The sequence below is a fragment of the Pseudomonas sp. 05N431 genome (assembly GCF_056397005.1).
Map to the genome: position 1 here is coordinate 1 of NZ_JBFTMN010000014.1, position 115343 is coordinate 115343.

The 115343-nt window shown below is 59.6% G+C and carries 89 protein-coding genes and 1 tRNA gene (1 of these 90 running past the window's edge); 42 read left to right on the forward strand and 48 right to left on the reverse strand.

The window, feature by feature from the left end:
* Positions 1-686: 686 nt before the first annotated feature.
* A complete protein-coding gene (locus AC1DIG_RS21790; protein ID WP_477768963.1) occupies positions 687-1586 on the reverse strand; it encodes a LysR family transcriptional regulator in 900 nt (299 codons plus the stop codon).
* 134 nt (positions 1587-1720) lie between these two features.
* Here AC1DIG_RS21790 and AC1DIG_RS21795 point away from each other — a divergent pair, with 134 nt between their 5' ends.
* Together AC1DIG_RS21795 and AC1DIG_RS21800 are read left to right on the forward strand one after the other, a co-directional pair.
* Complete coding sequence (locus AC1DIG_RS21795) at positions 1721-3373, forward strand: GMC family oxidoreductase (RefSeq protein WP_477768964.1); 1653 nt, start codon at positions 1721-1723, stop codon at positions 3371-3373.
* Positions 3374-3605: 232 nt separating this feature from the next.
* Complete coding sequence (locus AC1DIG_RS21800) at positions 3606-5228, forward strand: MFS transporter (RefSeq protein ID WP_477768965.1); 1623 nt, start codon at positions 3606-3608, stop codon at positions 5226-5228.
* An 83-nt stretch (positions 5229-5311) separates the two neighbouring features.
* Here the strand turns inward: AC1DIG_RS21800 and AC1DIG_RS21805 are convergent, their stop codons facing one another.
* On the reverse strand, positions 5312-6745 hold the full coding sequence (locus tag AC1DIG_RS21805) for a serralysin family metalloprotease (protein ID WP_477768966.1): 1434 nt from the start codon (positions 6743-6745) through the stop codon (positions 5312-5314).
* 433 nt (positions 6746-7178) lie between these two features.
* Here AC1DIG_RS21805 and AC1DIG_RS21810 point away from each other — a divergent pair, with 433 nt between their 5' ends.
* The 7 genes from AC1DIG_RS21810 (at position 7179) to AC1DIG_RS21840 (ending at position 16302) form a co-directional block, all read left to right on the forward strand.
* Positions 7179-7532 carry a hypothetical protein gene (locus AC1DIG_RS21810; RefSeq protein WP_477768967.1) on the forward strand — a complete coding sequence of 118 codons (354 nt, stop codon included), beginning with the start codon at positions 7179-7181 and terminating at the stop codon, positions 7530-7532.
* Positions 7533-7927: 395 nt separating this feature from the next.
* The gene (locus AC1DIG_RS21815; protein WP_477768968.1) at positions 7928-8218 is read left to right on the forward strand and encodes a hypothetical protein; all 291 of its coding nucleotides are present in this window, start codon (positions 7928-7930) and stop codon (positions 8216-8218) included.
* A 287-nt stretch (positions 8219-8505) separates the two neighbouring features.
* Complete coding sequence (mgtA, locus tag AC1DIG_RS21820; RefSeq protein WP_477768969.1) at positions 8506-11220, forward strand: magnesium-translocating P-type ATPase; 2715 nt, start codon at positions 8506-8508, stop codon at positions 11218-11220.
* A gap of 194 nt (positions 11221-11414) precedes the next feature.
* Positions 11415-13109, forward strand: coding sequence for a Na/Pi cotransporter family protein (locus tag AC1DIG_RS21825; protein WP_477768970.1), 1695 nt, complete (start codon positions 11415-11417; stop codon positions 13107-13109).
* On the forward strand, positions 13097-13450 hold the full coding sequence (locus tag AC1DIG_RS21830; protein WP_477768971.1) for a DUF2493 domain-containing protein: 354 nt from the start codon (positions 13097-13099) through the stop codon (positions 13448-13450). Before AC1DIG_RS21825 ends, AC1DIG_RS21830 begins: the two co-directional genes overlap by 13 nt.
* A gap of 95 nt (positions 13451-13545) precedes the next feature.
* A complete protein-coding gene (locus AC1DIG_RS21835) occupies positions 13546-15489 on the forward strand; it encodes a DNA topoisomerase III (protein ID WP_477768972.1) in 1944 nt (647 codons plus the stop codon).
* A gap of 438 nt (positions 15490-15927) precedes the next feature.
* Positions 15928-16302, forward strand: coding sequence for a DUF6124 family protein (locus AC1DIG_RS21840; protein WP_477768973.1), 375 nt, complete (start codon positions 15928-15930; stop codon positions 16300-16302).
* A gap of 178 nt (positions 16303-16480) precedes the next feature.
* On the opposite strand, the gene glsB is transcribed toward AC1DIG_RS21840, so the two are convergent.
* Positions 16481-17389: a glutaminase B gene (glsB, locus tag AC1DIG_RS21845; RefSeq protein WP_477768974.1), complete on the reverse strand. Its 909-nt coding sequence runs from the start codon at positions 17387-17389 to the stop codon at positions 16481-16483.
* Positions 17390-17555: 166 nt separating this feature from the next.
* On the opposite strand from glsB, the gene AC1DIG_RS21850 reads away from it, so the two are divergent.
* The gene (locus AC1DIG_RS21850; protein WP_477768975.1) at positions 17556-18419 is read left to right on the forward strand and encodes an NAD-dependent protein deacetylase; all 864 of its coding nucleotides are present in this window, start codon (positions 17556-17558) and stop codon (positions 18417-18419) included.
* On the opposite strand, the gene hcnC is transcribed toward AC1DIG_RS21850, so the two are convergent.
* From hcnC to hcnA, 3 genes are read right to left on the reverse strand one after another with little or no spacing between them, the layout of a single operon-like run.
* Entirely contained in the window at positions 18397-19656 is a 1260-nt protein-coding gene (gene hcnC, locus AC1DIG_RS21855) for a cyanide-forming glycine dehydrogenase subunit HcnC (RefSeq protein WP_477768976.1), read from the reverse strand. The genes AC1DIG_RS21850 and hcnC overlap by 23 nt on opposite strands.
* On the reverse strand, positions 19649-21058 hold the full coding sequence (gene hcnB / locus AC1DIG_RS21860; protein ID WP_477768977.1) for a cyanide-forming glycine dehydrogenase subunit HcnB: 1410 nt from the start codon (positions 21056-21058) through the stop codon (positions 19649-19651). Before hcnB ends, hcnC begins: the two co-directional genes overlap by 8 nt.
* The gene (gene hcnA, locus AC1DIG_RS21865) at positions 21055-21369 is read right to left on the reverse strand and encodes a cyanide-forming glycine dehydrogenase subunit HcnA (RefSeq protein WP_477768978.1); all 315 of its coding nucleotides are present in this window, start codon (positions 21367-21369) and stop codon (positions 21055-21057) included. The genes hcnB and hcnA overlap by 4 nt, the downstream gene beginning before the upstream one ends.
* Before the next feature lie 315 nt (positions 21370-21684).
* Here hcnA and AC1DIG_RS21870 point away from each other — a divergent pair, with 315 nt between their 5' ends.
* Both AC1DIG_RS21870 and AC1DIG_RS21875 read left to right on the forward strand, forming a co-directional pair.
* Positions 21685-22368 (forward strand): response regulator transcription factor, encoded by a 684-nt coding sequence (locus AC1DIG_RS21870; RefSeq protein WP_477768979.1) that lies wholly within the window; start codon positions 21685-21687, stop codon positions 22366-22368.
* Positions 22346-23740 (forward strand): sensor histidine kinase, encoded by a 1395-nt coding sequence (locus AC1DIG_RS21875; protein ID WP_477768980.1) that lies wholly within the window; start codon positions 22346-22348, stop codon positions 23738-23740. Before AC1DIG_RS21870 ends, AC1DIG_RS21875 begins: the two co-directional genes overlap by 23 nt.
* A 99-nt stretch (positions 23741-23839) precedes the next feature.
* Here AC1DIG_RS21875 and AC1DIG_RS21880 read toward each other — a convergent pair whose 3' ends face one another.
* From AC1DIG_RS21880 to AC1DIG_RS21915, 8 genes are all read right to left on the reverse strand, one after another.
* Complete coding sequence (locus tag AC1DIG_RS21880; RefSeq protein WP_477768981.1) at positions 23840-24586, reverse strand: SDR family oxidoreductase; 747 nt, start codon at positions 24584-24586, stop codon at positions 23840-23842.
* A gap of 259 nt (positions 24587-24845) precedes the next feature.
* Entirely contained in the window at positions 24846-26927 is a 2082-nt protein-coding gene (locus tag AC1DIG_RS21885; RefSeq protein WP_477768982.1) for a putative bifunctional diguanylate cyclase/phosphodiesterase, read from the reverse strand.
* A 194-nt stretch (positions 26928-27121) separates the two neighbouring features.
* Positions 27122-28615 carry an efflux transporter outer membrane subunit gene (locus AC1DIG_RS21890; RefSeq protein ID WP_477768983.1) on the reverse strand — a complete coding sequence of 498 codons (1494 nt, stop codon included), beginning with the start codon at positions 28613-28615 and terminating at the stop codon, positions 27122-27124.
* A complete protein-coding gene (locus tag AC1DIG_RS21895; RefSeq protein ID WP_477768984.1) occupies positions 28612-31719 on the reverse strand; it encodes an efflux RND transporter permease subunit in 3108 nt (1035 codons plus the stop codon). Before AC1DIG_RS21895 ends, AC1DIG_RS21890 begins: the two co-directional genes overlap by 4 nt.
* Positions 31716-34820 (reverse strand): MdtB/MuxB family multidrug efflux RND transporter permease subunit, encoded by a 3105-nt coding sequence (locus AC1DIG_RS21900; protein ID WP_477768985.1) that lies wholly within the window; start codon positions 34818-34820, stop codon positions 31716-31718. Before AC1DIG_RS21900 ends, AC1DIG_RS21895 begins: the two co-directional genes overlap by 4 nt.
* Complete coding sequence (locus AC1DIG_RS21905; protein ID WP_477768986.1) at positions 34817-36163, reverse strand: MdtA/MuxA family multidrug efflux RND transporter periplasmic adaptor subunit; 1347 nt, start codon at positions 36161-36163, stop codon at positions 34817-34819. Before AC1DIG_RS21905 ends, AC1DIG_RS21900 begins: the two co-directional genes overlap by 4 nt.
* 169 nt (positions 36164-36332) lie before the next feature.
* Positions 36333-36833 (reverse strand): thiol peroxidase, encoded by a 501-nt coding sequence (gene tpx, locus AC1DIG_RS21910; RefSeq protein ID WP_019690760.1) that lies wholly within the window; start codon positions 36831-36833, stop codon positions 36333-36335.
* 269 nt (positions 36834-37102) lie between these two features.
* Entirely contained in the window at positions 37103-37546 is a 444-nt protein-coding gene (locus tag AC1DIG_RS21915; RefSeq protein WP_477768987.1) for an SRPBCC family protein, read from the reverse strand.
* Positions 37547-37817: 271 nt separating this feature from the next.
* Between AC1DIG_RS21915 and AC1DIG_RS21920 the strand changes: the two genes are divergently transcribed.
* On the forward strand, positions 37818-39224 hold the full coding sequence (locus AC1DIG_RS21920) for a DUF1254 domain-containing protein (protein ID WP_477768988.1): 1407 nt from the start codon (positions 37818-37820) through the stop codon (positions 39222-39224).
* A 77-nt stretch (positions 39225-39301) separates the two neighbouring features.
* Here AC1DIG_RS21920 and AC1DIG_RS21925 read toward each other — a convergent pair whose 3' ends face one another.
* Positions 39302-39796 carry a DUF934 domain-containing protein gene (locus AC1DIG_RS21925; protein ID WP_477768989.1) on the reverse strand — a complete coding sequence of 165 codons (495 nt, stop codon included), beginning with the start codon at positions 39794-39796 and terminating at the stop codon, positions 39302-39304.
* Positions 39793-41466, reverse strand: a complete 1674-nt coding sequence (locus AC1DIG_RS21930) for a nitrite/sulfite reductase (RefSeq protein WP_477768990.1) — start codon at positions 41464-41466, stop codon at positions 39793-39795. Before AC1DIG_RS21930 ends, AC1DIG_RS21925 begins: the two co-directional genes overlap by 4 nt.
* Positions 41467-41895: 429 nt before the next feature.
* Between AC1DIG_RS21930 and ccoN the strand changes: the two genes are divergently transcribed.
* A complete protein-coding gene (gene ccoN, locus AC1DIG_RS21935; RefSeq protein ID WP_477768991.1) occupies positions 41896-43323 on the forward strand; it encodes a cytochrome-c oxidase, cbb3-type subunit I in 1428 nt (475 codons plus the stop codon).
* Between the two features lie 58 nt (positions 43324-43381).
* Positions 43382-43603 carry a cbb3-type cytochrome c oxidase subunit 3 gene (locus AC1DIG_RS21940; RefSeq protein WP_145014578.1) on the forward strand — a complete coding sequence of 74 codons (222 nt, stop codon included), beginning with the start codon at positions 43382-43384 and terminating at the stop codon, positions 43601-43603.
* Positions 43604-43751: 148 nt separating this feature from the next.
* Here the strand turns inward: AC1DIG_RS21940 and AC1DIG_RS21945 are convergent, their stop codons facing one another.
* Positions 43752-44246 carry a hypothetical protein gene (locus AC1DIG_RS21945; RefSeq protein ID WP_477768992.1) on the reverse strand — a complete coding sequence of 165 codons (495 nt, stop codon included), beginning with the start codon at positions 44244-44246 and terminating at the stop codon, positions 43752-43754.
* Between the two features lie 70 nt (positions 44247-44316).
* Complete coding sequence (locus AC1DIG_RS21950; RefSeq protein WP_477768993.1) at positions 44317-45087, reverse strand: helix-turn-helix domain-containing protein; 771 nt, start codon at positions 45085-45087, stop codon at positions 44317-44319.
* 79 nt (positions 45088-45166) lie between these two features.
* Here AC1DIG_RS21950 and AC1DIG_RS21955 point away from each other — a divergent pair, with 79 nt between their 5' ends.
* The gene (locus AC1DIG_RS21955) at positions 45167-45859 is read left to right on the forward strand and encodes an aspartate/glutamate racemase family protein (protein WP_477768994.1); all 693 of its coding nucleotides are present in this window, start codon (positions 45167-45169) and stop codon (positions 45857-45859) included.
* A 1-nt stretch (position 45860) separates the two neighbouring features.
* Here the strand turns inward: AC1DIG_RS21955 and AC1DIG_RS21960 are convergent, their stop codons facing one another.
* A complete protein-coding gene (locus AC1DIG_RS21960) occupies positions 45861-46382 on the reverse strand; it encodes a GNAT family N-acetyltransferase (protein ID WP_477768995.1) in 522 nt (173 codons plus the stop codon).
* Positions 46383-46569: 187 nt separating this feature from the next.
* Here AC1DIG_RS21960 and pdxR point away from each other — a divergent pair, with 187 nt between their 5' ends.
* From pdxR to AC1DIG_RS21980, 4 genes are all read left to right on the forward strand, one after another.
* Positions 46570-48003, forward strand: a complete 1434-nt coding sequence (gene pdxR, locus AC1DIG_RS21965; protein WP_477768996.1) for a MocR-like pyridoxine biosynthesis transcription factor PdxR — start codon at positions 46570-46572, stop codon at positions 48001-48003.
* Positions 48004-48128: 125 nt separating this feature from the next.
* Positions 48129-48422, forward strand: coding sequence for a putative quinol monooxygenase (locus AC1DIG_RS21970; RefSeq protein WP_477768997.1), 294 nt, complete (start codon positions 48129-48131; stop codon positions 48420-48422).
* Between the two features lie 268 nt (positions 48423-48690).
* Complete coding sequence (locus tag AC1DIG_RS21975) at positions 48691-49398, forward strand: ATPase (RefSeq protein WP_477768998.1); 708 nt, start codon at positions 48691-48693, stop codon at positions 49396-49398.
* A 126-nt stretch (positions 49399-49524) separates the two neighbouring features.
* Entirely contained in the window at positions 49525-50286 is a 762-nt protein-coding gene (locus AC1DIG_RS21980) for a lytic polysaccharide monooxygenase auxiliary activity family 9 protein (protein WP_477768999.1), read from the forward strand.
* Positions 50287-50343: 57 nt separating this feature from the next.
* Here AC1DIG_RS21980 and AC1DIG_RS21985 read toward each other — a convergent pair whose 3' ends face one another.
* Positions 50344-55245: an NAD-glutamate dehydrogenase gene (locus AC1DIG_RS21985; RefSeq protein WP_477769000.1), complete on the reverse strand. Its 4902-nt coding sequence runs from the start codon at positions 55243-55245 to the stop codon at positions 50344-50346.
* A gap of 504 nt (positions 55246-55749) precedes the next feature.
* On the opposite strand from AC1DIG_RS21985, the gene AC1DIG_RS21990 reads away from it, so the two are divergent.
* Both AC1DIG_RS21990 and AC1DIG_RS21995 read left to right on the forward strand, forming a co-directional pair.
* Positions 55750-56106: a hypothetical protein gene (locus tag AC1DIG_RS21990; RefSeq protein ID WP_216742252.1), complete on the forward strand. Its 357-nt coding sequence runs from the start codon at positions 55750-55752 to the stop codon at positions 56104-56106.
* 83 nt (positions 56107-56189) lie between these two features.
* A complete protein-coding gene (locus tag AC1DIG_RS21995) occupies positions 56190-56408 on the forward strand; it encodes a DUF2970 domain-containing protein (protein ID WP_414907169.1) in 219 nt (72 codons plus the stop codon).
* A gap of 7 nt (positions 56409-56415) precedes the next feature.
* Here the strand turns inward: AC1DIG_RS21995 and AC1DIG_RS22000 are convergent, their stop codons facing one another.
* Positions 56416-57501 carry an ABC transporter substrate-binding protein gene (locus AC1DIG_RS22000; protein ID WP_477769001.1) on the reverse strand — a complete coding sequence of 362 codons (1086 nt, stop codon included), beginning with the start codon at positions 57499-57501 and terminating at the stop codon, positions 56416-56418.
* Between the two features lie 521 nt (positions 57502-58022).
* Here AC1DIG_RS22000 and AC1DIG_RS22005 point away from each other — a divergent pair.
* Both AC1DIG_RS22005 and AC1DIG_RS22010 read left to right on the forward strand, forming a co-directional pair.
* Positions 58023-59681: a nitrite/sulfite reductase gene (locus AC1DIG_RS22005; protein WP_477769002.1), complete on the forward strand. Its 1659-nt coding sequence runs from the start codon at positions 58023-58025 to the stop codon at positions 59679-59681.
* Positions 59665-60159: a DUF934 domain-containing protein gene (locus AC1DIG_RS22010; protein WP_477769003.1), complete on the forward strand. Its 495-nt coding sequence runs from the start codon at positions 59665-59667 to the stop codon at positions 60157-60159. The genes AC1DIG_RS22005 and AC1DIG_RS22010 overlap by 17 nt, the downstream gene beginning before the upstream one ends.
* 79 nt (positions 60160-60238) lie before the next feature.
* Here the strand turns inward: AC1DIG_RS22010 and AC1DIG_RS22015 are convergent, their stop codons facing one another.
* Together AC1DIG_RS22015 and sohB are read right to left on the reverse strand one after the other, a co-directional pair.
* Positions 60239-64072 carry a dermonecrotic toxin domain-containing protein gene (locus AC1DIG_RS22015; RefSeq protein WP_477769004.1) on the reverse strand — a complete coding sequence of 1278 codons (3834 nt, stop codon included), beginning with the start codon at positions 64070-64072 and terminating at the stop codon, positions 60239-60241.
* Positions 64073-64269: 197 nt separating this feature from the next.
* Complete coding sequence (sohB, locus tag AC1DIG_RS22020; RefSeq protein WP_477769005.1) at positions 64270-65292, reverse strand: protease SohB; 1023 nt, start codon at positions 65290-65292, stop codon at positions 64270-64272.
* A gap of 205 nt (positions 65293-65497) precedes the next feature.
* Here sohB and AC1DIG_RS22025 point away from each other — a divergent pair, with 205 nt between their 5' ends.
* The 3 genes from AC1DIG_RS22025 (at position 65498) to AC1DIG_RS22035 (ending at position 68726) form a co-directional block, all read left to right on the forward strand.
* Positions 65498-66208, forward strand: coding sequence for a histidine phosphatase family protein (locus AC1DIG_RS22025; protein ID WP_477769006.1), 711 nt, complete (start codon positions 65498-65500; stop codon positions 66206-66208).
* Positions 66209-66258: 50 nt separating this feature from the next.
* A complete protein-coding gene (locus tag AC1DIG_RS22030; RefSeq protein ID WP_008015934.1) occupies positions 66259-66573 on the forward strand; it encodes an SCP2 sterol-binding domain-containing protein in 315 nt (104 codons plus the stop codon).
* 305 nt (positions 66574-66878) lie between these two features.
* On the forward strand, positions 66879-68726 hold the full coding sequence (locus AC1DIG_RS22035) for an amidohydrolase (protein WP_477769062.1): 1848 nt from the start codon (positions 66879-66881) through the stop codon (positions 68724-68726).
* A 52-nt stretch (positions 68727-68778) separates the two neighbouring features.
* Here AC1DIG_RS22035 and AC1DIG_RS22040 read toward each other — a convergent pair whose 3' ends face one another.
* Together AC1DIG_RS22040 and AC1DIG_RS22045 are read right to left on the reverse strand one after the other, a co-directional pair.
* Positions 68779-69069: an addiction module antidote protein gene (locus AC1DIG_RS22040; RefSeq protein WP_123425943.1), complete on the reverse strand. Its 291-nt coding sequence runs from the start codon at positions 69067-69069 to the stop codon at positions 68779-68781.
* 2 nt (positions 69070-69071) lie between these two features.
* Entirely contained in the window at positions 69072-69365 is a 294-nt protein-coding gene (locus AC1DIG_RS22045; protein WP_477769007.1) for a type II toxin-antitoxin system RelE/ParE family toxin, read from the reverse strand.
* 672 nt (positions 69366-70037) lie between these two features.
* On the opposite strand from AC1DIG_RS22045, the gene AC1DIG_RS22050 reads away from it, so the two are divergent.
* Positions 70038-70403, forward strand: coding sequence for a DUF6124 family protein (locus AC1DIG_RS22050; protein ID WP_477769008.1), 366 nt, complete (start codon positions 70038-70040; stop codon positions 70401-70403).
* Between the two features lie 361 nt (positions 70404-70764).
* Complete coding sequence (locus AC1DIG_RS22055) at positions 70765-72483, forward strand: hydrogenase maturation protein (protein ID WP_477769009.1); 1719 nt, start codon at positions 70765-70767, stop codon at positions 72481-72483.
* Positions 72484-72528: 45 nt separating this feature from the next.
* Here AC1DIG_RS22055 and AC1DIG_RS22060 read toward each other — a convergent pair whose 3' ends face one another.
* Positions 72529-75153: an MGH1-like glycoside hydrolase domain-containing protein gene (locus AC1DIG_RS22060; protein WP_477769010.1), complete on the reverse strand. Its 2625-nt coding sequence runs from the start codon at positions 75151-75153 to the stop codon at positions 72529-72531.
* Positions 75154-75294: 141 nt separating this feature from the next.
* Between AC1DIG_RS22060 and AC1DIG_RS22065 the strand changes: the two genes are divergently transcribed.
* The 3 genes from AC1DIG_RS22065 (at position 75295) to AC1DIG_RS22075 (ending at position 78531) form a co-directional block, all read left to right on the forward strand.
* A complete protein-coding gene (locus AC1DIG_RS22065; protein WP_477769011.1) occupies positions 75295-76158 on the forward strand; it encodes a LysR family transcriptional regulator in 864 nt (287 codons plus the stop codon).
* Positions 76159-76270: 112 nt separating this feature from the next.
* Complete coding sequence (locus AC1DIG_RS22070) at positions 76271-77425, forward strand: sterol desaturase/SRPBCC family protein (protein ID WP_477769012.1); 1155 nt, start codon at positions 76271-76273, stop codon at positions 77423-77425.
* Positions 77425-78531 (forward strand): SMP-30/gluconolactonase/LRE family protein, encoded by a 1107-nt coding sequence (locus AC1DIG_RS22075; RefSeq protein ID WP_477769013.1) that lies wholly within the window; start codon positions 77425-77427, stop codon positions 78529-78531. The genes AC1DIG_RS22070 and AC1DIG_RS22075 overlap by 1 nt, the downstream gene beginning before the upstream one ends.
* A 39-nt stretch (positions 78532-78570) precedes the next feature.
* Here the strand turns inward: AC1DIG_RS22075 and AC1DIG_RS22080 are convergent, their stop codons facing one another.
* The 9 genes from AC1DIG_RS22080 to AC1DIG_RS22120 all read right to left on the reverse strand — a co-directional run bounded on the left by AC1DIG_RS22080 (position 78571) and on the right by AC1DIG_RS22120 (position 87662).
* Positions 78571-78810 carry an HP1242/YdcH family protein gene (locus tag AC1DIG_RS22080; RefSeq protein ID WP_216742265.1) on the reverse strand — a complete coding sequence of 80 codons (240 nt, stop codon included), beginning with the start codon at positions 78808-78810 and terminating at the stop codon, positions 78571-78573.
* Positions 78811-79028: 218 nt separating this feature from the next.
* Positions 79029-79688, reverse strand: coding sequence for a DUF799 domain-containing protein (locus AC1DIG_RS22085; RefSeq protein ID WP_477769014.1), 660 nt, complete (start codon positions 79686-79688; stop codon positions 79029-79031).
* Complete coding sequence (locus AC1DIG_RS22090; protein ID WP_477769015.1) at positions 79685-80056, reverse strand: DUF4810 domain-containing protein; 372 nt, start codon at positions 80054-80056, stop codon at positions 79685-79687. The genes AC1DIG_RS22085 and AC1DIG_RS22090 overlap by 4 nt, the downstream gene beginning before the upstream one ends.
* Before the next feature lie 30 nt (positions 80057-80086).
* A complete protein-coding gene (locus AC1DIG_RS22095; RefSeq protein WP_477769063.1) occupies positions 80087-80761 on the reverse strand; it encodes a CsgG/HfaB family protein in 675 nt (224 codons plus the stop codon).
* Positions 80762-80965: 204 nt separating this feature from the next.
* A complete protein-coding gene (locus AC1DIG_RS22100) occupies positions 80966-84064 on the reverse strand; it encodes an error-prone DNA polymerase (RefSeq protein ID WP_477769016.1) in 3099 nt (1032 codons plus the stop codon).
* On the reverse strand, positions 84040-85455 hold the full coding sequence (locus tag AC1DIG_RS22105) for a Y-family DNA polymerase (RefSeq protein ID WP_477769017.1): 1416 nt from the start codon (positions 85453-85455) through the stop codon (positions 84040-84042). The genes AC1DIG_RS22100 and AC1DIG_RS22105 overlap by 25 nt, the downstream gene beginning before the upstream one ends.
* Positions 85456-85462: 7 nt before the next feature.
* Complete coding sequence (gene imuA, locus AC1DIG_RS22110; protein WP_477769018.1) at positions 85463-86080, reverse strand: translesion DNA synthesis-associated protein ImuA; 618 nt, start codon at positions 86078-86080, stop codon at positions 85463-85465.
* Positions 86080-86697 (reverse strand): transcriptional repressor LexA, encoded by a 618-nt coding sequence (lexA, locus tag AC1DIG_RS22115; RefSeq protein WP_477769019.1) that lies wholly within the window; start codon positions 86695-86697, stop codon positions 86080-86082. The genes imuA and lexA overlap by 1 nt, the downstream gene beginning before the upstream one ends.
* Positions 86698-86744: 47 nt before the next feature.
* Positions 86745-87662, reverse strand: a complete 918-nt coding sequence (locus tag AC1DIG_RS22120) for a LysR family transcriptional regulator (protein ID WP_477769020.1) — start codon at positions 87660-87662, stop codon at positions 86745-86747.
* 105 nt (positions 87663-87767) lie between these two features.
* On the opposite strand from AC1DIG_RS22120, the gene AC1DIG_RS22125 reads away from it, so the two are divergent.
* Positions 87768-89513, forward strand: coding sequence for an amidohydrolase (locus tag AC1DIG_RS22125; protein WP_477769021.1), 1746 nt, complete (start codon positions 87768-87770; stop codon positions 89511-89513).
* A 26-nt stretch (positions 89514-89539) separates the two neighbouring features.
* Here AC1DIG_RS22125 and AC1DIG_RS22130 read toward each other — a convergent pair whose 3' ends face one another.
* Positions 89540-90427, reverse strand: a complete 888-nt coding sequence (locus AC1DIG_RS22130; RefSeq protein WP_477769022.1) for a Dyp-type peroxidase — start codon at positions 90425-90427, stop codon at positions 89540-89542.
* A 372-nt stretch (positions 90428-90799) separates the two neighbouring features.
* Positions 90800-96607, reverse strand: coding sequence for a S8 family serine peptidase (locus AC1DIG_RS22135; protein WP_477769023.1), 5808 nt, complete (start codon positions 96605-96607; stop codon positions 90800-90802).
* Between AC1DIG_RS22135 and AC1DIG_RS22140 the strand changes: the two genes are divergently transcribed.
* Entirely contained in the window at positions 96608-96979 is a 372-nt protein-coding gene (locus AC1DIG_RS22140) for a hypothetical protein (RefSeq protein WP_477769024.1), read from the forward strand. It abuts the gene before it with no gap.
* Between the two features lie 418 nt (positions 96980-97397).
* Here AC1DIG_RS22140 and AC1DIG_RS22145 read toward each other — a convergent pair whose 3' ends face one another.
* From AC1DIG_RS22145 to AC1DIG_RS22165, 5 genes are all read right to left on the reverse strand, one after another.
* A complete protein-coding gene (locus AC1DIG_RS22145; protein ID WP_477769025.1) occupies positions 97398-97904 on the reverse strand; it encodes a DUF5625 family protein in 507 nt (168 codons plus the stop codon).
* 225 nt (positions 97905-98129) lie between these two features.
* Positions 98130-98555, reverse strand: coding sequence for a hypothetical protein (locus AC1DIG_RS22150; RefSeq protein ID WP_477769026.1), 426 nt, complete (start codon positions 98553-98555; stop codon positions 98130-98132).
* A 375-nt stretch (positions 98556-98930) separates the two neighbouring features.
* Positions 98931-100346: an HlyD family type I secretion periplasmic adaptor subunit gene (locus tag AC1DIG_RS22155; RefSeq protein WP_477769027.1), complete on the reverse strand. Its 1416-nt coding sequence runs from the start codon at positions 100344-100346 to the stop codon at positions 98931-98933.
* 95 nt (positions 100347-100441) lie between these two features.
* A complete protein-coding gene (locus AC1DIG_RS22160) occupies positions 100442-102580 on the reverse strand; it encodes a type I secretion system permease/ATPase (RefSeq protein ID WP_477769028.1) in 2139 nt (712 codons plus the stop codon).
* A gap of 133 nt (positions 102581-102713) precedes the next feature.
* Positions 102714-104126, reverse strand: a complete 1413-nt coding sequence (locus AC1DIG_RS22165) for a TolC family outer membrane protein (protein WP_477769029.1) — start codon at positions 104124-104126, stop codon at positions 102714-102716.
* Positions 104127-104331: 205 nt separating this feature from the next.
* Here AC1DIG_RS22165 and AC1DIG_RS22170 point away from each other — a divergent pair, with 205 nt between their 5' ends.
* On the forward strand, positions 104332-105957 hold the full coding sequence (locus AC1DIG_RS22170) for an NADP-dependent glyceraldehyde-3-phosphate dehydrogenase (RefSeq protein ID WP_477769030.1): 1626 nt from the start codon (positions 104332-104334) through the stop codon (positions 105955-105957).
* A 30-nt stretch (positions 105958-105987) separates the two neighbouring features.
* A complete protein-coding gene (locus AC1DIG_RS22175; protein WP_477769031.1) occupies positions 105988-107067 on the forward strand; it encodes an FUSC family protein in 1080 nt (359 codons plus the stop codon).
* 7 nt (positions 107068-107074) lie between these two features.
* On the opposite strand, the gene AC1DIG_RS22180 is transcribed toward AC1DIG_RS22175, so the two are convergent.
* Positions 107075-107968, reverse strand: a complete 894-nt coding sequence (locus AC1DIG_RS22180) for a DMT family transporter (RefSeq protein ID WP_477769032.1) — start codon at positions 107966-107968, stop codon at positions 107075-107077.
* Positions 107969-108101: 133 nt separating this feature from the next.
* Here AC1DIG_RS22180 and AC1DIG_RS22185 point away from each other — a divergent pair, with 133 nt between their 5' ends.
* Together AC1DIG_RS22185 and AC1DIG_RS22190 are read left to right on the forward strand one after the other, a co-directional pair.
* The gene (locus tag AC1DIG_RS22185; protein WP_019690796.1) at positions 108102-108539 is read left to right on the forward strand and encodes an Lrp/AsnC family transcriptional regulator; all 438 of its coding nucleotides are present in this window, start codon (positions 108102-108104) and stop codon (positions 108537-108539) included.
* Positions 108540-108596: 57 nt separating this feature from the next.
* Positions 108597-108926: a YceK/YidQ family lipoprotein gene (locus AC1DIG_RS22190; RefSeq protein WP_103317930.1), complete on the forward strand. Its 330-nt coding sequence runs from the start codon at positions 108597-108599 to the stop codon at positions 108924-108926.
* 64 nt (positions 108927-108990) lie between these two features.
* Here the strand turns inward: AC1DIG_RS22190 and AC1DIG_RS22195 are convergent, their stop codons facing one another.
* A complete protein-coding gene (locus AC1DIG_RS22195) occupies positions 108991-109662 on the reverse strand; it encodes a Bax inhibitor-1/YccA family protein (RefSeq protein WP_054596977.1) in 672 nt (223 codons plus the stop codon).
* 124 nt (positions 109663-109786) lie between these two features.
* Between AC1DIG_RS22195 and AC1DIG_RS22200 the strand changes: the two genes are divergently transcribed.
* Positions 109787-109874: transfer RNA gene (locus AC1DIG_RS22200), tRNA-Ser, on the forward strand.
* Positions 109875-110179: 305 nt separating this feature from the next.
* On the opposite strand, the gene AC1DIG_RS22205 is transcribed toward AC1DIG_RS22200, so the two are convergent.
* The 4 genes from AC1DIG_RS22205 to AC1DIG_RS22220 form a co-directional block, all read right to left on the reverse strand.
* Positions 110180-110443 (reverse strand): VOC family protein, encoded by a 264-nt coding sequence (locus AC1DIG_RS22205; RefSeq protein ID WP_477769033.1) that lies wholly within the window; start codon positions 110441-110443, stop codon positions 110180-110182.
* A 104-nt stretch (positions 110444-110547) separates the two neighbouring features.
* Positions 110548-110949, reverse strand: coding sequence for a nuclear transport factor 2 family protein (locus AC1DIG_RS22210; RefSeq protein ID WP_477769064.1), 402 nt, complete (start codon positions 110947-110949; stop codon positions 110548-110550).
* Positions 110950-110992: 43 nt separating this feature from the next.
* Positions 110993-111436: a GlcG/HbpS family heme-binding protein gene (locus AC1DIG_RS22215; protein WP_477769034.1), complete on the reverse strand. Its 444-nt coding sequence runs from the start codon at positions 111434-111436 to the stop codon at positions 110993-110995.
* An 82-nt stretch (positions 111437-111518) separates the two neighbouring features.
* Complete coding sequence (locus tag AC1DIG_RS22220) at positions 111519-112529, reverse strand: zinc-binding alcohol dehydrogenase family protein (RefSeq protein ID WP_477769035.1); 1011 nt, start codon at positions 112527-112529, stop codon at positions 111519-111521.
* An 83-nt stretch (positions 112530-112612) separates the two neighbouring features.
* Between AC1DIG_RS22220 and AC1DIG_RS22225 the strand changes: the two genes are divergently transcribed.
* The 3 genes from AC1DIG_RS22225 to AC1DIG_RS22235 all read left to right on the forward strand — a co-directional run.
* The gene (locus tag AC1DIG_RS22225; RefSeq protein ID WP_477769036.1) at positions 112613-113545 is read left to right on the forward strand and encodes a LysR family transcriptional regulator; all 933 of its coding nucleotides are present in this window, start codon (positions 112613-112615) and stop codon (positions 113543-113545) included.
* Positions 113546-113994: 449 nt separating this feature from the next.
* Positions 113995-114363, forward strand: a complete 369-nt coding sequence (locus AC1DIG_RS22230) for a hypothetical protein (RefSeq protein WP_477769037.1) — start codon at positions 113995-113997, stop codon at positions 114361-114363.
* Between the two features lie 124 nt (positions 114364-114487).
* A protein-coding gene (locus tag AC1DIG_RS22235; protein WP_477769038.1) for an acyltransferase family protein crosses the window boundary here: on the forward strand, positions 114488-115343 show its 5' portion. The gene runs 164 nt beyond the window's last position; the window shows 856 of its 1020 coding nt (coding positions 1-856); the start codon lies at positions 114488-114490; the stop codon falls past the right edge of the window.

A 115343-nucleotide genomic window follows, 5' to 3' on the forward strand; every position in this document is an offset into this window, starting at 1 on the left:
TTGATCTTGATCCACCCGCCCCTATCGGGAGGCCGAGTGGAGGTGTTCATCAGGGGGTGGGCGCGCAGCGCCGTACGGCGCAGCCGGACACATCGAGAGGAGGTCGTCGCGCAGCAGACCGTAGGCGATGCCCCCTGATGGACACCGGAGTGAGGGGACGCCGAGCCTAGGCGAGGTGCCGGACGCTTGGGGCGAAGACCTTTGCTTCCTTTGGGGCGTTTGCCAAAGGGAGTCGCCGTCAGGGCGAAACCCTAAGCGGCCGTTACCGCAGGAATGGATATGTACACCTGTGGGAGATAGGTCGGCTGTCCGGCCGCCATCGCGGGCAAGCCCGGCTCCCACAATGGGTTGATGTACATTTGCGAGAGATTGGTCGGCTGTCAGGCCGCCATCGCAGGCAAGCCAGCTCCCACAATTGGACTGTGTACATCTGTGAGAGATTGGTCGGCTGTCAGGCCGCCTTCGCAGGCAAGCCAGCTCCCACACTTTTGATTAGTGTGCATCTGCAGGAGATAGGCCGGCTGTCGGGTCGCCTTCGCAGGCAAGCCAGCTCCCACAGTTTGGATTGGTGTACATCTGCAAGAAATTGGGCGGCTGTCAGGGCGCCATCGCGAGCAAGCTCGCTCCCACAGTTGAACTGTGTACGTACGCAAGAGGTTGGTCGGCTGGATCAAAAAGATCGCAGCCTACGCTTGAGAGGTGGGGCCGAGCAGCAGCGCCTGCTCGCGATCACACAACCCCACCACATAATCCCACAACACCCGCAACCGCACCGACTTGTGCAATTCACGGCGAGTACTGATCCAGTAACTGCGCTGAATGCTTTCGGCCGGTAACAGCGGCACCAGCTCCGGATCATGGCTGGCCATGTAACACGGCAACACCGCGATCCCCAATCCCGAGCGCGCCGCCTGCTGCTGGGCAATCACGCTGGTGCTGTGAAACACCACCTGAGGGCTGCGGCAAAAACTGTTGAGGAACATCAACTCCTGACTGAACAACAGATCGTCGACATAGCCGATCCACACATGCCGCGCCAGGTCCTCGCGGCTGCGCAATGGTGGCGAACGGTCGAGGTAGGCCTGACTGGCGTACAGCGCCAAACGGTAATCAGTGAGCTTGCGAGTGACCAGCATGTCAGCCGCCGGGCGCTCCAGATGAATACTGATCTCGGCTTCGCGATTGAGGATACTGACAAAACGCGGCACCGCCACCAGCTCCACTTCCAGTCCCGGATACCGGTCAAACAAACCCTGCATGCGACTGGCGAGGAACATGATCCCCAAGCCTTCGGTCACGCCGACCCGGATTTTGCCCAGTGGCGCGCTGGACTGGGTGATCTCCTCCTGCGCCAGCAAGGCGACGTTCTCCATGGCTTCCGCATGTTTGAGCAGCGCTTCGCCAGCCGGGGTCAGTTGGTAACCCTGGGCCTGCTGGACGAACAGCGCGGTGCCGAGGCTCGTTTCAATCGCCTCGATGTGCCGCGCCACCGTAGCGTGGGTGGTTTTCAGGCGCCGGGCGGCGGTCAGCAAGCGGCCGCTGCGTTGCAATTCGAGAAAAAACCGCAGGTCATTCCAGTCGAACATCAGCCTTCCTTGCATGCGTGGGAGTTGATCACTGTTTAAAAACGCACAGCAGCTGAGCAAAAACTAACATTCTTTTGCCGAAAACTAACAACTAGGATGGATCCCAATAAGAACAACACGCTGCGAGGTCATGGATGCAACCTGCCGTTGATGCATACGATTACATCGTGGTCGGCGCCGGACCGGCCGGCTGCCTGCTGGCCAATCGACTCTCCGCCAACCCGCAGCACCGGGTGTTGCTGCTTGAAGCTGGCGGGCGCGATAACTACCCGTGGATTCACATTCCCGTCGGTTACCTGTACTGCATCGGCAACCCGCGCACCGACTGGTGCTTCAAGACCGAAGCGCAAACCGGCCTGCAAGGCCGCAGCCTGAGCTACCCGCGTGGCAAGGTGCTGGGCGGCAGCTCGTCGATCAACGGCATGATCTACATGCGCGGCCAGGCTGGCGATTACGACCGCTGGGCCGCCGAGGGCAACCCCGGCTGGAACTGGAACGATGTACTGCCGCTGTTCAAGCAAAGCGAAAACCATTTTGCCGGTGACTCGGCGTTTCACGGCGCTGCCGGGGAATGGCGCGTCGAGCGCCAGCGGCTGTCGTGGCCGATTCTCGACGCCTTCCGCAGCGCCGCCGAACAAAGCGGCATCGCCAGCGTCGATGACTTCAACCAGGGCGACAACGAAGGTTGCGGCTACTTCCAGGTGAATCAGAAAGCCGGGGTGCGCTGGAATGCTGCCAAGGCCTTTCTCAAACCGGTTCGCCATCGACCGAACCTCACCGTCCTGACCGGTGTCGACGTCGACCGCGTACTGCTGGAAAACGGCCGGGCATCCAGGGTCAGCGCACGCTGGCAAGGCCAGGAAAAAACCTTTGCGGCCCGCCGGGAGATCATCCTCAGCGCCGGTTCAGTCGGTTCGCCAAGCATCCTGCAACGTTCCGGCATTGGCCCGGGCAGCTTGCTCAAACGCCTGGGCATCGGCGTCGCCCATGAACTCAATGGCGTGGGTGGCAACCTGCAGGATCACTTGCAACTGCGGCTGATCTACACACTGGAAAACGCCCGGACTCTGAACCAGATTGCCGGCAGCCTGTGGGGCAAAATCGGCATGGGCCTGCGCTATCTGTACGACCGCAGTGGCCCGCTGTCGATGGCCCCCAGTCAACTCGGCGCCTTCGCCCGCTCCGGACCGGAACAAACCTCGGCGAACCTCGAATACCACGTCCAGCCGCTGTCGCTTGAGCGCTTCGGCGAACCCTTGCATGCGTTCCCGGCGTTCACCGCCTCGGTCTGCGACCTGCGCCCGAAAAGCCGTGGCCGCGTCGAGATTCGCTCGGCCGACCCGCAGCAGCCGCCGCTGATTCAACCCAATTACCTGAGCCATCCCGAAGACCTGCACGTGGCCGCCGATGCCATTCGCCTGACCCGGCGCATCGTTGCCGCACCGGCCTTGCAACCGTTCAACCCGGTCGAATACCTGCCGGGCGCGGCCTTGCAAAGCGAAGAACAACTGCACGAAGCCGCCGCGCGCATCGGCACGACGATTTTCCACCCGGTCGGCACCTGCCGCATGGGCAACGATGCCGATGCCGTGGTCGATGCCCAGTTGCGGGTCCACGGCATCCCCGGCCTGCGCATTGCCGATGCGTCGATCATGCCGCACATCACCTCGGGCAATACCTGCTCACCGACACTGATGATCGCCGAAAAAGCCGCGCAGATGATTCTCGCCGCCTCGACCCAAAGGCATCTACACAACATTGAAACAGGTGAACAACTATCTTCGTAGCAGCTGCCGAGCCCGCGAGGCTGCGTTCGAGGACGAAGTCCTCGCAAATCCTGAGCCCGCAATTAGCCAGTAAGAATGCGTTACCTGATTCGACGACTGCTTCGCAGCCGAACGCAGCCTCGCGGGCTCGGCAGCTGCTACGGGAGTTTGGAAAAGGGAATAGCAGCGCCAGCCCATACGGCCGGCGCTGACAGTGGAACAACAATAAATAAACACTGTGAGGGATACCGACATGTCAGAACAGGCTCAAGCCATCGCCGCAACGCTCAGCGCCGGCACCAGTAAGGAAACCCAGAAAGTCATCTTCGCCTCGTCCCTCGGGACGGTGTTCGAATGGTATGACTTCTTCCTCTACGGCGCTCTCGCGGCGGTGATCAGCAAACAGTTTTTCGCCGGGGTCAACGACACCACCGCCTTCATCTTCGCGCTGATGGCCTTTGCTGCCGGTTTCATCGTGCGGCCATTCGGCGCTCTGGTGTTCGGTCGACTGGGGGACATGATCGGGCGCAAATACACCTTCCTCGCGACGATCATCCTGATGGGCCTGGCAACCTTCTGCGTCGGCCTGCTGCCGACCTACGCCAGCATCGGCATTGCCGCGCCGATCATTCTGGTGGTGCTGCGCATGCTCCAGGGCCTGGCGCTCGGTGGCGAGTACGGTGGCGCCGCAACCTATGTTGCAGAGCACGCACCGGTCGGCAAGCGCGGTTTCCACACCAGCTGGATTCAGTCCACCGCGACCCTCGGATTGCTGCTGTCACTGCTGGTGGTCCTCGGCAGCCGCTACTTCACCGGCGATCAATTCGAAGTCTGGGGCTGGCGCATTCCGTTCCTGCTGTCGATCGTGCTGCTGGGCATTTCGACCTGGATTCGCCTGAGCCTGCACGAGTCGCCGGCCTTCTTGAAAATGAAAGAAGAAGGCAAGTCCTGCAAAGCGCCGATCCGCGAATCCTTCGGTAACTGGGAAAACCTCAAGGTCGTGTTGATTGCATTGTTCAGCATCAACGCCGGGCAAGCGGTGACCTTCTACGCCGCACAGTTCTATGTGCTGTTCTTCCTCACCCAGTTCCTGAAAATGGACCCGGCCCTGGCCAACACCTTGCTGATTGTCAGCGTGGTGATCGGTGCGCCGTTCTTCATTTTCTTCGGCTGGCTGTCGGACCGGGTCGGACGCAAACCGATCCTGATGATTGGCCTGTTGCTGGCCACCGTGCTGTACTTTCCGATCTTCAAAACCCTGGCCCATTACGCCAACCCGGCCATCGACCGCGCCAGTCAACAGGCACCGATCAGCGTGCTGGCCGATCCGGCCACCTGCACCTTCCAGTTCGACCCGGTCGGCAAGGCGCGGTTTGACAGTCCCTGCGACAAGGTCAAAACCTTCCTGGTCAAACAAGGCCTGCCTTACAGCAGCAAAGCCGCCCCCGCGGGCAGCGCGGTGCAGGTCAGCGTTGGTGATGTAAAAATCGACGGTTACGACGAAGCCGCCCTGCGCGGTGCCGTGACCCTGGCCGGCTACCCGCAGCAGGCAGACACCCAGCAGATCAACAAACCGATGATCGTCGTGCTGATCGTGGCGCTGATCATCATTTCGGCGATGTGCTACGGGCCGCTGGCAGCGCTGATGGTCGAACTGTTCCCGACGCGCATCCGCTACACCTCGATGTCCCTGCCGTATCACATCGGCAACGGCTGGTTTGGTGGTTTCCTGCCGACCGTGTCGTTCGCGCTGGTGGTCTACACCGGGGATATTTTCTACGGGCTGTGGTACCCGATACTGATCACCGGGGTGAGCCTGGTGGTGGGCATGCTCTGCTTGCGTGAAACCAAGGACGTGGACCTGGAGAAAAACTGACGGCATAAAAAAAGTCCGCCCATGTTGGCCCTGGGCGGACTTTCACTGCACAGAACCGCGTCTGCGATTCCTGTTAGCAGAGTTTAGGCGACAATGTCCGTGGTTGCCGCCTGGCCGACCGTTCCCACGGCAAAATCCACCGCACCGTGGCCGGTGAGATCGATATACAAACTGGTCTGGTTGGTCTGTGCGAAGTACGTCAGGATCGCGTCGCCGGCATGGCCGGTGAAGCCACTGACGAAGTTCAGCGTGGCGGCGCCGGACGCGAACTGCGCGATGCCCGACAGGTCGATCTTGTCCTCACCGCTGGTGAAATCCATGATCCAGTCTGGCGCGGTCATGGTCGAATCGGATGCCGCACCGAACACGAAGGTGTCCGCCCCTGCCCCGCCCCACAAGGAATCGCCGCCACCGCCGCCGTAGAGGATGTCGTTGCCGGCACCGCCTTCGAGCAGGTTGGCCACCGCGTTGCCGATCAGCAGGTCATTGCCCGAACCACCGATAGCGTTTTCCAGGGTTACGCCGTGGGCGATGGACACGTTGCCGACCAGACCGCCAACGTCAGAGAACGAGCCTTGGTTGAGGTTGATCTTCTGGTTCTGGCTGAAGCCCGAGAAGTCCAGGGTGTCGTTGCCGCCACCGTCCCACACCGAGAACACCACTTTGGAGTCAGCCGACGTGGCGCTGTAGAAATCGCGACCGGCGTTGGAGTTGAAGCCATAGACCGTATCATCGGCTCGGGTCTCGAGGTTGGCACCGTAGAGTTTTTGTACCGCGACAATGTCGTCCATCAACGGGGCTGACGCATACGCACCGCTGCCATCCTTGCTGAAGTCCTGACCGGTGTTGCTCTCGCTCCAGTAACTCATCAGGCTGTAGCCGCGCGTGTCCTGAGCGTAGGTCACGTCGTTATAGGTCGGGTTGCCGCTACCCGCGTTATAGACACCCGGATGGGACAGGCCCAGGCTGTGACCGATTTCGTGGGTCAGGGTCTGACGTCCGTAGTTGTTGGTGCCCGGCGTCTCGTTGACCCGATACTGATCGTTGATCAGGTACCAGGACTGACCGTCGTAGCTACCGCCGGACGGCAAGTAGGCGAACGCAGCGCCACCGGTGCTGACATCGTAGTTACCGAAACTCAGGTGCCCGTCACCGCCTGTGGCTCCTTCCTTGAAGGTGACATTGGCCACGTCCGACCAGGATTGCAGAGAGAGTTTCGCCTGGGCTTTCTGCAGATCGCTGAACTCGCTGAAATTCCCCAGTTTGCTGTTGTAGTTCGCCGGTGCCGACGTCATGAAGCTGAAGCTCAGTTCGACTTTGCCATTGCCGTCCGTGTCGTGCCAGGACAGGTTTTTACGCAGAATCTGATCAGCCGCCTGATCCGCGGTGAATGACGGCTTGCCGTTAATCAACTCAGCGCCACCGCGATCATACAAATGGCTGAAGGCATCGACCTGACTGTAGGCCGAACTGACCTGCCCTGAAGAAAAAACGGCTTTTGCTTTGGCTTGTGACATCACTACGTCCTTGTTTCAAATAGTCGGTTCCGATAGACCACGGCGACCCCTTCGCGAGATCGTCCTATCACTCGCCCTGTTGAAGGCGTAACGAAACTGACACAGATTGAAGCAGCGGGGCTATTGAATTTTTAGATAGCGGCCGCTCAAGGGTGAAGCGTCATGCCTAATGCCAGTCAGATAAGGCACAAACCTGTGGAAGCGAGCTTGCTCGCGATAGCGGCATAACATTCAACATCAATGTTGACTGACCCACCGCTATCGCGAGCAAGCTCGCTCCCACATGGATTACGCTTAACTGACAGGCATTAAGCGTCATGCCTCTTTTTTGACCGGACTGGTGGTACGCCCCTTCATCGCCAGCTGATTGACGTCTGCCCCCTGCAAGCGCGACATGTTGTGTTCAGTAATGTTCGGACAAGGGGAGTTCAACATGGTCAATGTCACCGTTTTGGCGGGAGATTTTCAACAAGGCGATAGCGAATACCGTGAAGGGGCGTTGCAGTTGAAAACCCTTTTCAACCCTAACCAGGCAATCAAAGTGCGGCCCTCGGCATTCAAAACCCTGGAAGTGGCAACCGAGGACAGCGTGACCAACAAGGATGCGATTGGCTACAGCATCGCCGGCGCCATGCTGCTCGGCCCCATCGGGGCAATCGCCGGCTACCTGATGGCGGGCAAGGAGACCGAAATTACGTTCATCGCCACGCTCAAGGATGGTCGCAAGCTGTTGGCGGCAACGGACAGCGATACTTACCGGGATATTTCCCGGCACATGAGTCATTAATCTTTACACCGCAATCCCTTGTGCTCATGACATGACAACTGAATGTCATGAGCACTTCGCGCCTTAATATCGATCACTATCGACTGCAATTATTCTGATAGTCCCTTCTGCACTGTCCTTATCTGTCTAATTCCTTAACAACGTGGATTTAAGGTTGACGTCAGCGGCCTGCCTGAGTACATTGCCCGGGCCGGTAACTCAGGCCTTTTTTCAACTCACAAAAGAATCCAATGGACACAGTATCTAGACGCTGTCTGGCTGATGCGTTTTCGCAGAGCTGGGCACTTAACCCAGAAAATGACGGGACTCGACTCCTCGGTCGGGTGAGCTGCGCTAGGGCTTGACGCTCCATCGTAACTTGCCTCTCCGGCGTCAGTCCGGTTGCGAGGCATGTTATGAACTTCAAATCTACTGTAATGCCAGGTGTACGCGCCTTCGCCTCGACGATGCGCGTAAAGCCTTGCCGTGAGCGCCCTGTGGCGGCTCACTCGCCGTTTTCCTCCCCTTCTTCGCGCACTCAGGCTCACCTGCGTGCCACTTGGCGCGTCTGCCCGTCGACCGGCCAACTCCAGCAACGCTGGAGCCTCGACGAAAGCCAGGAACCACCGAGTCGGTGCTTTGCGCACCTCCTGCAGCAGGCCGGCGTATGGCTCGGCCTGCACGTCGGGGCACGCACTTTCAGTTGATCTGAAAGTACTTCCAAGGGTGTATAACCAGCGTTTTCCTTAATAAGGAATTCGGCAACTTTCTATTGCCTATTTAAAACACAGACTTCATGGGGTTCGTTATGGACGAGGCCAGTAGTAGGTTCGCTGCATACCGTTTTTTATTGGGTGTGCAGCGAACGTTAAACACTAAAAAACACAATAACTTGAATCGATCGCTTACTTGCGACTCGGCATACATTCGCTCGTCTTTAATTAGCTGAGTTTGCAGTGTGTCGTGCCGCAAGACTGCGGCAGGAGCACACGCAATGACCCTTGTAAAAGATCCGAAAAAGCACGTCCGGGGCGCCACGAACGACGACACCAAACTGTCGATGCGCGCCGCCCGTGAGGCGCAAAACGGCCTCGCGGTTACCCTCGCCAACGTCAAGACTTCCGCCGACGGCCTGACCGAACTCGATGCCGAAGGCCGCCTGCAACGCGAAGGCTTCAACGAAGTGGCCCATGACAAGCCACCTCATGCGCTGGTGCAGTTACTGCATGCGTTCAACAACCCCTTCATCTACATCCTGATGACGCTGACTGCCATCAGCTTCGTCACCGACTTCTGGCTGCCCCTTCGAGATGGCGAGGAAACCGACCTCACTGGCGTGCTCATCGTGCTGGTGATGGTGCTGACGAGCGGCCTGATGCGCTTCTGGCAAGAACACCGTTCAGCCAAGTCCGCCGAAGCCCTCAAGGCCATGGTCCGTACCACCGCCACTGTGCTGCGTCGCGAGCAAATGGGCATGAAGCCCAAACTGCGCGAAGTGCCGATGCGTGAACTGGTGGCCGGCGACGTCATTCAGTTGTCGGCCGGTGACATGATCCCGGCTGACATTCGCCTGATCGAATCCCGCGACCTGTTCATCAGCCAGGCGGTGCTGACCGGTGAAGCCTTGCCGGTGGAGAAATACGACACCCTGGGCAACGTCGCACAGAAGTCCGCCTCAGCAACAGCCGCCGACCAGTCAAACCTGCTGGACCTGCCGAACATCTGCTTCATGGGCACCAACGTGGTCAGCGGCACCGCCAGAGCCGTGGTGGTCGCGACCGGCTCACGCACCTACTTCGGCTCGCTGGCCAAAGCCATTGTCGGCTCACGCGTGCAAACTGCTTTCGACCGTGGGGTGAACAGCGTCAGTTGGCTGTTGATACGCTTCATGCTGGTCATGGTGCCGGTCGTACTACTGATCAACGGTTTCACCAAGGGCGACTGGAGCGAAGCCTTCATGTTTGCCCTCGCGGTGGCGGTAGGCCTGACCCCGGAAATGTTGCCGATGATCGTCAACGCCAACCTCGCCAAGGGCGCATCTGCCATGGCCAAACGTAAAGTCGTGGTCAAGCGTCTCAACGCGATCCAGAACTTCGGGGCCATGGACGTGCTGTGCACCGACAAGACCGGCACTTTGACCCAGGACAAAATCATCCTCGAGCACCACGTCGACATCAATGGCCGGCGCGACGACTCGATCCTTGAACTGGCGTGGCTCAACAGTCATCACCAGAGCGGTCTGCGCAACCTGATGGACCAGGCGGTGGTGCAATTCGCCGAGCGCAACCCGACGTTCAAGATCCCGTTCGCCTACAGCAAGATCGATGAGCTGCCGTTCGACTTCATTCGTCGGCGCCTGTCGATCATCGTCAAGGACAGCCGCGACGATCATCTGCTGGTCTGCAAGGGCGCGGTCGAGGAAATGCTGAACATTTCCAGCCACGTCCACGAGAACGGCGTGGTGGTCGCACTGGACGAGCACCGTCGCAAAGCGCTGCTGGCGATGGCCAACGAGTACAACGAAGACGGTTTCCGGGTGCTGGTGGTGGCGACTCGCGAGATCCCGAAAGCCCAAAGCAAAAACCAGTACAAGACCAGCGACGAACGCGAGCTGGTGATTCGTGGCTTCCTGACCTTCCTCGATCCGCCGAAGGAAACCGCCGGCCCGGCGATTGCCGCACTGCGGGACATGGGCGTAACCGTCAAGGTGCTGACCGGCGACAACGCCGTGGTCACCAGCAAGATCTGCCGCGAAGTCGGCCTGGAGCCTGGCACGCCGCTGCTCGGGCAAGACATCGAGAAAATGGACGAGTCGACCCTCAAGCTGCGGGTTGAAGAACGCACGGTGTTTGCCAAGCTCACGCCGCTACAGAAATCCCGGGTACTGAAGGCGCTGCAGTCGAACGGTCACACCGTCGGCTTCCTCGGCGACGGCATCAACGACGCCCCTGCCCTGCGCGACGCCGACGTGGGTATTTCGGTCGACAGCGGCACCGATATTGCCAAGGAATCGGCCGATATCATCCTGCTGGAAAAGAGCCTGATGGTGCTCGAAGAAGGTGTGATCAAAGGCCGCGAGACCTTCGGCAACATCATGAAGTACCTGAACATGACCGCCAGCTCGAACTTCGGCAACGTCTTCTCGGTGCTGGTGGCCAGTGCCTTCATCCCGTTCCTGCCAATGCTGGCGATCCATCTGCTGCTGCAAAACCTGATGTACGACATCTCCCAGCTGGCGCTGCCGTGGGACAAGATGGACAAGGAATACCTGCGCAAACCGCGCAAGTGGGACGCCAAGAACATCGGGCGCTTCATGCTGTGGATCGGGCCGACCTCGTCGATCTTCGACATCACCACCTTTGCCCTGATGTGGTACGTGTTCTCGGCCAACAGCGTGGAAATGCAGACGCTGTTCCAGTCCGGCTGGTTCATTGAAGGCTTGCTGTCGCAGACGCTGGTGGTGCACATGCTGCGCACCCAGAAGATCCCGTTCTTCCAGAGCACCGCGGCCTTGCCGGTGATCCTGATGACCGGGCTGGTGATGGTGTTGGGCATCTACATCCCGTTCTCGCCACTCGGCACCCTGGTTGGTCTGCAACCGTTGCCATGGCAGTACTTCCCATGGCTGGTGGGCACTCTGCTCAGCTACTGCGTGTTCGCCCAGTTGATGAAGACCTTCTACATCCGCCGCTTCAAGCAATGGTTCTGATCGTCTGAACACACCGTAACCCCTGTGGGAGCGAGCTTGCTCGCGATAGCGGACTGACAGGCAGCACAGATGTTGAATGTGCAACCGCTATCGCGAGCAAGCTCGCTCCCACAGGTTTTTGTGTTCGCCGCACCTTCACGCCGCGATCCGGCTTTCGGGCCATCAATAAATGAAACAGCAAAGGGAGAGTCCTCATGTCGGGAACTACTCTATTGATCAACCTCGCCGGCTCCATCGCACTGATGCTCTGGGGCACCCATATGATTTCTTCGGCGCTGTTGCGCGGCTTCGGCACGCCACTGCGTCAATGGCTGGGCAAAAACCTCAACAACCGCTGGATGGCCGTGCTGTCGGGCATCGGTATCACCGGTATTTTGCAAAGCAGCACCGCCGTCAGCCTGATGGCCACCTCCTTCACTGCCGCCGGAGCCCTCGGCCTTGCACCCGCGTTGGCGGTGATGCTCGGGGCCAATATCGGCTCGACGCTGGTGGTGCAGCTGCTCAGTTTCGATATTTCGATCGTCACCCCCATCGTCCTGCTGGCCGGGTTCATCGTCTTCCGCCTGCGCGATGACTCACGCTACGAGAGCGTCGGTTGCGCACTGATTGGCCTGGGCTTGATGCTGCTGGCGCTGCGCATGCTCGGGTCGACGCTGGGAGAGGTCGAAGGCACGCCGATCTTCCATGCGCTCATGCACAGCCTCGATGGCGACATGATCATTGCCTTGCTGGTGGCGATGCTGCTGACCTGGATCTGCCATTCCAGCGTCGCGGTGGTGTTGCTGATCGCCTCGCTCGCCGGCACCGGTCTGCTCTCGCCCGTGACCAGCATGGCGCTGGTACTCGGCGTAAACATCGGTGGAGCCCTGCCCTCGGTGCTCAATGCAAGTTCCGCCGTGGCCCGGCGCTTGCCGGTCGGCAATCTGCTGGTGCGGGTTATCGGTGCGCTGGTGTGCTTGCCGTTCGTGCCGATGCTGGCTCAGAGCAGCCCGATTGCAGAGCTGACACCCGCGCTGCTGGTGGTTAGCCTGCACACCAGCTTCAACCTGGTGCTGGCGCTGGTGTTCATCGGCCTGACAGAGCCGCTGGCGAAACTGCTGACGCACCTGCTGCCGTCACCTGCGCGGGACGTCGATCCCGGTATGCCGCTCTATCTGGATGAATCCGGCCTTGCGGTGGCGAACATCGGTCTGTCCAACGCGGCGCGTGAAGCCCTGCGGCTGGCTGACATGCTCTCGATCATGCTCAACCGCGTGCTGCAACTGTTCCAGACCTCGGACCAGCGCAACGCCGATGAGGTACGACAGATCGACCAGTCCCTCGATCTGCTGAGCGCAGCGATTCGTGCCTATCTGGCGGACATCGGCCAGGAAGGCATCAGTGACAGTGACGCCGATCGCTCGCAGGAAATCCTGATGTTCGTGATCAACCTGGAGCACGCCGCCGACATCCTTTCCACCAGCCTTGCGCAGTTGGCCGCGCGTCGACTGCGGCGCGGTGAAAACTTCTCGGCCTTCGAACTGGGCACGCTCTATCCGCTGCACAACGAACTGCTGGAAAGCCTGAGCCTGGCGATCACCGTGTTTCTTCGCGAAGACCTCGCAACCGCCCACTATCTGGTCAACCGCAAAGAATCGGTCAGAAGGCTCGAAGCTGCGGCCAGCCGGGCACACTTTCGTGCCCTACGCGAAGACAAAAGTGCCTGGGCCGAGTCCGGTGACATTTTTCAACGGTTGCTGCGCGACTACCGACGCGTGCATCACCACATCGCGGCGCTGGCCTACCCGGTACTCGAACGCGCCGGGGAACGCGATATCGAGAGCAGCTGCCTGGCAGATGTTCATCCGCAACGCTCTGACGACAAGGATGAACTGCCATGCGCGTCCTGATCTGTGCCGGGCGCTATTACGCCGACACCCGTACCTGCCGCCGAGTGCTGGAAGCCTTCCAGTGCCTGCACGAAGTGCGCGTGCTGATCCACGGCGGCAATCAGTTTCTGGGCGGTGACATCGAGAACTGGGCCCGGGAACTGGGCGCGAACATCGTGCGCTACCCCGCCAACTGGCAGCTGCATGGCAAGCTGGCGGAGCGCCTGCGCAACAGCTTCATGCTGCAAGACAGTCGACCCGACATCGTCATTGCGCTACCCGGTGGGGAGGACACTGAAGAGCTGATCGCGCAAGCCAGGGCAGCCGGCATTCAAACCTTCCAGATGAACGAAAGGACTTAACCCACTTAACTGTACATCCATACAGATAAAGGTTGATCCACGCCGCTGTACCCCGCATGCTGTGCACCTTCCAACCCTGATGACTGATGGTGGTTATGCGGCTGTTTCTCTGTGAAAAACCTTCCCAGGCCAAAGACATTGCGGCCGTGCTCGGTGCCAGCCGGCGCGGCGACGGCTGCTGGCTGGGAACGGACGTCACAGTGACCTGGTGCATCGGCCACCTGCTGGAAACCGCACCGCCGGATGCCTACGACGCCCGCTATAAACGCTGGGTCCTGGAAGACCTGCCGATCATTCCCGAAAAATGGAAAATGCTGGTCAAACCCAAGACCGCCAGCCAGTTCAAAGCCGTCAAACGGCTACTCGGCGAAGCGGATGAGCTGGTGATCGCCACCGACGCCGACCGTGAGGGCGAGATGATTGCCCGTGAGCTGGTGGAGCATTGCCGCTATCGCGGGCCGATCAAGCGCCTGTGGCTGTCGGCGCTGGACGATGCCTCGATTCGCAAGGCCCTGGCGGCGCTCAAACCCGGTGCCGAAACCTTCAGCCTCTATCACTCGGCACTCGGGCGCTCGCGTGCCGACTGGCTGATCGGCATGAACATGAGCCGCCTGTTCACCCTGCTCGGGCGTCAGTCCGGCTATCAAGGCGTGCTGCCAGTGGGCCGGGTGCAAACCCCGACCTTGCGGCTGGTGGTTGATCGCGACCGCAGCATCGCCGACTTCGTGCCCGTACCGTATTGGGCCATCGACGTACAACTGCTGCATGACAACATCCCGTTCACCGCCCAATGGCGCGCCGCACCGGACGTCTGCGACGAGCATGACCGCTGCCTGAATCAGGCGCTGGCCCAGGAAGCGGCCACGGCCATGCGCAACGCCGCCAGTGCGCGGCTGGTCAAACTGCGCACCGAGCGGGTCCGCGAAGCCGCCCCACTGCCATTCGACCTTGGCACTCTGCAAGAAATCTGCTCGAAAAAACTCGGCCTCGGCGCCCAGGAAACCCTGGACGTGGCCCAGGCGTTGTACGAAACCCATAAGGTCATCACCTACCCACGCAGTGACTGCGGCTACCTGCCGCTGAGTCAGCACAGCGAAGCACCGGGCATTCTCGCCGCCCTTGGGCGTGCCGACCCAAGCCTTGGCGAACTGCTCAAGCACCTTGAGCCACAACGCCGGTCGCGGGCCTGGAACGACGCCAAGGTCAGCGCCCACCACGGGATCATCCCCACGGCGGCGGCGAAAAACCTCGAACGCCTGACCGGCAAGCACCGTGCGGTCTACACCTTGATCCGGGCGCGGTATCTGGCGCAGTTTCTGCCCAATCACGAATACGACCGCACCCAGGCTGACTTCGACTGCGCCGGGCAAGCCTTGCGTGCGGTGGGCAAACTGATTGTCGAGCCAGGCTGGAAACGCGCACTGCCCGAAGCGTTGGCCCCGGCGAAGGGACGGGAAGCACCAGCGCCGCAGATGCTTCCGGCACTGGCTGAAGGACGGGATTACGCCGTCGCCAACGTGACACTGAAGGACCTCTGGACCCAGCCACCCAAGCCGTTTACCGAAGGCGACCTGATCAAGGCGATGAAGAACGTCGCCAAACTGGTGGAAGATCCACTGCTCAAGCAAAAGCTCAAGGACACCACCGGCATCGGCACCGAGGCAACCCGCGCCGGGATCATTCAGGGGTTGCTGGATCGAGGCTATCTGATCAAGAACGGCAAGGCCCTGGCCGCCACACCGCCGGCCTTCAGCCTGATCGACGCCGTGCCCCGGGCCATCGCCGATCCCGGCACCACAGCGATCTGGGAACAAGCCCTGGACATGGTGCAAAGCAGCGAAATGAGCCTTGAGGAATTCGTCGCCAAGCAAGCCGCCTGGATGAGCAAACAAGTCGGTCGCTGCACCGGCCTGCGCCTGACCATCAGCGGCCCGGCAAGCCCCGCCGGCAAAGGAGCGGAGCCCTGGAAGAACAAACGTAAAACCGCCAAGCGCAAAACCGCGCCTGCCACCAAACGCAAAGCAAAACCTACCTTGTAGGAGCAAGAGCTAGGCGCCCCGCGATGAGCCCCATCTCAACACTACGTATTTCCTTGCCCGAACAACGAAAATCGCTCAATACAAGCCCGTAGCTCGTAGCAGCTGTCGAGCCGCGCGAGGCTGCGTTCGGCCGCGCAGCGGTCGTAAAATCATGCAACACGTTCCGTCAGGTAAACCGCGTACGCAGGATTTGCGAGGACTGCGTCCTCGAACGCAGCCTCGCGGGCTCGGCAGCTGCTACGACGGGTGTTTAAGCTTGCCTACACAGTGCCCATCAGAGGCTACAACGCCTTGCTTCGCGGCCTACACCTTCACCAGAATCCGCCGACTTGTGCGCTTTGGTCCTCGCCTCTATCGTTTCCGTGTCGCTGACCATTCAGCGAACGGGCTTGGCGGCCCGAATTCAAGGTGATTCCCAATGACAAAGTGAGCTTCACCATGTTCAAAACCACCCAAAATCCCCCCGAAACCGATCCCGTTTCCCCCTACGCCTCCCTCGATTCAAAAGAACTCCACGCCGCTGCGCACCGTGCGCTCGACCATTACCTGGTACTGCCCGAGACCAAGGCATTGTTAGCCGACCGACGCCCCAGTTGCATTTTCGTGATCGCCCCCGACGTCGACTCTGAAACCCTATTGGCCCACGCCTGCGAAACCCTTGCCTCAGCCAATGTCATGGCCAGCGATCTGGCGTTTGAACTCGAAGGCCCCAAACGCAATACCGCACTGGCGATTCAACAGATGATTTCCCTGACCGAGCTGGCAGTGAATCGCGCCCTGGATCACCTCGACCCACCTGATTCACCGCAGTAGTACGCCAACACCGCGGGGCTCTTGTGGGAGCGAGCTTGCTCGCGATGACAGTTTTACATTCGACATCAATGTTTACTGTTACACCGCTATCGCGAGCAAGCTCGCTCCCACATTCGATTCTTGCTGTTTCGAACTTTGTGTTCACTTAACTGACCGGCATTGGGCCAAGCCCGAGGACTTAAAACACCGACCAGCCAATGCGCTCACTCAGCAACTCCAGCGCCGCCATGCCGGCCAGCGAGTTGCCCGCCGGGTTCAGTTCCGGTGACCAGACGCACACGGTAAAGCGTCCCGGCACCACGGCCACGATGCCACCGCCTACGCCGCTCTTGCCCGGCAAACCGACGCGATAGGCAAAGTTGCCGGCTTCGTCATACAGACCGCTGGTGGCCATGATCGAGTTGACCTGTTTGGTCTGGCGCGCAGTGAGGATCTGTTCGCCGCTGTGTTTGCAGAACCCGTCGTTGGCCAGGAAACAGAAGGCCCGAGCCAGGTCGACACAACTCATGCGCAGCGCACAATGGCTGAAGTAGCTGCGCAGTACAGCTTCCACATCGTTATGAAAGTTGCCGAACGATTGCATCAGGTAGGCCATGGCCGCGTTGCGCGCACGGTGCTGGTATTCCGACTCGGCGACTTTGCTGTCGACCATCACTTGCGGGTTGCCGGACAAGCGCCGCACAAAATCGCGCATCGACAGCGCTGGCGCGGCAAAGCGTGACTGATTGATGTCGCAGATCACCAGTGCCCCGGCATTGATGAACGGATTGCGCGGCCGACCGCGTTCGAACTCCAGCTGCACCAGCGAGTTGAACGGCTGGCCGGAAGGCTCGTGACCGAGTCGCTCCCAGATCGCTTCTCCGGAATGCTCGATGGCCTGCACCAGGCTGAACACCTTGGAGATGCTCTGCACCGAAAACAGCGTGTGCGCATCGCCAGCGCAATACAGCTCGCCGTCATTGCCATACACCGCAATGCCCAACTGATCGGCCGGCACACTGCCCAGCGCAGGAATGTAATTAGCCACCTTGCCCTGTCCGATCAGGGGGCGAACCGTATCAAGAATCTCGTTCAACAACGCTTGCATGCCGGGTTCCGAATTCACGCCCCGTACCACCGCGGGGACACAGACGCTAGACGCCACAGACGCACGTCAGAGCACAGTTTTTCGCTCAACTGCCAGCCCCTCGCGGTAGACCGAATAACAACTATCCTGCATCGTGTGGTGAAACCCCGCAACTGGAGCGCTGACCATGTTCGACAGCCCCATCCGCGAACAGCTCGACCACCTTCAGAAGCTGATGGCCGACCAGCCATTGCTGGTGCTTACGGGTGCCGGCATCAGCACGCCGTCGGGCACTCCCGATTACCGCGACACCGATGGGGTGCGGCGCGGTCGGCAGCCGATGATGTATCAGGAGTTCCTCAAAGCCCCCGAGTCGCGCCAGCGTTACTGGGCACGGGCGATGCTCGGTTGGCCACGGGTTCGGCAAGCGCGGCCGAACCTGGCCCACGAAGCCTTGGCCACGTTGCAGGCGCAGCGACAGATTGCCGGGTTGATTACCCAGAATGTCGACACCTTGCATGATCAGGCCGGCAGCCCGGAGGTGATCGAACTGCATGGCAGCCTGCACCGGGTGTTGTGTCTGGATTGCGGCCAGCGCAGCGATCGGGATTCGATCCAGCGCCTCATGGAAGCGCAAAACCCGTATCTGGCAGGCGTCGATGCGGTTCAGGCACCCGATGGTGACACCCTGCTCGACCCGGCCTTCGAGTCGCACTTTCAAGTCCCCCGTTGCCCAAACTGCGAGGGTGAGCGAATGAAACCGGACGTGGTGTTTTTCGGTGAAAACGTCGCGCATGCCACCGCCGCCAAGGCCATGACAGCTGCCGAGCAGGCTGCGGGTATGCTGGTGGTGGGCTCGTCGTTGATGGCGTTTTCGGCGTTTCGCCTGTGTCGGGTGATCGCCGACCGCGGCAAACCGTTGATCGCCATCAACCTGGGCAAGACCCGCGCCGATGAGTTGCTGGACATGAAAATAGAAGCGTCCTGCGAACAGCTGTTGCCAGTGCTCGCAGAACGCCTGAGCCAATTCAGGCCATTTCTGCCTGTTTGACCGCGACCGCTTGCTTGACCTCAAACCGGTCCGCCAGGAACGGTGTGATGTCCAGCGGCAACGCTTCGTTGTTCACCAGTTTGTCCAGCAACACTCCGGTGATCGCCGAGGTCAGGATGCCGGTGCGGAAATGCCCGCACGCATTCAGATAACCCTGAACCCCTTTCATCGGCCCGAGAATCGGCAGTTCATCCGGTGAGCCCGGCCGCAACCCCGCCCAGCAACGCTTGAGATTGATGTGTTCAAGCTCTGGAATGCAGCGGATCGCGCCTTGCACCAACCCATAGATTTCCGGGTAGGTGGTGGTCACGTCGAAGCCTTTGTCTTCGGTGGTGCTGCCGATCAGGATCTCGCCGTTGTCCTTCTGCGCCAGGTAGCAATCACTGGTGGTCAGGCAACCGCGCAAGATCTTCGGCATGCGCTCGGTCAGCAAGATCTGACCCTTGACCGGATTCACCGGAATACGAATACCAGTAGCCCACTCACTCAAGTCAGCCGCCCAGGCGCCGGCGGCGTTGATCAAAGTGTCGCAACGGAACTTGCCGGCTTCGGCAGTCTGCACCCCGACCACCCGCGAACCCTGGTGCAACACCTCAGTGACGTTGGTGTTGAAGTACAGGTCGACGCCATTCTGCCGGGCGCCTTCGGTGTAGGCGTCCGCCAGGCGGAACGGGCTGACCTGGTGGTCGCAGAGAAACTCCAGCGCCCCGCGCGCTTCATGGCTGACGCTCGGCTCGGCCTCGCGCAACGCGGCCTGGTCGAGCCAGCGCACCTGATCGGCCAGGTGTGGAATGCAGGCGACGATGTGCTCGGCGTACAAGCGGTCCTCATCGTCGTAGATCACGAACTTCAACCCGTTTTTTTCGAACTTGAAGTCCATGCCGTGCTTTTCCTGCAACTCGCGGTGCAGGTCCGGGTACATCGCATTCGATTGCAGGGCAAACTCAAAGAACGAATCCGGCAGGATGTGCGGCGTGCTGGAATCAACCGCCACCGCCGCGCCCTGGGCTTCGCGCTTGCGGTTGGCCGACATCATGCGAAAGAAGATCACCCCGCAGCCGAGCCCCACCGACTCACCGATCGCCCAAAGACCGCCGGCCGACGCTCGGGTCGCGTTGCCGGGGCGCTTGGCGTCGATCAGTGCGACTTTCAGGTTTTTGCGTTTCGACAGTTGATAGGCGCAGGAGGCCCCGATCACACCGCCACCGGCAATGACCACATCGTAGAACTTACTCATGATTCAACGCATCCGTGCCGAGGTTCTGGAAAGCCGAAAAAGGAATCGGCTCGATGGGAAAACGCGGGCGTAACCAGCCTACATCCGGGCGTCCGGTGGCTTCACGCAAGCGGTCACTGCAATAGCCGACACACATCCGCCCCTGACAATCGCCCATGCTCACCCGCGTGCGCATTTTCAGGCTGGCCATGTCTTGAACGCCTTGGGACAGCGCCCGATCGATGTCCGCCCGGGTGGCGTTTTCGCAACGGCAGATCAGCGTATCGGCAGCCGGCAACGCCGTTTGCCCGGCACCGCGTTCGGTGTAGCGATCCACTGCCGCGCGAAAACGCACGATGGACTTGAGCTTCGCCAGATAGCGTTCACGCAAGTGCAGCGCCTGCTCGGTGCTCAGCACATCGCGCTGCACAAGGATCGACAACGCAGCGATTCGGCCGCTGAGCATCGCTGCTTCGCCACCGCGAATCCCGCCCATGTCACCGGCCAGGTGAACGTGCGGCTCGCTGCTTTGCTGCCAGATATTGGCGGTGGCGCGCAGATAACCGTCATCGCTGAAGCCATGCTCCAGGCCCATTTGTTGACTGAGTTGAGTACGCGGAATAAAGCCATAGCCCACCGCCAGAGTCTGCGCCGGCACCTGCTCGGCGCGACTCAGGTCTGGCTGCCAATTGCTGGAATACGGTGCGACGGTCACGCTGCGCAACTCGCCCTCGCCTTGCGCCTCGACCACACCCCAACCGTAGCGCATCGCAATTCGGTGCAGTTTCAGATAGGCGAGCATGCTCAGCCCGTCGAGGAACAGCTGCGGCTTGTTCAGCAGGGCCAGGCTTTCCTTGGCGATCTTGCCGAATGCGCAGGCCTCGAACACACCGGCAACCTTCACCCCGCTGGCATGCAATTGACAGGCAACCAGCGGCAACAACGGACCGGTACCGGCGATCACCACCGGGCTTTGCGGCTTGACCACGCCGCTCTTGATTTGCAGTTGCAGACCGCCCAGCAGTATCACGCCCGGCAACGTCCAGCCGGGGAACGGTACGCTGCGCTCATGACATCCGGCGGCGAGCAACAATTGCGGGTAGGTGATTTCCTGCACGCGTTCGTCTGCGTCCAGCATGACCAACGCCCGAGTCCCTTCTGCACCGACAACCCGCGTGTTCAAACACACATCGATCAGCGCGCAACGGTCCTGAAAGTCGCCATGCAGTTTGGCCAGGGACTCGGCGTAACGCGGCCCCAGATAGTCCAGCTGTACGCCGTCGCGCAACGGTCCGCGATACACCACGCCGCCCAGCCGCGAAGCTTCTTCGAGCAAGGTGCAGTGCACGCCGTGTCTGGCCAGTTCAATGGCCGCCGCCATACCCGCCGGGCCACCGCCGACGATGACTGGATGCAGGCTCATAGTGCCTCCTGCTCGGCTATGCGGTTGACCGCCGTTTCGACCCGCATTCCAGGCCGTACCAGCGTCTGGCAGGCGCGGCGCTTGTGTCGACCGTTGATTTTCACCAGGCAGCATTGGCACACGCCCATACCGCAATAGGCCCCGCTGATCTGATCGTGATCGTTACGTGCGACCTGACGCACACCAAGGGATTGAATGACCGTCAGCACGGTTTCGCCTATCGCGGCGCTGACCGGCTGGCCATTGAGTTCGATGGTCATATCCGCCCGCATGAGCGGCTGGATATCAAAGGTACGGTCTAGGCGTTGCATGGCATGTTTCATCCGTGAAAAGTCATTGAGGGGTGTCAGCATCTTGTTGCAGTCGTGCGACGACGCAACATTGCTGCGCCAGGACGATGTAGACGACAGTGCTACAAGGTCCTGAAGCTAATACGCTACGTGATAGGCCAATGCGAAACATTGATCCAGGCCAGTGAACTGCACTGCGCCGACTTCTGTCACACCGTTGGAAAGTCGCATCTGTCTGAAGGCGATCTACCCTATATGAAAGTTTTTTCAGAACCCTCGCCGGTATTTCTTGGCACACTGTCGCCCGTGTATTTCACTTACTCCCAGGCAAGCCCCATGACCCGAATCCTGACCATTGAAGACGACGCCGTCACCGCACGGGAGATCGTTGCCGAACTGAGCAGCCATGGCCTGCAGGTGGACTGGGTCGCCAATGGTCGAGAAGGCCTGGCGCGGGCGGTCAGCGGTGACTACGACCTGATCACCCTTGACCGCATGCTGCCGGAGCTCGATGGCCTGGCGATTGTCACCACCTTGCGAACTATGGGCGTGTCGACGCCGATTCTGATGATCAGCGCCCTGTCCGACGTCGATGAGCGTGTTCGTGGCTTGCGCGCCGGTGGCGACGATTACCTGACCAAGCCCTTTGCCACCGACGAAATGGCCGCCCGGGTCGAAGTCCTGCTGCGTCGCCAGAACACCGTCAAGGACTACACAACGACGCTGCGCGTGGCTGACCTCGAGCTCAACCTGATCAGCCGCGAAGCCAGTCGCGGCGGACAGTTGCTGAGCCTGCTGCCGACCGAATACAAACTGCTGGAGTTTCTGTTGCGCAATACCGGGCAGATCCTCTCGCGGATGATGATTTTCGAAGAGGTCTGGGGCTATCACTTCGACCCCGGCACCAACCTGATCGATGTGCACATCGGACGTCTGCGCAAAAAGATCGACCTTCCGGGCCAACTGCCGCTGATACGGACTGTGCGAGGCTCGGGTTATGTCATTGCTGAACCCGTCTAAAGGCTGGCGCTCCTCCAGCAGCCGTTTGCTGGCGCTCTACAGTGCGCTGTTCGTGGTCTGGAGCTGTCTGCTCATGGGGGTGATGTATTACGAAGTTTCCAGCTACCTGGAGAGCCTTGCCAAACATTCGCTGATGCAGCGCCAGCACCTGTTTTCACGCTTCCACGGCGATCAGCTGGATGAGGCGCTGATTGCCAGCATCACCTTCGACCAGCGCGGTATCGATGCCTACGGGCTGTTCGACGAACAGCATCGGCCGCTGCACGGGCTGATTCGCAAGATCCCCGCCGGCCTGCCGCTGGATGGCAAGATCCATTCACTGGGCGACTGCGCCGACCCGGATGACGCCAGCCTGCCGTCCGACAGTTGCGACGCGGTGGCGACCCACACGCTGGATGGCCGCTGGCTGGTCCTGGTGCGTGACAACGGTTCGTTATTCGCGGTCACACGGATCATCCTGCATGCCCTGTTCTGGGGAGTCTCGCTGACCATCATCCCCGGCATCGCCGGTTGGCACTTGTTGCGCCGGCGGCCGTTGCAACGGATTCGCGCCTTGCAGGCGAGCGCCGAAGCCATCGTCGCCGGCAACCTCAACCATCGTTTGCCGCTGTCCAGCCGCCGCGATGAGCTGGACATGCTCGCAGCCATCGTCAACGCCATGCTCGAACGCATCGAGCGCCTGGTGAATGAGGTCAAGGGCGTTTGCGACAACATTGCCCACGACCTGCGCACCCCGCTCACCCGGCTACGGGCGCAGCTTTACCGTATTCAACAGCAGGCCGTCGAAGGTTCTGCCGAGGCGTTACAGCTGGATCAGGTGATCGCCGAGACCGACACCCTGATGGCGCGCTTTCGCGGGTTGCTGCGGATTTCCGAGCTGGAGGATCAACAACGGCGATCGGGCTTTGTGCTGTTCGATCCGTTGCCATTGCTGCAGGAACTGCACGATTTTTACCTGCCGCTGGCCGAAGAAGGTCAACTGACATTAAGCCTGCAAGCACCACACACCTTGCCGGCGCTGACCGGCGACCGGGCGTTGTTGTTTGAAGCCCTGTCGAACTTGCTGAGCAACTCGATCAAGTTCACCCCGGCGGGCGGTCAGGTCATCGTGCGGGCAATCGACAACGCCGGCAGCACACGCATTGAAGTACTCGACTCTGGCCCCGGCATCCCGACGGACAAACGCACGGCGGTGTTTCAACGTTTCTATCGCGTCGACGACAATGCCAAGAACGGTGGTTTCGGCCTCGGCTTGTCGATTGTCGCGGCCATCGTGAACCTGCACGGGTACAGCCTGGATGTCGGCAGCAGCGAACTCGGCGGCGCCCGCCTGACACTCGATTGCCGCCAGCGGTTACTGCCTGCGGACTAAAGCGGCCGTTGATCGTTCCCACGCTCTGCGTCACAGCGGACGCAGAGCGTCCGGGGCGGCATTCCCACGCGGGAGCGTGGGAACGATCAGTCTTAAGATCTACCGCCCACCCGCCAAATCAACAAAGGTCCCGGTCGCATAAGAAGCCTTGTCCGACAGCAGCCAGATAATCGCCTCGGCGACTTCATCCGGGCGGCCGCCGCGGGCCATGGGAATGCCCGACTCAAGCTTGCTGACCCGATCCGGATCACCGCTCAGGGCGTGGAAATCGGTGTAGATGTAGCCGGGACGTACGGCGTTGACACGGATGCCTTCGCCTGCGACTTCCTTCGACAGGCCGATGGTAAACGTATCCAGCGCGCCCTTGGACGCTGCATAGTCGACGTATTCGCCAGGCGAGCCGAGGCGCGAGGCGACCGAGGAGACGTTGACGATGCTGCCGCCCTGCCCGCCGTGTCTGGGTGACATGCGCAGCAGTGCATGCTTGGCACAGAGTATCGGCGCCAGAACGTTGGTTTTCATGATTTTCAGAATGCGGAATTCGGACATTTCATCGACCCGCGACTTTTGCCCCACGGTGCCGGCGTTGTTCACCAGCGCGGTGACACGACCCAGCTCGGTGTCGACGCGGTGGAACAGGCTGATCACTTCGTCTTCGATGCTGACATCGGCGCGCACTGCAATCGCCTGGGCGCCGAGCGCGCGGACTTGCTCGAGGACCTGTTGCGCGGCCAACTCGTCGGCCTGGTAGTTGATGCAGATTCGATAGCCCTGCTCAGCGGCCAGGAGCGCCGTAGCGGCGCCGATACCACGACCGCCACCGGTGATGACGATGACTTTGTCCATGCTGATTCCCCCGTTCAAACCCGAAACCTTGCGCCGCAAGAATAACCGCCAACGCCGGTTTTTGCATGGCCTCAATCCCTTGGACCTGCGCTCAACCTGTAGCAGCTGCCGAGCCTGCGAGGCTGCGTTCGGCTGCGTAGCAGTCGTGAAATCAGTCACCACGGTGCTTCAGGAAAATCCTGCACTCCGGGTTTACGACTGCTTCGCAGCCGAACGCAGCCTCGCAGGCTCGGCAGCTGCTACGGGCCGCCTGCTGCGTTCAGCTCGTCACCAATTGCTCCGCTCGGTGGATATCGACCATGAACCTGTCGGCGGGTAACGGGTGTCCCAGCAGGTAGCCTTGCAAGGAATCACAGCCGAGCTGAGTCAGGAAGTCCTGTTGCACATCGGTTTCCACGCCTTCGGCGACGATGCGCAAACCCAGCGCCTGCCCAAGAGCGACGATGGCCGAGACGATCGCTGCGTCATCGCTGTCGCGCTCAAGGTCACGGACAAAACCACGGTCGATCTTCAGCTCATTGGCCGGCAGGCGCTTGAGGTACATCAAGCTCGAGTAACCCGTACCGAAGTCGTCGATGGACAGGTCGACACCCATTTCCGAGAGCTTCGCAAGCACCGTCATGCTCGCGTCAGCATCGCTCATGGCGGTGGTTTCGGTAATTTCCAGGGTCAGGCTGTTGGCAGGCAAACGGTGAGTGGCCAGGGCTTTGGCGACGCTCTGAACCAACCCGGCATGACAGAACTGCAACGCCGAGAGATTCACCGCAATACGCCAGTGGGTATACCCCTGGCCGTGCCAGAGACTCATTTGCCGGCAGGCTTCGTTGAGCACCCAGTCGCCGATCGGGATGATCAACCCGGTTTTCTCCGCCAGTTCAATGAACTTGTCCGGCAGCAGCATGCCCTGGGTCGGGTGCTCCCAACGCAGCAAGGCTTCGGCACCGACTGGCAGACCATTGCTGGCGTCAAACTTGGGTTGGTAGTGCAGGCTGAATTGCTGGTGCTCGACCGCATTACGCAAATCCTGGAGCATTTGCAGTTGCTTGCGGGCGTTGGTGTTCATCGAGGCATCGAAGAAGCTGTAGCCGTTCTTGCCCGCGCCCTTGGCGTGATACATCGCCGCGTCGGCGTTCATCAGCAGTTCTTGCGGGGTCTGTCCGTTGCCGGGGTACAGGGCAATGCCAACGCTGGCAGAGATCTGCAAGTCGTGCTCAGCGACCCGGAACGCGCGCGCGATCAACCCCACCTGACGCGCCGCCAGACGCAAGGCATCGTCGGGTTCGGCGAGCTGCACCAGCAACACGAATTCGTCACCGCCAATCCGCGCCAGCGTGTCCTGACTGCGCAGGTCCTCACGCAAACGTACGCCGACTTCGCGCAGCAACTGGTCGCCTATATGGTGACCAAAGGCATCGTTGACCGGTTTGAAACCATCAAGATCGATGAACATCAACGCGAAACAACCACCCTGCTCCTGCACCACATGCATGGCTTGATCGATGCGATCGGCCAACAGCACACGGTTCGGCAACCCGGTCAGGGGGTCGTGCAAGGCCAGCTGGGTGAGTTCGCGGTTGGCCAGGGTCAGGGAGTTGGCCAACTCGGCGGTGCGTGCTTCCAGACGTGCATCGAGGATCGAAGTCAGCAGTGCGATGCTCAACACTGCCAGAGTGGTGACCAGCACCAGGTTGTCCAGGCCCTTGCCACTCAAACCATCGAGTGCGGCGCCACAAAAGCTGCCCTCGGCAAATTGCGCTGCCGCCATCCCGGTGTAGTGCATGCCGACAATTGCGATGCCCATGATCACCGCGGCGCCGCCACGAACGAGGCGCACATACGGGGTGTTCTGGCGCAAACGAAAGGCAATCCATAATGCCGCGGCCGAAGCGCCGACCGCGATCGCCAGCGAGGCACCGAACAATGCCGGATCGTAATCGATACCCGGCTGCATGCGCATGGCGGCCATGCCGGTGTAATGCATGCCACTGATGCCCGCGCCCATGATCAATGCGCCAAACGCCAGCTGCCAGCCCGGCAAACGCGGCTGGCTGACCAGCCACAACGCGAACCCGCAAGACAGAATGGCGATCACCAGCGACAACGCGGTGATACCGATATCGTACCCGAGGATGAGCGGCAATCTGAACGCCAGCATGCCAATGAAGTGCATCGACCAGACGCCGATGCCCATGGCCAATGCGCCACCCGCCGTCCAACAGTGAGCTGCCCGGCCTTTGGCGGTTGCGATACGACCGGTCAGGTCCAGGGCGGTATAGGAGGCAAGAATCGCCACGCAAAGGGAGATCATAACCAGGGCGGGGGAATAACTACCAATGAGCATCAGAACTTCTCGTGGCCGCCCCACCGGACAGCATCCAGGCTCGTGGGGGCAAAGTGCGCGATTGTACTGATTCCATCAACGAACGCACTCACAAACTAACCAATAGACCATTCGCTCGGCGCAAATCTGTAACGCGTGGAACAAGCACTGACAGATGAAATGATTCAGCTGATGTGCGACGGCTGTGCCCCTGCCTACTCGTTCTTGCTGACCTGGGTCTGGCCATCCCAGCCACCGCCCAATGCAGCAATCAAATTCACACTGGCGATCAGTCGACTTTGCTGCAAGCTCAGCACGCTACGCTCGTTGCTCAGCGCTGTAGCCTGGACTACCACCACATCAAGGTAGGCGATCAACCCGGCCTTGTACTGGTTCAGGGTCAGGCGCAACGACTCGCGGGCCGCGTCCAGCGCTTCCTGACGCACCGCCGCTTCGTCTTCCATGACCTTGAGCTGTACCAGATAGTTTTCGACTTCACGGAACCCGTCGAGCACGGTTTGCCGATACTTGGCCACGGTCTGGTCGTAGGCCGCCTCGCTACGGTCGACTTCTGCCGAGCGCTGGCCGCCATCGAACAAAGTCATGGCGAGTTTCGGCCCTACCGACCAGAAACGGTTCGGCAAGCTGATCAGGTTAGAGTAAGTGCTACTGCTGTAGCCGCCACTCATGCTCAAGGTCAGGTCCGGGTAGTAAGCAGCCTTGGCCACGCCGATGTTGGCGTTGGCGGCGATGACCGAACGCTCGGCGGAGGCGATGTCCGGGCGCCGCTCCAGCAGTTGCGAGGGCAGGCTCAGCGGTACCTGCGGCAATGCTGGAATGTTCTGGGTTTCTGCCAGGTTGAAGTCAGCCGGCGGCGAGCCGATCAGCACCGCAATCGCGTTCTCGAACTGCGCACGCTGCCAGATCAGGTCGACCATGTCAGCCTGCGTGCTTTTCAGCTGGGTTTGCGCCTGGGCCACTGCGTCCTTTCCAGACACTCCCGCGCGGTACTGGTTTTCGGTCATTTGCAGGGAGCGCTGATAATTGTCGACCGTGGCTTGCAGCAGGCGCTTTTGCTGGTCGATCACTCGCAACTGCAGGTAGTTCTGCACCAGCTCCGATTGTTGACTCAGGCGCATCGCCGCCAGGTCGGCAAAACTCGCTTCGGCACTGGCCTTGTTGGCTTCGAGGCCGCGACGCAATTTGCCCCAGACGTCCGCTTCCCAACTCACCCCAAGCTGAGTGTTATAGGTGTCGCGGATACCACTGTTGGTACTGCTCAGGCTTGAACTGCTGCTGCCAGTGCCCTGACTCGAACGGGTTTTCCCGGCGCTCAGATCAACCGTCGGAAAAAACGCACCCCGGGCACTGCGTACCAACGCCTGAGCCTGACGGTACTGGGCTTCGGACTGGGCAACGGTCTGGTTGGCACTGTTGAGCTTTTCGACCAGCCCGTTGAGCTGCTGATCACCGTACAGTTCCCACCAGGCGCCACGGGCCAATGAATCACTCGGCGTCGCCTGACGCCAGCCGTCGGCCTGCTTGTATTGTGCCGGTTCGGCCACTGTCGGACGCTGATAATCCGGGCCAATCGCACAGGCACTGAGCATCAAGACGCTGAGCGAAAGACTCAGCAAGCGCGAGCCGCGGGCCGAAACCAGGCGCCGGGCCATCGGTGCGTCGAGGTTGAGTGGGCAACGGTCAGTCATAGCGGAGTTTCCAGAGAAGCATCGGTACGAACCCCACGCCAGCGGTTGACCCGATGGCGCAAACGGTCGAGATAGAGGTAAACCACCGGGGTGGTAAAAAGCGTCAGCACCTGGCTGAAAATCAACCCGCCGATAATGGTCAGGCCCAGTGGCTGGCGCATTTCCGCGCCTTCGGCGGTGCTGAGCAACAAGGGCAAGGCGCCCAGAATCGCCGCCAGGGTGGTCATTAGAATCGGCCGCAGACGCAACAGACACGCACTGCGAATCGACTCCAGCGGTTCCATGCCCTGATGGCGTTCAAGCTGCAACGCGAGGTCAATCATCAGAATGGCGTTTTTCTTCACCACGCCGATCAACAGAAACAGCCCGAGCAGCGAAATCAGGCTGAACTCGCCACCCAGCACATAGATCGACAACAACGCACCGACCCCTGCCGAAGGCAACGTCGAGAGGATGGTCAGCGGGTGCACGTAACTTTCGTACAGCACGCCCAGCACCAGATACACCGCCACCAGCGCACCGAGAATCATCCACGGCTGACTCTTCTGGGTCGCCGCGAAAGCGTCGGCAGTGCCGGCCATCTTGGCGATCACTTCTTCCGGCAGCCCCAGCTTGGCAATCGCCCGTTCGATGGCGGCCGAGCCTTGCTCAACGGTGACGCCTTCAGCCATATCAAAGGAGATGCTCTCGGAAGCGAACTGCCCTTCATGGCTGACCCGGTCGTTTTCCAGGCTGTTTTCATAGTGAGCAATTGCCGACAGTGGAATGCGCGCGCCGGCAGCGGTGATCACTTGAACCTGATTGAGGGTGATCGGATCCTGGGCGTATTTCGGATTGACCTCCATCACCACCTGATACTGGTTGAGGCTGTCGTAAATGGTCGATATCTGGCGCTGGCTATAGGCGTTGTTCAGCACTGCGGTGACCATCGACATGTCGACACCCAGGCGTTTGGCCTGGTCACGATCGACCACCAGCGTCACCTGCGCCGCTCCTCGCCCTTCGCGGGCGTCGATGGCCGTCAGTTCAGGCAGCGCCTTCAGCGCAGCGACGACTTTCGGGTACCACTCGCGCAACGCCGATAAATCGCCGCTTTGCAGGATGTAGGTGTATTGCGAGGTGGTCTGCTCGCGGCCACCGCCAAACTGCAAGTCCTGGTCGGCCATCAGCATCAACTGGGCACCGGCGACCTTGGGCATTTCCTTGCGCAGGCGCTCGATGACCTTCTGCGCAGAAATATTGCGCTCCTTGATCGGCTTCAGGCGCACCAGCATAAAAGCGTTGTTGGTGCCGTTGGTGCCGCCGATAAAACCGGCGACACTTTCCACCGCAGCGTCTTTCAACACTGCACGGCGGAAGGTTTCCATTTTCGGCTGCATAACGTTGAACGACAGGCCATTGTCGCCGCGGACAAAACCGATCAGTTGACCGGTGTCCTGCTGCGGCAGGAAGGTCTTGGGCACCACCACATACAAGGCGATGTTGACGCCAATGGTGACAAACAGGCTGAGCAGCGTCAGCCGTTTATGCCGCAGCACCCAATCCAGGCCGCTGGCATAGTGCTTGACCATCCAGTCGTTGGCGCGCCGGCTGGCGCGCTGCAAACGGTTTTCTTCACCTGGCGTGTGGGGTTTCAGCCAGCGGGCACAGAGCATCGGCGTCAGGGTCAGCGAGACCGCCAGCGACACCACAATGGACGCTGCCAGGGTAATCGAAAACTCGCGGAACAGACTCTCGATGATCCCGCCCATGAACAGAATCGACAGGAACACCGCCACCAGCGAGACGTTCATCGACAGCAAGGTAAAGCCGACTTCCTTGGCTCCCAGGTACGCCGCCTTCATCGGCGCGATCCCTTCATCGATATGCCGAGAGATGTTTTCGAGCACCACGATGGCATCGTCCACCACCAGCCCCGTGGCCAGAATCAGCGCCATCAGCGACAGGTTGTTCAGCGAAAAGCCATAGAGGTACATCACCGCAAACGTACCGACCAGCGACACCGGCACCGCCAGCGTCGGGATCAACGACGCGCGGAAGTTACCGAGAAACAGGTACACCACCAGAATCACCAGCGCCACGGCAATCAGCAGGGTCATTTCCGCTTCGTGCAGGGTCGCCTTGATCACCGGTGAGCGGTCCATCGCCAGGTTCAGCTTGACGCTGGCCGGCAACACCGCCTGCAACGCCGGCAACTGCGCCTTGATATCGTTGACCGTTTTAATGATGTTGGCGCCAGCCTGGCGGTTGATCACCAACAGCACTGCCGCGTCGTCGTTGAAGAAACCGCTGTTGTAGCGGTCTTCGACGCTGTCGCGAACCTTGGCCACATCGCTCAGGCGCAACGCAGAGCCATTCTGGTAGCGAATGATCAGCGGTTCATAATCCTTGGCCTTCTCCAACTGGTCGTTGGCCTGGACCTGCCACATCCGCTGGTCGTCTTCGATCGAGCCCTTGGGCCGGCGCACGTTGGCGTTGGCGATGGTGTTGCGCACATCATCCAGCGCCACGCCGTACTGGTTCAGCAGTTGCGGTTCGAGTTCGATGCGCACCGCCGGCAACGAGCTACCGCCAATCTGTACCTCGCCGACACCGGGCACCTGGGACAGGCTTTGCGAAAGGATGGTCGATGCCAGGTCATAGAGCTGACCTTTTTCCAGCACATCCGAGGTCAGCGACAGCACCATGATCGGTGCCTGGGACGGATTGACCTTCTTGTAGGTCGGCATGCTGCGCATACCGCTGGGCAGCAGGTTGCGCGAGGCGTTGATCGCCGCTTGCACTTCTCGCGCCGCGCCATTGATGTCGCGGTCCATGTCAAATTGCAGGATCACCCGGGTCGAACCCTGGCTGGATCGGCTGCTCATGGTGTTGACCCCGGCGATGGCGCCGAAGGATCGTTCCAGCGGCGTCGCCACGGTGGAGGCCATGACCTCGGGGCTAGCACCCGGCAGGCTCGCCGACACCACGATCACCGGGAAATCCATTTGCGGCAGCGGCGACACCGGCAGCAAGCCGAAACTCACACCGCCCAGCAACATGATCGCCAGGCTCAGCAGCATCGTCGCTACCGGCCGGCGAATGAAAGGTCCGGACAGGTTCATGGCTGCTCTACCGGCTCCAGGCGCTCAGGCGCACGCCGCCAGCGCCGACCGAGGCGGTCGAAGTACAGATAGATAACCGGCGTGGTAAACAGCGTCAGCACCTGGCTCACCAGCAGGCCACCGACCATCACCAGACCCAATGGTTGACGCAGTTCGGCCCCCGAGCCGGTGGCGAGCATCAACGGCACTGCGCCAAACAACGCGGCCAGGGTGGTCATCAGAATCGGCCGGAAACGCAGCAGCGCCGCCTGATAGATCGCGGTCGCCGGGTCCATGCCCTGATTGCGCTCGGCGTCGAGGGCGAAGTCGATCATCATGATCGCGTTCTTCTTGACGATACCGATCAGCAAGATGATGCCGATGATCGCGATCATGCCCAGGTCATTGCCGCTGAGGATCAACGCCAGCAAGGCACCGACCGCCGCCGATGGCAGCGTCGAGAGAATGGTGATCGGGTGAATGTAGCTCTCGTACAACACGCCGAGCACGATGTACATGGTCACCACCGCCGCCAGAATCAGCAGCAAGGTGCTCGACAGCGAAGCCTCGAACGCCTGGGCCGCACCCTGGAACTGAGTCTGCACGCCAAGCGGCATGCCGATGTCCTGCTGCACCTTGTTGATCAGCTCGACGGCCTGCCCCAGCGCCACGCCGGGCGCGAGGTTGAAGGACATCATTACTGCCGGGAACTGGCCGATATGCGCAATCGCCAATTGCGCCTGGCGCTCTTCGACGTGGGCCAGGCTGGACAGCCGTACCTGACCGCCATTGGTGGTCTTGACGTGAATCTGCTCCAGCGCCTGCGGGCCGATCTTCTCGCCGTCCTGCGCCTGCATCACCACCCGGTACTGGCTGGCCTGGGTGTAAATGGTCGAAATCTGCCGCTGGCCAAAAGCGTCGTACAGCGCGTCGGTGATGTTCGACACCGAAACCCCGATTCGCGAAGCCGCATCACGGTCGATCACCAGATAGACCTGCAAGCCCTTGTCCTGCAAGTCACTGGCAACGTCGGTCAGCTCTGGCTGTTTGCGCAGCGCCTCGACCAGTCGCCCGCTCCACAGGCTGAGCATCTCGGCATCCGGCGACGACATGCTGAATTGGTATTGTGTGCGGCTGACCCGGTCTTCGATGGTCAGATCCTGCACCGGCTGCATGAACAGACGAATGCCCACCAGTTTGTCCAGCTGCGGCTGCAACCGGCTGATCACCTGGGCCGCGCTCAGATCACGTTCTTTGTGCGGCTTGAGGTTGATCAGCAAGCGCCCGCTGTTCAGGGTCGCGTTGTCGCCGTCGACGCCGATATAGGACGACAGGCTTTGCACCGCCGGATCGGCCAGGATGACCTTGGCCAGTTCCTGCTGACGCTGGCTCATGGCAGCGAAGGAAATCGACTGTGGCGCCTCGGAAATACCCTGGATCACCCCGGTGTCCTGCACCGGGAAAAAGCCCTTGGGCACCACGATGTACAGGAACACCGTCAGCCCCAGGGTAGCAATGGCCACCAGCAAGGTCAGCGGCTGATGCTTGAGCACCCACTGCAACTTGCGCCCGTAGGCGGCGATCAGCCAGTCGATCCACGCACCGCTGGCCCGGTAGAAACGGCCCTGCTCTTCTGGCTTGGGTTCACGCTTGAGCAGCCGCGCGCACATCATTGGCGTCAGGGTCAGGGAAACCACCAGGGAAATCAGGATCGCCACTGCCAGGGTAATCGCAAACTCGCGGAACAGCCGCCCCACTACATCGGCCATGAACAACAGCGGAATCAATACCGCGATCAGCGACAACGTCAGCGAGATCAGGGTGAAACCGATCTGCTTGGCACCCTTGAGCGCCGCTTGCAACGGACTGTCGCCCTCCTCGATGAAGCGCGAAATGTTTTCCAGCATGACGATCGCGTCGTCCACCACAAAACCGGTGGCAATGGTCAACGCCATCAAGGTCAGGTTATTGACCGAGAAACCGGCCAGGTACATCACGCCAAAGGTGCCGATCAACGACAACGGCACTGCAATCGACGGAATGATCGTGGCGCTGGCCCGGCGCAAGAACAGGAATGTCACCATCACCACCAGGGCGATGGCGATCAACAGCTCATGCTGCACGTCGGTGACGGAAGCGCGGATGGTCTGGGTACGGTCGGTCAACACGGTGACATCGAGGCCGGCCGGCAGGTTGTCGGTGATGCTCGGCAATAAAGCCTTGATCCGGTCGACCACCTCGATCACGTTGGCACCCGGCTGACGCTGGATGTTCAACAGCACGGCCTGGTTTTCATTGGCCCATGCGGCGAGGCGTTCGTTTTCGGCACCATCAACAATCTGCGCGACGTCCTTGAGTCGCAACGGCGCGCCGTTCTTGTAGGCCAGAATCAGTTCGGCGTAGTCCTTGGGCGAGGTCAACTGATCGTTGGCATCGAGCATCGAGACCCGGGTCGGGCCGTCGAAGTTGCCTTTGGGCTGGTTGACGTTGGACGCAGCGATCAAGGTGCGCACGTCCGACAGGTTCAAGCCGTTGGCCGCCAAGGCTTCCGGGTTGACCTTGATCCGCACGGCCTGACGCTGGCCACCGGCAATGCTGACCATGCCGACGCCACTGATCTGGGCGATTTTCTGCGCCATGCGCGTGTCGACCAAATCATTGAGTTTGGGTAGCAGCATGGTTTTGGAGGTGATCGCCAGGGTCAGCACCGGGGTGTCCGCCGGGTTGACCTTGTTGTATACCGGAGGCGCCGGCAAATCCTTGGGCAACAGATTGGTTGCGGCGTTGATCGCCGCCTGCACCTGCTGCTCGGCAACATCCATGTTGATGTCGAGGCTGAAGCGCAGGGTCAGTACCGAGGCGCCGCCGGAACTGGTCGAGGCCATTTGGGTCAGGCCGGGCATTTGCCCGAACTGGCGCTCAAGTGGCGCAGTAACCGCACTGGTCATTACATCCGGACTGGCGCCCGGGTACAGGGTCATGACCCGAATGGTCGGGTAGTCGACCTGAGGCAGTGCCGAGACCGGCAGTAATTTGTAGGCAATCATGCCCGCCAAAACAATGGCCAGCATGCTCAGGGTGGTGGCTACCGGGCGAAGGATAAACAGCCGCGAGATGTTCATGCGCGGCCCTTGTGCGCCTTGCCGGTGGCTTTCGGATCGGTGGTGGCGCTTGTCGATGGGTCCTGGCTTTCTGTCGGGGTCGGGGTCGGGGTCGGGGTCGGGGTCGGGGTCGCGGGTGCGGCATTACTGCTGTCATTGACCACTTCAACTTCACTGCCCTCCTTGAGGCGGTCAGTGCCCTCCAGAACCACCCGATCGCCGGCTTTCAAGCCTTCCTGGATCACCGTGTTGTCACCATCGCTGGCGCCGATCTTCAACGGGCGAATGGTGACTTTCTTGTCACCGTCCAGGGCGTAGACAAAGGTCCCGTTGGTGCCGAACTGAATGGCTGCCGAAGGCGCCAGCACCACGCCTTTGAGGGTGTCGGCCAGCAGTCGGACGTTGACGAACTGATTCGGGAACAGCGCCAGATCGCGATTGTCGTAGCGCGCCTTGAACTTCAATGTGCCGGTGGTGGTGTCGATCTGGTTGTCGAGGCTTTGCAAGACGCCGCTGGCCTGCATTTTGGTATCGCCACGATCCCAGGCTTCAGCTGGCAGCTTGGCACCGGAGTGGTAGCGGGTCAGCACGGTATCGAGCGTGTTTTCCGGCAAGGTAAAGACCACGCTGATCGGCTGGGTCTGGGTGATGACCGCCAGAAATGTGGTGTCATTGGCAGACACCAGGTTGCCGACGTCCAGCTGCCGCAGACCGACGCGCCCGGTAATCGGCGCACGGATCCTGGTGAATTCCAGATTGAGTTTGGCGTCGTTGACCGCCGCCTGATTGGTCTTGACCGTGCCCTGGTACTGCCCCACCAGCGCAGCGGCGGTGTCGAGGGTCTGCTTGGCGATACTGTCTTGCGCATACAAACCGCGATAGCGTTCCAGATCCACCTGTGCGTTTTTCAACTGTGCCTGGTTCTGCAACAACGTGCCTTCGGCCTGCAGCAAGGCGTTCTGGTAAGGGCGCGGGTCAATCTCGGCGAGCAGGTCGCCAGCCTTGACCATCTGCCCTTCTTCAAACGCAATCTTCACCAGTTCGCCGCCCACACGGCTGCGCACATTGATGGTGTTCAGTGCAGTGACTGTGCCCAGGGCTTTGTAGTACAGCGGGAAGTCACCCACGACAGCAGCTGCAACCCGAACCGGGACCGGTCCTGTGGCACCACCGAAACCCGGACGCATCCCGCCAGACTTGCCGACATGCCCCGCCGCCGCTCTAGCTACAGGGGCATCTTTGTGAGCCGTACCGCCTGGCCAGAACTTCCAGCACAGGCCGGCAATGACCAACAGGACCAGCAGGCCGAATAGCCAGCGACGTGAATGACGGGAAGCAGAGGATTGCATGGAATGATCAACCATTGGGCGCGTGTGGACATCTTTGTACGGAAGGCTGAAAGATAAGCACTGGGGGCGTTTAAGCAAAGCGCCTTTACCGGCAATTTACTTTCAGCCTGCTTTTGCTAAAGCACTGAAGCACAAATGAAAACGGCCTGGACTGAGCCAGGCCGTTAACAATTGTAAGATGCGGTTACTTCAAAACGGCCAACGCCGCTTCGTAGTTTGGCTCTTCAGCGATTTCTTTGACCAGCTCGCTGTGCAGCACAGTGTCGTTTTCGTCAAGTACGACCACGGCGCGGGCGGTCAGGCCTTTGAGCGGGCCGTCGGCAATGGCAACACCGTAGTTTTCGATGAATTCGCGGCCGCGCAGGGTCGACAGGTTCTGAACGTTTTCCAGACCTTCAGCGCCGCAGAAACGTGCCTGGGCGAACGGCAGGTCAGCCGAGATGCACAGTACAACGGTGTTGGCCACGTCGTTGGCCTGGGCGTTGAACTTGCGTACCGAAGTAGCGCAGGTCGGAGTGTCGATACTTGGGAAGATGTTCAGCACTTTGCGCTTGCCGGCGAAGCTTGCCAGGGTCACGTCGGACAGATTACCGGCAACCAGGGAAAAGGCTGGCGCCTTGGAACCGGCTTGTGGCAGTTGGCCGTTGACTTGAACCGGATTGCCTTTGAGGGTGACTTGAGCCATGAACGGAGTCCTTCTGAACGTTGTTTGGAAAATATCGAAGAGGTCGAAGTTAACCACGAAATTGTCCGACGACCTATGGCCAGATACAAATTGTGATGTGTCGTCGCCCAAATTGGATACAACTTTAACAACCAACACAAAACCCTGTGGGAGCGAGCTTGCTCCAGGCGGCGTTCCGACGATGGCGGTGTTACATCCGACATTGATGCTGAATGTTATGGCCGCATCGCGAGCAAGCTCGCTCCCACAGGGACTGGATACACGGTGCACTATCCCAGCAAACGCAGCATATTGCGGTGCCGGGCGCGGAAAATCCGCCGCATGTAGGCATTGACCATCAACCACTCGAAAAGTGCACCGCCAATGGCTGCATAGGTGACGCGATCGGTGTACAGCGTCCCGCCCTCCACCGCCGCGACCCGGTGCTCATGACGAAATGCCGCCATTGGCCCCTTGAGCATTTCGTCGATGAAATGGCTGTCGCTGACCTCGCGGATCGTTACGGTCCAGGTCGCCGGAATACAGCCGAACATCCAGTGACGAAAACTGAACTCCCGACCGGCAGTGATACGCAAATCGTTCACGTCGATGTTGCCTAATGGCGTCACCCGTTCCGGGAAGATTTTCGGGAAGTTGCTGCCTTCAAGACAAAAATCGAGAACCTGTGCGGGTGTTTGCCCTCTGATCAGCGTGGAGAGTTCCAGAACTGGCATAGACAGTGTCCTTCCTTGAGTACGAATACCGGCAGATTAGCACTCGACATTTACCGTATTACAGCGCTTTTCACATGCAAGCCTGTGAATAGGCTTATTATTTTGACGCACGAAATTTAGGTGACTGTATGCAAAAAGTGACCGGGTAACGACCCGCAACGACGTGCACCTTTGTTCGGTAACGGAAACTTGTTTCGACAAAAACCGCAAACTCGACGACATTACGCCCGTGAAATAACACCTGAATCGCGCTTATCCATAGGACTGTGCAATGACCATCGAAAAACCGACCCGCCTGTTGCTCGCCGGCCTCTCTTTGCTACTGAGCGCCAGCGCCTGGGCAGATTTCAGCGCCAGCCCCGAAGAAGCCCGGGGGATCGCCAAAGACGCGTATCTCTACGGTTTCCCGGTGGTGGAGATGTACAAGACCCTGTACTCCCAGGCGGTGGACAAGAACGGTCCGAACTTCAAGGCACCGCTCAACCACATCAGCAATACGGCAAGAGCGTTCACCCCCAAGGACACCGCGTTCGTTACCCCAAACCCGGACACTCCCAGCTCGGTTCTCTGGATGGACCTGCGCGCGGAGCCTGTGGTTGTGACCCTGCCGCAGATCGCCGAAGAGCGTTACTACTCGGTACAACTGGTCGACCTCTACACCCAGAATTTTGCTTACCTGGGCACCCGCAGCACGGGTAACAAGGGCGGGACCTTCATGATTGCCGGTCCTGAATGGCAAGGTCAGCAACCGCTCAAGATCGATCGCCTGGTACGCAGTGAAAGCAATATTGCCTATGCGCTGTACCGCACGCAGTTGTTTGATGAAAAGGACCTGGAGAAGGTCAAGAAAATCCAGCACGGCTACAAAGTTCAGACGCTGAGCCAGTACCTGGGGCAACCGGCTCCGGCCGCGGCGCCAAAGATCGACTGGCCCAAGCCTACCCCGACCATGAGCGACAGCCCGGAGCTGTTCCGCTACCTGAACTTCATGCTCGGCTTCGCCCCGGCGCAAGACGTTGAAAAAGACCAACTGGCACGCTTCGCGAAAATCGGCATTGTTGCCGGCCAGCCGTACGACCTCAAAACCCTCACCGCCGAACAGCGCAAAGCCCTCGACGACGGGATTGCCGATGCCAAGGCCGAGTACGCGGCGTTCAAGAAAGACAAGATCGATACCCATCAGGTCAACAACGGAGACTTGTTCGGAACCCGCGACCACTTGAACAACAATTATCTGTACCGCTACGCCGGCGCCAACGTGGGGATCTTTGGCAACTCGGCCGATGAAGCAGCCAAGTTCAGCTATCTCGTCGACAGCCTGGGCAAACCGGCCAACGGCGCGAGACACAGCTACACCGTGCACTTTGACAAGGATCAACTGCCACCGGCCGACGCGTTCTGGTCGCTGACCATGTACGACGGCAAGACCAAGCTGCTGGTGCCCAACCACAAGAAACGCTACCTGCTCAACTCGCGCATGCTGTCCACCTTCAAGCGCGACCCGGACGGCGGCCTGACGCTTTACCTGCAGCACTCCGAACCGCTCAAGGATCAGCGCAGCAACTGGTTGCCGGCGCCGCACGGTCCGTTCTACGCCGTGTTGCGCCTGTACCTGCCGCAGCCTCAAGTCGGTAACGGCCAATGGAAACTGCCACCGTTGACGCCGATCAACCCGTAAGTTGAAGTGATACGCAAACCGTGTGCACCCACGCAACCGTGGGCGCACACGTCACTCGAAGCTGTTGAACGTGAGGCTCAGCGCCGGCGAAACAACGGCCGTGGCTCGATCACCGAGCGACCGTAATGCACGCTCATCCCCACCAGCCCCTTGAGGGCATCTTCAGCGCATTTGTCTTCACGCACCGCGAACGCATCGAAGCCGCATTGGCGCATGTGGCTGAGCTGGTCGCGCAGCACATCGCCAATCGCCCGCAACTCCCCCGCCCAACCCAAACGCGTGCGCAACAGGTAAGCCTGGCTGTAAGCCCGGCCATCGCGAAAACTTGGAAACTCCAGAGCGATCATGGGTATCAACTTGAGCCACGGCTTGAGACTTTCGACCTCGTCATCCGGCCCCAGCCACACCGCGTCTCGCGACGGATGATGTTCAATACGGCGCATCAGCCACAGGGCCAGCGGCAAGATCAGCGGCCCCGTTGGCAGTTCGCTTTCCAGGTCTCTGACCAGTGTCCACGGATCGTCGTCGACCTTAAGCGCAGCACCTTCTTCCAACCGCAGCAGATTGTTCATGCGACGACCTCCAGGCTCTTGGAATAAATGCGTTCCTTGAACGGCTCCAGACCGATGCGCTGCAAGGTGTCGACAAACAGTTCTTCACTCTCGCGATAACGGACAAAGGTCGCGATGATTCGCTCGATCACCTGCGGCACTTCGGCAGCGCTGAACGACGGGCCGATGACCTTGCCCAACGCACTGTTCTTGCCCTGTGATCCACCGAGGGTGATCTGGTACCACTCGCTGCCATTCTTATCGACGCCGAGGATGCCGATATTGCCGATGTGGTGATGACCACAGGCATTCATGCAGCCAGAGATATTCAGGCTGATGTCGCCCAGGTCGTGGAGGTAATCCAGGTCATCGAAACGTGCCTGGATCGCTTGGGCGATGGGGATCGATTTGGCATTGGCCAACGCGCAGAAATCGCCGCCGGGGCAGGCAATGATGTCAGTCAGCAAGCCGATGTTGGCGCAGCCCAGTCCGTGCTCGCAGGCCAGGCACCACAATGCGTACAAGTCAGCCTTGGGTACATCCGGCAGGACAATGTTCTGTTCATGGGCAATGCGGATTTCACCGAAACCGAATTGCTCGGACCAGTCGGCCACCGCGTCCATCTGCGCGCCGGTGACATCACCTGGCGGTGAGGCCAAGCCGGGTTTGGTCGACAGCACCACGCTGGTGTAGCCCGGCACTTTGTGCGGCTGCACGTTCCGCGCAACCCAACGTGCGAACGCCGGGTTCTCGCTCAGGCGAGTGCCGAAGTCCAGGTCGGTGTCGGCCAGTTGTTCATAGGCAGGCGGCACGAACGCGCTGGCGACGCGCTGGTATTCGACGTCGGTCAACTGCGCCGGGCCATCCTTGAGGTGTTGCCACTCCTGTTCGACTTCCTGGGCGAAGGCCTCGATGCCCAGCGCCTTGACCAGAATCTTGATCCGCGCTTTGTACTTGTTGTCACGCCGGCCATGGCGGTTGTACACCCGCAACACCGCCTCGACGTAGGACAGCAGATGCTGCCACGGCAACCCTTCACGGATCTGCAAGCCGAGGATCGGCGTGCGCCCCAGACCGCCGCCAACGATCACCCGCAGCAACATCTGCCCCGCCGCGTCGCGGTACAGGTAGAGACCGATGTCATGCATCATGATTGCTGCACGGTCGTGTTCCGCCGAGCAGATGGCGATCTTGAATTTGCGCGGCAAAAACAGGAATTCGGGGTTGATGGTCGACCACTGCCGGAGGATTTCCGCCAAGGGCCGTGGGTCGATCAGCTCATCGGCGGCCACCCCGGAAAAGGCTTCGGTGGTGATGTTGCGCACGCAGTTGCCGGAGGTCTGGATCGCATGCATTTCGACCTGGGCCAGACGCTCGAGGATGTCCGGCACCTGGGCCAGTTCGATCCAGTTGAATTGCATGTTCTGCCGGGTGGTGAAGTGACCGTAACCCCGATCGTAATCCCGGGCGATGCTCGCCAGCGTACGCATCTGCCGGGCGCTCAGGGTGCCATAAGGAATGGCCACCCGCAGCATGTAGGCGTGTTTTTGCATGTACAGGCCGTTCTGCAGGCGCAACGGCAAAAACTCTTCCTCACTCAAGGCTCCGGCCATGAACCGTTCGACCTGATCGCGAAACTGCGCAACCCGTTCAAAGACCAGGGCCCGGTCATAATCATCGTACTGATACATGGTCCTACCTCATCAATGCTGACCCCAAACCCACAGAACACGTAGCAGCTGCCGAGCCCGCGAGGCTGCGTTCGGCTGCGAAGCAGTCGTAGAACCTGAGCACGCGGTGTGTCTGTCATACCGCGTCGCCTGGATTACGAGCGCTGCGCACTCGAACGCAGCCTCGCGGGCTCGGCAGCTGCTACGAGGTGGGTAACCGGGGTTCTTGTGTGGTGGTGACTATGCAGTAGCGGCTCAGGTGGTTACAGATTCAGCTAAAGACTAAAAAACCGTATCAGGGCGCGGCAGATCACCGCAGGCAGGCCCTGCATCTGATCCGTATTAATGCAGTTTTTCTGAGTCTGTTTTGTTTCGACGAGGGTTTCTACAGTTGAGCGCATGCCAGACCGGGTGGCCTGGCAAGACTTTGCAACCGTGGAAGCATTGACCATGAGCACAGCAGCAATCGGACAGGCCTATAACTACAAGGTCGTTCGCCAATTCGTCGTGGCAACAGTGGTATGGGGTGTTATCGGGATGGCGATGGGCGTGTGGATCGCCTCGCAACTGGTGTGGCCGGAGGCGAACCTCGATTTGCCCTGGACCACCTTTGGCCGCTTGCGCCCGCTGCACACCAGCCTGGTGATTTTCGGTTTTGCCGGCAGCGCACAATTTGCCGCCAGTTACTACGCGGTGCAGCGCACCTGCCAGGTGCGACTGTACAGCGACAAACTCGCCGCGTTCACCTTCTGGGGCTGGCAATCGGTGATCGTCAGCATGCTGATCACCCTCCCCCTGGGCTACACCACCACCAAGGAATACGCCGAGATCGAATTCTCCGGCGCGGTGTGGATGACGGTGGTCTGGGTCGCCTACGCCATTGTGTTCTTCACCACCGTGGTGCAGCGCAAGACCAAACACATCTACGTCGGCAACTGGTTCTTCGGTGCGTTCATTGTGGTGATCGCCATGCTGCACGTGGTCAATCACCTGTCGATTCCGGTGGGCTGGTTCAAGTCCTATCCGGTGTACTCCGGGGCCACCGATGCGATGGTGCAGTGGTGGTATGGGCACAACGCGGTGGGCTTCTTCCTGACCACCGGTTTCCTCGGGATGATGTATTACTTCGTACCGAAACAGGTTGGCCGGCCGGTGTATTCCTATCGGTTGTCGATCGTGCATTTCTGGGCGCTGATCACCCTGTACATCTGGGCCGGCCCGCACCACTTGCACTACACCGCACTGCCGGACTGGGCGCAATCACTGGGCATGGCGATGTCGCTGATCCTGCTGGCGCCGAGCTGGGGCGGAATGATCAACGGCATGATGACGCTCTCGGGCGCCTGGCATAAGTTGCGCACCGACCCGATCCTGCGGTTTCTGGTGCTGTCGCTGGCGTTCTACGGCATGTCGACCTTCGAAGGGCCGATGATGGCGATCAAAACCGTCAACGCCCTCTCCCACTACACCGACTGGACCATCGGCCATGTCCACGCCGGCGCCTTGGGCTGGGTGGCGATGATCACCTTCGGCTCGCTGTATCACATGATCCCGAAAGTCTTCGGCCGCGAGCAGATGTACAGCATCGGCCTGATCAACACTCACTTCTGGCTAGCCACCATCGGCACGGTGCTGTACATCGCCTCGATGTGGGTCAACGGCATCACCCAGGGCCTGATGTGGCGCGCCATCAACGATGATGGCACGCTGACCTATTCCTTCGTCGAAACCCTGGTGGCCAGCCATCCGGGCTTCATCGTGCGTTTCGTCGGCGGTGTGTTCTTCCTCAGCGGTATGTTGCTGATGGCCTACAACACCTGGCGCACCGTGCGGGTCGCCGACCTGAAGATTGCCGAAAGCGAAGCACGGATCGCTTGATCCGGCCCATGACGCAAGCCGTACCGGCTTGCGTCTCTCACCTCAGGGGATGTTCGTCATGATCGAAGTCATGCTGGATCTGTTGGGCGTGGCGTGCCTGTATTTTTCGGTGGAGTACTGTTTGCGGCATCAGTCGGCCGAGAGCCTGGACGATGCCAGCCTGATCCCGTTTGCCGATGACCCGGAAGTGGCACGGCGGGTGGAGCTGGCGACGGGCAAGACTGTGAAAGCCGTTGCGCCTGAAGAGGCCAGGCCAGGCTGGGGAAATCTGGAGATTTGATGCAGCCCCCCTGTGGGAGCGAGCTTGCTCGCGAAGAGGCCATTACATTCAGCATCGATGTCGGATGTAACGCCGCCATCGTCGGAACGCCGCCCGGAGCAAGCTCGCTCCCACATGGGTTACTTGTCGGTCACAAAATCTGCAGTGTTCAACCCCGATCGCGCGGTATCAGGCTCTGCAACTGCTGCGCCAGGAAATTCGCGTCGAAGGCAAAGGTGTCCGGGTCTTTCAGACCGTTGGTCTTGCGCCATTGCCAGTCAGTCGAAGGCGGCTGACACACCAGCGACACACTGCCGTAACGCGCAGCGGTCAGGCCCATCACCGCCAGTGAAATAAGCCCACCGGCGCCCATCACTTCCGGCACGATTTCCACCGGTTTACCGGCAATCAGAATGCTCAGTTTTTCGGTCTTGAAGGTCGAACTCTCGACCGGCACGTTCGCCCCGAACGCCACATAGGCTTCGCGGCTCACTTCCAGCAAGTGCGGGGCCTTGACCGGCGCCAGCCACTGTTCGATCTGCCCGAACAACTCGCCTATACGCGTCGCCCACACGGCCGATTGGCTTTCAAACAGCTGCTTTTTGTGCGCTTCGCTTTCTGCGTAGTGGCGAAGCATCTCACCCAGTTGCTGTACGTCATCCATTGCGGTGTTCCTTTGGTTGAAGCAGTACTGCGGACCTTGAGCATGGCAGATGCACGCTGCCGGCGTACGACTAAAAGCGCGAGCGGTATTGGCTCGGGGTCATTCCCAGCAGCTTACGAAAGGCACTGCCCATGTGCGACTGATGGGCGAACCCACAGTCCTGAGCGATAGCCGCCAGTGGCAGCGAGCTGCGCTCGATCAGCCGCCGCGCCGCCTGCACCCGGACTTCGACCAGATACGCGTGAGGCGTGAGGCCGATGACCCGAGTGAAGTCACGCAGCAAACGCAGTTCGGTCTGGCCACTGGTGGCTGCCAATTGCGCCAGGGTCAACGGTTGATCGAACTGCTCGGCGATCTGCTCCAGCACCCGCGAGAATGCATGAGGCGCCTGACGTTGAGGTGTATCGATGATCGGCAAGCCGACGAAGGCCAAGGCGCACTCCTCCAGTGCAAACCGGTCAGGCTGAGGATCGAGCAGCAATCGCCGGGCTTCACGCCCCAGTGTCAACGCCTGAGCATGGCCGCCAGACTGAACCCGATGAGTGAACAGGGAGCCCGGCTCATCAGCCAACGGTTCGCTCCAGCATGCCAACAGGTATTCGCCACCCGTTGCCGATTCGGAAAACACCTCAACACCCGCCGGGGTGTAGGCCAGCACGCCGGGCCAGGTGTCAAAATCCACCCGACGATCCGAATCGATAGCGTGTACACCCTGCTGACGCTCCAGCGTCACACCAAGGGTTTGCCCGGTTGCCGGATCGCGAGCACTGTAAGCCGCACGCGGCAGGAGCTGCAGGCAGAGCTTGCCACCTAGCAGCCTCTGACTCAGCGGGCCAGGCATGTGAAATTTCCTGATAGATCGGACCCATGCGCCACGGGAAACTCGCTTATACAAAGTCAGCCATCAACAGGAGCACACCATGCGCACCATCGGCCTTATCGGCGGCATGAGCTGGGAGTCCAGCGCCGAGTACTACCGCCTCATCAACCAGCAGGTTCGTGACCGTCTTGGGCCATTGCGCTCGGCGAAATTGCTAATGTACAGCGTCGACTTCGGGCCTGTCGAACAGGCTCAGCATGCCGGGCGCTGGGACGATGCAGCACTGATTCTGGTGGACGCCGCCCGCCGGCTTGAAGCCGGCGGTGCCGAATGCGTAGTGCTGTGTACCAACACCATGCATAAAGTGGCCGAACAGATTCAGGCGGCGATAACCGTGCCGTTTCTGCACATTGCCGACCCGGCAGGTCAAGCCGCCCTGGACGCCGGAGCGATGACCGTCGGCTTGCTCGGCACGGCCTTCACCATGGAACAGGACTTCCTCAAGGATAGGCTCAAGGCCAAGGATTTGACCGTTTTGGTCCCGGATGCCGCCGAACGGCAGGCCGTGCACCGGGTCATCTACGACGAACTCTGTGTCGGGGTGATCAACGACGCCTCACGCAAGATTTACCAGCAGGTCATTGACGGGCTGGCAGCGCGCGGCGCCCAGGCGATCATCCTCGGCTGCACGGAAATCAGCCTGCTGATCAAACCCGAGCACAGCAAACTGCCGCTGCTCGACACCACCGAGCTGCATGCGCAAGCGGCAGTGGCGTTCGCCCTGAACGACTGACTCAGGAAGCCTTGAGCAGACGGCGCAAGCGCGCCATGCTCAGGGCGTCCACCAGCACGCCATCGCGTACCGCATACTCGCGAAACAAGCCTTCTGTATCGAAACCGAACTTGCGGTACAGCGCGATCGCCGCTTCGTTATCCGCATACACCGAGAGTTCGACCCGTTGCACGTTCATCCAGTTGTCGGCAAGGTCCAGCACCGCCGCGAGCAGCCGAGAGCCAACGCCCTTGCCTTGCCACGCGACCGCCACACCCATGCCGATGCTGGCGCAATGGCTACGACGGATTCGCGAGGCCTGCTCCAGGCCCACGTTGCCAATGACCTGGCCCTGATGCAACGCCACCAACTGCACCACCCGCTCGTTCTCCGGCGCCAGGCGCTTGCGCCAGACTTCAGGGGACTGAAACGGCATTTGCAGCACTTGGCGGGCGACCGCCGGGTCGTTGTAAAGCGCGGTGATGCCCTCGACGTGGGCTTCGCTCATACGCTCAATGGTGATCACAGGATCGATGGCTGGCATGGTGATTCCTCCTTGAAAATGACATGACCATCGAGTCTAAACGGATCATCACCCGGGTGACGACAGCCATAGTGCGGTGAAGCGCGAATATGGATGCGCTGCAACTTCTTCCCGACACCGCAATACGGGTAATCTGGCGCCATACACGTCAACCCAAGACACCAACTGCCGCAGGAGCCTCGCGGGTATGGAACTTCATGTTGTGATCAACGGCCGCAAGGACCTCGCAGGACAGCTGTATCAGCAACTGCGCAGCGCCATCGAGTCGGGTCGCCTGGCCGCCGGAACACAGCTACCTCCGAGCCGCTTGCTCGCCGAACAATTGGGTATCTCACGCAAGACCATTTCCGATACTTACGCGCAGTTGACCTACGAGAACTTCCTCACCGGGAAGATCGGCAAAGGCACCTACGTCAATGCCCGCCCCTCGGCAATCGTCCGCAAACAGAGCCACTCTGAACTCGCGAGCGCCGACACCCTCGAGCGTTGGCGCAACATGCCGTCGCTCCTGCGCCACCCTACCCTGGAGGGTTCGCTGCGTTACGAGTTCATTGGCGGCGCCACCAGCAAGGGCCAGTTTCCTCAGGATGACTGGCGCCGCTGCACCGCCCATGCGCTGCGACAGATTGCCGGTTCCAAGGGTTTTTACAGCCAGCCGGAAGGCCTACCGGCGCTGCGCAACGCGATCGCCCGGCATATCGCCTTTTCCCGTGGGGTTAACTGCCAGGATGATGACGTGGTGGTGTGCAACGGTGCGCAGCAAGCGCTGGACCTGATCTCCCGCGTACTGACGGAGCCCGGCAGCCTCGTGGCCATGGAGGACCCCGGTTACCCGCCGGCACGTCTGTTGTTCGCCTCTCACGGTGCCGAGGTGGTCGGGGTGCCGGTGGATGAGCAAGGCATTCAAGTCGATCTGATTCCCGATGGAACCCGGCTGATCTATGTCACGCCCTCGCACCAGTTCCCGCTCGGCATGCCGATGAGCCAGGCACGTCGCGAAGCCTTGCTGGCAAGGGCGCATGAGCTGGGCGCAATCATTATCGAGGACGACTACGACAGTGAATTCCGCTACGAGGGCCGCCCCACCGACTCCCTGCAAAGCATGGATGAGCGCGGGATCGTCGCCTACGTCGGGACTTTTTCGAAAACCCTGCTGCCGGAATTGCGCCTGGGTTACACGATTCTGCCGCCGGCCATTCTCGAAGCAGTGATCCGCGCCAAGCAACTGACCGACGTGCACACCTCGACCCTGCCGCAATGGGCGCTGGCCAAATTCATTGCCGAAGGCTGCCTGCTAAAGCACATCCGCCGCTGCCATACGGTCTATGCCGGGCGGCGCGAGCGGATCCTCGCACGCGTCGCCGGGGACCTTTCGCCCTGGCTCGAAGCAGTGCCAACCACTGCCGGCTTTCACATGGCGTTGCTGTGCAAGGTCGAGGTGGATGTCCCGCGGGTCATCGCACTGGCGAAAAAAGTCGAAGTCGGGCTGTACGGTTTGAACGACTTTTACTATCAGCAATCACCTCGGGCCGGGTTGTTCATGGGCTTCGGCGCCATCGAAACCCTGGACATCGATGTAGCCCTGGACCGCTTGCGCGAGATCTTCCAGCAAGTCTGTTGAGGTCTATTGGTATGGCGCTTTTACTGCCAATTGGCTGTTGGCCGCTACCCGACACAGGCCTATCCTGCACAGGCGTTATCCCACCATGAGCGAGCCTCGTCCGGCTTGATACAGGAGCGTGTGCGATGCCCAACGAAATAATCAATACGGTCCAGGTAAAGGCCGCCGCTGGCCGCTCGGATGAACTGGGCAAGCAATTGCAGAAGATCGTCGAAACATTGCGTGAGCTCCCGGGTTGCGACTCCTACATGGTCGACCGCTGCCCGGAGGACGACAATCGATGGACGGTCAGTGCCCGCTGGCAGTCCGAAACCGCCATGCAATCACACTTCTACTGCCCGCAAGTTCAAGGCTTCATCAGCCTGATCGACAGCCGACTGGCCAGCAGCGTCGACTTCAACAGTTTTCCCATCGTTTAACCCGTTGACACGATGAACTACTGACGCTATTGAAAAACTAATACCCACCCCTCCAGCCATAAGTAACAGGGCCTGAACTTTATATTCAGGCCCCGTTTATTTCCTTAGGAAATCAACTACGCACTTTTAAATCCCTAATAAATCAGCCCTCCGACCAGTGGAACTATTGGCTATTTAATTTCCAGCCCACAGGTTTAGTCTGGAACTACGTCGACATTGTTCGACCTCTTAAACTTCCCGACTGAACGTGTTTCACTGGAGATAAACCATGAAACTGATTCTGGTAACCAGCGTAAGCTTCACCGCCTTATTAACCGGTTGTTCGGTGCCCACCGCGCCAGAAGAACACGCCGCATTGAGCAACTACTTCACGGCACCGGTCATGCACTCCAGCGCCACCCATGTCACCAGCGGTCCGAACGTATCACTGGGCATCGTCTACAGCCAAAACACCCAGAACAGCCGTGCCTACCTCAAGGACTACCAGGCCAACGCCGGTACGGGCTTCGGCCAGAGCCTGCTGGTGCAGCCGATCCACGACGCCTATGTTTCCACCTCCCAACCGGACATGGCGGTGGATTGGGTCAAGGCTTCCCTGCAACGGCAGTTCGGCTCGGTGACGGTCTACCCGGACATGCAAAGTCTCAAGGCTGCGAAACCGGATGTCGTGGCGGTCATCGATACCCATAGTCAGCTCATCACCTCGCGCAGTTCCAATGTGCAGGCCGATGTCTCGGCGGCCTTCTATGACGCCAGGTTCAATTACATCGGAACCGCTCAAGGCCATGAGGCAAAAAGCCTGAGCCCGGTGTGGGCCGATTTCAAACCGACAAGCGAGATAGTTGCCGACATCAATGAACAGCAGACTATTCAAGTTCGCGCGTTGCAAAAGTTTGACCAGTCGCTCAGTAATTTACTGACCAGGTCGTCAGATAAACTTTCGTTATCGAGCGAAGATTTACGCACCGTCAAATAACCAACTTCGGTTACCCTGCCAGACCTGAAAACACAGCTAAACACAACTGTCTACTGTCAACTCTGACAGTAGACAGTGATTGATCCTTCCTTCTCTAATCCACCTCGACAGACAGGAAACGGGCCAATGGCCTTTCGTCCGGTCTTTGGTGGTTTTACTGAATGGAGTATCGATGCGATGGCTTCACAAAACGGACAACGCTCTAAGAGTGATCTACAAAAATCCTCGTTGGACGAGGTAATCGAACTCCTTGATATTGTACTAGGCGAGCTAGAAACCAGAAACGTGCCTCTGCCCAGGCATGGCAGAATCTCCAATCCAAAATCCCGTGCACAGTTCCTCGCTGATGAAGGAAAACTGAATCTCAGTCAAGCCAATGAGTTAGAGGGTGGAAAAGGGTTCCCCGCACTGGCGGGTAATTTGCCGGACCCGGATGCTCCAGATGACGTCTACAGCCGCACTCCTCCCGCTAATGGCGAGATTGCCAGTGGCGGACATACAGCGGATGCTCGCGCCCTGCTCAACGCTCCCGGCTCGCACTGGAAAAAACACAATGTCAAGCCGGGTCCGTTTAGTGTCGTCTGGGAATACAGTCAGCCCCACAAAACCCGTCGATGGACATACTGGATCACCAGAGAGGGCTGGAACCACAACGAGCCACTGGCAAGGGAGCATTTCGAAGACGAACCGGTCGAGGTATTCCTGAACACATTCCAACCGCATTACGCCGTCCCTGGATCCGACGTTTTGTACCCACGACCCATTCACCAACACACGATGACATTGCCTGATCGCGACGGGTACCACGTCCTTCTCGCCGTTTGGGACGTGGCCAATACGGCAGCCGCCTTTTATCAAGTGCTTGACCTATTTTTCGATAAAAAATAAAGCTGAAAAAAAGCCCCGTCTCTCTCAAGACGGGGCTTTCTATTCAGCGCCTGATGATCAGGCAGCAGGCTCCAGTTCAGCGATTGCAGCGGTCGTGACAGGCACCACCGCTTGACCGCTCAACGCCAGGTCCAGCAGTTCGCGGTTGGCGACCGCGTACATGGCGTAGTCGGTGCCGCTGGCGGCACGGATGTCCACCAGCATGGCGCGCCAGCGCTCGACCATGGTCTGGTTCTGGTCCATCCACAAGGCCAGACGCGCTTCCACGTCCAGGTCGTCGTTGCCCATTTGCAGGACCGAGATGGTGATCGCCCGTTGCTGCCAGTCGATGTCATCGCGGAACGCTTCACGGGCCAGTGCTTGCCAGTTGTTTTCCACCGGCAGAGCGCTGATCTGTTGCAGGTACCAGGTCAGGTCCAGCGCGCTGCCCACGGCGAAGTAGGCCTTGGCCACGTCCGCTGCGTTCTGGCCGGTCACATCCGCCGCCTCGATAATTGGCAGCAAGGTGTACAGGTGCGTAGTGCCTGCAACCATGCGCGCCAGCAACTCAGGTACGCCAGCCGCGACGTAGGCCTGATAGCGGGTCTGCCAGCCTTCGCGGGTCGGGCCTTCCAGCAGTTCGTCGAGCTTGAGGCCCAGCGCTGCCAGATGTGGACCGAAGTGGGCGACGTCGCGCGCTGCGTTCTGTTCGTTGCGACGGCTGCGCAGGAACCAGCGAGTGGCACGACGGCCCAGACGCATCAGCTCATCCATAAGTTCCAGTTGTACGTCGGCCGAAACCTGGTAATCCAGGGCTTCGATCTGACGGAACCAGTGCGGGAGATGGAAGATGTCACGCACGATCACATAGGCGCCGGCCACGTTCGCCGGGCTCATGCCAGTCGACTCTTTGAGTCGCTGAACGAAGGTGATGCCCATGTGGTTGACCAGGTCGTTGGCGATCTGGGTGCTGACGATCTCACGCTTCAGACGGTGACGACGCATGGCCTCGGAGAACTTGCTCACCAGCATCGGCGGGAAAGCGGTTTCCATGTCGCGGGTCAGGTAGTCGTCGTCCGGTACCAGGGAGTTGAGCAACTGCTCCTTGAGGTCGATCTTGCTGTAGGAGATCAGTACCGAGAGTTCGGCACGGGTCAGGCCATGGCCTGCCGCAACGCGCTCGTTGAGTTGATCTTCGGTCGGCAGGAACTCGATGGCACGGTCCAGCTTGCCACGGCCTTCCAGGTCGTTCATCAGGCGCTTGTACTCGGCAATCCGCACGTAGGCACGACGGGCTGCCAGGGACAGGGCCTGGGTCTGCTTGTAGTTGTTGCCGAGAACCAGGCCGCCGACTTCATCCGTCATGCTGCCAAGCAACTGGTTACGTTGCTTCTCGGTCATGTCGCCAGCCTGCACCACTTCGTTGAGCAGGATCTTGATGTTCACTTCGTGGTCGGAGCAGTCCACGCCACCGGCGTTGTCGATGAAGTCGGTGTTGGAGCCGCCGCCATTGAGACCGAATTCGACACGACCCAGTTGGGTCATACCGAGGTTACCGCCCTCGCCCACGACTTTGCAGCGCAGTTCGTTGCCGTTCACGCGCAGTGCATCGTTGGCCTTGTCGCCGACATCGGCGTGGCTTTCGCTGCTGGCTTTGACGTACGTACCGATACCGCCGTTCCACAGCAGATCCACTGGCGCCTTGAGCAAGGCGTTCAGCAGTTCGGTCGGGGTCAGCTTGTCGGCCTGAATGTCGAAGCGCTCTTTCATCTGCGGGGAAATCGCGATGCTTTTCGCGCTACGGGAGAAGATCCCGCCGCCTTCGGACATGATGCTGGTGTCGTAATCCGACCACGCCGAACGCGGCAGATCGAACAGACGCTGACGCTCAGCGAAGCTGTTGGCCGGCTCAGGGTTCGGGTCGATGAAAATGTGCAGGTGGTTGAACGCGGCAACCAGTTGCAGCTTGTCGGACATCAGCAAGCCGTTACCGAACACGTCACCGGCCATGTCGCCGACGCCGACCACAGTGATGCTGTCTTCCTGGACGTTGATACCGCGCTCACGGAAGTGACGTTGAACGCCAACCCACGCGCCTTTGGCGGTGATGCCCATTTTCTTGTGGTCATAACCGGCCGAGCCGCCCGACGCGAAGGCATCACCGAGCCAGAAGCCGTAGTCGATCGCAATACCGTTGGCGATGTCGGAGAAGGTCGCAGTGCCCTTGTCCGCAGCCACCACCAGGTACGGGTCATCGTCGTCATGACGCACGACGTTGGCCGGCGGTACCAGCGCGCCGTCTTTCAGGTTGTCGGTGATGTCCAACAGACCGGAAATGAAGATGCGGTAGCAGGCGATGCCTTCTGCTGCGATTTCATCACGGCTGCCACCCAGTGGCAGGCGACGCGGCAGGAAGCCGCCCTTCGCACCCACCGGCACGATGACCGAGTTCTTCACTTGCTGGGCTTTTACCAGGCCCAGGACTTCGGTACGGAAGTCTTCTTCACGGTCGGACCAGCGCAGACCACCGCGAGCAACGTTGCCAAAGCGCAGGTGCACGCCTTCGACGCGTGGCGAGTAGACGAAGATTTCGAACTTCGGAACCGGCTTCGGCAGCTCTGGAATGGCGTGCGGGTTGAACTTGAAGCTGAAGTAGGACTTGTTCTGACCGTTGGCGTCGGTCTGGTAGAAGTTGGTCCGCAGGGTTGCCTTGATCAGGTCCAGGTAGCGACGCAGGATGCGGTCTTCGTTCAGTACTTGAACGTCGTCCAGCGCAGCCAGGATCGCGTGTTCCAGACGCAGTTGCTTGTCGTCGAGGTCGTCGCTGGTCAGCTTGCGGGCCAGGTAGAAACGGGTTTTGAACAACCGGGTCAACTCGCGAGCGATGTCGGTGTGGTTGTTCAGGGTGCTGGCGATGTAGCCCAGGTCGAAGCCCAGACGAATCTGCTTCAGGTAACGGGCGTAAGCACGCAGCAGCGCCACGTCGCGCCATGGCAGGCCGGCGGTCAGTACCAGACGGTTGAACGCATCGTTTTCGGCGTCGCCGCGAACGATGTGGACGAACGCGTCCTGCAGGGTGTCGTTGAGCTGCTGGATGTCGAGGTTCAGGCCTTCAGCGGCGGTGAACGCAAAGTCGTGAATCCAGAACTCGCGACCATTGCTGTGGCGCAGGCGATACGGGAACTCGCCGAGCACGCGCAGGCCAAGGTTTTCGAGGATCGGCAGTACGTCGGACAGCGCCAGCGGAGTATCGGCGTGATACAGCTTGCAGTGCAGCAACTGCTGGCCGGTGGACTGGGCCAGTGGCTGATAGAAGCTCATCACCAGCGGATTTTTTTCGCTCAGGCTCAGCAGGTGCTGCATGTCGACCACAGCCGAATGCGCAGCGAAGCGTTCGCGGTAGCCGGCCGGGAAGCCTTTCGGGAAGTCGGACAGCACATTGGTGCCCTGGGCTTCGCCGAAGCTTTCGACCACCAGGCTTGCGTAGTCGTCCTGCCAGCTGCGGCAGGCCTGAACCACTTCTTTTTCCAGCAGCAGCGGATCGATGTCCAGGCGATTCTTCGGGTCAACCCGCAGAATCAGTTGCACACGGGCCAGTACGGACTCAGAGAAGAAGGTCCAGAACTCGCAATCGCTGGCTTTCAGGCGATCCATCAGCACTTGCTGGATCTTCTGACGCACTTCGGTGGAATAGATGTCGCGTGGCACGTAGGCCAGGCAGTAGCAGAAACGACCGTACGGGTCTTTGCGCAGGAACACGCGAATCTTGTTGCGTTCCTGAATCTGCACGATCGACATCACGGTGCTGAACAGCTCGTCGACCGGGGTCTGGAACAGATCGTCACGCGGCAGCACTTCGAGTACCTGGGCCAGTTCCTTGCCCAGGTGCGCCTTGGCCTGGAAGCCGGAGCGCTGCTCGATGACATCGACCTTGCGGCGGATGTACGGAATGACTCGCACGCTTTCGCCATACACCGAGGAGGTGTACAGGCCCATGAAGCGGCATTCCTTGATGACTTTACCGTTGGCATCGATCTGGCGGATCGACACATAGTCAGGGTAAGCCGGACGGTGCACACGGCTTGGATGCGCAGCCTTGGCGAACGACAGTGGCGTCGGTTCGCGCAGGTAGTTCACGGCGTAGTCTTCGATACGCAGGTCGTCAGCCGTCAGGCCGGCGCGCAGCAATCGGGTCAGGCCCAGGAACGAGCTCTGGTCGTACTCGATATGACCGCCATCCTTGTCGTCGCGAACCACGAACTCTTCGTAACCGAGGAACGTGAAGTGGTTGCCCACCAGCCACTCGAGGAAGCCCTTGATCTCGCTCTTTTCTTCGGCATCGACGGCAAATTTGCTCTTGTCGATGCCTTCGATCAGTTCCTGGACCTTGGCTTTCATCGGTTCGAAATCGGCGACCGCAACGCGGACTTCACCGAGAACCTGCTCCAGCTCCTTGCTCAACACATTGAGTTCGGCGGTATGGGCGCAACGATCGATCTCAAGGTACATCAGCGATTCTTGCAGAATGCCTTCGCCCTGGGTGCCTTTCGGCAGGATTTCCAGCAGTTCGCCCTTGGCGCCGCGACGCACGCTCAGCACCGTGGTTTGCAAGGTATGGATGCTGTAGCCGCGACGATTCAGCTCGGTGCGCACCGAGTCCACGAGAAATGGCAGGTCGTGGTGCAGCACTTCGACCGCGGTATGGGTCGACTGCCAGCCGTGACGTTCGTAATCCGGGTTGTAAACGCGCACTTGTGGTTGCGCATGATCAAAGCGCTCAAGCAGGCGCCAGGCAGAAAGGGTGCAGCCGGCGAGGTCGGACAACCGGCGCTGGGTCAGCTCATCGAGGGAAATAATGCCGAAGAATTGTTCAGCGAACAGCGCCACTTGTGGCAGTGACTGTTCACTGATGTGCTGCGCCAGTGCCGCTTGCAGTTGTTGCTGGAAGTCGGCTTTGCTGGCTGCGGTGAAGAACGCCATCTGTGGTACTCCGCTTGGGCTTGTTATTGATGGAAGCGTCGCGTGCAAAACCCCTGTCGGGGCGATCCGTCACCCTGTTCCTGAATCTCGGGCAGAGGTTAACAGGGTGACAGTTGGGTGAAGCTGGACGAGACACTCAGGTCACATTCACCTTCCATGAATGGGCATCTGCAAAAACCACTGCGCGATCGATTGCGCACTGTCTTTACGGGTATCCATTGGTTGCGCAGCTTATCGGGTGCGACAACCTGCCTGCTTGCGATGCTGCGACATATTCGGTCATCGGCACGTAACTCATCGGCAGCGCATCGAACAACACTAGCACTCGCGCGAGAAAAAGACGGTTTTATGCCCGTATTCGCGGCACATCCGTCCTGAAATGACCAGCAACACCCGGGATGTTCACGACACATCTTCTGACAGTCAGACGAGCAGAAATTCCCTCGGGCTGGCAAAATCGGATTTTGTCGTCTTTATAACGCTCGTTGAGCCAGGAATCGCCCCATGCAACTGACCACCGCCCACCTGATCGCCAACCCGTGCGATGACGAAGAAGACAACATGGCCATGCTCTGCTGCCACAGCAATCAGGGCGAGATGTTTCTGATGACTCGCTACCCGGATGAAGATGAGCTGGAGATCACCCTTGATGGTGAACCGTCGACCCTCGATGGCGTGAAAGTCACCCTCAGCCCTACCCGCCTGCTGATCGAAATAGCCGCCGCTGACGCCGATGCGCTGAATGGCGACGATCATCTGGAAATCCACCACAGCACCGCGCCGGCGGATCTGGCTGAAGTGGAAGAAACGTTACAGAACATTCTCAAGGGCACGGGCACTTATGTGAGCCAGTTGAGCTGACCCGCGATGGCGGTCTCACCACCGCCACATTCCCTGGGAAGATTGACTATGCTTGCCTCATACACTCCGGTGACGAGGGATTTATGGACGATCCAGTCGACAACAAACCACCCAGCTTCTGGCAAATGCTGCAAAGCGTGATGGCCGCGGCGTTCGGCGTGCAGAGCGGGAAGAACCGCGCCCGCGACTTCACGCACGGCAAACCCAGTCATTTCGTGATATTAGGCATTCTGTTCACCGCAGTCTTTGCGCTGACGCTGTTCGGCATCGTGAAACTGGTCCTGCATCTGGCCGGGGTTTAGCCCGACGTCAGTGCATCAGCGCTTGCAGGCTGAACGGATAGCGATAACTCAGCGGACGATCCTTGGCCGAAAAGCTGCGAAAGTTCACGCCGTAGTTCTGCGTGGCACCGATGGCCAACAATCGCCTGGCCTGCTCCCGATCAATCAACTGCAACAGCGGGACTTGCCGGTCACGACCGCCATATCGGTCGACGTGCACGCCCTGGTCATAGTCATGCAATTCCACCAGCGCCCAACCACCCAGACTGAAATGCCCGCCCAGCAATACGCTCAGGCGACCATCGAGCAACGCCTGCAAAGCTGCCGGTGATGTGTTGACGGCACTGAACAGCGCGCCTTTGCCCGGTGTGCCGCCCGCTTCTTCGTAGGCCTGCATCGCGCCGAACGCCATTTCATCGTTGGCCGTCCAGATCAGCGACGTCTTCGGATAGCGCTTGAACAGCATCGTCGCCTGCTCATGAACGCGCTGACGGTTCCAGGCGCCGTACACCAGTTGCTGCAAATGCACCTCGGGGTGCTCGCGCAATGCCCGCATCATGCCCTTTTCACGCAACTGCGAGGCCGGCGTGATTTTCAAACCGGCAAACGCCAGCAACTCAAGTTTCTGGCCGGGGGCGACCGGAGGATGCAGGCGGATCAACTCCTTGAGCATCAGGTAACCGCCCTCCTCATCGTTGGGCACCAGGCTACCGAGCAAATTGGGGTATTTTTCCTGGCGATTGCCGAGCAACGCCATCTGATCGGCGTTCAGCGCGCTATTGACGATAAACAGCTTCACGCCGCTGCCCTCGGACAGCCGCAAGATTTCCGGCGCAACATATTGCTCGTTGGCGAACACCAGATAGTCCGGCCGATGTGGCCCTTGCAGGGCTTCACGGGCCTGCTTGATCGTGGTTTCAGGCTCGCGCTCGGAATACTGTATCCGCAGGTCCATGCCCAGGTCCCGGGCGGCGGCCTGCATGAATTGCGAATAGCTGAGCCAAAAGGTTTCCGCAGAGGTGCCGGGGCTCAGGAACAGCACCGACGCCGCTTGCGTACCCGATCCATAGACCGAGCAAACCGTCAGCAATACCCCACAGAAAAACTTGAACATTGAATATCCGAGCCCCGGAAATTAGCCACGCATTATAGCCAGCGAAATGCTGGCAAATCGCGATTAATCGCCGTTTTGTCCGACAATCGTCAGAACAGGGCCCGGACCCGCTTACCTATTGATGGCTGACCCAGAACACCGCAGTGCCCACTACCAGGATAATCAGGAACAGAATGGCCCATGCATCAACGGTGCTATCGCTTTTCCGTGCTTTGGTTGGGTTGCTCATTGCATCGCCTCTTGTCGGTTTTATCGGTGATTGCAGAAAGACTCGAGCACAGTAAAGACGACGATTGCCCTCACCACAAACAGGGCCTTTGCAACAACGATTCTCATTAGTCGATTTGGTTCTTTACATATACTCAAACATCACTTTTGCGCATAAACGCAAACTGGTATCTTGCCTCGGCTCCGTGGGGAGTGCGCGGCCGTGCGCGCAGAATTGCCAAGGCAGTATCGGAATCAAGCGAGCGAAAAGCGCAGCTGTTCCTGATTGGCCCAAGCCTGAGAACAGGACCTATATGTACGTATACGACGAGTACGATCAGCGGATCATCGAGGACCGCGTCAAGCAGTTCCGTGATCAGACCCGACGCTATCTGGCAGGCGAGCTGAGCGAAGAAGAATTCCGCCCCCTGCGCCTGCAAAATGGCCTTTACATCCAGCGCTTCGCCCCGATGCTGCGGGTTGCCGTGCCTTATGGCCAACTGACTTCGCGCCAGACGCGAATGATGGCCAAGATCGCCCGCGACTACGACAAGGGCTACGCCCACATCAGTACCCGGCAGAACGTACAGTTCAACTGGCCGGCGCTGGAAGACATTCCGGACATCCTGGCTGAACTGGCGACCGTGCAGATGCACGCGATCCAGACCAGCGGCAACTGCCTGCGCAACGTCACCACCGATCAGTTCGCCGGTGTCGCTGCCGACGAGCTGATCGATCCGCGTCCGTGGTGCGAAATCGTCCGTCAGTGGACGACCTTCCACCCGGAATTCGCCTACCTGCCGCGCAAGTTCAAGATCGCAATCAACGGTTCGACGTCGGACCGCGCGGCCATCGAAGTCCATGACATCGGCCTTGAGCCGGTGCACAACGCCGCAGGCGAACTGGGTTTCCGCGTGCTGGTCGGTGGTGGCCTCGGTCGTACGCCTGTCGTTGGCGCGTTCATCAATGAATTCCTGCCGTGGCAAGACCTGTTGAGCTACCTCGACGCCATTCTGCGCGTGTACAACCGCTACGGCCGTCGTGACAACAAGTACAAGGCGCGGATCAAGATTCTGGTCAAGGCCCTGACGCCTGAAGTCTTTGCACAAAAAGTCGACGCGGAAATGGAATACCTTCGCGGTGGCCAGACCACGCTGACCGAAGCCGAAGTGCATCGCGTCGCCAAGCACTTCGTCGATCCGGACTACAAAGTCCTGGACGATCAGACCGCAGAGCTGGCTGAACTCGACAAGCAACACCCGGGTTTTGCTCGCTGGCGTACCCGCAACACCCTGGCGCACAAGAAGCCGGGTTATGTGGCCGTAACCCTGTCGCTCAAGCCGACCGGGGTTGCGCCGGGCGACCTGACCGACAAGCAGCTCGATGGCGTTGCCGACCTGGCCGACCGCTACAGCTTTGGTCAGCTGCGCACTTCCCACGAGCAGAACATCATTCTGGCTGACGTCGAGCAGAGCCAATTGTTCGCCATGTGGGGTGAATTGCGCGAACAAGGTTTCGCTACGCCGAACATCGGCCTGCTGACCGACATCATCTGCTGCCCGGGTGGCGACTTCTGCTCCCTGGCCAATGCCAAGTCGATCCCTATCGCCGAAGCCATCCAGCGCCGTTTCGATGACCTGGACTACCTGTTCGACATCGGCGAACTGGACCTGAACATCTCCGGCTGCATGAACGCCTGTGGTCACCACCACGTCGGTCACATCGGCATCCTCGGCGTGGACAAGAAAGGTGAAGAGTTCTACCAGGTATCCCTCGGTGGCAGCGCCAGCCGTGACGCCAGCCTGGGCAAGATCCTCGGCCCGTCCTTTGCCCAGGACGACATGCCTGACGTGATCTCGAAGCTGATCGACGTGTACGTGGAACAACGTACCGAAGACGAACGCTTCATCGACACCTATCAACGTATCGGCATCGACCTCTTCAAGGAACGCGTCTATGCAGCGAATAATTAAGAACAACGAAGTCATCGACGAAACCTGGCACTTGCTGCCCAAGGACGCGAGTTTCGACGGCATTTCCAACTGCGACGACCTGATCGTGCCACTGGCCCTGTGGCGCGATCACGCACATGCCCTCAAGGCGCGTGATGGCGGTTTGGGCGTGTGGCTGGATGCCGATGAAGAAGCCGAGGAAATCGGTGACGACGTCGATCAGTTCCAGGTCATCGCCTTGAACTTCCCGGCCTTCACCGACGGGCGCAACTACTCCAACGCGCGCCTGCTGCGTGATCGCTACGGCTACAAGGGCGAGCTGCGGGCGATTGGCGATGTGCTGCGCGACCAGCTGTTCTACCTGCATCGCTGCGGTTTCGACGCGTATGCATTGCGCGCCGACAAGGACCCGTACGAAGCCCTTGAAAGCCTCAAGGACTTCTCGGTGACCTACCAGGCCGCCACCGACGAACCGCTGCCGCTGTTCCGTCGCCGCTGATCGACAAAAAAGCCTTGAGCCCGGCGCCTGTGCCGGGACTCAAGATTTTTCATTGTGGCTACAGACTCCCCCACCCCACCTACGACGCTTGAGAAGTCTCGCCATCCAGACTGGTTTTTTTCACAGGCGGCTCCTTGAATAAAGTGATTCTGTCTTCCAGTCGTACAAAACTGGCAAACGGGTCATCCCTATCGAAAATCGACCATTCCACGCCCTCGAACAGGTGCTGGCAAAGCTCCGGCGAAGCATCCATCTCATCAACCATTCGCCACACTCGCTGTTGCAAAGGTGCATAGTCCACCAGGAAATCAGCCGTGTGCGTCAGCACTTCCAAAGTACCGAAGAAACGATCACTCCCCTCTTTTGCAAAAACACGCCCCCAACGTGCGGTCTGTTGTGCCGCCTGCTCGGGGAGAAGCCCGGTCAACCAAACGTCTGGCTTGGCAAAATCGCGTACCGTTGACCCCATCCATAAATTGATCCCTGTCTGCTTTCGATGAGCCACGACCCATTGCAGACTGTCTGTGTCGGTTAGCGGATTACCTGAAAGCAAGACGTTGCCCTCGACCACCGACTGCTTCCGAACCGATTCAGGCACCCGGACAATCTGGTTATCACGAAGATCCAAGCGCTCCAGGCCAGGAAAATCCAGAGCAAAAATCGGGCAAGACTTAAGCTCCGCGCGCCTCAACTTGAGTTGACGCAATTCGTTCATCTGAAACACTGGCGGTGGGAGACCCAACGGATTTTCGCTTAGATCGAGCTCCTGCAGTCGGGTGAGCCCGGCGAGTTGGCCTACGGTTTCCTCCGTCAGGACCAACCGGGTCGCTTTCAGATTAAGGACCACAAGCTGAGACAGCTGACCGATGGCAGGCGGCAATCGACCCACCTCGATACCATTCTGATCAAAGAGACGTAGATCAACGCCCTGCATATTCAACTCGCGAAGATTGGGAAAACACTCAAGGAATCCATTAAGGCTACCGCGTTGCGTCAACTTGAAATTCGGCATGGTGAGAGAGACCACGTCATTCAACTTCACATTAAGCTGCGGAAGGTAGTGCATCTGCTCAAAGTCCATGTCCAGGTGGAAGCCGATGAACTGACCGCCCTGATAAACCCTGCTGTCCGGCCCGCTACGTTTTTGCCAAATGGCAATCAGCTCCTCGGCCAGTTCGTATCGGGTATCACGCTCAATCTCCATCCACTCTTCTATACGCGCGTCGTTCTCCTCCTCGATCTCGGCGTCGCTCATCCCCTCGGTACCCTCATCACCGGCGAGCAGAATCTCGATATCCATCTCATCGATATCATCGGTGACGTCTTCAATCCAACTGGTGATATCGACACGTAGCTGCTCTGTCTGCAATCTCAGCCGATAGAGATCAGCCTGAGCCTGGGCGCCCGCATTCAACAGAAACTCATCCGCTTGCTCAGTCGTAAAAGCAGGATAAATCTCTTTAACCTGAAGCCTCATCACCTCTGTGGACAGTTCACCGGACTGTGCGGTATTCGGGAATCCACCACCTCGCAACCCGAGACGCTGAAAGGTCAACCCGGAGTCCATCCTGCGCAATCCGAGCATCAATTCCGAGCGCGGCAGGGCGTTCTCCCGAATCTTGAGCAACAAGTCCTGCCATTCATGACCCGGACGCAAACCGAGGGCCGTGCGTTGTTCTTGCGGCAGGAGCCCGAGAAGTGCCAGGTCAAAGTCAGCCGTACCGACTCGCTCGTAGAGTGCCTCGACTCGAGTCGCGCGCGACCAGCCCGGCAGCCGTTCCAGCGTCTGCAAGACGAGCACATCGCTGTCGGCGTTTTCGACCGACTTCAGATAGAGCCCCTCATAGGCGCGGCACAGGCGTACATGCTGTTCGTACTGCTGCGCCTTGCCGCTCAACTGCCCCAGCACTCGCTTGGTATCAGCCAGAGTATGGGGCGCAGCAATGTCCACTCCCGACCTGTCGAGCATTTGCTCCACCGCACTTTTCGGCAAACCCGGGTATTGATGCCGAAACAACCTGACCCAGTCATTATCCGAATGCTGTAGCGCATCGTAGCGCTGCCTGAACTGTTCGACTCTTGCGCTCTTTAGCTGCTCGGCCTGCACAGAGCCTTCGGGGAACGCGTCAATGGCTCGCTGCAAATCCTGATCGAGGGTGAAACGACTGATGGTATCCGCCAGCACCGGAGCCGGTGACCGCTGTCCGGCGTGTATCAGACGCAGGACATCATCATCCACGGGGCTTACATGAGCTATCTGGGCCAGAACCTCATCGCTGAATGACTGGACAGTCGGCCCAATACCTCGCATCAGTTGTAGTCGTTCAGTGCCTGGGGCGGGAGGTGCAACATCTCCGGCTACAATCGAGGACTCACCGGACAAGGGCTCATCCACAACGGCGGGTGCAGGACCGGGTTCAGAGCCGATGCCGACGGAATGTTCTTCAGCCTTGATGGCTGCCCCTTCCGCGGCCAGTGGCAAGGCATTGAGCAAACCGAACAGGGTGCGTGTGACACCTGCCGAACGCTCTTCAGCGGTCTTGCCATCAACCGCCTGAGCCACCCCATAACCGGCATCGATCAGCCCGGCCAACGCCAACAAGCCTTCGCCACCTGGAACGAACAGCGCCAAGGGACCAAACTTGTTGATCCATTGCACAATGGGCTCGACCACCGCACTCAAATCATCCCGATTGACCTGGGCATCGTCACGAATCGTTTCAATACTGGCCTGGGCCGCTTGCTTCATCAGCAACACCCACTGCGCGAAGGGATCGACTGGAGACGTTGCAACCTCCAAGTGAATGTAATCGGCAGGATCCCAGTAACCATCATCGTTGAAAAAACCATGACCTTTCTTCAAATGATGTTGTTCGGGGTAAATCGCCATGCCGTCCAACGCGGTCGACACGCCCGCGTGAAATGTGCCGTCCTGACGGTCATCTTCGGAAAAATGCGCTGCCAGCGCATCCCGCCTGGCAACGTCCCCGCCCACATCGACCACCCATTCGTGCAACGCCTTTTGATCGGCAAACTCATGGAACGGAGAAGAGTTACTCGGGATATAAAGCAAAATCCGCTCACTGGTTTTCTCTCGAAAACTCCAGATATCGCTCGATACATAACGGTAAATGACCAGCCGCGCAGCCTCTATGGAAGACTCGATCGTCGCCCAGGCCTGCAATTGCTCAACCGTCAGTTGCTCCCACGTTTGCTGCGCATCAAATCCGGCAACCCGCAGTGCCAGTTTGAGTCCGTCCTGGGTCAGGCTGTTTTCCCGGTGTTGCAAATAAGCCGCCATGACAAAGGCCGTCTTGACCGAAGTGCGTAGCGGATAGCCTTGCGGTGCAAGACAGACCTCATCGGAGGGCCACGCAGCGTGTACATAAGCGGTGTACTTGTCCTTGAACTCCAGCTCCCACACCCACTTTTTGAACGCTGCCGGCTGCAGCTTTAGCTGAGTGCTCGGGCCGTAGAGCTGAGGGTCGGTCTGGCGGTAGATGCCCTCATAGTCCAGGAACCCGCCGTCAGGCTTGATGGACTCATCGATCTCGACGATTTGGACTTCCGGGCCCACGACAGGAGGCGTGTACAGGCCGAATCCCGTTTCCCCGAAACGACCCGCACCCACGGTCTGATAGTTGGACAACAGGGCCTGTACCAGGCTTTGTGACTTTCTGACGCGGCCTTGCTGCACGTCCTGTTGTGCAGGGTAGCCATAAAAATGGTAATTGAGGTCAACCAGGCGAGCAGCCAATAACTCTGCCCCCCAACGCTCCTCGATAAGCTTCGCGGCATATTGGGCCGGGGCCTGGGGCAATACAGCGTCCAGCGCAAGGCTCGACAGCAGCTGTTTGTTCCGAGTAGATAACCGGTTGGTGACAAGATGGTGTTGACTCTCTAGCGCCATCATTTGCAGTCCTTTGCAGTTGATTTGGGAGCCAAGAGCTTATGCATCGCCTGCCGCAAAAAAAGCAGGAAATGTCTTCAATCAAGTGGGAAAACGCGACGGTCTCAAAAGACCTGAAATGCTGAGGGTAATCACCCGCGACGGAGCCTGTACAGCGCCGAGCATTGCACTCGACGCTGCGTGGCGAGCCCCCCGGCTCCTTACCAGAAGCGCTGCTGGGTGAGACGGCTCCACCAGGTCAACAAGACCCGATCAATCGAACCGCTGGCCGCCAGGCCAACGCGTTCCTGCAGGCTCTTGCGTTCGGCATAATGCAGGTGAAACAGCTCTGCGCCCTTGGCCCGTTCGGCGAGGTATTCATCACTGGTTTTCAGTTCATCGACCAGTCGCTTTTCCAGTGCGGCAACACCCAGCCAGATTTCACCGGTGGCCACTTCATTGATGGCCAGTTGCGGCCGGTAGCGTGAGACGAAGTTCTTGAACAGTTCGTGGGTCACATCCAGGTCTTCCTGGAACTTCTCCCGGCCCTTCTCGGTGTTTTCGCCAAACACCGTCAGCGTGCGTTTGTACTCACCCGCTGTCAGGACTTCAAAGTCGATGTCGTGCTTTTTCAACAGGCGATTGACGTTAGGCAACTGCGCCACTACCCCGATCGAACCCAGAATGGCAAACGGCGCGCTGATGATCTTCTCGCCGATGCACGCCATCATGTAACCGCCGCTGGCCGCGACCTTGTCGATGCATACGGTCAATGGCACGCCGGCCTGACGAATGCGCGCCAGTTGCGAGGACGCCAGACCGTAGCTGTGAACCATGCCACCGCCGCTTTCCAGACGCAGCACGACTTCGTCCTTTGGCGTGGCCAGGGACAGCAGCGCGGTGATTTCGTGGCGCAGGCTTTCAGTCGCCGAAGCCCTGATGTCGCCATTGAAATCCAGCACGAACACCCGGGGTTTGGCTTCCGGCTTTTTCTTCTGTTTTTTCTCGGACTTGGCTTCGGATTTACGCAAGGCCTTGAGTTGCTCCTTGTCGAGCAGGGTCTGCTCCAGGCGCTCACGCAGCTCCTTGTAGAAATCATTGAGTTTACTGACCTGCAACTGGCCCGCGAACTTGCGCCGGCCTTTGCTGCGCAACGCCGCAAAGCTGGCCAGGACCACCAGAATGGCGATCACCAGGGTAACGGTTTTAGCCAGAAAACTTGCGTACTCGGCAAGAAAATCCACATTGACTCCTTAACGACGGTGCGCCGCAGAACTCGCGGGCGCGTATACCTTCAGCATACCCATGCAGCCGCGTTGCGACCAGTCGTGAAAGCTTCTGTAACGGGCCTCCAACGAGCATTTCAAACAAGCGTATGTTTTTTCATTGACAGCTCATCGCCATCCTCATAACCTCGCAAAACCTTCAACGTACCCGGATGACGCGGACGTGGGCAGCATCTATTTGATTCGACATGGCCAGGCCTCTTTCGGTGCAGACGACTACGACGTGCTGTCGCCGACCGGTATTCGCCAGGCAGAAATACTCGGCAGTCACCTGGCTGAACTGGGATTGAGTTTCGATCGCTGCCTGTCGGGCGACCTGCGTCGCCAGCAACACACCGCCAACAGTGCCCTTGCAAAATTCGGCGCTGTCGGCCTGCCGGTACCGCCGCTGGAAATCGATTCGGCTTTCAACGAGTTCGACGCCGACGCAGTAATCCGTGCACTGCTTCCAGACCTGCTGCCCGAAGAGCCCGAAGCCCTGAATATTCTGCGCAATGCCGCGCAGAATCGCGGCGAGTTTCAGCGAATCTTTGCCTTGATCATCGAGCGTTGGCTGGCCGGCACTTACGACCCACCGGGCCTCGAAAGCTGGCTTGGCTTCGTCGAGCGGGTCCAGGCCGGTTTGCAGCGTATTCTTGAACAGGCCGACAATACTCAGAAAATCGCCGTATTCACCTCCGGCGGGACCATCACCGCCCTGCTCCACCTGATTACTCAAATGCCGGCCAGGCAGGCTTTTGAACTGAATTGGCAAATCGTTAACACCTCGCTCAACCAACTGAAGTTCCGTGGTCGCGAGGTGGCACTGGCTTCCTTCAACAGTCATGCACATTTGCAGCTGCTGAAGGCCCCGGAACTCATCACTTTCCGTTGAGTCCGGATCACTGTGACCCTTGCTGTAACACTTCATGAAAGGATCGAACCATGACCTCCGTAGCTGACGCCGTACAAGCCATGAAAGCCAAGTTCAACCCAGCCGCTGCTGCCGGTCTGGACCTGGTTTTCGGTTTCCGCATCGACGACACCAAGAACTTCTCGCTGATCGTTAAAGACAGCACTTGCGAGCTGCAAGAAGGCGAAAACCCGGACGCTCAAGTGACTCTGGTCATGGACGGCGAAACCCTGGAAGGCATCGTCGACGGTTCGACCGACGGCATGCAGGCATTCATGGGCGGCAAACTGCGCGCTGAAGGCGACATGATGCTGGCCATGAAACTGTCCGAGCTGTTCCCAAGCTAAGACGACGGCTCCCAGCCTCGGGAGCCCTCTAGCTGCTTACGAATCCCGCCCTTATGGCGGGATTCGTCGTTTCTGCCAGTCGTAAATCTGCCCGCCCACATATCGACTGCGAATTTGCCGTCTATATTCTTTGCTGGTCGTATGGGTTACGCATCCGACTGCCCGCTCGACCGAACACTGCGGAGAACGGCGCCATGAGCCCACCTGATGAATACGACGACTTCAGCCATCGCCGCGTACTGCAAGGCCTTTCGGCAGGCACCGTCAGTGCCTGGACCAGTCCTCTATTTGCACAGAGCACCAGCATGACCAACTCCCCAGCCGATCTCATCCTGTTCAACGGTCGCGTGCACACGGTTGACCGGGATAAGCCTCAGGCCAGTGCGGTCGCCATCAAGGACGGGCGGTTTATCGCCGTCGGCAATGATACGGACGTCATGCCACTGCGCGGCGCCGGCACGCAAGTCATCGACCTGCAAAAACGCACGGTGATCCCTGGCCTCAACGACTCGCACCTGCACCTGATCCGTGGTGGCCTGAACTACAACCTCGAACTGCGCTGGGAAGGCGTGCCGTCACTGGTCGACGCCTTGCGCCTGCTCAAGAATCAGGCCGACCGCACGCCGGCACCGCAATGGGTGCGCGTGGTCGGTGGCTGGACCGAGTTCCAGTTCGCCGAAAAGCGCCTGCCCACCATTGAAGAGCTGAACAAGGCCGCGCCTGATACCCCGGTGTTCGTCCTGCACCTGTATGACCGCGCCCTGCTCAACCGCGCGGCGCTGAAAGTGGTGGGCTACGACGGCAATACCCCGAACCCGCCGGGTGGCGAAATCCAGCGCGATGCCAATGGCGACCCTACGGGTATGCTGATCGCCCGTCCGAACGCGATGATTCTCTACTCGACGCTGGCCAAGGGGCCGAAGCTGCCACTGGAGTATCAGGTCAACTCGACCCGGCAGTTCATGCGCGAACTCAATCGCCTCGGTGTCACCAGCGCCATCGATGCCGGTGGCGGCTTTCAGAATTACCCGGACGACTATCAGGTCATCCAGCAGTTGGCGAAAGACCAGCAACTGAGTGTGCGCATCGCCTACAACCTGTTCACCCAGAAGCCCAAGGAAGAGCTGACCGACTTCAAGAACTGGACCAGCACCTCGCACTACGGCCAGGGTGATGATTTCCTGCGGCACAACGGCGCCGGCGAAATGCTGGTGTTCTCTGCGGCTGACTTTGAAGACTTCCTCGAACCGCGCCCCGATCTACCGCAGACCATGGAACAGGAACTGGAACCGGTGGTGCGCCATCTGGTCGAGCAGCGCTGGCCATTTCGCCTGCACGCCACCTACAACGAATCGATCACCCGGATGCTCGACGTGTTCGAAAAGGTCAACCGCGATATCCCGTTCGACGGGCTGCCGTGGTTCTTCGATCACGCCGAAACCATCACCCCGCAAAACATCGAACGGGTGAAGGCGCTGGGCGGCGGCATTGCGATTCAGGACCGCATGGCCTTTCAGGGCGAGTACTTTGTCGACCGTTACGGCGCCAAAGCCGCCGAGCACACCCCGCCGATCCAGCGCATGCTCGCCGAAGGCATTCCGGTCGGTGCCGGCACCGACGCCACACGGGTTTCCAGCTACAACCCGTGGACGTCGCTCTACTGGCTGGTCAGCGGCCGTACCGTCGGCGGCCTGGAGCTTTACCCGCAAGGCCTGAGCCGCGACACGGCGCTGGAACTCTACACCCATGGCAGCGCCTGGTTCTCCTCCGAGCAAGGCTCAAAAGGCCAGATCAAGGTCGGGCAACTGGCCGATCTGGTGGCGTTGTCTGCCGACTACTTCAGCGTCGACGACGAAGCGATCAAATGGATTGAATCGGTGCTGACCGTGGTTAACGGCAAGGTGGTGTATGGCAGCCTCGAATTCGAAAAACTCGGCCCGCCACGTCTGCCGGTAATGCCCGACTGGTCACCGGTGGTGAACATGCCGGGTCACTGGAAACCCCTGGCACCGCTCACCGCTCAGATGCATCAATGCGCAGGCGCCTGCGCGGTGCATGCCCACGGCCATGAGCGGGCGCGCTTGTCGAACGCGCCGGTCAGCGACTTCCAGGGCTTCTGGGGTGCGCTTGGCTGTTCGTGTTTTGCGTTTTGACGAATGCTTTTGATAGTAAGCCCGCCATTGGCGGGCTTGCTGTTCAAGGATTTCAAGCACGCCCAACAGTGGCGTGGAGCTCAATGCCCATCGCACGCATCACTTTAATCACCGTGTCGAAGCGTGGCTTGGCGCCTGGCGCAAATGCTTTGTACAAGCTCGCCCGGCCAAGGCCTGAGTCATTCGCAATCTGGGCCATACCGCGCGCTTTTGCGACGTATCCAACCGCACGGATGAACTCGTCAGTGTCGCCCTCGGCCAAAACCTGAGAGAGGTATTCGCTGACCGCTTCGTCAGTGTCCAGGAGCTCCGCCATATCAAACGGCATAAGGGTATCGGACATTTTTAAACCTCCTTTGCCAATCTTTTGGCCTGCCGGATATCGGAAGGTTGAGTGGACTTGTCCCCGCCAGCCAGCAGGACCACGACAACGCCGCCGCGCATTGTGAAATACACGCGGTATCCCGCCCCGACATCAACGCGCATCTCGGATACACCTTCACCCACTGGTTTCACATCACCCAGATTGCCCGTTGTGGCTCGATCAATGCGTCGAGCGATGGCAATCCTTGCGCGTATATCACGTACAGATACAAGCCAATGAGCAAAATTCTTGGTTTGCTGGATCAGATAAGTCACGAGGAAGTGTATCCAATTGGAGACAGAAAGCAACCGTGTTTTGTGAGTCGAAGGGGCGAAAGATTCTTCTCGGCCACATTCAATCGAGGGTCACTTTATGCCTTGGTCATCCACGTGAAGCCCTACATAGATAACACCTGCCGGTATACCGAAACTGCCTTGCGAAGGTGTAGAGCCCGCCCCCGTAGCAGCTGCCGAGCCCGCGAGGCTGCGTTCGAGGACGTAGTCCTCGCCAATCCTGCGTACGCGGTTTTTCTGAAAGAACGTGTTGCATGATTTTACGACCGCTTCGCGGCCGAACGCAGCCTCGCGGGCTCGGCAGCTGCTACGAGTGTTTATGTTTGCCAACGTAACCTAAGTCACCGGCTACAGCGCCTTGCGTAGCGGCCTACACCTGCGCCAGAATCCGCCGGCTTGTGCGCTTTGGTCCTCGCCTCTATCGTTTCCGTGTCGCTGATTATCAGCGATCGGGTTTGGTAGCCCGGACACACGGCGCACAGCGTCACCTTATTCAGGTGCTTTTTGTCGGCATTTGTTTTTATGGTGGCCATGCGCAGGGCGCCCTCGGGCGCGCCGGTTTCCAAGTGTCCGGTCTACCAACCCGCGTATGGCCACCACCCTTCGTTTGGTAGCGAGGGTGATGGTTCCTCTACTTACATTTGGAGCATCATCATGTTCAAAGCCACACCGAATCCCCCCGAAACCGATCCGGTTTCCCCCTACGCCTCCCTCGACTCGAAAGAACTCCACGCCGCCGCACACCGTGCGCTGGATCATTACCTGGTGCTGCCCGAGACCAAGCAGTTGTTAACTGATCGCCGTCCCGGCTGCATTTTCGTCATTGCCCCCGACGTCGACTCTGAAACCCTGCTGGCCCACGCCTGCGAAACCCTGGCCTCGGTGAATGTCATGGCCAGTGATCTGGCGTTTGAGCTTGAAGGTCCCAAGCGCAATACCGCGCTGGCGATTCAGCAGATAATTTCCTTGGCCGAGTTGGCGGTGAATCGCGCCCTGGATCACCTCGATCCACCGGAGTAGCGGCCAACGCTGTGGGGCTCTTGTGGGAGCGAGCTTGCTCGCGATGACGATTTTACATTCGGCATCACTGGTTGCTGTCACACCGCTATCGCGAGCAAGCTCGCTCCCACATTCGATCCTTGCTGCCTCAAACTTTGTGTTCACTTAACTGACTGGCGGTTTTGTTGTTTCAGGTCAGACAAAATCAAAACGGTTTACCAACAGCAATCCGCAACTCGTCAACCGATAAAAATTTGCTGACACAAGATTGATCTCGATCAGCTAACCCTCGCCGCACTCTCTCTACCCTTGCGCTTCCATCAAAGGCCAGGGACGGCTCAATGGGAGCCTCCGGCCGCGCATCCTCAGGGAAGAGTCATTCATGCGGTCATTGAAGATCATTTTGTTGTCATCGGCGTTCAACGGTTTGACCCAACGGGCCTGGCTGGATTTGCGCCAGTCAGGTCACGAGCCCAGCGTGGTGCTGTTCACCGACGAAGCCTCGGTGTGCCGGCAGATCGAGGAATCGGCGGCCGATCTGGTGATCTGCCCATTTCTCAAGGATCGCGTTCCGCAACAACTCTGGAGCAACCCGCAGCGCCCGGTGGTGATCATTCACCCAGGCATTGTCGGCGACCGTGGCGCCAGTGCGCTGGACTGGGCCATCACCCAGCAGGTCAGCCGCTGGGGTGTCACCGCTTTGCAGGCGGTCGAAGAAATGGACGCCGGGCCGATCTGGTCGACCTATGAATTCAATATGCCCGCTGACGTGCGCAAATCCGAGCTGTACAACGGCCCGGTGAGTGACGCGGCAATCTATTGCATCCGTGATGTGGTGGAGAAATTCGCCAGCGATTTCGTCCCGACACCCCTCGATTACACGCAACCGAACGTCATCGGTCGCCTGAAACCGAACATGAAGCAGGCCGACCGCACCTTCAGCTGGCACGATTGCGCGCGGTTCATCAAACGCAGCATCGACGCCGCCGACGGTCAGCCCGGTGTGTTGGCGAGCCTGGCCGGCGGGCAGTATTACCTGTACGACGCCCACCTGGATTCACGTAGCGGTACACCGGGGGAAATCCTTGCCGTGCAAGACGATGCCGTACTGGTCGCGACCGGCGATCACAGCCTGTGGGTCGGCTCGCTCAAGCGCAAGGCTCAGCCGGGGGAAGAAACCTTCAAGTTGCCAGCGCGGCATGTGCTGGCCGGGAAACTCGATGATGTTCCGGTACTGGACGGCTCGATCGCCAATCAGCCGTTCAACGAGGCCACCTATCAACCGATCCGTTATCGGGAGTCGGGCCACGTCGGTGAACTGACCTTCGAGTTCTACAACGGTGCCATGAGCACCGAACAGTGCCAGCGGCTGGTCGAGGCACTGCGCTGGGCCAAGGCTCGGGACACCCAGGTGCTGCTGATCAAGGGCGGACGCGGAAGCTTTTCCAACGGTGTGCACCTCAATGTCATTCAGGCCGCCGAGGTGCCGGGGCTGGAAGCCTGGGCCAATATTCAGGCGATCGACGATGTCTGCCAGGAAATGTTAACGGCCCGGCAACTGGTGGTCAGCGGCCTGACCGGCGGTGCCGGAGCCGGCGGTGTGATGCTGGCGCTGGCCGCCGACATCGTTTTTGCCCGAGCGGGTGTCGTGCTCAATCCGCATTACAAAACCATGGGTCTGTATGGCTCCGAATACTGGACCTACAGTTTGCCCCGCGCAGTGGGCAGCGAAATCGCGCACAAGCTGACCGAAGAGTGCCTGCCGGTCAGCGCGTTTCAGGCCTGGCAGTTGGGGATGATTCAGGAGATCGGTCCGCGCTGCCCGCGCGAGTTCAGCCAATGGTTGTTGCAACAGGCCAAAGGCGCTTTGACCGATGAAAAGTACGCGGCATTACGAGCGCGCAAAGCCAGCATGGACCTTCAGCAGATCGAACACTGCCGCGAGGTCGAGCTGGCGCAGATGCAACTGGACATGGTGCACAACCGCCAGCAGTTCGCCGAGAAGTGCCGCAACTTCGTGTTCAAGCGCAAAACCTGCCAGACCCCGCAACGCTTGATTGCGCCGTGGGCATTGGAGCGCGAGGCAACGCTGATCGCTTGATAGGCCTGGTGATCGTTCCCACGCGGGAGCGTGGGAACGAGCTCGCTAGAGCAGCAAGGCGACCAGCGCGCTCCAGCCGGTTTGATGGCTGGCACCCAAGCCACGGCCGGTTTCGCCGTGGAAATACTCGTGAAACAGCACCAGGTCGCAGCTCAACGGGTCGGCCTGGAGCTGCATGTAGCCGACCATCGACGGTCGGCTACCATTTTCATCCCGCAGAAACAGCCGAGTCAGACGCTGACTCAAACTGTCGGCCACTTCCGCAAGCGATGCCAGATAGCCTGAACCGCTGGGGTATTCGACCGAAAAATTTTCGCCGTAGTAGCGATGAAACTCACGCAACGACTCGATCAGCATGTAATTGATCGGCATCCATAACGGCCCGCGCCAGTTGGAATTGCCACCGTACAACCGCGAACCGGATTCCGCCGGTTCATAATGGGCACATAGTTTGTTGCCATTGATCTGCATGCCAAACGGATGCTCGGCAAAGGCTTTGGACAAGGAGCGAACGCCGAATTCGGAGAGAAACTCGGCCTCATCGAGCATGCGTTTGAGCAGGTTTTTGGTGCGCTCGCCACGCAACAGCGCGAGCAGTATCCGATTGCCTTTGCCAGGCTCGGTCCAGCGTGAAATCAGACTCGCCAGGTCCGGCCGATGATGCAGGAACCCCAATAAGCGCTCACGCAACCCCGGCAAGCCTTCGTGCTCGTGCTGTTCCAGCACCTGCACCGCAAACAGCGGCATCAAGCCGACGATGGAGCGCAGGCGCAGTGGCTCATTGACCCCGTCGGGACGGTGCAGCACGTCGTAGAAAAACTGGTCCTGCTCATCCCACAAACCGTCATCGGCATAGTCCACCCGGTTGATGGCGCCAGCGATGTAGAGGAAGTGCTCGAAGAACTTCACCGCGATGTCGACATACACCGGATTACGCTTGGCCAGTTCCAGGGCGATGCGCATCAAGTCCAGCGCATACGCCGCTACCCACGCCGTACCGTCGGCCTGATCCAGCTGAAAACCGGGCGGTAACGCTGCCGAACGGTCGAACAGCGCAATGTTGTCCAGCCCCAGAAACCCGCCCTGGAACAGGTTGCGACCTTCGGCATCCTTGCGGTTGACCCACCAGGAAAAATTCAGCAGCAGCTTGTGGAAAATCCGCTCGAGAAAATCCATATCGCCGACACCGGTCAACACCTTGTCACGCTGATACACCCGCCAACTGGCCCAGGCATGCACCGGCGGGTTGGCATCGTCGAAACGCCATTCGTAGGCCGGCAGTTGGCCGTTGGGGTGCATGAAGCGGTCTTTGACCAACAGCAGCAGCTGATGCTTGGCAAACCCCGGATCGATCAGCGCGTAAGCAACGGCCTGAAAGCCCAGGTCCCACGAGGCGTACCACGGGTATTCCCAGGTATCGGGCATGGAAACGATGTCGGAGTTCGACAAATGCCGCCAGTGGGTGTTGCGGATGTTCAACCGTCCAGGCGGTGGCGAGGGTTGTCCGGGGTCGCCGTCGAGCCAGCGATTGACGTCGAAGTAATACAACTGCTTGGACCAGAGCAACCCGGCCAGCGCCTGCCGCTGAACGTTACGCGCATCTGGATCCGGCATTTGGGCTTGCAGCACCGCGTAATAGTCATCGGCCTCCAGGCGACGGCGTTCGAACAACGTCTTGGCGTTGACCTTCGGCGCGATGGTTGGCGCAAAGCGCAGGTAAATGATTTTGCGCGCCAGCCCGTCCAGTTCGAGAACGAAATGCGCCGCGACCCGAGTACCGGCGTCACGTCGAATCGCCTCCGCGATTCCGTCTACCAGATAATCGTTGATGCCATCCTTGAACGGGCCGTTGGCGGGCACACCGTCGAGTTTCGGATGATTGGTCTGGTTGTCGCAGAACAACCACTCACACCCCTCCTCGCCCCAGGCACTGAGTTGCCGGTCCGCCAGCATCGGGTGCTGCGCCAGGACCGAGTCGCCGGTCAGCGTCAGGCTGGGCATGTGCCGGTCGCCGCCCCAACTCCAGGTGTTGCGCGCCCACACCTGAGGCAAGACCCGCAGACGCGCCGGCAGATCCGAACGGTTGTGCACGGTGACCCGCATCAACAGGTCATCCGGGCTGTGCTTGGCGTATTCCACCGTCACGTCGAAATAGCGGTCGTCTTCGAACACCCCGGTATCGAGAATTTCGTACTCGGTATCGCAAAGGCCCCGACGGGCGTTCTCGGCCACCAGGTCGGCATAGGGGAACGCAGCCTGCGGGTATTTGTAGAGCATGCGCATGTAGGCATGGCTCGGCACCCCGTCGACATAAAAATACAGCTCTTTGACGTCCTCGCCGTGATTGCCTTCGGCATTGTTCAGGCCAAACAGACGCTCCTTGAGAATCGGGTCGCGCTCGTTCCAAAGCCCCAACCCGATGCACCAGTGCTGGGCCCGGTCGCAGAACCCGGCCAACCCGTCCTCGCCCCAACGATACGCCCGGCTGCGCGCATGCTCATGCGGGAAATACGTCCAGGCATCGCCATCAGCGCTGTAATCCTCGCGCACGGTGCCCCATTGCCGTTCACTCAAGTACGGGCCCCATTCGCGCCAGCACTCCGCCTCATCGCCAGCCAAACGCTGGCCTTCGACGGTGTCGAGAATGTTCGTGGCCGACTTTGCTGTCATGGGAACGTCCGTTGTTGTCCGGGATGGTTTGCAGTGTAGAGCGTGGATTCGCGCCGATGCACGCCGCTTCCTGTTCATTCAACTCGAGTTCAGGCGCACGCTTGCTCTACACTGCGGGGCTCTTCACCTCAGCGACGGCTTATGGACATCGATCTCGCCCGCACCTTTCTGGAAATCGTTCGCTGCGGCAGTCTTGCGGCCGCCGCCGACAAGCTGCACGTCACCCAGACCGCGATCACCGCGCGGGTGCAGAAGCTCGAAAGCCAGCTCGCCAGCACCTTGTTCGTGCGCAACCGCGCAGGTGCTCGCCTGACCGCAGACGGTGAAGCCTTTGTGGTGTACGCCAATCAGCTGGTACAGACATGGGAAGCCGCGCGCCGGGATTTGCCGTTGCCGGAAGGCTACCGCAATGTTTTGCACATCGGCGGCGAGGTCAGTTTGTGCAATCCGTTGATGCTCAGCTGGGCTCGCGAACTGCGCGAGAAAATCCCCAGCCACGCTTTGCGCACGGAAATCCGCGACGGCGAAAACCTGCTGCGCCAACTGGAATTAGGCGTGCTGGATGCCGCGCTGGTGTTTCAACCCGAGTACTGGCCACAGTTGCAAGTGGAGCAACTGCTGGAGGAGAAACTCATCCTGGTGCGCCTGCCGTCCAGGCCCGAACCCTACGTCTATATCGACTGGGGCAAGGCGTTTCGCCGCCAGCACGACGCGGCGCTGCCAGACAAGGCCAAAGCCGCGGTGAGTTTCAACCTCGGCCCGCTGGCGCTGCAATACATCCTGCAAAACGGTGGCACCGGTTATTTCCGCACACGTGTGGTTCAGAGCTACCTCGACAGCGGCGTACTGGAACGAGTGCCCAAAGCCCCGGAATTCAGTTACCCGACCTTTCTGGTGTACTCGCGGGATCGCGACTCGGCGGTGCTGCAACAGGCGTTCGAGTTGTTGCGAGAACTGGTCAAGGCCGACAGCGACTGGTCGCAACGCTGGGATCCGTTGAGCTGAGCAACCTCCACACCCGTTCGGCGTGAATAATCACCTACTCCCGACATCCATTGGCTGAATAATTTCTCCGCGACTAGTCTTTTGTTAATAACAACGACAACAGGTGATCGCGGTGAGGCAAACCACGCAGGCGTTTCGTGCACGTTACCGGGCCGATATTCATCGGTTCTACAACCCGTGGCTGCACGGCGGTTTTGTATTGGCCTTCGGTGTGCTGGGTATCACGCTGTTCTGGAGCACCGTGCATCAGGTGCAACCGCTGGAATGGCTGGCGGTGCCGCTGACGCTGTTGTTTTTCAATTTCGCGGTCTACGGGGTGCACAGGCACCTGGGCCATCACAAAAAGGCTTTTGCGCGGTTGTTCTATGCCCGGCACGCGGGCGATCACCACAGCTTTTTTGCCCCCGGCTACATGACCTACGACACGGCGCGCGACTGGCGGGTGATTCTGTTTCCGGCGTGGCTGATCGTACTGCACAGCCTGGTGATCACCCTGCCCGCCTGGTGGCTGCTCAAACAGCTCAATGGCAACGTCGCCGGACTGTTCGCAGGCTGCATGATCCTCGGCTACCTGACTTATGAGGTGTTTCACGCCTGCGAGCATCTGCCGCCAGGCAACCCCGTCACCCGCCTGCCGTGGATTCGCCAGATGCGCCGCCTGCACGCACTGCATCACCGTCGCGAGCTGATGCAGGAGCACAATTTCAACATTGTTTTTCCGCTGATGGACTACCTGTTCGGCACGTTGTATTGGGAAGCCGAACCCGATCATTCGCACCTTGAAACAAAGCGAGCGCCCATGACCCGCCTGCAACACCAGATCGACATCGCGCGCGAGCCGATCGCCGTGCTCGCCTACGCCAGCGACGCGACGCGTTGGCCTGAGTGGCACCCTTCATCGCTGAAGGTCGACGGCCAGCCAGGACCACTGTACGCGGGGGCACGTTTTGAAGAGGACATTCATGCGGGTGGACGAGCCGGGCACTTGAGCTGGGAGGTCGACGAGTATTTGCCGGGGCGGCGCTGGAGCGCTCGCGCTCAGGGTGATCATGGCCTGGAACTGCTGCTGACCTATGAATGCGCCAGCGAGGGTGGTGGCACGCGCTTCGTTCGCACCCTGGAATACCGTTTCAACGGACGGCTGATGCGCCTGGCCAACCGACTGCTGCTCAAGCGACGTATCGAGCACGAATCGGCAGTCTCGATGCTGGCCTTGCGCGACATGGCACAACGGATGATTCCGGTCCAGACAGGGGCAATCGCCTGATGCGCAATACACCACGTCGAATCAGCGTTCACAGGGTGCTGATAGTACTGCTGGTCATGATCGGCCTGTTTCTGTTTCTCGCACCGACCAAGGTTCAACCGGTGGCCTGGACACCGCAGCCGGCGCCCTCATTGCAATCCGGGGTCTTCGCCGAGAACCAGATACTCAAAGGCCTGGAACAGACCGGCGCGGCGAACATCAACGGGCCCGAGGCACTGTTGCTGGAGGACGGTTTCCTGATCACCGGTCTGCACGATGGCCGGGTGATCCGCACCAGCCTCGATGGCAAGACGCTCAAGGTGCTGACCAACACTGGTGGGCGGCCGTTGGGCCTGGCGCGTCATCCGGACGGTCGGCTGATCATTGCCGATGCGATCAAAGGCTTGCTGGCCCTTGACGCCCAGGGTCAGTTGGTTGTGTTGAGCACCGAAGCCAACGGCCTGCCCTTTGGCTTCACCGACGATGTCGCAGTCGACAAGACCGGGCATTACGCCTACTTCAGCGACGCTTCCAGTCACTGGGGGTATGGCAAGGATGGCGACGCGATTATCGAGCACGGCGGCGACGGTCGCCTGTTACGTTACGACTTCCAGACAGGGAAAACCGAACAGCTGATCGACAAACTGGAATTCGCCAACGGTGTCACGTTGGGGCCAAACGATGCCTTTGTGCTGGTCAATGAAACCGGCGCCTATCGCATCACCCGCTATTGGTTGAGCGGTCCCCGGGCGGGCAGCCACGAGGTGTTCGTCGACAACCTGCCAGGCTTGCCGGACAACCTCAGTTTCAATGGCCATGAGCGTTTCTGGGTCGCGCTGTACGCGCCCCGTAACGCCCTGCTCGACGGCACGGCCGGGTATCCGTTTGTGCGCAAGCTGATCGTGCGGGCAATGATGGTTTTGCCCAAACCGGTAGAAAAGCGTGCGTTCGCGCTGGGCGTGGATCTGGACGGCAGGATCATCGCCAATCTGCAGGACGCCAGCAGCGGCAATTACTCACCTGTCACCACGGTTCGCGAGTATGGCGACTGGTTGTATTTCGGCTCGCTCAAATCCAGCCACATGGCGCGGTTGCCATTGGCCAAAGCGTTGCAATCATCAGAGTAGAGGCCGAACAGGGGGCGACATGGCGCCCCCCTACGTTGGTCACGTTCTGACAGAACCGTTCAAACTCCGGGATATTTCGTCTTTGATCGAAAGGCGCTTTGCCTTGAGCTTCGTCACTTCGTCATCTGCCAGAGCCTGGGCCTCTGCCTTCAGGACCTGCTTGTCGATATCCGAATATTTGTCCAGCAGCGCGTTCAGGTGAGGATCATTGGCACGCTTTTGCTGAATGACTTCCTTTGAGCAGCTCAGGTCCTGATACAGGTCATGATTAACCGGCATGGAACACCTCCGTTTGTTGATCGGTGGCGAACGCCTTTGCACGCGCTCGCCAGTTATCAGAATGGCCTCGCTCGGCGGTTGCTGTCGACTATCAATCAGACCAGCGGTGCCCGTTGGTCGGACGTGTCGTTATCGTCACCGCATTGCGTCGTCCCTACCCACCAGAATAGTCTCGTGCCCGCCGCTGTGTTGAGCACCGTGTGTCGGCAACCGGAATATCAGTCGGTACCGTACTTCGGCGATCGCGGCCCGTACAGCAAGCCCGCCGGGTGTCCCGCCGACAGCAGTCGTGCGCTGGTGATACCGGCAATCGGGTGACCGGCGTCGGTGGAGCTATTGATGACCTGCTTGACCGCTGCGGTGATCAGCGCACCCAACAAACCGCCTCCACTGTTGTTGCCACCCTCTTCGCTCGACGCGCTGGCCGAGCCGGTCCACAAGGTCGTGCCCGTCTTGAGGTCCACCAGTTTCGCGCTGGCGGTAACCACGGTTGCACTGGAGATCACCATGTAGCGAGTTCCGTAGTCAGTCACGGTAATGTAGAGCGCGGCATCGGCACCGAAGATCTCTTGCAGTTTGTTGGCCGGCGCCTGGTGGATGTCCGCCGGCGTGGTCAGGCCGTTCTGGTGGAACGTCTCGTCGACCAGCGCGATCGGCAGCACGTAGTAACCGGCTTCAGCCAGCGGGTACGTAACCTGCGAGAGCATGCTGTAGGACGCCTTGACGTCCGGCGAGTTGTTCAGCGGCGGCAGTACCAGAATGGTTTTTGGACGGCTTTGCTTGTAAGCCGAGTAGTCCACGGTCTTGGGGCTGACGCAACCGCCGAGAACGGCCAGGGCCAGCAAGCCGGCCATCAGTTTCAATGAGCGCGCGATCATTGGGCATCTCCGGTCTTGGCGTTTTTAAGCAGAAAATTCATGTACGGCGTCGACTCGGGAAACAGGGTCTTCTCGGTTCTGAACTGCTGCACCATCTGATCGTCCTTGCCCAGGCTCAGGTACAACAGCCCCAGGTGAGCGTGGTAACCAGGCGGCGGCGTCTTGCCGGTGGACTTGATCTTTTGCAGGTCGCGCTCCAGCGCTTCGGCCTGAGCTTCCTTGGGCTCTTCGCCTTTGAAATACTCATAAACCTGTGGCTGGTAGCCTTCCCACTGGTAAAGGGTTTGCGGACTGTTGCATCCGGCCAGCAGGCCACTCACCAGCAACACCGACGCCATCGGCGCCCACGACATATAACGCTTGAACATGCTTGTACCGCTCCTTGTCATCGACCTTGATCAGTTGCCCGGTTTCCATGCACCGGAATTCATGCCGTCCACCAGGCGGTTGATCGCCTCGCGCATGGCCAGGTCGAGCACCTTGCCGTTGAGGGTCGAATCGTAGGCAGCAGTACCGCCGAAGCCGATGACTTCACGGTTGGACAAGGCGTATTCACCTGCGCCCTGGGTCGAATAGACGACTTCCGAGGTGCTGATATTGACGATGTTCAAGTTGACCTTGGCGTACGCCACCTGGGTTTTGCCGCGGCCAAGAATGCCGAACAACTGGTGATCACCGGTCTCTTTGCGGCCGAATTCGGTAACGTCGCCAGTCACCACAAAATCGGCACCCTTGAGGCGCTGGGTCTGCCCCTTGATCGATGCTTCCTGCTGGATCTCGCCCATGTTGTCGCGGTCCAGCACGCTGAAGCGGTTGGTCTGCTGCAAGTGAGTGATCAGGATGGTCTTGGCCTGACCGCCGAGGCGATCCACGCCATCGGAGAAGATCCCGCGCATGTAGCTCGAACGGTTGTCGAATTTGCCAACGGCCATCGGCACTCGAACACCGGCAAAGGCCTGGCTGGCGCTTTCGACTTTTGCTACCGGCAATGCCCGGGAGCTTTCGGTTGCACACCCTGCCATCGCGCCCAATACGGCAATCGCAACCCCTGATACCACCATCCGAGAGATCATTCTCACTGTGCATTCCTTCTGAAAAACGGTTTATCCCGGCATGACAGCGGCCCCGCCACTGCGGGTTGCGGTGGCGAAAAAGCGATGGGGATTCGAATCGATAAGCGACGTGCAGGACGTCGGCGGGCGGCATTATGCCAAAGTGCCACTATTGATGACAGTATTTATATTTTCTGGCGTCAGTTTCTTGAATGATCATAGCGACTAGTGAAAATCCCGGCTGTGCACGCTGATCCCGTTGAGCAGCGGGCTCAGGTCGCTCAAGCGTCCGGCGATCAGGTGCCGGACCTCGCCGACCTTCTCCCAGCGGCCGTCGATCTTGAGCAGTTGCGAGCCGATCAGGGCTTTGCGTTGACGCTCGGCGAGGTCGCGCCAGACCACGACGTTGATGTTGCCGAACTCGTCTTCAAGGGTCACGAAGGTCACGCCACTGGCCGTGCCCGGGCGTTGGCGGCCGGTGACCAGGCCGGCGACGCTGACGTTGCGCCCATGTTCGACCTCCAGCAATTCCCGTGAACTGCGGCAACGTCGGGCACGCAACTCATCGCGCAACAAGGCCAGCGGATGCGGGCCGAGGGTCGTACCGACACTGCTGTAGTCGGCTTGCAGGTCTTCACTCACGGTCGGTTTGGGCAGCACCACGCAAGGCTCTTCCTGGCTCGGCAACCCGGCGAACAACCCAAGTTGTTTCTGCACCCCCGCCACTTCCCAGCGCGCGCGATGGCGATCACCGGCCAGTCGGCGCAACGCTCCGGCGTCGGCCAGTTGTTCTTGGGCTCGGGCATCGAGTCGGGCGCGCTCGCCCAGATCGGCGATGTCGATGAACTCACCCTGCAAACGCGCGGCTTCTATGCGGCGCGCATCGTCCTCGCGAAAGCCCTTGATCATGCGCAACCCCAGGCGAATCGCCGGTTGCTCACCGTCAGTCGGCTCCAGGCTGCAATCCCAATCGCTGGCGACCACGTCCACCGGACGGATCTGCAACTGATGCCGGCGCGCGTCCTGGAGAATCTGGTCCGGGCTGTAGAAACCCATCGGCCAGCTGTTGATCAGCGCACAGGCGAACGCCGCCGGCTCATGGCATTTCAACCAGCAACTGGCGTAGGTCAGCAAGGCAAAACTGGCGGCGTGGGATTCGGGAAAACCGTAGCTGCCAAAGCCCTTGATCTGCTCGAAAATCTGCGCGGCGAACTCCTCCGAGTAGCCGTTTTTCAGCATGCCTTCGCGAAGACGCTTCTGGTGCGGTTCAAGGCCGCCATGGCGCTTCCAGGCTGCCATGGAGCGGCGTAACTGATCGGCCTCGCCGGGACTGTAGTCGGCGGCCACAATCGCAATCTGCATGACCTGTTCCTGAAACAACGGCACACCGAGAGTGCGTTTGAGCACGGCCTCCAGCTGTACCGAGGGATAGGTTTCCGGCTCTTCCTTGTTACGTCGCCTCAGGTACGGGTGCACCATCCCACCCTGGATCGGGCCGGGACGAACGATGGCCACTTCGATTACCAGATCATAGAAGTTTTGGGGTTTGAGCCGGGGCAACATCGACATCTGCGCCCGAGACTCGATCTGGAACACTCCGATGGTGTCGGCGCGGCTGATCATCTCGTAGGTTTTCGGGTCCTCGGACGGTATGTTGGCCAGGCTCAGGTCCCGCCCGCGATGGTGGCGCAGCAAGTCGAAACAGCGACGAATGGCGCTGAGCATGCCGAGGGCAAGAATGTCGACCTTGAGCAGGCCGACCATGTCCAGGTCGTCCTTGTCCCACTGGATGATCGTGCGCTCGGCCATGGCTGCGTTTTCCACCGGCACCAGGCTGTCCAGCGGCTGCTCGGAAATCACGAAACCGCCCGGATGCTGGGACAGGTGCCGGGGGAAGCCGATCAACTGCCGGGTCAGGCTCAGTACCTGGCGCAGCACCGGGCTGTCCGGGTCGAAGCCACCTTCGCGCAAACGCTCCAGCGGCGGCACATCGTCGCTCCAATGGCCGCAGCAATCAGCCAGCGCGTTGACCTGATCCGGCGGTAAACCCAGGGCCTTGGCCACGTCACGGATCGCACCGGCACCGTGATAAGTGCTGACCACCGCCGTCAGCGCGGCCCGGGTCCGGCCATAGCGCTGGAACACGTACTGCAAGACTTCTTCGCGGCGCTCGTGCTCGAAATCAACGTCGATGTCCGGCGGCTCGTTGCGCTCTTTGGAGAGGAACCGCTCGAACAGCATGCTCGTCCGGCTCGGGTCGATTTCGGTGATGCCCAAGGCGTAACACACCGCCGAGTTGGCGGCCGAGCCGCGCCCCTGACACAGAATGCGCTGGCTGCGGGCGAAGCTGACGATGTCTTCGACGGTGAGGAAGTAACTCTCGTAACCGAGCTCGGCGATCAGCTTCAGTTCCTTTTCGATCAGCGCCATGACCGTGCTGTCCGGCCCCTCAGGCCAACGTCTGCTCAGGCCCTGTTCGGTCAACCGGCGTAGCCAGGAAGTCGGGGTCTGTCCTTCGGGCACCAGTTCACGCGGGTATTGGTAGCGCAACTGACCGAGGTCGAAGGTGCAACGCCGGGCAATGATCTGCGTCTCTTCGAGCAGCGACGCGGGATACAGCTCGCGCAACGCCTCAAGGCTGCGCAAGTGCCGCTCGCCATTGGGATGCAAACGCTGCCCGGCGTCGGCGACCCGCACATGCAGACGAATCGCCGTCATGGTGTCCTGCAACGCGCGTCGGCCGCGGGCATGCATGTGCACATCACCGCTGGCCACCGCCGGAATCTGCAAGCGGGCAGCCAGGGCCTGCCAATCAGCCAGACGCCGGGCATCGTTCTGTCCGCGGTGCAGCTCGACCGCCAGCCACAGCCGCTCGCCGAAAATACTTTTTAGCCAGGTGCCGTGTTCCAGCGTGTCAACCGTATCCGGCACCCACAATGCCAGCAGACCGGGCAATGGTTCGCTGAAGTCTTCGCGCAGCACCCGGTACTGGCCCTTTTCCGTACGCCGTCGGGCGTGGGTAATCAGTCGGCACAGGGCCTGATAACCCTCAAGGTTTTCCACTAGCAGCACCAGCTTCGGGCCGTTCTCGATGCGCATTTCACTGCCGATGATCAACGGCAATTCCAGCGCCTTGGCCGCTTGCCAGGCGCGGACGATACCGGCCAGGGTGCACTCGTCGGTGATCGCCAGGGCCTGGTAACCCTGACGTTTGGCCCGCTCGAACAGCTCAAAGGCACTCGAAGCACCGCGCTGGAAACTGAAGTTCGACAGGCAGTGCAGTTCGGCGTAGCCGGCGCTCATGCGAACCAGCCTTGCAGCCACAGCGGCCCGGCCTCGCCCACCGCACGATAAGCCCAGGCCTTGGAGCCTGCGCGGGTTTCGATCAGGTAGTAATCGCGGCGCACGTCGGCGCCATCCCACCAGCCGGACTCGATGCGCTCCGGCCCCATGAGGATGCGCGCCGTGCCTTCGTGCACCGGTAACGGTTCGGTCAGCAACCAGCCGGGACGATGTACATCAGGCAGCGCCGGACAGACCTGCGGCTGTGCATTCGGCAACCAGGCACACTCCGGCCGGTGATCGGCCTGAAAACCCAGGCCCTGCACCGCCTCATCCCCGAGCCGCGCACGCAAGCGTTCGCGCAGTTGCTCCCAGGGCAAGGATTGTTGCGGACGCTCGTCGAACAGCTCCCGGCGCTGCGGGACGAAGCTCGGCAAGTCCTGCGCCGACAGCCGAAAACCGCGCACCGGCGCCTCGACCTGTACCTGTTCCAGCCGTCCCCGGGCCAGTTCGAAGAGCATCGCCGGATCGCGCTCGGCGCTCAGCAGGCCGACCTTGATCAGCGTGTCCGGCAACCCGGCATGCTCCAGGTGCAGGTCAAAGCGCTGCACGCCGCTGTCCCGGCCACACAAAAACGCCGAAAGATCGCCGGTCAACCGGCGTAAGGGGAAGAGCAATGCCTGATGGGATTGCACATCGAAATTCAGCTCGATCCGCACATCGAAACGGTCCGGCGGCAGATAAAACCCCAAGGCCAGCGGCCGTTCGCCCGACAAGGTATCGAGGTGTTTGAGCACTTGTGCGTCAAAGCGTCGGGCCAGGGTTTGACGCGGCAGCGCCTGAACCTGACTCAAGGTGCGCAAGCCCATGCGCGACAGTGCGGTGGCGACCGTGTGCTCAAGTCCGATCCGGTCGACCGGCATCTGCCCGAGCAATTGCCGTAGAGCGTCATTGTCCGGCACCGCCAGACCGTCGTAGGCATTGGCCAGGACCCGTGCGGCCAGCGGGTTGGGCGCCGCGACCAGGCGATGGCGAAACCCCAGCGCCGTGAGCTCTGCGCGCAACCGCGCCTCGAACTGCGGCCAGGGCCCGAACAGCCCCAGGCTCGACTCGATTTCAAACAGCACCGCACGCGGGTAATGCACGCTGACCTGAGAGCTGAAGCGGTAGGCCCAGGCGGCGAGAAACTGCTGCCAATGCTCGATTTCGGCCACGTCATAGTCGGCGCTGACAAAGGCCTTGCTCAAGGCCTGGGCGGCGGTCATCGACTGGCCCGGACGCAGCCCCAATGCCCGCGCCGGCACATTGACCGCTTGCAACACCCGACGCTGCGCCGGACCGCTCAGCAGCACCAGCGGTTCGTCAGGATCGCTGCGCTGACGCAACACCGCGTCCAGCGCCAGTTGCGGGAAAAGGATACAGACCCAGCGCATGCCAACCTCACTGCCCGGTGGCGAAGGCAATCGGTGCCGAACGGGCCAGCCCGCCACGGCACTTGAGCACCCTTAACTGCGCAGGCCTTGAATCGATGGCGATGCGCAGGGCCGCCGGCGAAGGGTTGATGGCGTCCTTGATCGAGCGATAGGCAAACGCCAGGGTCTGCCCGGTTTCCGCCGCCACCTGCAAACGGCGCAAGGCGCGGTCATCCGCCTGTTGCGGCCAGCACAACACCGCACCGCAGCTGCCTGAACGCAGGCATTGTTCCGCCGCCCACAATGCTTCACGGTCACTAGCCTGGATGATCGACAACTGCCGCAGATCCACCCCGGCGTTCTGCCAGGCCTGGGGATACGGCACATACGGCGGCGCTACCAGCACCACTCGCTCACCGGCGGTCGTCAGTCGAGCCAGAGCCGGCCATACCAGTTGCAATTCACCCACGCCCTGCCCGGCGATAAGGATTTCCGTCAGCGCCGCTTCCGGCCAGCCGCCCGTCGGTAAAGCGGCGTCCAGCAATGCATGCCCGGTCGGCTGCGGGCTGATGCTCGGCGGCGCGGGCCGGCCTTTCCAGACCTGGCCACCATTGAACAGCGTATCCAGCGCAACGACGGCGCCCATCACCCTTGCCTCACCAGACCGCAGAACACCCCTTCAATCGCCAGGTCCTGATCGGCGCTGACCACAATGGGGCTGTAATCCGGGTTGCGCGGCAGCAACCGCACGCTGTCCCCTGCCCGTTCAAAGCGCTTGATGGTGACTTCACCCTCAAGCCGCGCAACGACGACCTGGCCGTTCCGCACCTCGGCACTGCGGCGCACGCCCACCAGATCACCGTCGAGGATGCCGTCGCCGATCATCGAGTCGCCCTGAACCCGCAGCAGGTAGTCCGGCGTGCGCGAGAACATCGACGGATCCAGCCACAAGCGGCTGTGCACCTCGGCATCGACGCCCATCGGCGCACCGGCGGCCACCCGCCCGAGGACCGGAATGTCCAGCAACTCGGGGCGGCGCGGCTGGTTGAGCAAGCGAATACCGCGGGCCTGATGCGGATTGACCTCGATAAAGCCGGCCTCGGTCAGCGCCACCACATGCTTGCGCGCCACGCTGCGTGAGGCAAAACCGAACGCCTCGCTGATTTCAGCGAGGCTCGGTGACTGACCTTGTTGCGCGATACGGTCGCGGATGAAGGTCAGGATGGCGGTACGGCGGGGAGTTAAAGTCGTCATGGAGTACATTTGTACTCCTCCTGGGTTTTCCTGACAATAACCGCCAGTCGTAACGCTTAGCCCAGACCGCGCTGGCGCAGAAAAGCCGAAATGAAATCGATGAAAGCCGCCACCTTGGCAGTGGCGCGACGGTGGCTGGGGTACACCGCCAGGATGTGCGAACCGAACGCGTCCGGATCAATCTCGTAGTCGGCCATCAACCGCACCAGTCGACCATCCGCCAGATACGGTGCGGCACTCCATAGCGGCGTGTGCAGCAATCCACGCCCTGCCAGCGCAGCGGCCAGCAGCAAATCGTAATTGTCGCTTTTCAGGCGCGGCCGCGACGGCTGGGGCAAGCTGAGCCGTTGACCGTCGCGCTCGACCCACCAGAATTCACGGCTCAAGGCCGCATGGTGATAGAGCAGCCAGTGATGCTGATCGAGGGTCTGCGGCGTTACCGGAGTCGGGTTGCGCGCCAGGTAATCCGGGCTGGCACACAGGGCCAGGTGATTCTCACCGACGATTCGGGCGATCTGTCCAGGCAAGTCGTCATGGCCTTCACGCAACGCCAGGTCGTAGCCGCTTTCGAGCAGATCGACGAACTCGTCGCACAGGTCGATGTGTAAACTGATTTGCGGGTACTCATCGAGAAAACCTGCGCACACCTCGTCGAGAAAGGCCCGGCCGAAGGCCAGCGGCGCAGTGATTTTCAGCGTGCCCTGCAAACCATGCTGCACCTGCAGGATCTCTTCGCCGACCTCTTGCAGGCGTTGTAACACCTGACGCGCGGTCTCCAGATAAAGCCGCCCGACCTCGGTCAATAAAGTGCGCCGCGTGCTGCGTTCGAACAAGCGCGCACCCAGTTCATCTTCCAGATGACTGACCGCTTTGGTCAGCGCCGACGGAGTTTTGCCCAGTTGCTGCGCGGCACGGCTGAAGCTGCCGTGCTCTGCGGTCGCGACAAACATTTTCAAGGCACTGAGCGTGTCCATGGTTTTTTCCATTCAGGCAAAAGGGTTTTGCTGGTTTCAGGTGTTCTGCCCAGCGTGCCAAGCCACTAGTCTCGCTGCCAGACGAATAAAAACAAGGCATCCCGCATGAATAGAGTTATCCCGACACTCCTGAGCTGCGCCGTGGCTTTTGCCTCGATGGAAGCCATGGCCGCCGCCGATCTGGTATTGATCAACGGCAAGATCTTCACCGCCGACCACGCCCAACCCAAGGTCCAGGCCCTGGCCGTGCAGGACGGCAAAGTGTTGCAGGTCGGCAGCGATGCACAGATCAAGGCATTGATCGAGCCCTCGACCCGGGTCATCGATCTGGCGGGCAAAACCCTGATGCCCGGCCTGATCGACAGCCATTCACACGCGATCTTCGGCGGCCTCGAACTGGCCTCGGCCAACATGGAAGATGAACAGGTCAGTCTCGACGAACTGGAAAAACGTCTGCGCGGCTGGCGTGACGATGGCAAGGCAAAACACGGCGATGTGCTGAGTGTGGCCGGGATGAGTTCGACCTACTGGGCGCAAGCCGAGGCCTTTGCCCAACGTTTCAATCAGGGTGAATGGGCGCAGGTACCGATCGTGTTCATCGGCAGCGATCACCACACCGCCTGGGCCAACAATATGATGCTCACGCGGGCCGGGATCGATGCCGCGCTGATCAACAACCTACCCGCCGCCGAGCGCGATACCATCGGCCGCCTGGCGAATGGCGCGCCCAACGGTTTTCTGGTGGACGCGGGTTGGGACCGGGTCGCTTCGGTTATGCCCAAAGCGAGTCCGGCGGACCTGTTGCGTGCAGCCCAGGCTGCGCTGCGGTTCAACAACAGTCTGGGCATCACTGCCTGGATGGACCCGGCCGCCAACGCCGCGCCGGGGGAACCGGTGTTCGCCCTCAAGCCCACGGAGAAAACCGTCGGCGTCCTGCCGGTGTACAAGGCGCTGTCTGAAACCGGGGCCATGAGCGCGCACGTCGCCGCGCTGCTGGTGGCCAACCCGCGAAGCCGCCCGGCTGACCTCGACACATTGGACACGGTGCGCAAGCAGTTCCAGGACATCCCGAACCTGAGCCTGCCCGGCATCAAGATTTTCGCCGACGGCGTACTGGAATTTCCGGCGCAGAGCGCGGCGCTGATCGATCCCTACAACAACTCACACAAACAGGATGAGCTGTTGATCGATCCGGCGCATTTCGGGGAGCTGGTCAGTGCTGCCGACCAACGCGGCTGGTTGGTGCACATTCACGCCATTGGCGACCGCGCGGTACGTGAGTCGTTGAACGGGATCGAGCAGGCGCGCAAGGATCGACAAAGCGGCGTGACCCACTCCATCACTCACCTGCAACTGGTCAACCCCAAGGAGTTTGCGCGCTTCAAGCCACTCAATGTGATCGCCTCAATGCAGTTGCTCTGGGCCTCGGCTGACGAGTACACCCTGGACATGATCAAGCCGTACGTCAGCGCACTCGCCTTCCGCTATCAGTACCCGGCGCACTCGTTGCTCAAGCAAGGCGCAACGATTGCCGGTGCGAGTGACTGGCCGGTGTCATCGCCGAACCCGTTCAACGCGATGGCCCAGGCCATCACCCGTGTCGGGCCCAAAGGCGTGTTGAACGCCGCCGAGGGCATCGACCGCGAGAGCATGTTCTACGCCTACACCGTCAACGCCGCCCGCACCATCGGCCTGGAACAACAGATCGGTTCGCTTGAGCCCGGCAAGCAGGCGGACTTCATTATCGTCGACCGCGATGTGTTCAAGGTCGACGAAAAAGCCCTGCATGACACTCGGGTGCTGAGCACCTGGTTCGCCGGCCGCGAAGTCTATGCGCCCGCGGCACAGTAAAAAAACTGTGCGCGCAGCCTCTGCCTTCAGCCGATGCTCAGTGCGCGCAGATCCAGCTGACCGTCCTTGAGCGGCGGGCACCAGTAGTAACCACCGGTGATCGGCCGGCTCATGCGGTACAGACCATCAACGACGCCGTCTTCCAGACCACTCATGCGGCGCAGTTGGGCTTCGAAGGCGTTGAAGGAATGGCCGAAGGCCAGGAACATCAGCCCGGCACGATCGCCTTCGATCCATGGCATGGAGCGACGCACGATGAAGGCTTCGGGGGTGAAGCTTTCCTGGGCGGTGCGCTTGACGTGAGCGGAGATCGGCGCGTCGTCGAGTTCTTCGTTATCGCTCTTGCGACGGCCAATGATGTTGTCCTGCTCATGGGATGGCATCGCATTAAAACCGTTCAAGTCATGCTGCCACTGCTGGATCGCGGCGAAGCTGCCACCCACCAGACCGTCCTCACCCTCGGCCACCAGCGCTGCGGCAACGGCGGCTTCGTCGTGGGGGTTCTCGGTGCCGTCTTCATAGCCCGTCAGGTCGTGGCCACTCATGTGACGGAAGGCTTCGTTCATCTGCACCAGGCGCAGCGCTGGAGCCAGCGCGACTTCAAGGGCACGGCTGCGATTAAGCAACTCGCCGCGATCCTCACCATGCAGCCAGCACCACAGCGCGTGCTGGGTCGAAGGGTTATCGACGCCAACGCCGATCATCGCCGGGAACGGTCGCAGCCCTGCTACTTTCGCATCCAGTGCATTGACCAGCGACTTGCCAAAACCGACCACCGCCGACTTGCCGTCCACCAGTTTCATCAGGTTTTCGAGCGCAGCCGGCAAAGCCGCAGCGGATTCGAGAGCGAAAAACAAATGACGCGCCTGAGGCGGAACGGGGGTGGCAAGGATGCCCGGCTGGTAGTAACTCATGAGAACTCCTCTGGAAAGGCATGAAGTTTACCCGGCACGCGGAAGTTTGTGTGTGTTGAAAGGCACAAGAGCGGTGCAGACACGAAACTGTGCTGATGTCGTTCACATATTGCCGCCGCCACAATTCCTGTAGCAGCTGCCGCAGGCTGCGTTCGGCTGCGAAGCAGTCGTGAAATCAAGCACTGCGGTGCGTCAGGATGAGCGTGCATACCGGGTTTGCGACTGCTACGCAGCCGAACGCAGCCTTCGGCAGCTGCTACGAGGATTGGGTGATGTTCGGGACTCAGTTGAGGCGATGACCGTCTCGAACGAGACGGTCGAAGGCCCGCGATGAATATCACGGGCCGTGTTACCAGGGTAACGCGACGTTATTTACATCCAGTTGGCCGCCAGCACAGGCTGCAACACCTGCTGCTCGGCAGCACCGAAGGTCATGGTCGCCGGTGCCGCCGGCGCGAACGCCGCCATGGCCTGGACCAGGTGCTCGACATTATTGCTCATCAACCGATGACGGTCGCCGGCCATGATGTCTCGTGGACGCTCAGGGGTACTGGCATACCAGTTATGCAGCGTAACCTCCTGCTTGCTGCCGATGACCGAGATCTGCAGGTCCTGGCCTTTGTGCTGGAACCACAGATGATCGGGGTTGATATCCTTGCCGAACACCAGATCGCCACTCGCGCTGCTGAACTCGATGTCATTGACCCCGTGCCCGAGTTCAACCGTCGGCATGTTGCCGCTGACCACCACCTTATTATTGCCATCCCCCAGTTTTACCGTGGAGAAAGACCCGGAGTCGGTAATGGTGTTGTTGCCGTGGCCAACCGTGAGTTTGTCGACATCACCGGTCACGACGTTATTGCCATTACCCAGCGTGATCTCGCCCCAACGGCCCGTCACATTCACCTTGTTGTCACCGTTGCCGGCAACCACTTTGGCACTCGACGCCTCGACGTTGATGGTCTTGCTCTCATCCCCCAGGGTGACATTGGCAAAGAACCCCTTGACCGTCATGGTGTTAGGGTCAGTAGCCACAGGTGCAGGGTCCACTGCCGGGAATACCGGCGGACTGATCCTGTCACCCGCCGTCACTGTCACCGGATCCACTGTCGTGGGCGTTGGACGCACCCGGGTTCTGTCACGGTAAGAAACATACGAGAAGTCCGAGTCGTCAACCGACACCGCAGGCACATCATCAAACTTGAGCCGCGGGTCTGGCGAAACCGTGACATCAGGAACGGTAACCCGCGGGCGGCTCGGGATATCAAGATCTCGGTGAGCAATATCGATGACAGGAATATCCGGAATGACAATCGGCCGCGGGCTCGGAATATCAATCGGGGTATGCCCGCCCACCTCACGCCCGACCGGACCGATGTCCGGCAACTTCGACGGTTCCAGCGAACCGACACCGCGCTCGGCAAGAATCTGCTCAATGGTTTTGCGTTCAGGGACAGTCGTCGCACCGCGATTCGCATCACGCTCGGCAAGGATCTGCTCGACGGTTTTGTGCTCCGGCACTTTCGGGTTCAGGTTGACACCCCGCTCTGCCAGGATCTGCTCGATCGTCTTGGTCTCCGGCAACTTGAAGTCCGGGATCGTGACGGAAGGTCGCAATACCGGGTCAATCGTCGGGACGCTCGGGGTCGGATGCAGATCGACGGGCAGAAGCGGCCCGACCACGGAAGGCTTGTCAACGCCAGGGCGCTCGACAATCGGCGTCAACGTACCCGGTACGGTGACCGTCGGGTGTTCGGTTACCGGCGTCACCACCGGCCCGACCGTCGGCACCACATCCGGCGCATGCTCGGCGAAGAGGAAGTCCGAGGCGCTGATCTGTGCAACATCCAGTGCATCCAGGTACACCAGATTGGTGTTCGAACCCGGACCGTTGGCGCCGGTGAGCGCCACGAATACACCATGGATCTGTGTCAGGCCATTGATGGTGCCGCGGTTCTTGTGCTCGACGGTCAATTGGCTGAAGTCGGTAATCCCGGTCTGACGCAGGTCGATTTTATCGATGCCATGACGGAACCCGCGCAGCGCGTTGTTGTAGTCCTTCGCGCCAGGCTGGGCCGCCACCACGAACACATCCGAGGTCGCACTGTCATGGCTGTAGACCGTGCCGCTCAGAGAGAACACCGAGCCGTTGAGCTGGACGCCATTGCTGCCGCCCTTCAGCACCACGGTGCCCAGGCCTTCTTGCGGCTTGACCGCTTGAGCATCGCTGTTGACGTAAGCCGTCGGGGCGACAAAGGTGTCCTGGAACTTGAAGTGCCCGGCACCGATGCTGGCGAGCGCCTGGTTTTTCAGCACCAGGCTCTGGCCTTTGCCCAGATCGACCTTGACGTCCGCACCCTGCTGCGTCAGCACCAGGTCCGCGAATTTCTTGCCGGCGAAACCCACCAGATCAACGATTTCGCCACGAGCGGCCTCGAAGTTACTGATGGTATCGGTGCCTGCATCGCGTCGATGGACCACAAAGAAGTCCTTGCCCGCGCCACCGACCAGGCTGTTATTGCCACGCCCGCCATCGAGCAAGGCATCCGCCGCACCGGCTATCAGCGTGTCGTTACCATCGCCAGCGACGATGTTCTGAATGCTCGATGGATTTTTCACCGTCAACGCCGCGCCGCCGATGCTGGCGACACCGGTCAGCAGATTGACCGAGGTATCCCCCGAGACAGCTGCGGCATTGAGGGTATTGCGCCCGCCCGCTACACCATTGACCGCATCATCGAGCACCCCACGATTGGCGTTCGCGGCTACCGACTTGATGTATTCGTCGGTATAGAAATAGGTGTCGTCCGGGCTGGCCTTGCTGCCGTACAAACGCAGCGACCAGCTGTTGAGCGTGACCGGCAGACCGGAGGCCGAATCCGTCACCTGCAACGTCCAGTTGCCAGCCGAGCGTTCGCCGAAATCATGGGTCGACATGAAGGTGTATTTGAACGCCCCGGACTGCGTGCTGCCGACATCGCTCGCACTCGCGCCCGGCATGCCGTCCGGGACCTTGCCCTGACGGTTGAGCAGTACGCTCTGAGTACCATCGGGGGAAATCAGTTTGAGCGTCAGATCGCCAAGACGACTCACCTGGGCATCGAAGTCTATCTCGACGTGTTCGACGTTCAAACCGGCATTCATGGCGATGGACGAAGTCAGCGTCGCTCCCGCCGCCAATGGTTTTCCAAGCGCACCGCTCGAGGCGCTGTAGACGTACTCGTTGGCGCCGGTGCTTTGAGTCATCCACGCTTCGGACAAGCGAACGGCGGCCCGCGCATCGACTTCACCAAAACCGTAATCGTTGCTGGTGTGCATGCCCCCGCCGTTCCAGCCGTGGGCGCCGTTGTCACTCCACTGGGTGGACGAGTCGTTGATCTTGCGCGCCGACAACGCCAGGATCTGCTGCACATCCCGATAACCGAGGTTCGGGTTGGCCTGCAGCATCAGCGCGACAATGCCGGAGACGATCGGCGCAGCAAAACTGGTGCCCTGCATGCTGGTGTAGTCGTTGCCGAAGGTGGAACCGCGCTCGGTTTCCAGCATATGGCTGGTGGACACCACGTTGCTGCCCGGTGCCGAAACCAACAGGCTTGCACCGGGATTGGAGAACGGTGAAGAGCCGATCTGCAAGGTCGACAAATCGCCCTGAGCGTTGATTGCACCGACTTCGACCGAGAAGCGGTTGTTGTTGGTCAGCGAACCCTGGGCATTGCCGCCAGTCGCTCGGCTGTTGCCGCCCGCCGCCACAATAATGGTGCCCAAACCGCCACGCCCGTTGCTCGCCGCATACTGTGCATTCATGGTCAGCGCAGCGGCAGTGTTGATCTGGCCGTTCTGCAAATTGCTCAGGGCGAAATCGTTCGAGAATCCCCAGCTGTTGTTGGCAATATCAAAACTGACCATATGCCCCAACCCGGCCAGATCGGCGCCGCTGTTGGCCAGGTAATAACCGCCCAACGTTGCGTCGTAGGCCACACCTACGCCACCTGCGCCATTCTTGGCCGCGACCATGACACCTGCGACCATCGTCGCGTGGTTGGACACCAGCCCTGGCAACGTGCCGCCCGCCTGTTGAGTCTGCAACCAGGCTTTGTCGACGTTCGGCGCCAGATCCGGGTGGGCGATATCAAAGATTTCAGGTGCCGTGGCGAACTGGCCACCCGGCTCGAATTGACCGATGCGCACGCCCTTGCCGGTGTAGTCCTTCCAGACCGGCAGCACGTTGGTGTCGCTCAAGTACCATTCCTGAGCCGCCAGTGGATCAAGCGGCACTTCCGGGGTCAGCAAGGTGACACCGGCACGCATCGGCGCGGTCTGCCCACTGCCCAGATCCACCACCGATGCCGACAGGTTGCCGGCCGCATCGGCCACGCCGTACTTGAAGCTGATCAGGCCGGTGTAATGCGCGTCCGGGTTGAACAGCACATCGCCTTGGGCCGTGAGGCTGACCGTACCGCCTACCGCGTCGCCGACATTGGCGATACGCAACGCGCCCTGGCTGTTGAGGTGTTGATCGTTGGCCAACAGGCTCTCTGCGGAAATCAGGTGAGTCTGCGTACGATCGAAGACCTTGCCGTCCTTGTCATGGGTCAGCACATCCGCCACCGGCATGGCGTTGGGGGTTTGCAGGTCGACGGCAGAAATGTCCGAGAAGTTGAGCTTCTGGATGTTTTTCAGCGTCACCGTGCCGTCACGTCCGGCGACCTTGTCGGCCACTTCATAACCGCTGTCGGTGCGGGTGATGCGGTAATCGCCATGGTTGCCGTGCAGCGTGACCAGGTTGATCCCGCCGTCGCCATCGATGGTTGCATTGCCGTGGCCGACTTCGATCACATCGTTACCAGCGCCGCCGTAGATTTTATCGGCGCCGCCACCGGCGTGAATGATGCTGCCGGCTTCGGAGGCGTAAATGGTGTCGCCCTGCGGCCCGGCGTAGATCACCGCTTTGCCACTGCCGCCAATGATAGTGTTGTGGCCGGTGCCGCCGACCAGTACGTCGTTGCCCGCGCCGCCGACCAGGGTCGAATTGCCCGAGCCGCCCTTGATGAAGGCGCTGCCGGTGCCACCGCTCATGATCGTGTCGTTGCCACTGCCACCCTCGGCGATGGTCAAACCGGCGTGGGCCATGTTCAACACCACGCCTTTGTCACCGACGATGATCGCCGTGTCGTGACCGCCATTGCCGTGAATATTGACCGGATTGTCCGAAGCGCTGATGACAAAGACGTCATCGCCTGCCCCGCCGACATAGGTGTTGCTGCCGGCACCGCCCACCAGCCAACCGCCGGCTGGTGCGGCGATCAAGGTGTCGTCGCCGCTGCCACCGTACAGATTGTTCACGCCCAGTTGCGCCGCATCCAGGGTTTCACCCGTGGTGCTCTGACTGGCATACGCGGTTGTGGTGATGCCATTGGTGGTGGAGGTCACTCGTGTGCCGGCGCCCTGCGTACTCACAGTGTTGCTGACCGGATCGCCAAGGAAATCGACCGCCAGCGCTTCCTGATTCTTGCCATTGATGGTGAACGAACCGGTGGCGAGCACCTTGTTGCCATCACGGATTTCAGCATTGCTGGAAGCGGCGCGGACGTTGATCTGGGTAATGCCCAGCTCGGCCAATGTCTTGAGTTCGCCCGCATCGACCTTGGCATCGTGGGTGCCATCGACCCAGACCCGCAACTTGCTCCAGATCGGGTCTTTCTGATCGATCACGCCGTCCTTGTTCGCGTCCTCGCTGGCCAACGCCGCGAAACCGTCCTTGAACTTCGTCTCGCCCGCCGCGCCGTTGACGCCGGCCTTGCCGCCGTAATACTCGGAGAACATCTGGCTGACGTCCTTGATCTGACCACTGCCATCGTCGATCACCAGCATCCCGGTACTGCGATCCGCCCAGCCGCTGCGCTTGAGCGTGCCACTGTGGTCGGTATCGAACAGCACACCGTCGCGGATATCGGTCATGCGCACGCCATTACCGGTCAAATCCAGCAACAGCGGGTCAACGTAAGTGTTGAACGTGGACATGGCCGACAAACCGTTCAGGGTCACGGCATTGCGCAGGCTGAAATCCGGTTTGCTGCTGTTCGGAGCCTGGTAGAAACTCGACAGATAGGTGTTGGGCCGAGCATTGGGATCGAGCTGCATTTCACCGGGGCGAATACCGCCCGAGGCGAGGCTGGCCATTTGGGTGGAGGTGAAATCGGTTTTGTTGAGAATCCCGCCAAGGGCGAAGATATTGTGCGTCGCGGCGTTTTGAATGAAGCCGTTGGCGACGTCTTGCTGGGCTTTGCTTTCGCCCTGGATGTGTTGTTGGGGTTGGGGGGAAGGATTGATGTCGATGTTGATCAGGTTGGATGTCTGAGGGACAGCATAGACGTCACCCGCGCCAAGCCACAAACATTGCTGACCATCTTTCGCTTCATAATATTCACCGTGCCGCGTCAGGTCGTCACGAATAATTTGAGCACCATAAGTATGCAGAAGGTTGTTGACTGGATTTATGTTATCCGCCGGAAAAAGAGCACCTTCGAATCCTTTGCCGTTATACCCAATTGATTTTAGAGAGGCATAGACAAAATCCACACAGCTATTGGTGAGCAATCTATAACGCGTGTTATCAAATCCACCCGACGCAGGATCCTGAGAAAAATTCTTTAATTTATTAAACTGATCTTCGGTCAACACCACACTTACTTCGTATGCTGTTTGCTTGTACCCTGCGTCATCAAAACTACCCACCTGTCCTTCACCACGCATCTGGTCGTGGACGGATTCAAAACCGTAACTTTGCTTATAGCCTGCACCATCACTCAAGGAATACCACATATGCCCACCCGACGACGAGTGAGTATCGCCCGCTTTGTGATCACCTTTATCTTGTTGATATTCGTATTCTGCTCCCGCCCTGGCAACCTTATAAGTAACACTGTACTTCTTTTCCACTTTAACGCTCCTTTACCAACCTAAGACTGCTTCAATGCTTTGGATTGTAATAAGTAAATTGCACAAACCCCTCAACCCCCCGAAATGCTTCCCGACAGTCAAGAGTACCCACTTCAACAACGTAACTTCCCGGCACCAGCTTTACAGTCTCAATCAACCGAACTGCTGCATTAATATACCGCCCCTCATACTCAATCCCCTGCCCCCACTGCACACCTGCTGTTACTATTTCTTCATCAAAGAACACCTGCTCATCTTTCAAGATCCGAAGGTGTATGGGAATAGCTACCCCCTCATGATCAAGATCACCCCATACTTCAATTTGCTTATTTATTGCAGCCAAGCCATGCCCCTTCGCAAATAACAAAGCGAATCTGTAATCGCCGGTTTTATTGACTACAAACTGTGCATTGGCGAACTGGTTAGCCTGGGAGACATCCAAGGGTTTTACTATTGATACAGGTGCTGAACAGGCTGCCAGCAAAAAACACACAACACCTAAAATCCCGTTACGTAGGACACTTATCACTTTATGCATAACTAACCCCATCCTTCTCATTCCCACCGACACAAACCTCTCTAAAAGCATCACTCGCACGCTCCTCCTTTGCAACATCAAAGGGACCATCAAAGGGGACACCCATTAGCGGTTTAGCGGAAATTAACGACTCTCATCCATAACCCATTAATTAACTACTGCCTGCTTAAGAAAGCTCACCACAAACCTATCCATCAACCTTACATCTTCAAACGTGCGCGCATACTAATAAGACACCCGTAGATCTTTGAATAAACGCTTAGCCAGCCAATAGCGTTCATGATCAGTGGCAAATACAGTCTCGCCTTCACCTCCATCAAATGTTCGAGTAGCAAGCCCTCCATAGTCGTAAAACTTAACACTCTCAACTGTCTTCGAAGGTTCCACCCCTTCTAAAAATGCGCCCTCCCAAAAAGAGGAACGTAAAACCGGGAACATTCGAATCGTGATGACGGACTTGTCTATTCTCGGCTTTACGACTTTCATGCTGGGATAATCAATGGAAACAGTGAGAACATCACCACCAGCGTAATCAACCAACCGACATTCTTCAGGAGGCAAATGAAACCGAAATACAGGGCCTGACTTCTTGTCACCTGAAAACTCACAACCCGCGAAACCACCGCCATCTTGCGGCGAACAAATCTTCATGTATGGGTTATCTTTCGACTCTGGAATCAAGCAATACAGAAACGAAAACAAAGCCACTACAACACCGAGCCAATACAAGGGCCCACTTGATACTTTACCCACGCCGCCCCCGCTCAAAGAAAAACAACAAAGTGGACAGATTTATTTTCCGAACTCTGATCCTAAAAAAATAAATCTACCCACTCTAGCTCACACCCCATAAACCTCTCGGTGAAACCGCCACAAGGAAAACGCAAAAACAAAGCCCTACCAGCAGGATAATCGCAACAAGAACCCGAAGCAGTTGCCAAGCACAAATACACGCTTTTAATAACAAACCCTTAAAATCGGCCAACGCTCCCTCCTTCTTTTTTCGCGCCACGAAAGTTCTCCTGACTACCGCTCTCTCAAACTCTCATCCACATGCTGTTGCAGCGGACTCAGGAAGTACTCGATCACCCGACGCTGATCGGTCTTCACCTCCGCCGTTACCGACATCCCCGGCGACAGTGCCACTCGTTGTCCATTGACTATCAAGTGATCGGTGTTGAGACGAATACGACTGCTGTAGATCAACCCGCGTTTTTCATCGTCGATGGCGTCGTTCGAGACGCTGAGCACTTCGCCGTCGACGGTGCCGTATTTGGTGAAGGTGAAGGTTTCGACCTTGACCGTGACCGGTTGGCCGGCGCGGACGAAGCCGACGTCCTTGTTTTCCAGCATCGCTTCCACTTCGACTGGCTGATCCGCCGGGACGATGACCATCAACGGCTGGGCTGGAGTGACCACACCACCGACGGTGTGGATGGCCAATTGCTGGACGGTGCCGTCCACCGGGGCTTTGAGGCTGGTCAGGGTTTCCTGATAGCGGGCCTTGGCCAGTTCCTGAACCAGGCTTGCGGCTTTTTGGTTGGCCTCCTGTTGCAGGTCAAGCATGGCACGGCGATTCTGCGCGACGACGCCCTCACGCCTGCGCCGTGCCTCGCCCTGGGCGGCGGTGGATTGCAGGACGCTGGCTTGTTGCACGCTCAACTGACGTTGCAGGTCGAGTCGGGCCTGTTCCTTTTCCAGGTATTCATGACGCGCCACGTACTGTTGCGCCAGCAGCCGCTGGTAGTCCTCGGCCAATTGCGTGGCGATCGGCACGGTTTGGCGAAGGCTCGCCACTTGCGCCTGCGCGGACTGGATTTCGGCGCTGCGCTGAAGAATCTCGGCGTCGACCAACTCCAGATTGCTGCGGTATTCCTGATACTGACCTTGCAACCAGCGCTGGGCGCTCAGTACTTGTTCCGGGTTGGCATTGGCAATCGCCCCGATCAGCGATGCCGGCGGCTGTTGCTGGTTGATCGCATCGAGCATCGCGGCACTGCGGGCGCTGTCGATTCGTGCGCCCAGCAGATCACTTTGAATGCGCCTGACGTCGGCGTCCGCTGCGGTCGGGTCGAGCTCGACCAGCAACTCGCCGACTTTTACCGACTGACCGTCACTGACGTGGATCGCCCTGACCACTGCGGTTTCGCTGGATTGAATCAGCTTGGTCTTACCGTTCGGCACGATCTTGCCCGGCGCCACGGCGACCACTTCGATCTTGCCGACGCAGGCCCAGAGCAGCGCCAGCACGGCAAAGCCCATGATGCTCCAGAGAAAAATTCTCGGCGCCGGATGCACCGGCGTGTCCTGCAACTCCAGCGCCGCCGGCAGAAACTGTGCCTCATGGGATAGCCGACGCGGGCTGTCCATGTTTTTGCGCTGGCGCCAGGATTGTCTCCAGGCATGACGATAGCGCTGCAATAACGAAGGGGGTGCGCTCATGGGAAATCGGTCCTTGAATCCGGAATACAGTGAATGCCGCCGCGCCTGATGCAAGGCGCGATCGACACATCAGTGACAGGCGATTGAGGGGCTGTTCAGCCCTGCTGCATGCGGTGCAGACGCGAGTAGTGACCCGCCTGATGCGTCAGCAATTCAGCGTGGCTGCCCTGCTCGACGATTTGCCCGCGGTCGACCACCAGAATGCGATTGGCGTCGCGCACTGCGGACAGTCGGTGCGCGATGATGATGACCGTGCGACCGGCGCAGATGCTTTGCATGTTCTGCTGGATGATCCGCTCGGACTCATAGTCCAGCGCGCTGGTAGCCTCATCGAAGATCAGAATCCGCGGGTTGCCGATCAACGCGCGAGCGATGGCGATCCGTTGCCGCTGACCACCGGAAAGTGAAGTGCCGTGCTCACCCACCATGGTGTCGTAGCCCTCGGGGAGTTCCAGAATGAACTCATGGGCCCCGGCCATGCTGGCGGCATGCATGACCGCTTCGAGCGGCGCGCCCGGATCGGTCAAGGCGATGTTTTCGCGGATACTGCGGTTGAACAGCATGTTGTCCTGCAATACCACGCCGATTTGCCGGCGCAGCGATGAAACATCGGCCAGCGCCAGGTCCATGCCATCGACCAGCACTCGGCCACGCTCCGGCACATACAAGCGCTGGAGCAGACGCGTCAGGGTGCTTTTACCGGAGCCGGAACGCCCCACCACGCCTATCACCTCACCGGCCGCGATCTGCAGACTGATCCCGCGCAGGACTTCGGAGCCATCGGCACGATAACGAAAATGCACCTGGTCGAACTCGATCTGTCCCTTGAGCGGCGGCAACGCGCTGCGGGTGGCCTGGGACAGTTCGGTACGGGTGTTGAGGATATCGCCCAGACGCTGCACCGAAACACCGGTTTGCTGGAAGCTGGTCCACAGCTGCGCCAGGCGCATGATCGGGCCGCTGACACGTCCGGCAAGCATGTTGAACGCGATCAGTTCGCCCACCGACAGCTGACCGTCGATCACCAGTCGAGCCCCCAGCCAGAGGGTCGCCACGGTGACCAGTTTGCCGATCAGCGACACGCTCTCATTGGCGAGCGTGGACAAGGTCTGGGTCTTGAAACCGGCAGCGACGTAAGCCGCCATCTGGTTGTCCCACTTGCGAATCGCCTGAGGCTCGACGGCCATGGATTTCACGGTGTCGATGCCGTTCACGGTTTCCACCAGAAACGCCTGGTTTTCCGCGCCACGGGTAAAACTGTCCTGCAACCTGGCACGCAGCACTGGTGTGACAAACACCGAGACCAGCACATACAAAGGCAACGACAGCAGGACGATCAGGGTCAACCAACCGCTGTAGTAAAACATCACCAGAATGAACACCAGGGAGAACAGCACATCCAGCAGCAAGGTAATCGCGTTGCCGGTCAGGAAGCTGCGGATGTTCTCCAGTTCACGCACCCGGGCCACCGAATCACCGACCCGTCGCGCCTGAAAATACGCCAGCGGCAGGTTGATCAAATGCCGGAATAACCGCGAGCCCAACTCCACGTCGATACGGCTCGCGGTATGCGCGAACACATAGCTGCGCAAACCGCTCAACGCGGACTCGAACAGCATGATGCCCAACAACCCGGCGGCGATGACATCAAGCGTGGTCAACCCGTGATGCACCAGCACTTTGTCCATGACCACCTGGAAAAACAGCGGTGTCACGAGGGCGAACAATTGCAGGGCGAATGACACCAGCAACACTTCGCCCAACAGTTTGCGGTACTTGACGATGGCGGGAATAAACCAGGTGAAATCGAAACGCGAGGTTTCGCCAGGCAGCCCTGCTTCGGAACGCACCAGCACCAGCTCGCCGGTCCAGCACGCTGCCAACGCCTCAAAGGTGATGACTTCGGGGCGATCCGAGCGCGGGTCCTGGATCAGTGCTTTGCCTTGGTCCAGCTTGGCAATGATGAAGAATGTTCCATCACCGTTGGCCGCAATCGCCGGTAAGGGCGTACGGTCCAGACGCGCGATGGTGGTGTTGACCGATTTGGCTTTGAGCCCCAGCTTGCGTGCAGCAAGCAGCAGTTCGCGCTGGGTGAACAACTGGTTCGCCGGAGCGAATTCGTGGGCCAGTTGTTCGGCGGACGCTGCCACCGTATGAAAACGGGCCAGCATGACCAGACACACGAGACCGGTATCTGGCGCGGGCGACTCGGCGCCCCTTCCTTGATCACTCATAAGCTTCCATGCGCGCCGCAGTGCGGCAATAAATTCGTAAACCTTTCAACAGGTTGTAACAATTCTGAAACATTAGACATCAATATGCCATCATTTCATGAGATTTATTTCACTCAGTCGTATGAAATGATGATCAGAGCGCCTTGCGCTCCTGTGGTGGCAGGAAATCCCGATCCGCGTCGTAGTCCTTGGTCAGGTACATCGCCAGGTCGCTCAGGTCGGTTGGACTCAACGTCCCCGCCGTCTGCTTGAGCTTCAACGTATCGATGATGTAGTCGTAACGGGCGTTGTTGTATTCGCGCACGGCGCTGTACAACTGGCGCTGGGCATTAAGCACGTCAGCGGTATTGCGCGAGCCCAGATCACGGCCGACCTGATTGGCCTGGACCGAGGCCTGGCTGGAGAGAATCGTCTGACGTCGGGAAATCACCTGCTCGATATCGGAATGGACGGCGCGATAGAAGTTTCGGGTGTTTTGCACCACTTCACGACGCCGGTCTTCGCGCTCATCCTCGCTCTGGGCCAGGCGCTCTGTCGCTTCGCGCACTTGCGAGCGGGTCAGGCCGCCGGTGAACAACGGAACGTTCAGCTCCAGTCCGATGCTGCCTTGGGTGACATCGCCCCGGTAGCCATTGCGCCCGAAATCGGTCGGGTTGCTATAGCCGAAACTGTCGTTGTCACCCTTGCGCCAGGACGCCACCGCATCAACAGTCGGTGCATAGCCAGCCTTGCGTTGGCGATTGGTTTGCTCGGCGGCAATCACCGCGTAACTGCTGGCCTGCAACGCAAGGTTCTGACGTACTGCCTGACTCACCCACGTATTGGCATCGTTGGGTGTCGGCAACTCCACGGGCAGCTGATGCTGAATCCCTTCGATCGCCGAATACTCCTGGCGCGTCAATCGAGACAGTGCTTCAAAGGCATCATCGACCTTGCGTTCAGCCAGTTTTCGATTGGCCCCGGCATTGTCATAAGCGGCCTGGGCATCGAGCACGTCGGTAATGCTCGATGCGCCATTCTCCAGGCGCGCCTGAGCCTGTTGCTGTTGACGCTTGAGCGCTGCTTCCTCGGCTTTGGAGGCGGCCAACAGATCCAATGCACGCAAGGTTTCGAAGTAGGTCTGAGCCGCCGTCAAAACCAGCCCCTGCTCTTTCGCGCCCAGCTCAAGTTCAGCCTGCGCTGTACTGGCCTGGGCGGCCTCGAGTTGAAACCAGCGATCGGCACGAAACAGTGGTTGATTCAGATTGGCCTGAAACACCGATGTGCTGCGGGTACGTGTCAGGCCCGGTTCATCGCGTTGCAGCCGGACAGACTCCACTGTACTTCCCGCATTTAGCGTGGGCAGTAATCCGGCGCGGGCTTGCGGGACACTTTCGCGTCGAGCCTGGTAATCATGCCGTGCCGCTGACAGCTGAGCATCGTGCTCGACGGCCTGCTGGTAAACGCTCAGTAAATCGGCACGCGCGGGACTTGCGTCGGCCACAGCCGGGGTCATCGCTAGTGTGAGAATCAATAGCGGTGTGAACAAACGGGGGGAATGAGTCATAACAATCCATGTTGCAATCTGGTAAAACGATTCAGCTATGCTGATGAGGGCGCGCATCCTACGCCGAGCCCAAGGCAGCAACAAGGATGATTTGTAGCCACTGGCCATCATCCATGAAAAAGACACGGCTGACAGGTCTTGACCTCATGGCAGTGTCTGGCGATAAAACCTTATCCGCATCACCCAATCCAGACGGGGTAGCGACATGAGCACAGAAAACATCCTTGGCAACCTGTTCCCGAGCGCCCGCGACATCCCGGAGCAATACCGTCTCGACGGGCAGACCGAGCAACGCGAATACCTTGTCGATGGCGTCCTGAAAATCTGGAACGGCCCTCTGGCCATCGTCCGCAGCCCGGTCTACCTGACCGGCGAAAATGGCGATGAGCAAGTCATTCTCGGCAGCACGCCACTGCTCGACGCCGACACCGCGCTGACCGCTCTCGACGCCGCCGTCCGTGCCTATGATCGTGGTCAGGGCAACTGGCCAACGATGCGGGTGGCCGAGCGGATTCAGCATGTCGAAGTGTTCCTCGCCCGCATGCGCGAACAGCGCGAGGCGGTGGTCAAGCTGCTGATGTGGGAGATCGGCAAGAACCTCAAGGACTCGGAAAAAGAGTTCGACCGCACCTGCGATTACATCGTCGACACCATCAACGCCCTCAAGGAACTCGACCGTCGCTCCAGCCGATTTGAACTGGAACAGGACACACTCGGCCAGATCCGCCGCGTGCCACTCGGCGTCGCCCTGTGCATGGGGCCTTACAACTACCCGCTGAACGAGACCTTCACCACGCTGATTCCGGCGCTGATCATGGGCAACACCGTGGTGTTCAAACCGGCCAAGCTCGGTGTCCTGCTGATTCGTCCGTTGCTGGAAGCGTTTCGCGACAGCTTCCCGGCCGGGGTGATCAACGTGATCTACGGCAGCGGCCGCGAGACCGTCAGCGCGCTGATGGCCAGCGGCAAGATCGACATCTTTGCCTTCATCGGCACCAACAAGGCCGCCAGCGACCTGAAGAAACTTCACCCGAAACCACACCGCTTGCGCGCAGCGTTAGGGCTGGATGCGAAGAACCCCGGCATCGTGCTGCCCGAGGTGGATCTGGACAATGCGGTCAACGAAGCCGTCACCGGCTCGCTATCGTTCAATGGCCAGCGCTGCACTGCGCTGAAAATCCTCTTCGTTCACGAGCAGGTGGTCGACCGTTTCATCGAGAAATTCAACCACAAGCTGGCCTCTCTCAAACCCGGCATGCCGTGGGAAAGCGGTGTGTCTCTGACGCCACTGCCAGAGTCGGGCAAGGTCGATTACCTGCATGGGCTGGTGGACGATGCCGTGAGAAAAGGCGCCAAGGTGGTGAACGACAATGGCGGCCAGGCACGCGGTTCGTTCTTCTATCCTGCGGTGCTGTACCCGGTGACCACCGACATGCGCGTCTATCATGAAGAGCAGTTCGGCCCGGTGGTGCCGATCGTCCCTTATCGTGACCTGGACACGGTGATCGACTACGTCCTCGAGTCGGACTTTGGCCAGCAGCTGAGCCTGTTCGGCACCAACCCCGCCGAGGTTGGACGGCTGGTGGATATCTTTGCCAATCAGGTCGGGCGGATCAACATCAACGCCCAGTGCCAGCGCGGCCCGGACACCTTCCCGTTCAACGGGCGCAAGAACTCGGCCGAAGGAACGCTGTCGGTGCACGACGCGTTGCGGACTTTCTCGATCCGCACGCTGGTGGCGACCAAGTTCCAGGAGAGCAACAAGGAACTGATCAGCGACATCATCCGCGGACGGGAGTCGAGTTTCCTGACCACCGACTATATTTTCTAGAACGCACACCGAGGACACCCTGCGAACCCGATGACAGCCCTTCGATCATCCCGATTGCCAGCGTTGCTGCGCCGGTTGCTGCGTCCGCTTCTGGACCCGTACCGGCGCTATCGCAACGCCAAACTGATCCACGCCGTTCGGGTTTCGCTGGGGCTGTTGGCGACCATTGTGCTGACCACCGGGATCCACCTGCCCCATGGTGAATGGGCGTCGGTGACCATGTTGGTGGTGATCGGTGGTTTGCAGCACCACGGCAATATCGGCAAAAAAGCTGCCGAGCGCGCGTATGGCACGCTGATCGGTGCTGGCGTGGGTTTGCTGCTGGTGGCGCAGCAGGCCTGGCTCGGCATGCCGTGGCTGACTTACTTCGGCATGTCGGTGGTCTGCGGCTTTTTCTCTTATCACGCGATTGGCAAGGGTGGCTACACCGCGCTGTTGTCAGCCATCACTGTATTCATCGTCGCCGGACACGGCGACAACCCGGTAACTGACGGGCTCTGGCGCACAGTCGATATCCTCATCGGTATCGTCCTGGCCCTGGCCTTTTCCTTTGCACTGCCGCTGTACGCGGTCTACTCCTGGCGCTACAAACTCGCCAGTGCCTTGCGCGACTGCGCGAGCATTTACAGCCGGATCATCAGCGGCCAATCGGTCACCGATGACCACTACCTGAAGATGCTCAGCCGTCTCAATGGGATGATGGTGCAACTGCGCTCGCTGATGCCTTCAGTGTCCAAGGAAGTGCGAATATCCATGACCGAACTCGACGCGCTACAGCGCAACCTGCGGATGTGCATCAGCACTCTGGAAATCCTCGCCAACACCCGCCCCGAAGCAAGCGACGAACAGGCCATGGCACAAATGCAACTGGCGCTGAAAGCCGAGCACCGGCAGGTTCGCGTGTTACTGATTGGCATGGCCCGAGCGCTGCAATCCGGTACGACACAACGCCTGGAGAGTGAGACCGATGAAGCCGCACCGCAGACCTCCATGGGCACCCCGGTCTACAGCGCGCTGGACGGTTACCGACTACTGACCCGACAACTGACCGCCAACCTGAATGACATGCGCCAGCGCTTGGTAAAGACTGCGCCCCGTTGGAAAATCTGAACGTCGATCACTGCGTCGCGACTTTACGAACGCCGTTGCCCCAACCTTGTTGCATACCGGCAGCGGCCAGCAGAATCGCGACCACACCGATCCACTGCAGCAGTTCGAGGCGATGGCCGAAGGCGAACCAGTCAACGAAAATCGCCGCAATCGGGTAGATAAACGACAGTGCACCGGTCAGTGCCGTCGGCAGTTTCTGAATCGCGCCGTACAGCAGCACATACATCACGCCGGTGTGCACAATGCCCAGTGTCAGCAAACTGGCCCAGGCACCGGGTTGTTGCGGCAACGCAGAAAAATTCGCCCAGGGCGCAAGCAACAGCACGCCGGTGCAGACCTGAATCAACGCGATCAAATGCGGCGGTGTGCCGGTCAGGCGTTTGATGATCAGCGCGGCAAAGGCATAAAGCAGCGCAGCGCCCAAGGCCAGTGCAATCCCCAGCAAGTATTCACCGCCTCCTGCACCCTGCTCGCCATGGGCACTGACGATCGCCAGCATCCCGAGAAATGAAACCCCAAGCCAGAACAGCTTTTGCGCAGTGATTTTCTCGCCTAGAAACAGCGCCGCCAGCCCAACCAGCATGAACGGTTGCACGTTGTAGACCGCCGTGCCAATGGCAATCGAGGCCCGGGAATAAGAGGCAAATAACAACACCCAGTTACCGACAATCGCGACCCCGCTGAGAACCGCCAGCAGGAACGTGGTGCGGGTCAGAATGCCCGGGCGCAGAAAGCCGAACACTGCGCAAATCAGCAGCAAGGTTGCAGCGCCGAACACACAGCGCCAGAACACCACGTCCAGCACGGGCTGGCCCGAAACCAGCACGAACCATCCGATGGTCCCGGAAATAAGCATGGCGGCGGTCATTTCCAGCGAACCACGGCGCAGTGTTGTATCCATGATCAGGCTCCTCGATATGAGCCCAAAGTATGCCAATCCAGCGTCGTGCTGCTCCAGCGTCAAATGCAGGCTAAACTGCCAGTTCACCTTTTTTATCAAGGCAGATTCCAGCATTTGCCTAATCGGGGGTTGTATGACTGACGACATTGACCAACTGCTGATCGCAGCCCTCATGGAGGACTCCCGACGCTCGCTCAAGGCCCTGGCACAGATCAGCGGCCTGTCATCACCCAGCGTCGCCGAGCGCCTGCGCCGACTTGAAGAGCGTGGCGTGCTCAAGGGTTATACCGTCGACATCGATCCCAAATGCTTCGGTTATCAACTGCAGGCCATCGTGCGTATTCGCCCGCTGCCCGGCCAATTGCAAAACGTCGAACGGCAGATCCAGGCCATTCCCGAGTTCACCGAATGCGACAAGGTCACCGGCGATGACTGCTTCATCGCGCGCCTGCACGTGCGTTCGATGGAACAGCTGGACACCCTGCTCGACCGCCTCAACAGCTATGCCGAAACCAATACTGCAATCGTCAAGAAGACCCCGGTGAAGCGGCGGTTGCCGCCGATGGCGTGAGTGCTGTTTTGTTTCGAACCACGTAGATTGAGGGTTTTCCGGCGAAGGATTGGCGGTATGAAAGCTCAGGCAATGTTATTGGCAGCATTGATGCTCGCGGGGTGCGGCACCATTCAGACAGTGGTGCGCCACGACGATGCGGCCATAAAGAGCCTCAAGGAACAGAAAAGCTACTGCGGCGCCGTCCCTCGAATCTACAGCGGCGTGACCTACGATTTCTGCACACTGTATGCCCCCCTGCGCTCAGGCGTTGACGCGCAAAAATACGACAACGCCACGATTATCGTCTTGATAGACGCCGTTATTTCCGGTGCTCTCGACACTGTGTTGCTGCCCTACACCATTTACCGGCAACAGGCCGATGGCAGCATCATCGTCACCGAGTGAGCCCTGCCCGAATTCCAGACAACAAAAAACCCGCCGTAGCGGGTTTTTTGCTCAAGGCTGGCGATCAGTCATCGCGGCCCATGATGCCGAACAGCTGCAACAAGCTGACGAACAGGTTGTAGATCGATACATACAGGCTGATGGTCGCCATGATGTAGTTACGCTCGCCGCCATGAATGATGGCGCTGGTCTGGAACAGAATGCAGACCGAAGAAAACAGCACGAAGCCCGCGCTGATCGCCAGTTGCAGACCGCTGATCTTGAAGAACATGCCCGCCAGCGTCGCGCCCAGCAGGACGAAGAAACCAGCGGTGATGAAACCACCGAGGAAGCTCATGTCCTTGCGGGTGATCAGCACATAGGCCGACAGACCACCAAATACCAGTGCGGTCATCGCGAAAGCCGAGCTGACCACTTCAGCGCCGCCTTGCATGCCCAGGTAACGGTTGAGAATCGGGCCCAGCAGGAACCCCATGAAACCGGTCAGGGCAAACGCCGACACCAGGCCCCAGGCCGAGTCACGGAGCTTGTTGGTCAGGAAGAAAAGCCCGTAGAAGCCGATCAGCACCACGAACACGTTCGGGTAGCCGACACGCATCTGCTGAGCGACGAACGCCATCACACCGCTGAATGCGAGCGTAAGGGCCAGTAAGCCGTAAGTGTTGCGCAGGACGCGGCTAACCTCTAGCTGCTCAGCCTGCACGCTGTTATTAACTGCGTAATCCTGTTCGCGCATGGCGACACTCCTGTTGGTTTGAAACGTTCAGTCGCAAAGATCATAACAGACGCTCTGTAACAAGCTATGCAGAGAGTTTGACAGTGTGTTTCATTCAGGTATTATGGCGCCCGCAACGCAATACGGAGGTGTGGCCGAGTGGTTTAAGGCAACGGTCTTGAAAACCGTCGACTGTAACAGGTCCATGAGTTCGAATCCCATCGCCTCCGCCATATTTGTACAGCAAAGCCCTGATTTTTCAGGGCTTTGTCGTTTCTGGCGTCTGCGATTTTTAGCTCGTCCTTTCCTGATTGTTTCCGCATCTTTTCGGTCATTTCCGCAACCCTACCCTTCCGACATCACTGGTTCGACCTCGACACGCAGATGGATGGGGCTGTCTTCAACAGGCTGCTGTCGGCCAATAGCTGCCTGTCGTAACCGGCCGAAATCGCCCCGCAAGAGACGCTGGTGTTTTCCTGAAGCGGCCGTTCGCGATGAACGAACATGAAGCGACGGGCGGCCGTGACGGCGGGTTTCCTCAACGCTTGGGTCGAGAAAATATGTTGACGAGATTCCCATCCGGGTCACGCAGCAAGAGCGAGCGATTGCCCCATGGCATCAACGTCGTCGGCATCACGATGGTTGTCCCGCACGCATTCATCCGTTCAAACACCACGTCAACGTCCTCCACTTCAAGCTCCAGGACGGCCGATTGATTTGCAGCCGCAGTGGCAGCTCCGACATTGAAAAACTTGATCAGGTGCTCAGACGTAATCGCAAGCTTCGCTCCTTTGAATCGCACTTCAGAAAATCCTAGTCATTCCTTAATGTAAGAAGGGCCACCCCGCTTGAGGGGGGCGCTTCTCTTTACGGTATAGCAATGTGTTGCCACATCGCCCCACTGCCTCAGTAATACAGATGGATGTGTCGCAGCTGCCAGCTACCGTTGTCGCTGGTCCAAACCATCGTGAACGGCGCCTGAAGCTCAGTAGACGGCTTGTCCTTCGGACCTACCGAGCCAACACGTACGCCCGTTACGATCGCAGTGCTACCGAAGCGTTGGACGTTGACGTCTTCGGCGCGGAGCTTGATCACCGCATCCGAATGGAACAGCGCCTCAAACGCCGCCGGCTTCAGGACGTGAACCGAAGGTACCGACGGGCCGATCTCGGTGAATCCGGCAGCGCAGATGTAGCGAAGGACGCCAGCCAGATCCCGTGCATTCATCCGCGCATAGAGGTCAACCGCGGCAGAAGAGACATCAACATCAGCGGCCGCCCTGCCCGCCGTCGAGGCCGCCTGTGCCACCGCAGCCAACACGACACCGGCGATGCGCGAGAGATGGTGGCGTTCACTTGGCGACCTCGAACCCCGCGGCCTTGAGCGCAGCAACAGCCACGTCGTGGTCTTGCTGGGCGTTGCCACCAGAGATGCCGATGCCACCGACCAGACGACCGCCCACCACGATGGGAACACCGCCGCCCACCGGCATGACGCGTGGATGATTGGCCAGCGGAGCCGTGGCCGGCTGAGCGACGACCTGGTTCCAGATCATCGTGTCCAGCCCGAAGGAGGCGGCAGTCCAAGCCTTGTTGATGGCCACTTCGGCGGCCAGGAACGGTGTGGCGTCGGCGCGCTCGAAGGCGATCAGGTGGCCGCCTTCGTCGGTCACCGCAATGGCCAGATTCAGGCCGATCTTGGTGGCCGCGTCGCGCGCAGCGACGGCCAGCGCCAGCGCGCTGTTGCGCGTGATGGAAGCCTTGATTTGAACTTGAATAGCGTTGCTTTGAGCCATGATGAGTGTCCTTGAGATGAAGTTAACGGGGGTGAAAAATTGAAGTTGTGAACCTGGCTGCTTGTATGAGGTGCGCTCGAAATCAGAAGCCTTCGAGCACGATCTTGCCCACGGCCTTGCCGCTTTCGATCAGCGCATGCGCGCGGGTCAGGTTTTCCGCGCTGATACGGCCGAAGACGGCGTTGGCGGTCGTCTTGACGCGGCCGGAGTCGACCAGGTCAGCCACGCGTCCCAGCAGAACGCCCTGCTCTTGCATGTCAGGCGTCTCGAACATCGAGCGCGTGAACATCAGCTCCCAGTGCAGCGACAGCGACTTGCTCTTGAGCGCGATCGGATCCAGCCCTTCCATGTCGTCGATGACGGCCAGCGCACCCTGCGGCTTCAGGCTTTGGATGATCTCTTGGTAGTGCGTGCCGGTCTGCGTGAGCGAGGCCACGTAGTCGACTTGCTCGACGCCGGCCGAGCGCAGCGCCTGCGACAGCGGCTTGGAGTGATCGATGACCGCGTGCGCGCCCAGCTCCAGGCACCATTCACGCGACTCCGGACGCGACGCCGTGGCGATCACGCGCAGCTTGGTCAGCTGCCGGGCCAGCTGGATCAGGATCGAGCCCACGCCGCCTGCGCCGCCCACGACCATCAGTGTCTGCCCTTCGCCACCGCCTTGGGCAATGCGCAGCCGATCGAACAGCAGCTCCCACGCGGTGATAGCCGTCAGCGGCAGCGCCGCGGCTTGCGCATCCGAAAGCGACTTGGGCGCCTTGGAGACGATGCGCGCGTCCACCGCATGCAGCTCGCTGTTGGCGCCCGGGCGCTTGACCGAGCCGGCGTACCAGACGCGGTCACCGACCGCAAAGCCGGTGGCCTGCGCGCCGACGGCCTCGACCACGCCGACTGCGTCCCAGCCGAGCACCTTGACTTCGCCGGCGGCCGGCGCGCTACCGGCGCGCACCTTGGTGTCGACCGGATTGACCGAGACCGCGTGCACGCGCACCAGCAGGTCACGCGCACCGGGCACCGGCGCGGGCAGTTCCACGTCCTCGAGCGCTTTGGGCGCGTTGATGGGAAGGTTCTTTTGATAACCAACTGCTTTCATGGCACTTTTCCTTCCAGAGGTTAAGTGATGTCGATGGAAAGCAATATAGGTAGAATCCCTTTACTTGATAATAGGGCTTTCCGATGTTTCACTTTCAAACCAGAATTGAAAATGTGAACGACCTCCAGGTGCTGCTGCACACGGTCAGCGGAGGGTCATTGACTGCAGCTGCTCGGGTACTCGGCATCACGCCAGCGGCGGCCAGCGCAACGCTAAAGCGGCTCGAGGCTCAGCTGGGCACGCGGCTCTTCGAGCGCTCCACCCGTGCAATGCGGCTTACGCCGACAGGTCAAATCCTTCTGGAGTACGCCCAGCGCGCGTTCGAGCTGCTTGCAGAGGGGGTGTCGCAGCTCGATGCCGAACGCGGCGCACTGGTAGGCACCGTGCGTGTCTCGGCACCGTCGGACCTTGCTCGGACCGTGCTAATGCCAATGTTTGATGAGTTCTTGCGCCTTCACCCCGGGGTGAAACTGGTGCTCAATGTTGGCGACCGCGTTCTCGACGTGCTACGAGACGAGGTGGACCTGGCTATTCGGTACGGTGAGTTGAGCGACTCTCGCCTCGTGGCCCGTCCACTTTCGCTTGCGCACCCCGTCCTCAGCGCTTCTCCCGACTATTTGAGTCGTCACGGCACGCCACGTATGCCAACAGACCTGGTGGACCACAACTGCATCTCATTCATTCGCGGCGGGCGCACGTTCAGCTCGTGGCGCCTCGGTCAGAACGGCCAATGGACCACGGTAAGGGTCAGTGGCGACCGGGTCCTGGATGACGCCTCGCTGGCACGCGAATGGGCCGTTTCGGGAGCCGGGATCATCTTCATGACGGAGATCGAACAACGGCGTGATCTGCAAAGCGGCAATCTGGTGCGGCTACTGACCGAATGGGAGACCGATCCGTATCCGTTGCATGCTCTCTTACCTAGCGGGCGCTTCGTCCCCAATCGCGTTCGCGCGCTCGTGGACTTCATCGCTGGGCGCTTTGCTGAACTCCAGCTATCAAACACGGAGCACTGAAGAAGGCGCTCGGCAGTCCGAGTTGATCACGCAGCGCCTTTGGAATGGTCGTGGCCCCGAAACTCGCCAGGTCGGACGTAGCACGGCCGATCGTTGAAGTTTGCTCGCATCGAGCCCGAGCGGCGGCGCGAACCGCGGCATTATCTGCGGTTTGGGGCTAGTGTCCTGCCCCGCAAATTCTTAGGCATGCATTAGCCGGTTCCAGCCTGAAAAGGCTTGCCCTGGCATGTGAATGAATCAGTTTCTGGGGTTTGGGCTCAAAAGCCCTTCCGGGGATGTGTTCCATAACTATTATGGAAGCGTTCCAGAACTAACGCTGTTTTTACCCCACCTCCGGCGTCCTGCCGACCGTATATCCTCCAAGTCCTACAGCTCGTCGCCCCACCCTCGCCCGACCATCACGTCTCGATTACTGTATATCCAAACAGTACACAGTAAAGGCGCCTACCGTGGATCCCCTCGACATCGAAGACACCACCGACTGGCTTGGATGCCCAACCGAATTGGAAACCGTCCCCCACTACAACCGCATGCTGGAAAATGAAGTCCAGGAGCTGACCCTGCAACTGCGCAAAGCCCGTGAGGGCATTTTCGGCCCGGTGCAAATGCATGCAGACGTGTCCAATGAGCGTGACCGTCTCAGAACGGAGCTGAGTCGCACACAAGCCGAGCTATCAGACGCCAACCGGGATAAGACCTCAATCGAGATCAAGAGCAATTGGCAGCTGGCCGCGAAGGACAGGGTGATCAGCGAGCTCTACGCCAAAATTGTCGAATTCACAGGAGTCGAACCGTATACCCGCCTCCCAGGCAACTAAATTTGCTGGATCCACCGGTGGACCCGCCAAAGTGCGGAAGACTTTTCCCGTGCATAAGGATCCATGATTTCACTATGACACTGAGGTTTGGGTATACTCACTTTTTTTACAGACGACTCAAGTGATGCTCAATTCAATACAAACACTAAGAGCTTTGGCTGCATGGCTTGTTGTATTTCACCATTACATGCAAATCATGCATAAGTTTGAGCTTACCGACCCCATTTCAGTCGCACTATTTAAATATGGCGCTATTGGCGTTGACCTGTTTTTTGTGATAAGTGGATTTGTCATATACTTGTCTGCCTCTGGGAAAAATCAAACACCCAAGGTCTTCGCATTACATAGAATCGCGAGAATCGCTCCTGCTTATTGGCTTTTCACGCTGATCACCGCGGCAGTCCTAATTTATGCACCTGGGGTTGTAGCTTTAACGTTATACGAACCTATGTTTCTGATAAAAAGCCTGCTATTCATCCCCGCACAAAATCCTTCAGGCATTGGATTTTTCCCTATCATTACTGTTGGCTGGACTTTAAATTACGAGATGGCATTTTATGCAATCTTCTTTCTCAGCCTTTACCTTCCTAAAAGCTTTAGGATTTTGACCATCGTGGCAGGCGTTCTTTTGCTTCGCACAGTGCTTCCAAAACTAGGTGGAGATCTAGCTTTTTTTACCAATAAAATAGTCTATGAATTTCTGTTCGGCATATTTATTGCGTACGCATACCAAAAAGGCTTGATTCAAAAAACACCTACAGTGATTGCGGCATTAATGACGGTCGTCGCACTATGGCAAATCATTAGACATGGAGCAGTCAACCATGACCCCTTCCAGTCAGGCTTACCGTGCGCGGCTATTCTGATCGCTGCCGTATCACAAGAGCGCTATTTTTCGCGTATTGGATTAATGGGGAAATTGGGGGATTGGTCCTACTCAACCTACCTCTGTCACGTACTTGTCATGTGCGTCATGCTCA

What these genes read in the sequence shown, in the direction of transcription:
- pdxR (WP_477768996.1), top strand. Translation starts at nt 46,570, where the DNA reads ATGGAACTTCATGTTGTGATCAACGGCCGCAAGGACCTCGCAGGACAG.
- AC1DIG_RS22145 (WP_477769025.1), bottom strand. Translation starts at nt 97,904, where the DNA reads ATGCATAAAGTGATAAGTGTCCTACGTAACGGGATTTTAGGTGTTGTG.
- AC1DIG_RS21875 (WP_477768980.1), top strand. Translation starts at nt 22,346, where the DNA reads ATGTCATTGCTGAACCCGTCTAAAGGCTGGCGCTCCTCCAGCAGCCGT.
- AC1DIG_RS21880 (WP_477768981.1), bottom strand. Translation starts at nt 24,586, where the DNA reads ATGGACAAAGTCATCGTCATCACCGGTGGCGGTCGTGGTATCGGCGCC.
- AC1DIG_RS22195 (WP_054596977.1), bottom strand. Translation starts at nt 109,662, where the DNA reads ATGCGCGAACAGGATTACGCAGTTAATAACAGCGTGCAGGCTGAGCAG.
- AC1DIG_RS21900 (WP_477768985.1), bottom strand. Translation starts at nt 34,820, where the DNA reads ATGAACATCTCGCGGCTGTTTATCCTTCGCCCGGTAGCCACCACCCTG.
- AC1DIG_RS22040 (WP_123425943.1), bottom strand. Translation starts at nt 69,069, where the DNA reads ATGTCCGATACCCTTATGCCGTTTGATATGGCGGAGCTCCTGGACACT.
- AC1DIG_RS22190 (WP_103317930.1), top strand. Translation starts at nt 108,597, where the DNA reads ATGAAAGCTCAGGCAATGTTATTGGCAGCATTGATGCTCGCGGGGTGC.
- AC1DIG_RS22130 (WP_477769022.1), bottom strand. Translation starts at nt 90,427, where the DNA reads ATGAGTTACTACCAGCCGGGCATCCTTGCCACCCCCGTTCCGCCTCAG.
- AC1DIG_RS22105 (WP_477769017.1), bottom strand. Translation starts at nt 85,455, where the DNA reads ATGCGCTGGGTCTGTATCCTTTTCCCGCAACTGGCGCTGGACGCGGTG.
- AC1DIG_RS21890 (WP_477768983.1), bottom strand. Translation starts at nt 28,615, where the DNA reads ATGACTGACCGTTGCCCACTCAACCTCGACGCACCGATGGCCCGGCGC.
- AC1DIG_RS22060 (WP_477769010.1), bottom strand. Translation starts at nt 75,153, where the DNA reads ATGACAGCAAAGTCGGCCACGAACATTCTCGACACCGTCGAAGGCCAG.
- AC1DIG_RS21905 (WP_477768986.1), bottom strand. Translation starts at nt 36,163, where the DNA reads ATGGTTGATCATTCCATGCAATCCTCTGCTTCCCGTCATTCACGTCGC.
- AC1DIG_RS22095 (WP_477769063.1), bottom strand. Translation starts at nt 80,761, where the DNA reads ATGATCTCTCGGATGGTGGTATCAGGGGTTGCGATTGCCGTATTGGGC.
- AC1DIG_RS22050 (WP_477769008.1), top strand. Translation starts at nt 70,038, where the DNA reads ATGTTCAAAGCCACACCGAATCCCCCCGAAACCGATCCGGTTTCCCCC.
- AC1DIG_RS21830 (WP_477768971.1), top strand. Translation starts at nt 13,097, where the DNA reads ATGCGCGTCCTGATCTGTGCCGGGCGCTATTACGCCGACACCCGTACC.
- AC1DIG_RS21805 (WP_477768966.1), bottom strand. Translation starts at nt 6,745, where the DNA reads ATGTCACAAGCCAAAGCAAAAGCCGTTTTTTCTTCAGGGCAGGTCAGT.
- AC1DIG_RS21955 (WP_477768994.1), top strand. Translation starts at nt 45,167, where the DNA reads ATGCGCACCATCGGCCTTATCGGCGGCATGAGCTGGGAGTCCAGCGCC.
- AC1DIG_RS21850 (WP_477768975.1), top strand. Translation starts at nt 17,556, where the DNA reads ATGTTCGACAGCCCCATCCGCGAACAGCTCGACCACCTTCAGAAGCTG.
- AC1DIG_RS22035 (WP_477769062.1), top strand. Translation starts at nt 66,879, where the DNA reads ATGACCAACTCCCCAGCCGATCTCATCCTGTTCAACGGTCGCGTGCAC.
- AC1DIG_RS21975 (WP_477768998.1), top strand. Translation starts at nt 48,691, where the DNA reads ATGAAACTGATTCTGGTAACCAGCGTAAGCTTCACCGCCTTATTAACC.
- AC1DIG_RS21790 (WP_477768963.1), bottom strand. Translation starts at nt 1,586, where the DNA reads ATGTTCGACTGGAATGACCTGCGGTTTTTTCTCGAATTGCAACGCAGC.
- hcnB (WP_477768977.1), bottom strand. Translation starts at nt 21,058, where the DNA reads ATGAGCCTGCATCCAGTCATCGTCGGCGGTGGCCCGGCGGGTATGGCG.
- hcnA (WP_477768978.1), bottom strand. Translation starts at nt 21,369, where the DNA reads ATGCAACGCCTAGACCGTACCTTTGATATCCAGCCGCTCATGCGGGCG.
- AC1DIG_RS22225 (WP_477769036.1), top strand. Translation starts at nt 112,613, where the DNA reads ATGTTTCACTTTCAAACCAGAATTGAAAATGTGAACGACCTCCAGGTG.
- AC1DIG_RS21940 (WP_145014578.1), top strand. Translation starts at nt 43,382, where the DNA reads ATGATCGAAGTCATGCTGGATCTGTTGGGCGTGGCGTGCCTGTATTTT.
- AC1DIG_RS21960 (WP_477768995.1), bottom strand. Translation starts at nt 46,382, where the DNA reads ATGCCAGCCATCGATCCTGTGATCACCATTGAGCGTATGAGCGAAGCC.
- AC1DIG_RS21870 (WP_477768979.1), top strand. Translation starts at nt 21,685, where the DNA reads ATGACCCGAATCCTGACCATTGAAGACGACGCCGTCACCGCACGGGAG.
- AC1DIG_RS21950 (WP_477768993.1), bottom strand. Translation starts at nt 45,087, where the DNA reads ATGCCTGGCCCGCTGAGTCAGAGGCTGCTAGGTGGCAAGCTCTGCCTG.
- AC1DIG_RS22150 (WP_477769026.1), bottom strand. Translation starts at nt 98,555, where the DNA reads ATGAAGATTTGTTCGCCGCAAGATGGCGGTGGTTTCGCGGGTTGTGAG.
- AC1DIG_RS21800 (WP_477768965.1), top strand. Translation starts at nt 3,606, where the DNA reads ATGTCAGAACAGGCTCAAGCCATCGCCGCAACGCTCAGCGCCGGCACC.
- glsB (WP_477768974.1), bottom strand. Translation starts at nt 17,389, where the DNA reads ATGCAAGCGTTGTTGAACGAGATTCTTGATACGGTTCGCCCCCTGATC.
- lexA (WP_477769019.1), bottom strand. Translation starts at nt 86,697, where the DNA reads ATGTACTCCATGACGACTTTAACTCCCCGCCGTACCGCCATCCTGACC.
- AC1DIG_RS21980 (WP_477768999.1), top strand. Translation starts at nt 49,525, where the DNA reads ATGGCCTTTCGTCCGGTCTTTGGTGGTTTTACTGAATGGAGTATCGAT.
- AC1DIG_RS21895 (WP_477768984.1), bottom strand. Translation starts at nt 31,719, where the DNA reads ATGAACCTGTCCGGACCTTTCATTCGCCGGCCGGTAGCGACGATGCTG.
- AC1DIG_RS21825 (WP_477768970.1), top strand. Translation starts at nt 11,415, where the DNA reads ATGTCGGGAACTACTCTATTGATCAACCTCGCCGGCTCCATCGCACTG.
- AC1DIG_RS21835 (WP_477768972.1), top strand. Translation starts at nt 13,546, where the DNA reads ATGCGGCTGTTTCTCTGTGAAAAACCTTCCCAGGCCAAAGACATTGCG.
- AC1DIG_RS21795 (WP_477768964.1), top strand. Translation starts at nt 1,721, where the DNA reads ATGCAACCTGCCGTTGATGCATACGATTACATCGTGGTCGGCGCCGGA.
- AC1DIG_RS21920 (WP_477768988.1), top strand. Translation starts at nt 37,818, where the DNA reads ATGACCATCGAAAAACCGACCCGCCTGTTGCTCGCCGGCCTCTCTTTG.
- imuA (WP_477769018.1), bottom strand. Translation starts at nt 86,080, where the DNA reads ATGGGCGCCGTCGTTGCGCTGGATACGCTGTTCAATGGTGGCCAGGTC.
- AC1DIG_RS22180 (WP_477769032.1), bottom strand. Translation starts at nt 107,968, where the DNA reads ATGGATACAACACTGCGCCGTGGTTCGCTGGAAATGACCGCCGCCATG.
- AC1DIG_RS22005 (WP_477769002.1), top strand. Translation starts at nt 58,023, where the DNA reads ATGTACGTATACGACGAGTACGATCAGCGGATCATCGAGGACCGCGTC.
- hcnC (WP_477768976.1), bottom strand. Translation starts at nt 19,656, where the DNA reads ATGAGTAAGTTCTACGATGTGGTCATTGCCGGTGGCGGTGTGATCGGG.
- AC1DIG_RS22015 (WP_477769004.1), bottom strand. Translation starts at nt 64,072, where the DNA reads ATGATGGCGCTAGAGAGTCAACACCATCTTGTCACCAACCGGTTATCT.
- AC1DIG_RS21840 (WP_477768973.1), top strand. Translation starts at nt 15,928, where the DNA reads ATGTTCAAAACCACCCAAAATCCCCCCGAAACCGATCCCGTTTCCCCC.
- AC1DIG_RS21810 (WP_477768967.1), top strand. Translation starts at nt 7,179, where the DNA reads ATGGTCAATGTCACCGTTTTGGCGGGAGATTTTCAACAAGGCGATAGC.
- AC1DIG_RS21915 (WP_477768987.1), bottom strand. Translation starts at nt 37,546, where the DNA reads ATGCCAGTTCTGGAACTCTCCACGCTGATCAGAGGGCAAACACCCGCA.
- AC1DIG_RS21995 (WP_414907169.1), top strand. Translation starts at nt 56,190, where the DNA reads ATGGACGATCCAGTCGACAACAAACCACCCAGCTTCTGGCAAATGCTG.
- AC1DIG_RS22080 (WP_216742265.1), bottom strand. Translation starts at nt 78,810, where the DNA reads ATGCCGGTTAATCATGACCTGTATCAGGACCTGAGCTGCTCAAAGGAA.
- AC1DIG_RS21970 (WP_477768997.1), top strand. Translation starts at nt 48,129, where the DNA reads ATGCCCAACGAAATAATCAATACGGTCCAGGTAAAGGCCGCCGCTGGC.
- AC1DIG_RS22155 (WP_477769027.1), bottom strand. Translation starts at nt 100,346, where the DNA reads ATGAGCGCACCCCCTTCGTTATTGCAGCGCTATCGTCATGCCTGGAGA.
- AC1DIG_RS22065 (WP_477769011.1), top strand. Translation starts at nt 75,295, where the DNA reads ATGGACATCGATCTCGCCCGCACCTTTCTGGAAATCGTTCGCTGCGGC.
- AC1DIG_RS21925 (WP_477768989.1), bottom strand. Translation starts at nt 39,796, where the DNA reads ATGAACAATCTGCTGCGGTTGGAAGAAGGTGCTGCGCTTAAGGTCGAC.
- AC1DIG_RS22125 (WP_477769021.1), top strand. Translation starts at nt 87,768, where the DNA reads ATGAATAGAGTTATCCCGACACTCCTGAGCTGCGCCGTGGCTTTTGCC.
- AC1DIG_RS22000 (WP_477769001.1), bottom strand. Translation starts at nt 57,501, where the DNA reads ATGTTCAAGTTTTTCTGTGGGGTATTGCTGACGGTTTGCTCGGTCTAT.
- AC1DIG_RS21945 (WP_477768992.1), bottom strand. Translation starts at nt 44,246, where the DNA reads ATGGATGACGTACAGCAACTGGGTGAGATGCTTCGCCACTACGCAGAA.
- AC1DIG_RS22220 (WP_477769035.1), bottom strand. Translation starts at nt 112,529, where the DNA reads ATGAAAGCAGTTGGTTATCAAAAGAACCTTCCCATCAACGCGCCCAAA.
- AC1DIG_RS21985 (WP_477769000.1), bottom strand. Translation starts at nt 55,245, where the DNA reads ATGGCGTTCTTCACCGCAGCCAGCAAAGCCGACTTCCAGCAACAACTG.
- AC1DIG_RS22215 (WP_477769034.1), bottom strand. Translation starts at nt 111,436, where the DNA reads ATGGCTCAAAGCAACGCTATTCAAGTTCAAATCAAGGCTTCCATCACG.
- tpx (WP_019690760.1), bottom strand. Translation starts at nt 36,833, where the DNA reads ATGGCTCAAGTCACCCTCAAAGGCAATCCGGTTCAAGTCAACGGCCAA.
- AC1DIG_RS22120 (WP_477769020.1), bottom strand. Translation starts at nt 87,662, where the DNA reads ATGGACACGCTCAGTGCCTTGAAAATGTTTGTCGCGACCGCAGAGCAC.
- AC1DIG_RS22055 (WP_477769009.1), top strand. Translation starts at nt 70,765, where the DNA reads ATGCGGTCATTGAAGATCATTTTGTTGTCATCGGCGTTCAACGGTTTG.
- AC1DIG_RS21815 (WP_477768968.1), top strand. Translation starts at nt 7,928, where the DNA reads ATGAACTTCAAATCTACTGTAATGCCAGGTGTACGCGCCTTCGCCTCG.
- mgtA (WP_477768969.1), top strand. Translation starts at nt 8,506, where the DNA reads ATGACCCTTGTAAAAGATCCGAAAAAGCACGTCCGGGGCGCCACGAAC.
- ccoN (WP_477768991.1), top strand. Translation starts at nt 41,896, where the DNA reads ATGAGCACAGCAGCAATCGGACAGGCCTATAACTACAAGGTCGTTCGC.
- AC1DIG_RS22075 (WP_477769013.1), top strand. Translation starts at nt 77,425, where the DNA reads ATGCGCAATACACCACGTCGAATCAGCGTTCACAGGGTGCTGATAGTA.
- AC1DIG_RS22010 (WP_477769003.1), top strand. Translation starts at nt 59,665, where the DNA reads ATGCAGCGAATAATTAAGAACAACGAAGTCATCGACGAAACCTGGCAC.
- AC1DIG_RS22165 (WP_477769029.1), bottom strand. Translation starts at nt 104,126, where the DNA reads ATGACTCATTCCCCCCGTTTGTTCACACCGCTATTGATTCTCACACTA.
- AC1DIG_RS21990 (WP_216742252.1), top strand. Translation starts at nt 55,750, where the DNA reads ATGCAACTGACCACCGCCCACCTGATCGCCAACCCGTGCGATGACGAA.
- AC1DIG_RS22160 (WP_477769028.1), bottom strand. Translation starts at nt 102,580, where the DNA reads ATGAGTGATCAAGGAAGGGGCGCCGAGTCGCCCGCGCCAGATACCGGT.
- AC1DIG_RS22135 (WP_477769023.1), bottom strand. Translation starts at nt 96,607, where the DNA reads ATGGCCAGCCTCGCCTCGGGCGGTATTCGCCCCGGTGAAATGCAGCTC.
- AC1DIG_RS22090 (WP_477769015.1), bottom strand. Translation starts at nt 80,056, where the DNA reads ATGTTCAAGCGTTATATGTCGTGGGCGCCGATGGCGTCGGTGTTGCTG.
- AC1DIG_RS22175 (WP_477769031.1), top strand. Translation starts at nt 105,988, where the DNA reads ATGACAGCCCTTCGATCATCCCGATTGCCAGCGTTGCTGCGCCGGTTG.
- AC1DIG_RS22185 (WP_019690796.1), top strand. Translation starts at nt 108,102, where the DNA reads ATGACTGACGACATTGACCAACTGCTGATCGCAGCCCTCATGGAGGAC.
- AC1DIG_RS21930 (WP_477768990.1), bottom strand. Translation starts at nt 41,466, where the DNA reads ATGTATCAGTACGATGATTATGACCGGGCCCTGGTCTTTGAACGGGTT.
- AC1DIG_RS22030 (WP_008015934.1), top strand. Translation starts at nt 66,259, where the DNA reads ATGACCTCCGTAGCTGACGCCGTACAAGCCATGAAAGCCAAGTTCAAC.
- AC1DIG_RS22170 (WP_477769030.1), top strand. Translation starts at nt 104,332, where the DNA reads ATGAGCACAGAAAACATCCTTGGCAACCTGTTCCCGAGCGCCCGCGAC.
- AC1DIG_RS22085 (WP_477769014.1), bottom strand. Translation starts at nt 79,688, where the DNA reads ATGATCGCGCGCTCATTGAAACTGATGGCCGGCTTGCTGGCCCTGGCC.
- AC1DIG_RS21885 (WP_477768982.1), bottom strand. Translation starts at nt 26,927, where the DNA reads ATGCTCATTGGTAGTTATTCCCCCGCCCTGGTTATGATCTCCCTTTGC.